Source organism: Microvirga yunnanensis, assembly GCF_025460875.1.
Genome location: NZ_JAMXFI010000013.1, coordinates 1 through 112,503 on the forward strand (window position 1 = coordinate 1; position 112,503 = coordinate 112,503).

The following is a 112,503-nucleotide window of genomic DNA, read 5'->3' on the forward strand; positions in this document are numbered from 1 at the left end:
AGGAAGTGGCCCAGGTCGGCACGATTTCCGCCAACGGCGACAAGGACATCGGCGAGATGATCGCCCAGGCGATGCAGAAGGTCGGCAACGAGGGTGTCATCACGGTCGAAGAGGCCAAGACCGCCGAGACCGAGCTCGATGTCGTGGAAGGCATGCAGTTCGACCGCGGCTATCTCTCGCCGTACTTCATCACCAATGCCGAGAAGATGATCGCGGAACTCGAGGATCCCTACATCCTCATCCACGAGAAGAAGCTCTCGTCCTTGCAGTCACTCCTGCCGATCCTCGAGGCCGTGGTGCAGACCAGCAAGCCGCTGCTGATTGTGGCGGAAGACATCGAGGGCGAGGCGCTCGCCACCCTCGTGGTCAATAAACTCCGCGGTGGCCTGAAGATCGCCGCCGTGAAGGCTCCCGGCTTCGGCGACCGCCGCAAGGCCATGCTGGAGGACATCGCGATCCTGACCGCCGGTCAGACGATCTCCGAAGACCTCGGCATCAAGCTCGAGAACGTCACCCTCGACATGCTCGGCCGCGCCAAGCGCGTGCGCATCGAGAAGGAAAACACCACGATCATCGATGGTGCTGGGTCTACACAGGACATCGAGGCTCGCGTTCAGCAGATCAAGGCGCAGATCGAGGAAACCACCTCGGACTACGACCGTGAGAAGCTCCAGGAGCGTCTGGCCAAGCTCGCCGGCGGCGTCGCGGTGATCCGCGTCGGCGGCGCGACCGAGGTCGAGGTGAAGGAGAAGAAGGACCGCGTCGACGACGCCCTGAACGCCACCCGGGCCGCGGTGGAAGAAGGCATCGTCCCCGGCGGCGGCACGGCTCTGCTGCGCGCCAAGGCGGCGGTGGCCAAGCTCCAGAGCGACAACGCCGACGTGAATGCCGGCATCAAGATCGTGCTGCGCGCTCTCGAGGCTCCGATCCGTCAGATCGCCGAGAACGCGGGCGTCGAAGGCTCGATCGTTGTCGGCAAGATCGGCGACAACACGAAGTCCGACACCTTCGGCTTCAACGCCCAGACGGAAGAGTTCGTGGACATGCTCCAGGCCGGCATCGTCGATCCGGCGAAGGTCGTCCGCACGGCTCTGCAGGACGCGGCTTCGGTCGCCGGCCTGCTCGTCACCACCGAGGCCATGGTGGCCGAGGCTCCCAAGCGCGAATCCGCTCCGGCCATGCCGGGCGGCGGCATGGGCGGCATGGGCGGCATGGACTTCTAAAGGGTCCGATTCAGGCCGCCCCTTCCTGAGGGAAGCTCAAGTCCGGCAGGCCGGACTTGAGTGGCGGCATGGACTTCCAAGAAGTCGCTCCAACAGCACTGACGTAAGGGAAGCCCCGGAGGAAACTCCGGGGCTTTTCTTTTGTGCTCCAGCGCACAGCGAATTGCTAAGGTTATCGAAACACTATATCACATGGAACTTGAAGCAACGGAGCGTGCCGTGACCGTCTATGTGATCGACGAAACCCGTCCTCTGCCGCCGACGACGAAGGACCGCGAGACCGCGCTTCAGCTGCAATCCGACGATACGGTGATCCTGGCGGATGGTTGTTCCATCAGTGCCTCAGGATGGGGCTCGTTCGGCATCAGCGGCGAGCGCAACACGTTGCTTCTGGATGGGACCGTCCAGAGCGAGAAGGATACGGCGGTCGCCACATCGGGGCGGATCGAGGTTTCAGCGACCGGATCGGTCCTGGGTTCGACGACCGCGATTACGTTCGCAACCCCGAATGAAGAGCATTGGTTCAATGTGCTCAACAATGCCGGGAGAATCCATGCAGAAGGCGCGGCGATCCTCCTCGACACGACGAGAGGGACTCAGACCAGCATTACGAATTCCGGCACGATCGTGGGCGGAGACGGCATCTATTTCTATGGGTACGATGCCCCGGACGACACCCTGTCGATCACCAATACCGGCCTGATCAGGGGCGACACTGCCATATTGGGCCTCGGCATGGGATCCAATATCGTGGTCAACAAAGGTGAAATCGACGGGAAGGTCGTCCTCGGCGGCGGCGCCTGGCTGTCCCCGCGCGGCCCCTCGGTGAATATCTATGACGGACGAGGAGGAATCCTGAAGGGCGAAGTGATCTTCAGCGCCGGAAACGACATCGCCTATGGGGGCGACGGATCCGAAACGTTCAACATGGGCGCCAACACCAATTTCGTCGACGGGGGAGGCGGCATCGACACGCTGCACGTCGCTGGCACCATTGATCTCAGGATCACCGGCAAGCAGCAGACCAATCCGTTCACCTGGAACACCGTCCGCAACATCGAGGATCTCATCGGGAGTTCGTTGCCGGATCATCTCATTGGCAATGGAGCCGACAACAGGATTTCAGGGGACCGGGGCCACGACATTCTCGAAGGAGACGGGGGCGATGATGCCCTGGAGGGCGGAACCGGAAGCGACGCATTGCTCGGCGGCGATGGCGTCGATGTCGCGATCTTCAGCGGCAACTTCTCCGACTACGTCCTTGAGAAGCATGCCAATGGCAGCGTCTCTATAAAGGACACACGGTCGGAATCGAACGAAGGCACCGACTCGCTCACCGGCATCGAGTACGCTCAGTTCTCCGATCGAACGATCGCCCTGACCGCGACGACGAACTCGGCTCCGACCTCCGTCAGCCTCGACGACACGAGCATCGAGGCGGACGCCAAGTCCGGCGCGCTCGTCGGGCGTCTGAGCGGCGTCGACCCGGACGGGGACCCGCTCGGCTACTTCCTCGCGGCCAATCCCGGCGGGCACTTCCGCATCCACGGCGACCAGCTTCTCGTCGACGCGCCCTTCGCGGCGGGCGATCAATCCTTCGACATCGTCGTGCGGGCGAGCGACCCCAAGGGCGCGTCCCTCGACAGGCATTTCCTCATCACGGTGACCGCGAGCGGCGTGACGGTTGCTCCCACGGACCACCCGTCGCAGCCCGTTCCCGTCCCGGAGGCGCGCGTGCTCCGGGGCGGCCGGGCGGCCGACATTCTCAAGGGCGGCGACGGCGACGACCACCTCAACGGCGGGCCTGGACGGGACAGGCTGACCGGCGGCGCGGGCGACGACGTGTTCGCCTTCACGACGAGACTCGGCGCGGCGAACGTGGACCGGATCGGCGATTTCGTCTCTGCCGAGGATGCGATCCATCTCTCGTCCCGGATCTTCGGACGGCTTGCCAAGGGGGTCCTGTCGGACGAGGCGTTCCATATCGGCGCGAAGGCCGCCGAGGCCGACGACCGCGTCCTCTACAACGAGAAGACCGGCGCCCTGTCCTACGATGCGGACGGCATGGGTACCCGCCATGCTGCGATCAAGTTCGCGCAGCTCATCCCGCACACCCTGCTCGCGGCCGGAGACTTCCTCGTGGTGTGATCGCTCGTCCGGTCCCGAGCCGTGAAAAAGGCCCCGGATCGCTCCGGGGCCTTCGTCATCGGAGTCGCGGTCTAGAGTCTCGGACGTGAAAAGTGGACACCACTTTTGGGATTCATCCGAGGCTCCCTCTCTTGACCGGCGCATCGGACCCAAACCTGGGTCCACTAATCACGTCCGGTGCTCTCACGATCAGGCGGCCGACTTGAGAAGCCCTTCGGCCTCGAGGGCCTGCTGCACGCTCGGGCGCGCCGCGATGCGGGCCTGGAAAGCCTGCAGGTGCGGGAACGGCGAAAGGTCGACATTGTGGAAGTTCGCCCAGTTCACGACCGTGAAGAGATAGGCGTCCGCGATCGTGAAGGTCTCGCCCATCAGGAAGGGCTGCCGGGCGAGAGCCCCGTCCAGATAGGCGAACCGGGCCGCGAGGCGCTCCTTGGTGGCAGCCTTCACGGCGTCCGGCGTGGCCGGGTTCCACAGAGGACCGAAGCCCTTGTGGATCTCGGTGCTGATGAAGCCGAGCCATTCGAGCAGGCGGTAGCGCTCCACGGTCCCGGGGCGCGGCACGAGAGCCGTGTCGGGCTGCTGGTCGGCCAGATACTGGACGATGGCGCTGGCCTCGGTGAGCACGGAACCGTCCTGCAGGCCGAGCGCCGGCACATAGCCCTTCGGGTTGATGGCGGCGAAGTCCGCCCCGGTCTCGGTGGTGCGGTTGGCGAGATCGACCTTCTCCAGGGTGACGGGAATGCCGGCCTCCCGGGCGACGATGTGAGGCGCGAGCGAGCAGGCGCCCGGATAATAATAGAGCTTCATGGGTCTTCTCCAGGGTTGAAGGGCAATCAGGCCGCGGCCCCGAGGGAGGCCCGGGCGGGGGCAAGGCTCAGGGGGCGGGAGGGCTTGAGGGCATAGGCGCCGTCGCCGAGAAGGGCTTGTGCAACGGACAGGACGATCAGGTAAAGCGGATATTCCCAGCCGCCGCCCTGAGCCGAGAAGACCCAGCCGTTGCCCGCGTGCACCCAGGCGGCGCCGAACAGGACCGGCAGCAGGCCCAGCGCCACCCAGCGGCTCTGCACGCCGAGCACGAGCAGGATTCCGCCGATGAACTCGGCCAGGAACGTGGCGTAGGCGAGGGCGCCGGGCAGGCCGAGCGATTCGAAGTATTGCGCGGTTCCGGCGAGGGTGAAGGTCATCCACTTCAGGACGACGCTGTGAGCGATATACATGATTCCGAGCGCGACGCGCAGGAGCAGGGCCGCAGAGTCGGAAGCGGACGGATGGGCGAGTGGCATTGCAATTCTCCATGCAAGTGCATAAAGTTTTGATGCAGATGCATCGATCCGTCAACTTATATGCATTTGCATTGAATCAAGGAAGGGTTTGCCCGCATGCAAGAGCCGTCCGCCGCCGTCATCAAGGCCTGGGGGCGCCTGATCCGGGCCGAGCGCACCGTGGTCGGGCGCATCGAGGCGGAGCTGAAAAGCGCCGGCTTTCCGTCGCTGCACTGGTACGACGTGCTGCTGGAGCTGAAGCGTGGGCCGGACGGGCGGCTCACGCCGCGCGAGATCGAGGCGGCGGTGCTGTTCGAGCAATACAACCTCTCCCGGCTTCTCGACCGCATGGAAGCCGACGGGCTCGTGCGCCGCATTCCGTTTCCCGGCGACAGGCGGCGGCAGCTCGTCGAGATCACCGAAGCGGGACGAGCCCTGCAGGAGCGCATGTGGCCGGTCTATGGCGGCGCCATCAGCCGCTTTTTCGGGGAGAAGCTCGGAGAGAAGGAAGCCGGGCAGCTGTCGGGCCTGCTGCTCAAGCTGTTGCAGGCCGAGAATACCTGAGGCTCGAAGAACGAACTGGACCGAAGGACGTTCATGAGAGAAGACGGCTAAGTTCCGGCGGCCGACGAGGGATCACCCGTGAAACCGACCATCTTCTCCTTTCCCATGCCGCGGCGCAGCCTTCTTGCCGTCCTTCTCCTCCTCGGCGCGGCAGTTCAGATCGCGGGCTTTCCTTCGGCCCGGGCGCAGTCCGCGTCGCCCGCCCGCTCCAGCTCGGCTTCCATCCGCACGCCGGACTTCGACGAGAGCGTCCGCTGGTACCAGGATATGCTCGGGTTTCGGCTGCTCGGGAGCCAGAGCCTGGTTCCCGGCCGCCAGGCCGTGCTGGAGCGGAGCGGCTTCCTGCTGGAGATCACAGAGGTCGATCACGTGCTGGAGGCGGACCGGGATCCTCATGCCACGGGCAATGTCGCCGTGACGCCGTTGCCGGTCATCAGCTTCCTCGTCCCCGACGTGGACAAGGAGGTCCAGCGCCTCCGCAAGGCCGGAGTCGAGATCCTGCAGAATCCCGAAGACGAGCTTGACGGCCGCTATCGCACGGCGCAGATCCGCGACAACGGCCGGCACCGGATCGAATTGCGGGAGCCCGTCGACGAGAACGGCTTCAACGCGATGGGGCGCTGATAGAAATTTTCCATCCTTGGGAATAATCCCAAGCCCGGCGTGTCTCTGATGTCGTGGCCATCACCGGCCTCAGGAGGACACCCATGAAGCTGTTTCTGCGTCCGGCCGTCCTGGCAGGAGCCCTCGTCGCTGCAACCGTCGCGCTTGCTCAATCCTCTGCCCCCGCCAAGGTGGCGGATACGAGCAAGGGCAAGGCCCTCGTCGATGCCAAGGGCATGACCCTCTACACCTTCGACCGCGACAGCGCCGGCAAGTCGGCCTGCAATGGGCAATGCGCCCAGAACTGGCCACCGCTGATGGCGGGCGGGAGCGCGGCCGCCTCGGGCGACTGGAGCGTGGTCACCCGCGACGACGGGACCAAGCAATGGGCCTACAAGGGAAAGCCGCTCTATCTCTGGGTCAAGGACACCAAACCGGGCGAGGTGACCGGCGACGGCGTCAACAATGTCTGGCATGTCGCGGCCCCCTGAGCCTTGCAGGAGCAGCCCGTTCATCGTTGAATGACGCGGCCAGCCGAGAGTCGCCCTTGGACGAGATCGCTTCCCTTCTCGAACCGCTGATCCCGGGCCTGCGCCGGTATGCCTGGGCCCTCCTGCGCGATGGCGAGGCGGCGGACGATCTCGTCCAGGATACCCTGGAGCGTGCGATCAGCCGCTGGAACCAGCGGCGCGACGGCGATCTGAGAGCCTGGCTCTTCACGATCCAGCGCAACCTGTTCATCAACAGCCTTCGCCAGAGGAAGGTGCGCGGCACACCCGTGGGGGAGGAGGTCCTGAACGATGTCCAGTCTCCCGACATGAGCCCCGAGGGCCATGCCGGTCTGCGCGACGTCCTGAAAGGGCTCGAGGCTCTTCCGGAGGAGCAGCGCTCCATCCTGCTGCTGGTGGGCGTCGAGGATCTGTCCTACGAGCAGGCCGCGCAGGTGCTCGGCGTCCCGCTCGGCACCGTCATGTCACGCTTGAGCCGGGCGCGGGCGCGATTGAGAGATTTCATGGAACACGGGCGCGGTGCCGCCTTGAGGAGAGTGAAGTGACGGGCGAGCGACCCATCGGAGAGGACGATCTGCAGGCCTTCGTCGACGGCCGGCTCTCGGCTTCGCAGCGCGAGTCGGTGAAGGCGTACCTCGCCGATCATCCGGCGGCGGCCATGCAGGTCGAGCGCGAGATCGAGCAGCGGGACGCCTTGCGCGCGCGCCTCTCCTTCAAGGCGCAGGAGCCCATTCCCTCACGTCTTCGCGTCGCCAACCTCCTGGCTGCCCGCCGTCGCACGCCGTTGATCCGTCCTGCGGCGTTCGCCGCCGCACTGGCATGGCTTGTCATCGGGGGAGGCCTGGGAGCCTGGGGCGGCATCTGGTGGAGCGCCCGGGCTCACAGGCAGGCAGACGCCATGAGCGTCGCCGACAACGCCATCGCGGCGCATCGCATCTATGTGAGCGAGCGCCTGCACCCGGTGGAAGTTGCCGGCGATCAGGAGGCGCATCTCGTGCAATGGCTGTCGCGGCGCGTGGGCAAGCCGCTGACGGCGCCGAACCTGAACGCCCAGGGCTATCGTCTCATCGGCGGGAGGCTGCTTCCCGACAGCGGCGAGGCAGCGGCGCTCTTCATGTACGAGAATGCGGGCGGCAGCCGCCTCACGCTCTATGCCCGGTCGCGCGAGAATGAGTCCGAGACGTCCTTCCGCTTCGAGGAACAGGACGGCGTCTCGGCCTGTTCCTGGATCGACAAGGGATTGTCCTACGTGGTCACGGCCAAGGCGGATCGCGCCCAGCTCCTGCCGATCGCCGAGGCGATCTACAAGCAGTTGGAGGCGGCAGGCGACCCCGCGAAGAGCCGCCTGTAGTGATCTGGCAGCCGTCAGCGCACCGTGCGAAAAAGTGGACCCGGTTTTTCGCCCTCAACGATGCGCCGGCCGAGAGCGGAGCATCGGGTTGATACCCTCCCCACGTCATGGCCGGCCTTGTGCCGGCCATCCCGATGCGGAAAAGCAGTCAGCCTCAAACAATCGGGATCACCGGCACAAGGCCGGTGATGACGTGGTGGTGGCTTGGACGGCCCGGTGATGACGGGGTGGTGGATCGGCCGAGCGATCAGGACAGGGTCCCGAGCGGTGCGCCGCTCAAAGGCTAGAGCATCGGATCCGACTCCAAACCCGGGTCCACTTTTCACTGGCGTGGCCCTGCGGGCCGCTGACGCGGCCCTCCGGGTCACGTCCGAGGCTCTAGCGCATCGTGCGGAAAAGTGGACCCGGTTTTCCGCCTCATCCGATGCGCCGGTCAAGAGAGGGAGCCTCGGATGAACCCCAAAAGTGGTGTCCACTTTTGGGTCCGAGGCTCTAGCCGAACACGGCCGGATCCGGCCCGACGCGGCCGGAGGCGTCGTCGAGCGTCTCGATCGCACGCATGTCCTCGGCGGCGAGCTTGAAGTCGAACACGTCGATGTTCTCGCGCATGCGGGAGGGCGTGACGGATTTCGGAATCACCACGAGGCCGTTGTCGAGATGCCAGCGCAGGACGACCTGGGCGGGCGTCTTCCCGTATTTGCGGCCGATCGCCGTGAGGGTCTCGTCGCTCAGGAGGGTGCCCTGCCCGAGCGGGCTCCAGGATTCCGTCGCAATGCCGCTCTTCGCATGGAACGCGCGCAGTTCCGTCTGCTGGAAGCGCGGATGCAGCTCGATCTGGTTGACCGCCGGGGTCACGCCGCTCTCGTCGATCAGCTTCTGCAGATGCTGAACCATGAAGTTCGACACGCCGATGGATTTCGCGCGCCCGTCCTGCTTCAGCTTGATCAGCGCGCGCCACGTGTCGCGATAGGCCTCGCTGCCGGCCACGGGCCAATGGATGAGGTAGAGATCGACGTGGTCGAGCCCGAGGCGCGCCAGGCTTTCGTCGAAGGCGCGCAGGGTTTCGTCATAGCCGTGACGGTCGTTCCAGACCTTGGTGGTGATGAAGAGCTCCTCACGGGCCACGGGAGCGGCCTTGATGGCCTGTCCGACGCCTTCCTCGTTGCCGTAGATGGCCGCCGTATCGATCGAGCGGTAGCCCGCCTTGATGGCCTCGCCGACGGCGCCGGCGGCTTCCTCGTTGGAGACCCGCCAGACGCCGTAGCCGAATTGCGGCATGGCGTTGCCATCGTTCAGGCGGACAGTGGGAATGGTCGACATGGGCTGCTCCATTGACAATGCGGCAGGAAGGTAGGGCCGATACGGAATAAGCAAATAGTGACCGCCATCGGCCGACGCCATGCCGGAACCGGCATGGGCACCCTGCGTTGCAAGCTTGACACGTCCTTCCCCTGCACAGGAGCCCTCCTTGTCCATTCCAGAAGCGCGCAAGGGGACTCCGGACCCGACCCTCGACGAGATGGAATTCCGCAGACGGTTCCTCGAGCAGTTCCAGGATCCCGCCTTCGAGGCGCTGAAGGGAGTGCTGCAGCAGGTCGCCGATGCCGCCTGGGACGCCTACAGCCACCACCGGAAGAGCCCCAAGACCCGCAAGGCGGGACCCGGCTTCACGGATCCCGACTACGACCTCGCAGTCGACTGGATCGCCGCGAAGGACGCGATCGACCGGGCCCAGGAGCGGCACGAGGACAAGGCCGGTCCGGCCCGCTTCCTTCTCATCTCGGCGTCGTCGCGCAGCGAGCACACCTGTCCCGGCGAGATGTCCAAGAGCTACCGTCTCGTGGAGATCGCCCATCAGGTCCTGGCCAGTGCCGGCAACACGGAGGTCGAGGTGCTCGAACTGAGCCGCCTCACCGCCGAGTACGGCCGTCACATCGATCCCTGCAAGGCCTGTTTCTCGACGGCGGCCGCTTTGTGCCACTGGCCCTGCTCCTGCTATCCCAACTACTCCCTCGGTCAGACGCACGACTGGATGAACGAGATCTATCCCAAATGGGTCGAGGCGCATGGAGTGATGATCATCACGCCGGTCAACTGGTATCAGGTCTCGTCGCCCTTGAAGCTGATGATGGACCGGCTCGTCTGCGCCGATGGCGGCAATCCGGACCCGACCTCGACCCAGGGCAAGAAGACGGACATCGCCAAGGGGCTCGAGCTGAAGGGCTGGGACTATCCCAAGCACCTGGCCGGCAGGCAGTTCTCCGTCATCGTCCACGGCGATGCCGAAGGGGCGGGGAGCGTCCGCCGCAGTCTCTCCGACTGGCTGCACGCCATGGACCTGGAGCCCGCGGGCGCGGCCGCGGAGTTCGAGCGCTATATCGGCTACTGGAAGCCTTACGCCACCAGCCATGAGGAGCTCGACCGGGATCAGGCCGTTCAGGACGAGGTGCGCAACGCCGCCTGGACCCTGCTCGAGGCCGTCAAGGCGAAGCGGGACGGAAAGCTCGTCGCCGCCGGCGGGAACCTGAAGGAGCCGCGGCAGAAATAGCGCACGAAAAAGCCGGCCCGGAGGGCCGGCTTCATGGCGCGTCGTCCAAGACGAGGCCTACCAGCTCGTCAGAACCGAGCCCTTGAACTTCTCCTCGATGAACTGCTTCACCTCGGGCGTGTGGTAGCTCTCGACGAGAGCCTTCACCCAGGGCTTGTCCTTGTCTTCACTGCGCACGGCGATGAGGTTCACGTAGGGGCCCTTCGGGTTCTCGCGGGCGATGGGATCCTTCACCGGATCGAGGCCGCCCGCGGTCGCATAATTGGTGTTGATGACGGACGCATCCACGTCCTCGAGGACGCGCGGTCCCTGGGCGGCTTCGATCTCGACGAACTTGATCTTCTTCGGGTTGTCGGTGACGTCGATGGGCGTCGGCTTGAAGCCGACATTGTCCTTCAGCTTGATCAGACCCTTGTCCTGCAGCAGCAGAAGCGCCCGGCCGCCATTGGTCGGATCGTTCGGGATCGAGATCGTCGCGCCGTTCGGCAGGGCGTCGAGGCTCTTGTGCTTCTTGGAGTAGATGCCGATCGGGAAGTTCACGGTGAGCGCGACGCTTTCGATCTTGAAGCCGCGGTCGGCCACCTGGTTGTCGAGATAGGGCTGGTTCTGGAACGAATTCGCCTCGATGTCGCCGCCGGCGAGCGCCGTGTTGGGCACCACGTAGTCGGAGAACTCGACGATCTTGAGGTCGAGGCCCTTCTTGGCCGCGATAGGCTTCACGGCTTCGAGGATCTGCGCGTGCGGGCCGGGCGTGGCGCCGATGCGGATCGTCTGGGTCTGGGCCAGGGCCGGCAGGGCGGCAATCGAGAGAAGGGCGGCGAGGCCCAGCTTCTTCAGGGACATCGGGTGACTCCTTGTGCGATGTTGTGTTCGATGATCAGGCGTGGCGGATTCGCTTGTTGAGGTGGCGCGCGAGGCGGTCGCCGATGCTCTGCACCGCCTGGACCAGCACGATGAGCACGACCACGACCGCGAGCATCATCTCCGGCATGAAGCGCTGATAGCCGTAGCGGATGCCGAGATCCCCCAGGCCGCCGCCGCCGACCGCGCCGACCATGGCCGAGAAGCCCAGCAGCGACACGACGGCGAGCGTCAGGCCGAGAACGATGCCGGGCAGGGCCTCGGGGATCAGCACCTTGCGCACGATCTGGAGCGGGCTCGCGCCGAAGGCGCGCGCGGCCTCGATCAGGCCCTGGTCCACTTCACGGATCGCGCCTTCGATGAGGCGCGCGATGAAGGGGGTGGCGGCGATCGTCAGCGGCACGATGGCGGCGTTCGTGCCGATGGAGGTGCCGGCGATCAGGCGCGTGAACGGGATGATCGCCACGACGAGGATGATGAAGGGGGTCGAGCGCGTGGCGTTGACGATGACGCCGAGCACCCGGTTGACCCAGGGGGCTGCGAACAATTCGCCCTTGCCGGACGTGGCGAGGAACACGCCGAGCGGCAGGCCGAAGAGCGTGGCGATGAGCGCCGAGACGGCGACCATGTAGAGGGTTTCGCCCGTGGAATTGGCGATGAGGCGGATCATCTCAGGCGACATGGCCGAGGACCTCCGTGTCGAGACCGTGCTTGTTCAGAAAGTCGAGGGTGGTGGCCAGCGATTGCTCGGGCACGCCGACCACGAGGGTGCCGAACGGGCGTCCTGCGATCTCGTCCACCGAGCCCGACAGGATGTTGGTCTCGATGCTGAGATCGCGCGCAAGCCGCGCAAGGACGGGGTCCGTCGCGTGGGGGCCGCGGAAGCCGATGCGCACGACCGCCTGGCTTCCGGGCGCCGCCTCGGCCGTGAGCCTGCTTTGCACGTAGGGCGGCAGGGCGCGGCCGGATTCGTCGGCGAGGAACGAGCGGGTCACCTCGTGCTGCGGCCGGGTGAAGACGTCGAACACGTCGCCCTGCTCGACGATGCGTCCGCCCTCGATCACCGCGACCTCGCGGGCGATGTTGCGGATCACCGCCATCTCGTGGGTGATGAGCAGGATGGTCAGGCCGAGTTCGTCGTTGATCCGGCCGAGCAGGTCGAGGATCGACCGGGTGGTTTCCGGGTCCAGAGCCGAGGTCGCCTCGTCCGACAGGAGAACCTTGGGCTTGGTGGCGAGCGCGCGGGCGATGCCGACGCGCTGCTTCTGGCCCCCCGAGAGTTCGGACGGATAGCGGTTGCGCTTATCCGAGAGGCCGACGAGGGCCAGAAGCTCCTCCACGCGGGTCCCGATCTCGGCCTTGTCGTAGCCGGCCACCTCGAGAGGCAGGGCGATGTTCTGGGCCGCCGTGCGCGAGGAGAGCAGGTTGAAGTGCTGAAAGATCATGCCGATCGAGCGGCGGGCATGACGAAGCGCGGCTTCCGGCAGGGCCGCGATGTCGGCGCCGTCGACGATCACCTTGCCGGAGGAGGGCTTCTCGAGCCCGTTCACCAGGCGGATCAGGGTCGACTTGCCGGCGCCCGAACGGCCGATGACGCCCAGGATCGAACCCTGGGGGACGGCGAGGTTGATCTCGCGAAGGGCCGTGACGGGCTGGCCGTCCCGTCCGGGAAACGTCTTGGACACCTTCTCCAGGCGCACGATGGGCTCCGCCGGGATCAGGCGCTGGGCAGTCTGGCCGCCGAGATAGCCGAGAGGGGCGTTCATGAAGTCGCCTTTGCAGTGACGTCGGGGATGTCGAAATGACACATGAAACATCCCGTTCTCTAAGTCAATTGTTTCGTTCGTTAAACAGGACAATCTGTTTTGCCGAACGCAATTGGCCATTTATGTGCCTGTTGCACTTCTCACAAGGCTGCTATCGCATGGGGAGGAGCGAAGTTCCTCCTTTCTTTCGCCACAAGCACGATTGATCCGGCTTCCGAGATGTCCACGGAGCCGGGAACGGGATCTCGGCAGGAGATGTGTATGATCAAGGCGAGCGTTGCGCTGGCACTCGTAGGTTTGGCCGTTCTTCTGGCGTCCCTGTCCGGGGCGGCCGAAGTTCCGTTCTACCTGCCCCTCTCGAGCCTCCTCCTGGCCGGGATCGTGTTCGCAGGCCGGACCATCCCGACCTTCCTGAAGATCTTCGTCGTGATGATCGCGGCGACCCATCTGGTGCTGGTGGCGCTGGTCGTCGGCGCCGCCACGGGGTTGATCACGGGCGATTACACCGGGTACGTGCCGCCGCCCTCTGCGGCGCTGGGCGCGACGGCCTTCGGGGCGATCATCTACGGGCTGTCCTACGTCCCGGTCGTGCGCACCATCTGCCGCATCACCGACCTTTATCTCGACTCGCAGGCGGACAGCGTGATCCGCATCCCCTTCCTCGGCCTCGTGCGGGCGCGGGAGGGCACCATCGGCATCGCGATGATCGGGATCCTCATCGCCATCAACCTCGCCCAGGTCGCGCTGAACGTCCGCCTCAGCTTCTTCTCGCGCGACATGTTCAACGCGCTCGAGGCCAAGGACGCGGCAGCCTTCTGGTATCAGCTCTTCGTCATCTTCACGCCGCTGGCGGCCGTGTTCGTGGCCATGGCCCTGACCGAGGTGCTGCTGCAGAACGTGCTCTCCATCCGCTGGCGCGCCTTCCTCAACACCTATTACCTTCGCGAGTGGCTCGGCGACGGAACGCATTACCGGATGCAGATCATGGGCCGCGGCGCGGACAACCCGGACCAGCGCATCTCGGAGGATCTGCGCAAGTTCGTCGAGAGCACCTATTCCCTGTCCGTCGGCCTGATGAATCAGGCCGCGACCCTGGTGTCGTTCGTGGCGATCCTCTGGACCATCTCGGCCGGCTTCACCTTCCCGGGGACGAGCGTGGAAGTGCCGGGTCTGCTCGTCTGGGTCTGCGCGGCCTACGCCATCCTCGGCACCTGGGTGACTCACCTCATCGGCCGGCCGCTGATCGCGCTCAACTTCGAACAGGAGCGCGTGGAGGCGAATTACCGCTTCTCCCTGGCGCGCCTGCGCGAATACACGGAGCAGGTCGCCCTTCTGTCCGGCGAGACGGCCGAGCGGGAAGGCCTCGGCCGGCGGTTCGGTCAGATCGTCGACAACTACATGCGGATCGTGTTCCGCCTCATCAAGCTGAACACCTTCACGTCGGCCTATTTCCAGGCCAACGTGGTGGTGCCCTACATCCTGACCGCGCCGTATTACTTCATCGGCAAGATCTCCCTCGGCCAGATGCAGCAGGTGGTCGGGGCGTTCTCGCGGGTGGAATCGGCGCTGACCTATTTCATCACGATCTATACCACGCTCGCCGACTACAAGGCCGTGCTCGACCGTCTCACCACCTTCGAGGGCGCGATCGCCTCGGCCCAGCGCGTCGGGGGCGAGAGCAAGCTGGCCGTCACCGAAGCGCCCGGGCGGGACCTGCGCCTGGAGGACCTGGACGTGCGTCTGCCCGACGGCAGCGCTCTCATGCATACGGACGGGCTGGCCTTCCACCCGGGCGAACGCACCCTGATGACCGGGCCGTCCGGCTCCGGCAAGTCCACCCTGTTCCGCGCCATTGCGGGCATCTGGCCCTTCGGCGAGGGGCAGGTGCTGGTCCCCGAGGGACAGACCATGATGCTCCTGCCGCAGCGGCCCTACATCCCCATCGGGACCCTGCGCGAGGCGGTGACTTATCCCGGCCGGGCGGAATCCTACGACGACGTCCAGATCGCCGAGGCCCTGCGCTCGGCCCGGCTGCCGCAGATCGCCGAGCGGCTCGACGACGACCGCAACTGGGCTCAAACCCTGTCCCTCGGCGAGCAGCAGCGCCTCGCCGTCGCCCGGGCGCTTCTCGCCAAGCCCGACTGGCTCTTCCTCGACGAGGCGACCGCCGCGCTCGACGAACCCACGGAGGGCGAGATCTATCGGATCATCAAGGACGAGTTGCCGAACACGACGGTGGTGTCCATCGGCCATCGCTCGACGCTCGCGGCCTACCACGACCGTCGGATCGACATGAAGAAGACCGATGGCGGCCTCTCGACCCCGGTCGATCTGCGCCAGGCCGAGCCCGCGGAATAGGAGAGGCTTTCAGCCATCCCCATGGCGTCGCCGGCCTTGCCCCGTCCATGACGGGGTGGATGACACTCCGCGGCCGTCCGCCGGGTCCAGAAACGACAACGGCCGGCTCGCGCCGGCCGTTGTCGTTCAAACCCGAGAGCAGGCTAAAGAGACCGCTCCAGGATCAGCCGTCCGCCGTTCTGGGTCTGGATGATCAGGTTGCGGCCCTGGATATCCCACTTGCCCGAGGAGCGGAGCGCCACGAGGAAGGCCTGCTCGATGGCCATGGCGGCCTTGTCGCAGCTCTTCTTCGTCAGGGCGAAGGGGCCGACCGCGAGACCCTGCTCGCGCAGGGGATAGGCCGCCGTGGCATAGGTGTTGCAGCCGCCGAAGCCCGTCGCCCGAAGCTGATCGTCGAGCTTGAAGCTCGGACGGTCTCCGGTGAACGGCTTGCCGTTCAGGCTCACGGCCACCCAGGAGGAGTTCAGGGGGAAGATCTTGCCGCCGTCTCCCGGCTGCGGCACCTTCGGATCCACCTGGCGCGTCGGGCCGACCGGCCGGCCGAGGGTCGTCGCTGCCGACTGGGCATGAGCTCCCGAGACGGCGGCGAGAGCCACCACAAATGTCGCAAGTCGAAGTGCGTTCATCGGAACCTCTTCACGCAAAAAACGCCTGGACCATAAGTGGCCTCGAGCCCCGAGGCAACGCCCAAGGTGATGTTGTCCTATCCATCCGTGAGGAAACATGCTTCAGCCAATTCGCCGCAGGAGGCGCTCGGTGAGGGCGTTGGTCGGACGGAACAGGTAGTCGAACGCCCGGACCGAGATGTCCTGGGCGCCGATGCCCTGGAGGGCCGCCACGATCTCGAACACCGTCGCGGCCCGGCAATGCAGCACGACCTCGCGGCCGAGTGCGTTGCCATAGGGGAGGGATGCGCCGTGATCCCTGGCCAGCGCCACGAGTGCCGCGCCCCGGGCCGGGTCGAGGGCCGCCCGCACCTCGCGGCTCGTTCTGGCCTCTTCCTCGGCGGCGATGCGCGTCAGAACGGCCGTGGCCGCAATCCGCGCCCGGTCCGTCCAGGGGGCGCGGGCCGAGGCCACCAGATTGGCCTCGGAGCGCAGCATCACCCCGTCGTCCAGGATCTTGAGGGCGTTGGCGGCCAGCGTCGCGCCTGTCGTGGTGATGTCGACGATCAGCTCCGCGGAGCCCGCGCCCGGGGCGCCCTCGGTGGCGCCGAGGCTCTCGACGATCCGGTAATCCGCCACGCCCTTCTCGGCGAAGAAGCGGCGGGTGAGGTTCACGTACTTGGTCGCCACCCGCATCTTGTAGCCGTGGCGGGCGCGAAGATCGGCCGCCACCTCGTCGAGGTCGGCCATGGTGCGCACGTCGATCCAGGCCTGCGGCACGGCGACGACCACGTTGGCATGGCCGAAGCCCAGCGGGGTGAGCAGTTCGACGGCCTCGTCCGCGTCGGCGACCTGCTCGCGGATCAGGTCCTCGCCGGTGATGCCGAGATGGGCGGTGCCGCTGGCGAGCTGGCTCACGATCTCGGACGCCGACAGGAACGCGACCTCGACGTCCGGAACGCCCGCGAGCGTGCCGCGGTAGTCGCGCGCCCCGCGGGACTGGGTGAAGACGAGGCCGGCGCGGGCGAAGAACGCGGCGGCGTTCTCCTGCAGGCGTCCCTTGGACGGGACGGCCAGGATGAGAGGGGAATCGGTCATCAGGGTGTTCCCACGATACGGTCGAGCCAGAACGAGCAGCCCACCGCCGGGATCGGGGCTTCGGCTCCCAGATGTTCGAGCAGGCGGTCGTAGCGGCCGCCGCCCACCACGGGCTTGCCGTCGCCGCGGCGCGGGTCCTGCACTTCGAAGATGAACCCCGTGTAGTAATCGAGATTGCGCGCGAAGGTCGCGGAGAACGAGAAGGCGCTCACGTCGAGCCCCCGCGCGGCCATGAAGCCGGTGCGCTCCTCGAAGGTCGCGAGCGCGCCGTTGAGGTCGAGGCCGGCCTCCCTGGCGAGGCTCCGGACCGCGTGGGCCGCATGGTCCGGATCGCCCGCAACGGTGAGGTAGCGCTCCAGGATCTGCCGCGCCTCCTCGGCCAGGCCGGTCCGGTTCGCCGCGCGCGCCAGGAAGCGTTCGGCGATCTCGCCCGCGCTGCGTCCGCCGACACGGGCGATGCCGGCAATCGACAGGATGTCCTCCACGAAGGCCTTGGCCGCCTGGGGAGCCTGCCCCTCGATGGCCGCGAGCAGGCCCGCATGCTCCTGAGCGCCCGATCCGTCGGGCTCACCGAGGCTCGCCAGCCCCTGGCCCGACACGATGGCGCGGATCACCCGGCGCTTGGCGGCCGGCGCCACGCCCAGGGCATCGATCAGCGCATGGAGAAGCCCCATGTCGCCGAGCTTGACGATCGGGGCGGGGCCGCCGAACTGCCTGAGCCCGTCCAGGGCCAGGGCGAGGATCTCCGCGTCGACGGCCGAGACATCCGGCCGGCCGATGGACTCGAGCCCCGCCTGCAGGAACTCGCCGCTCTCGCCCGGGCGCATCCGGAAGACGGGCCCGCCATAGGAATAGCCGGAAGGCTGGGCGCCATGGTGGAAGAGATGCTGAAGACAAACCGGGATCGTATATTCGGGCCGCAGGCACAGCTCCGCCCCGGAGGCGTCCTGCGTCACGAACATGCGGCGCCGGATATCCTCGCCGGACAGGTCGATGAACACGTCCGCCGGCTGCAGCACCGGGGGCTCGATCCGCGCATAGCCCTCGCGCTCGAAGAGCGCGGTCAGCGCGACAATGGCATCCGTCTCCGTCACTGGTCTTGCCCAATCCTTGTATCGGCATGCTCTCTAGCAATGCCGGGCCGGGAAGGCGATTGTTTTCGACGGGAAGGGTGAATGCCTGGGCGAGGATCCGGCATCGGCTGCGGAGGGGGATCCGTCCCTGCGCGCCCTCGCCGGGCCTGTTCCTGCGGTGCCGATCGCAATAACCCCGCGCTCGGACAGGCGGGATGGCCGGCGCTGGAGCATCGGACCCAAAAGTGGACCCACTTTTGGGATCGGATTCGATGCTCCACGGCCTGGCTGGCGCATCGTTGAGCGCGGCCCGCTGGGTCCGCACGATGCGCCGGGCCGGCCATGAGGGAGGAGACGGCGCGACGGTCCGGGGCTTACTGCTTGTCGGCGGGGTCGGTCTTCGCCCTGGTGGTCCGGCTCCTGCTGGTGCCGCTGGAGCGCTGGACGTACTTGACCTTCTTGGGCTCCTGCTTGTCGCCTTCCTCTCCGACGAGGCTGGCGGGCAGGAAGTGGCGGGCGGCCTCCGTGACCACGCCGGCGACGGCGCCTGCCGCCGTCTGGGTCAGGTCGGCGCCCTGCGCGCCGGCATTCACCGCGGCAGCTCCGGCCTTCTTGGCGGTCCGGGTCCTGGTCAGGGCGGCGGCCGCGGCGCCGGCGGCCGCGATGAGCGCGTCGGCGAGAATCTCGCGGCCGAGATCCGTGTTGATCAGGTCCATGAGGCCGGATTTCTTGGCCGTCTTCGCCAGTTTGGTGCCGGCGCCTTTGCCGGATCCCTTCTTCGATTTCGCAGTGCTTTTCTTGTCCTTGTCCTTCGGCATCTTCATCTCCTGATGGTCAAGCTTGGGAGACAACCCCTATGAAACCACAGGGGTTCCCGAAAGGCCAAGCTTATCCGAAATGGCGGTCGAGAACCTCGCGCACCGCCCTGACGAGATCCGCCTCGGGCACGGAGAACTGGGCCGGACGGGCTGCCTTCCACTCCTCGTTCGACGCGATCGCCTGGGCCGCCTTGGCGCCTTCGATGAGGTCCTTGATCTCGACCTCGCCGCGCTCGCGCTCGTTGGAGCCCTGGATCACCACGCAGGGGCTGTGGCGCCGGTCGGCATATTTCATCTGCGCCTTCATGCCCGAGGAGCCGAGATAGAGCTCGGCCCGGACGCCCGCCTGGCGCAGGGTCGAGACCATGCGCTGGTAGGCGGCGATCTGGTCCCGGTCCATGACGAGCACCACGACGGGTCCCGGCTTCTCGGCCCCGGACACGATGGGGCTCTTCACCATCTGCAGGGCCGAGAGCAGGCGGGAGACCCCGATGGAGAAGCCGGTCGCCGGCACCGGCTCGGAGCGGAAGCGGCCCACGAGGCCATCATAGCGCCCGCCGCCGCCCACCGAGCCGAAGCGCACGGGGCGCCCGTCCTCGTCCTGGACCTGGAACGTCAGTTCCGCCTCGTAGACGGGTCCCGTATAGTATTCGAGGCCGCGCACCACGGAGGGGTCGATCGTCACCCGGTCCTCGTAGCCGGACGAGGCGACCAGAGCGGCGATCTCCGCCAGTTCGGTCGCGCCTTCGAGGCCGCGGTCCGATGTGCCGACCACCCGGCGCAGGTTCTCGACCGTCGCCGCGTTGTCGGCGCCCTTGGCGTCCGTGAAGGCGAGCACACGGGCGATGGCGTCGGGATCGAGGCCCGCGCCCTTCGTGAAGTCGCCGCTCTCGTCCTTGCGGCCGGCGCCGAGGAGCTGGCCGACGCCCTCCGGGCCGAGGCGGTCGAGCTTGTCGATGGTGCGCAGCACCGTCAGGCGCTGGCCCGCCTTGTCCTCGCCGCCGAGGCCGATGGCCTCGAGCACGCCGTCGAGCACCTTGCGGTTGTTGATCTTGATGATGAAGTCGCCGCGCTTGAGACCAAGCTTCTCCATGGTGTCGGCGGCCATCATGCAGATCTCGGCATCGGCCGCCACGGAGGCGGCCCCGACCGTGTCGGCGTCGAACTGCATGAACTGGCGGAAGCGCCCGGGACCCGGCTTCTCGTTGCGGAACACCCAGCCGACCCGGTAGCTGCGATAGGGCTTGGGCAGGGCGTCGAAATTCTCCGCCACGTAGCGGGCCAGCGGCGCGGTCAGATCGTAGCGCAGGGACAGCCACTGCTCGTCGTCGTCCTGGAACGAGAACACGCCCTCGTTGGGTCGGTCCTGATCCGGCAGGAACTTGCCGAGAGCGTCGGTGTACTCGACGAAAGGCGTCTCGACGCCCTCGAAGCCGTAGAGCTCGTAGGACTCGCGGATCGCCGCGAGCATGCGCTCGGTGGCGGAAAGATCGGCAGGGGTGCGATCGGCAAAGCCGCGCGGGGCGCGGGCCTTGATCTTGTCGGCCTTGGACATGGTTTCTTACAGCAGCCGTTGGATTGGAAAGAGCGTGCTGCGGTCACTACTCCCTGGAGCGAGGCCGGGCAAGGGTTCTTGCCGGGCCGGCAGGGGCGGCGGTCACGGCGGGGCCCGCGTGGCGCATCGCGCTGCTTCGAGATGCCATGCCTTTCCGTGGCGAGCCGCCTGGTCCCTGTCATCACCGGGCTTGTCCCGGTGATCTCGATGCGGTGAGGCTCAGCGCTTGTCTTCATCGGGATGGCCGGGACAAGCCCGGCCATGACGTGCGGAGGGGTGTCATCACCGCCTCATACCACCCTCCCCGTCATCACCAGGCTCGTCCCGGTGATCTCGATTGTCTGAGGCGCCGCGCTTCTCCGTATCGGGATGGCCGGCACAAGGCCGGCCATGACGTGGGGAGGGTGGCCATGACGGGTCGATTGAGCGCCCGGCGGGGAAGAACGCAAACGCTCATGGCCGGCATGGGGCCGGCCTTGAGTCGACCGGGATCAGGCGACCGCCTTGATCACCTTGGTCAGCTTGTCGACGATCTCGCCGATCTGCTCCTCGGTGATGATGAGGGGCGGGGAGAGGGCGATGGTGTCGCCCGTGATGCGCATCATCAGGCCGTATTCCTGGAAGCCCCGGTCCATGGCCTCGAAGGCGCGCCTTCCGACAGCGTCCGGCCGGGATGCGAGGTCGATGGCGCCCACGAGGCCGATGGTGCGGATGTCGAGCACGTTCGGCAGGTCCTTCAGGGAATGGATCGCATCGGCCCAGACCGGCTCCAGCGCCTTGGCGCGCTCGAACAGCTTCTCGTCCCGGTAGATGTCCTGGGTGGCGAGGGCCGCCGCGCAGGCGAGCGGATGGCCCGAATAGGTGTAGCCGTGAAACAGCTCGATCATGTGGTCGGGGCCGTTCATGAAGGTGTTGTACAGGCCCTCGCGCACCAGCACGCCGCCCATGGGCACCGTGCCCGAATTCACCCCCTTGGCGAAGGTGATCATGTCGGGCACCACGCCGTAGCGCTCGGCCGCGAAGGCCGTGCCGAGGCGGCCGAAGCCCGAGATCACCTCGTCGAAGATGAGCAGGATGCCGTGCTTGTCGCAGATCTCGCGCAGGCGCTTGAGATAGCCCTTCGGCGGCGGCAGGACGCCCGTGGAGCCGGCCATCGGCTCGACGATCACGGCCGCGATGGTCGAGGCGTCGTGGAGGGCCACGATGCGCTCCAGCTCGTCGGCGAGATGCGCGCCCCATTCCGGCTCGCCCCGGGAGAAGGCCTGCTCGGCCCGGTTGTAGGTGTGCGGCAGATGGTCGACGCCCGCCAGCAGGCTGCCGAAGAACTGGCGGTTCTTGACGATGCCGCCGACCGAGATGCCGCCGAACCCGACGCCGTGATAGCCGCGCTCGCGCCCGATGAGGCGCGTCTTGCTGCCCTGGCCCTTCACGTTCCAGTAGGCGAGGGCCACCTTGAGCGCCGTGTCGACCGCCTCGGAGCCCGAGTTGCAGAAGAACACGTGGTTGAGATCGCCCGGCGCGAGCTGGGCGAGGCGCGACGCGAGGGCGAAGCCGCCCGCATGGCCGAACTGGAAGGCGGGCGAATAGTCGAGTTCCTGCGCCTGGGCCTGGATGGCCGCCGTGATCTCGTCGCGGTTATGGCCGGCATTGCAGCACCAGAGGCCGGCGGCGCCGTCGATCACCTCCCGGCCGTCCGGAGTGTAGTAGTACATGCCCTTGGCGCGGGCGATCATCCGGGGGCGCTGCTTGAAGGAGCGGTTGGCCGTGAACGGAAGCCACCAGGCATCCAGGTCGTTGGGTGCGACGAGGTCGTTGGCGGCTCTGGAGGTCTGTGCGGTCATCATGGTCCCCGATGGTGTCTGGCTGGCCGGGAACCTAGCAGCCGTTTCGGGGCGCCGCAAAAAGAACTTTGGGCGGAGCCATGAGCCTGGCGCAGCCCTCGGCTCAGCCCGTCATGGCGCGGGCTTCGTAGCCGGCGGCGTCGAGGGCGCGCGCCACCTCGACGCTCTGCGCCGTGGTGGTGACATGCACGCGGCCGTGATCGAGGTCCACGTCGACCCTCGCCCCGGGATCGAGGCGCTGGATCGCCCGGGTGACCGAATTGACGCATCCCTGGCAGGTCATTCCATCCACCTGCATGAGCAGGTCCTTGCGCGGTTCTTCCATCGGATCGGTCCTTTCATCGGCCCTGACGGGATGGCCGACATCATGGGCGGGCAACGCCGGAATGCGTAAAAATGTCCATTGCGGGAATGCGAAACTTGCCCCGCGAATCGCGCTGATTCATTGTCTGTTAACACACTGATTCGCGCATATTCGCCGAGCCAGGGGAGCGGGGGCACCCATGGTGACGAACAAGAAAAACACTTCAGTCCTGCGGGACAGGAAGGCGGCGCTGCTCGCCTTCGCGCCGGCCATCCTGACGGCTGCCGCCTCGGCCACCATGCCGATGGAGGCGGGGCTCGTCCTGCCGGTTTTCGGCTTTCTGGTCATGACCGTCTTCTTCGGTCTCGTCGTCCTGTGGTGGCAGGCCGAAGCGGAGCGGCAGGCGCTGGCGATGCGATTCGCGGGCGCTCCGGCGGACGGACAGGTTCCGCCTGCGCCGCTGGTCCTGCGTTCGCCGGGGCCGGCGGTCGGCCCGGCGGCCGTTCTGCGCGAACTGGCCCGGTCGGCCGACCCCGCGATGGAGCCGCCGCCGCAGGCCCGCCCCCAGGGGGTCCGCTTCCCCGAACCGTCCCTGCTGCCGTCGATGCGCAGCCCGTCGACCGAAGAGGTCGGCCGGATGAGGCTGGTGGCCCAGGCCTTCGAGGCCGACCGGATCGAGCTGCACCTGCAGCCGGTCGTGTCTCTGCCGCAGCTCAAGATCCGCTTCTACGAGGCGCTGGCGCGGCTGCGCCTGGCCGATGGAACGCTCCTCGGGCCGGCGGACTTCCTGCCGATCCTCGAAGCCTCCGGACGCGCGGCGGATTTCGACCGCCGGGTCCTGATGCGTGCCATGGCGGTCGCGCGCCATCTCGTCGCCCGCGGCAGCGAAGCCATCGTGAGCGTGAACCTGACCGCCCATGCGGTCGCCGAGCCGGGCTTCCTGTGGTCGCTCGCGGGGCTCGTCGACGCCAGCCCGGACCTGCTCGGCAAGATCGTCCTGGAACTGCCCCAGCACAGCTGGCGCCACCTCGACGCCGATCACAGGGCTGCGCTCTCCGCCCTGCGCGAGCGGGGCGTTCCGTTCTCCCTCGACCGCGCCGCCGACCTGCGGTTCGATCCCGTGGCCCTGGGCGACCTCGGCATCCGCTTCATGAAGCTGCCGGCCGATCTCATGATCAAGGCGGCCGAGCAGACGGACGGCCGCTATGCCGGGCCGGAGCTGGACGTGCGCGACTTCGCCCCGGCCCTGCGCCGCCAGGGCATCCGGCTCATCGCCGAGCGGGTCGACCAGGACGGGATGGTTCCGGTCCTCTGCGATCTCGGCGTGCCGCTGGGGCAGGGCTTCGCCTTCGCGGCCCCGCGTCCGATCAAGCCGGAGATCGCCGGCGACCAGGCGGCCCCGCAACCCTTCGGCCTGGAGCCTGCGCCGGCCCTTCTGCGGCGCACCGGTTGACTTGAGCGGCGCAAGGGCCTACCCGCCCGGTCTCAGAGCACAAGCATCGCTCCTGACAGCGCATTCCACTGTCAGGAGCGATGCCGATTATCGAAGTGCACATCGTTCGGCGCGGACCGTGAGGGCCGCGTCAGCGGCCCTCCGGGTCCGCACGATGTGCCAGGGAGACCTCATGACCGCTCCGTCCCGTCCCGTCCACGTCGAGGGCCTGCAGCCTCTCGCCGACAACTACGATCTCGTCCTGTGCGACGTCTGGGGCGTGCTCCACAACGGGGTCAAGGCCTACGAGGCGGCCAGCGATGCGCTCACCCGGTTCCGCGCCAACGGCGGACGGGTCGTCCTCGTGTCCAACGCGCCCCGGCCCGGGGCCTCCGTCGGAATGCAGCTCGACGGCTTCGGCGTGCCCCGCACGGCCTATGACGCCATCGTCACCTCCGGAGACCTGACGCGGCTCGCCATCGCGGAGCGCATCGACAGGATCGTCCACCATATCGGGCCGCCCCGGGACATGCCGATCTACGGCGGGCTCGACGTGCGCTTCGGCTCCATCGACGAGGCCGATTACGTGGTCTGCTCGGGCTTCGACAACGACGAGGAGGAGACGGTCGAGGACTACCGGCCGCAGCTCGAGGCCATGCGGCGCCGGCAGCTGCTCATGGTCTGCGCCAATCCGGACCTCATCGTGGAGCGCGGCAGCATGATCCTGCCCTGCGCGGGAACGATCGCGCTCGCCTACGAGGAGATGGGCGGCGAGGTCTTCTATGCGGGCAAGCCGCATGGTCCCGTCTACGACCGGGCGCTCGCTGTCGGGGCGGAAATCGCCGGACGTTCCATCCCGAAGGAGAAGGTGCTCGCCGTCGGCGACGCGATCCGCACGGACATCGCGGGCGCGGCGGGTTACGGCATCGACTCGCTCATGATCGCCCGCGGCATCCACGCCGAGGAACTGGGCCTCCACAACGGAGGCCTCGTCTCGGACCATGTGCAGGACTGGGTCGGCCGTCAGCCGGTCCGGCCGACGGCCTTCACGGAAGTCCTGTCCTGGTAGAGCGCGACAGGACGTGAGACTGTCATCACCGGGCTTGTCCCGGTGATCCCGCTTCCGTGAGGCGTTGCGCCCTTCCCATCGGGATGGCCGGCGAGAGGCGGGTGATGACCGGCCGGCCATGACGCCGGAGGGTGGGCCATCGTCCGTGAACCCCGCCGGGTTGAATCGAAAGCGCCTCCCTTGACCCGCAGGCCGGTTTTCGACAGGGTCGCGCCCGCACCCATATCCGCCCGATGAGTTCCGAGGTCTCTCTCCCGATGCCCATCCCGTTCGCGATCTGCCGCGATGGCGAGCCCGTGCCCGAGAGCCTCGTGGGAGCCGTAGCGGCCATCGGCAATTTCGACGGCGTGCACCGGGGACACCGGCATCTCCTGACGATGGCCCAGACCAGCGGCCGTCCGTCCGCCGTCGTCACCTTCGAGCCTCATCCGCGCACCTTCTTCCAGCCCGACAGGCCGCTCTTCCGCCTGACGCCCGAGCCGGTGAAGCTCGCGATCTTCGAGCGACTGGGCCTCGACGGGGTCTTCCAGCGGCGCTTCAGCGGCGGCCTCGCGGCCCTGACGGCGGCGGGTTTCGTCGATCTGCTGGCGCGGGACCTCCGGCTCTCGGGCGTGGTGATCGGCCACGATTTCCATTTCGGCCGCGGGCGCGAGGGCAATCCGGCCCGGATGGCGGAGCTGTGCCGGGAGCGCGGGCTCGATTGTCTGGTCGCGCCCGCGATCGTCGAGGGGGCGGAGCCGGTCTCCTCCAGCGCCATCCGGGCGGCCCTGGAGGCGGGCGACATCGCCACAGCCAACCGGCTTCTCGGCTACCGCTGGTTCGTGCAGGCGCAGGTGCGCCACGGCGACAAGCGCGGCCGGGAGCTCGGCTACCCCACCGCCAACATGCGGCTTCCCGACGATTGCCGTCTCCGCCACGGGATCTACGCGGTCAGGGCCAGCGTGGCGGGCCGGCCGGTCGACGGCGTCGCAAGCTTCGGCCGCAGGCCCACCTTCGACAACGGCGCCCCGCTCCTCGAGGTGCACCTGTTCGATTTTTCCGGGGATCTGTACGGGCAAACCCTGGACGTTGAGTTCGTCGGCTGGATCCGAGGCGAGGAACGCTTCGACGGCATCGAGGCGCTGATCGCCCGGATGGATCGGGATTCCGTCGAGGCGAAGCGGATGCTGGCCGCGGACAGGACGGTCTCGATGATTGGCTGATCGTTCGACGCGGTGCCGGAGGCTCACGATGATCTGACGCAGCTCACCGAAGCGTCCCAAGAACCAACCATGTCATGGCCGGGCTTGTCCCGGCCTTCCCGATCCTCGTTTCGTTCCTTCCGGCGCGATCCCGCTTCACGCGGCAGGCTTGAGCCCCTGTGCGGCCATGGCGTAGCCGCCCATGGCACCGTCGACGAAGTGGATATGGTCGCTGCGGGTCGCCGAAGGCACGAAGCAGGTCATGAGGGCGGCCTCCTGCCGGTGCAGGCCGTAACGGGCGATCCCCGTCCGCCGCGTCTCCGAGAGCAGGGCTTCGAGCCGGTCGGCGAGCGCCGGGGTGCAGTCGAGGGTCATGCGCAGGCCGTCGTCGAACTTGCGGAAATCCGTGTTCTCGACCAGCTGGCGCCGGTAGCGGACCGGATCGAAGCGGCCGACATTGAGCCCGAACCGGAAGACCAGGAACGAGATCAGGCGGCGCACCGCCAATTTCCCTAAGGTAAGAAGGCCCGCCCCGTCCCGCGAGACGGTTTTCGCCTCGATGCCGAAGCCCCTGAAGGGCGTGGTCAGGGCCGGTCCGTTTTCGGGGAGAGGCCGGCCGGCCTCCTGGCCCTCGGCCAGGGACAGGACCTGTCCGACGAGGGTGTTGAAGGCGTCCGGGCCCGCCGTGGGCTCGGGCAGCAGGATCAGGGACAGGATGACGCCGCGCTGGGGGGTGATCTCGTCGAAGCGGCAGGTCAGCCCGGTCAGATCGGGCAGGGTGCCGGGCGGCGCCGGAGGCACCGCGAAGGCGCCGTCCTTCATCCGCCGCTCGGCATAGGCGAGGCCGCCGCCGGAGAACATGGCGTAGGACACGTCGGGGGAGGCCGCGAAGCGGGCGATCCGCACGTCGTGGCCCTTGGCCCGGATCTCCGCAACCGGAACCATGGCGATGCGCAGCTCGAAGCCGAAGACGTCCCGCACCCAGGCGGCCACGGCGGCCAGCGCCTCGCGGGCGGGACCGGATTGAGAGGCCGGCAGGGCGAAGCTTGCTCCGTCGCCGCCGAACACGAAGGGGAATTCGCTCGTGCCGAGCCTGTTGGCCACAGCCGCGATCACGGAGGCGGCCGCCGTGTTGACCTCCTTGTAGCGCCCGGCCGCGATGGCGCCGGTCGAGCGCACGATGTCGCTGAGGCCCAGCACCCAATCGTCCGGCACGGGCATGTAGAGCCCGGGATCGGTCAATTGGGAGAAATGGTCGAAGACCGGCAGGCGGGCGTAGAAGTCCGCCTCCGCCTGCCGGCCCGTTTCCTGAAGAGGGACGCCCATGGTGGGCGTCAGCCCGCCGCTTCGCCCTCCGGGGCTCCTCGACCCAGCTCGTCCGGGAGCGGGTCGCCTTCGGCCACGAAGCGCATCGACACCGAGTTCATGCAGTAGCGCTCGCCGGTCGGCGGCGGGCCGTCGTTGAACACGTGGCCGAGATGCCCCTCGCAGCGGGCGCAACGGATCTCGGTGCGGACCATGCCGTAGCTCGTGTCCCGCACGAACGCGATGTGCTCGCGGTCGATCGGGTCGAAGAAGCTCGGCCAGCCGGTGCCGGATTCGAACTTGGTGCCCGCGTTGAACAGCGGCAGGCCGCAGAGGCGGCAGCAATAGGTGCCCTTCTCCTTGGCCTCGTTGAAGATGCCGCAGAACGGCCGCTCGGTGCCGTGCTCCAGCAGGACCCGGCGCTCCTCGTCGTCGAGGTTCGCCACCAGGGCGTGCAGCTGTTCGCGGCTGGGTGGGGTGAGGTCGAAGCCGGCCTTCGAGCGCCGCTTCTCGTCCACGGGGGAGTGAGCCATTGTTCTTCCTCTCAATCAGCTTGGAGAAACCTTACACCGGAATGGCGTCCAGCGTCTTCGGCTCCTCGATCGAATGCCCGTCAGGGCCGCCCTGAACGCGACGGAGGCCTCGAAGGCCGTCCGACGCAGGCGCATGACGGCACCGAGGGGCCTGTGGGCGGCAAGGCCGAGCCACGGATCGAAGGACAGGCCCTCGTCGATGGCGCGGCCGCTTTGCCGTCGCTCCAGGCCTCCTGAGGCTCAACCGTGATGCGACCGACCGGAATATAGGGACTCGTCTGCTCCGGCCACAAGACGGAGGCATCCTCGACCGGCAGGGGGCGAGGATGCCGCAGCGGATCGGGGCCTGCGAACAGAAGGCCTCACCCAGGCTCTCCGGGCCGCGCGACAGCGCCGGGACCACCGTCTTGGTCCGGTCGAGCCGGTCGGGGACATGGGAAGGGTTCCATCTTCGAGAAGCGGGCCCGTTCGGCCCGCGCGGGGGCAAATCGGAACCGTGGCGATGGTTCCGGGCCGGTGGTCCGGCCGTTCGGCAAACCCATGCGTCTGCGCTTTATTATCCGGCCCGGCGCTGCTAAAAGGCTCGTCATGTCCACGGCTTCCCAGGCTCCGCTGGCCGCCCGCATAGGGGCTGCGCGAATTATCGGCCCGGCTTTCGCATGACCCGCGAAGGTCCGGGATCCTAGCCGTTCGCCTCCGACAGAAGCCCGATGCGCCCGCCTCATTTTACGGGCCACACAAGACCGATTGACCACGATGACCGACAAGCCCGAAAGCGCCACCCGCGACTATTCCGAAACCCTCTTCCTGCCGCAGACCGAGTTCCCCATGCGGGCCGGCCTGCCGCAACGGGAGCCACTGCTCCTCCAGCGCTGGAACGAGAACCGGCTCTACGAGCGCCTGCGCGAGGTCCAGAAGGGCCGTCCGCGCTTCGTGCTGCATGACGGCCCGCCCTACGCCAACGGCAACATCCATATCGGCCATGCGCTGAACAAGATCCTCAAGGACATGGTGGTCCGCTCCCAGGGCATGCTGGGCTTCGATTCCAACTACGTGCCCGGGTGGGACTGCCACGGCCTGCCGATCGAGTGGAAGATCGAGGAGGAGTACCGAGCCAAGGGCAAGAACAAGGACGACGTGGACATCGTCGAGTTCCGCCGCGAATGCCGGGCCTTCGCCGAGAAGTGGATCGACGTGCAGCGCGAGGAGTTCAAGCGCCTGGGGGTCGAGGGCGACTGGACGAACCCCTACCAGACCATGAGTTACGATGCGGAAGTGCAGATCGCCCGCGAGATCATGAAGTTCGCGGTGAGCGACCAGCTCTATCGCGGCTCCAAGCCGGTCATGTGGTCGTCCGTGGAGAAGACCGCGCTGGCCGAGGCCGAGGTCGAGTACCACGAGAAGACCTCCACGACGATCTGGGTGAAGTTCAGGATCACCAACACGCTGGACGGCGATCTCGACGGCGCGTCCGTGGTCATCTGGACGACCACCCCCTGGACGATCCCGGCGAACCGCGCCATCGCGTATGGCGACACCATCGCCTACGGCCTCTACGAGGTCACGGAGGCGGCGGACGACAACTGGGCCAAGGTGGGCGACCGTCTCGTCATCGCCGACAAGCTCGCGGCCGATGTCTTCGCCACCGCGCGCGTCGCCGAATACAGGCGCGTGAAGGACGTGCTCCCGGTGATGATCGAGCGCTGCGCGCATCCGTTCCGCGGGCTCGAGGGCGCGCATGGCTATTGGGACTTCGGCGTTCCGGTCCTGCCGGCCGACTACGTGACCGACGACGCGGGCACGGGCTTCGTGCACACGGCGCCCGGCCACGGCGCGGACGATTACAACACCTACGTGAAGCACCGCGACGTCTTCGCCGCCTGCGGCACGAGGGAAGTGCCGCACACGGTCTCGCCGGACTCGTCGTATTTCCCCGACGTGCCGTTCTTCGCCGGCGAGCGCATCTACGACGACAAGGGCAAGGATGCCGGCGCCAACGAGGCGGTGATCAAGAAGCTCGTCGAGGTCGGGGCGCTCGTCGCGCGCGGGCGCCTCAAGCACCAGTATCCGCATTCCTGGCGCTCGAAGGGTCCGCTGATCTTCCGCAACACGCCGCAATGGTTCATCTCGATGGACAAGCCGCTCGACGCTCACGGCGACACCCTGCGCCAGCGCGCGCTGCACGGCATCAAGACCGTCGAGTGGGTGCCCGAAACCGGCGAGAACCGCATCACCGGCATGATCGAGAACCGGCCCGACTGGGTGGTCTCTCGCCAGCGCGCCTGGGGTGTGCCGATCGCGGTCTTCGTCCGGAAGGGCACCAACGAGATCCTCAAGGACGAACGCGTCAACGACGCCATCGCGCAGGCCTTCGAGCAGGAGGGCGCGGATGCCTGGTATGCCGATGACGGATCGCGCTTCCTGAAGGCCGGCGGCTACGACCTCGGCGATTTCGACAAGATCAACGACATCCTCGACGTCTGGTTCGATTCCGGCTGCACCCACGCCTTCGCGCTCGAGAAGCGCGAGGACTTGAAGGTGACGCGCAAGGTGGACGGCGGGCCCGACCAGGTCATGTATCTCGAAGGCTCGGACCAGCACCGCGGCTGGTTCCACTCCTCGCTGCTCGAGAGCTGCGGCACGCGCGGCCGCGCGCCCTACGACATCGTCGTCACGCACGGCTTCACCCTCGACGAGCAGGGCCGTAAGATGTCGAAGTCGCTCGGCAACACGGTCGCGCCGCAGAGCATCATCAAGGAATACGGCGCCGACATCCTGCGCCTCTGGACCGCGTCGGTCGATTACTGGGACGATCAGCGCATCGGTCCGGAGATCATCAAGACGACGGCCGAGACCTACCGCAAGCTGCGCAACACGATCCGCTGGATGCTGGGCTCGCTGGCGCATTTCCGCGAGGCCGACACGGTCGCGTTCGACGAGATGCCCGATCTCGAGCGCTTCGTGCTGCACCGCCTGGTCGAACTCGGCGGCGAGGTGCGCGAGGCCTATGGCAACTACGACTACAAGCGCGTGGTCGCGCTGCTGACCTCGTTCATGACCACGGACCTGTCGGCGTTCTATTTCGACATCCGCAAGGACTCGCTCTACTGCGATCCGATCTCCGGCAAGGTGCGCAAGAGCGCCCTCACGGTGATCGACCAGACCTTCCGCTGCGTCGCGGCCTGGATCGCCCCGATCCTCGCCTTCACGGCGGAGGAGTCCTGGCTCGCCCGCTATCCGCAGGCGGAATCGGTGCATCTGGAAACCTTCCCGCAGGTGCCGGCCGAGTGGCGCGACGAGGCGCTCGCCGAACGCTGGGCGAAGGTCCGCCGCGTCCGCCGCGTCGTCACCGGCGCGCTGGAGATCGAGCGCGCGCAGAAGCGCATCGGCGCGAGCCTGGAGGCGGCGCCCGTCGTCCACATCGCCGACGAGAGCCTGTTCCGGGCCGTCCAAGGCCTGGACCTCGCCGAGATCTGCATCACGTCGGGCATCCAGGTGGTGCAGGGCGAAGGCCCGGCCGACGCCTTCCGCCTCGAGGACGTCAAGGGCGTGGCGGTCGTGCCGGCCCTGGCCCAGGGCCGCAAATGCGCCCGCTCCTGGAAGGTCACGCCCGATGTCGGGGCCGATCCCGATTACCCGGACGTGACGCCCCGCGACGCGGCGGCCCTGCGCGAATGGGACCAGCTGAAGGCGGCGGCGGAATGAGCAAGCCCGACGATTCCGGCGTGCCGCTGACGGATGCGGGGATGACCCCGCAGGCCGGTTCGCCGCGTCCGCGCCCCGCGAACCGGTCGGGGAGCTCGAAAGGCGGGAGTTCGAAAGGAAGAGGCAGGGGCCGCGCGGTCCAGAAGGGCCTGTCGGCCGCCGCCGTCCTGGGCTTCACGGCGGCCCTGCTCACCCTGGTGCTCGATCAGGCCACCAAGCTCTATACCCTCTTCGTCTACGATCTGCCGGTGAGGGAGCCGGTCGCGTTCGCTCCCTTCGTCAACCTGATCGTGGTGTGGAACCGGGGCATTTCCTACGGTCTGTTCCAGCAGAACTCGGAGATCGGCCGCTGGGGGCTGATCGTCATCTCGATCCTGGCCGCCATCGGCCTGTCGTTCTGGATCCGGCGCACCACGGCCAAGCTTCTGGCCGCGTCCCTCGGCCTGATCGTCGGCGGGGCGATCGGGAACGTCATCGACCGGCTGGCCTACGGGGCCGTGTTCGATTTCATCCAGATCCATGTGGGAACCTGGTCCTGGTACGTGTTCAACGTGGCCGATGCCGCCATCGTTGCGGGGGTGGTTGGTTTGCTTTATGACTCCTTCGTCCTGGAGGGGCGGCGGGCGAAATAACGATATTTTGTGGCGCCGTTTGCCATATGTTCGCCAGAATGAGCGATCAGGCCTTCCGGCCACAATGAGAAACGAATGGTGGGTGCCATGAAGGGAATGAAAATCATAGGCCGCGCGGGGGCCTTGGCGCTTCTGATCGCTGCCACCGGTGCTTCGGCCGAGGAAGGCGAGGCCGTGAAGAGCATCCTCGGCGCCATCGGCATCATTCCCAAGGAGAAGGCCCCCATCACCTACAACGAGCGCGCGCCGCTCGTGCTTCCGCCCAAGATGGATCTGCCGGCCCCGGTCGCGAGCAGCGGTGCCGAGGCGCGCAACGCCAACTGGCCCAAGGATCCGGACGTGGCGGCCCGCCGCAAGGCCGCGGCCGAAGCCCGCATGCCCTACACCAGTTCCGAACTCTACAAGAACACGGAAGGCAAGCGTCTCTCCATCGAGGAGATGCGCGCCGGACGCAATCCCAACGCCGCGGCCGCCGGCCCGCAATACCCGGTCGGCCGGCAGGCCGATATCGCCCGCATGAGCCCCGACGAGCTGCGCGCCTTCTCCAAGGAGGACAAGCCGCAGCTCGAAGGCAACGGCCTCGACCGGCGCTATCTCAGCGATCCTCCGGGCGATCTGCTCAAGGCCCAGGGCGGCCGCCGCATCAAGGCCACGGCCGATCCGATCGTGTCCGGCGATCCCGACAGCCCGTCGGCCTATCTCCGCCAGCAGCAGAGCAGGCAGTAAGCATTGTCTCCTCCTTCCTTCCTTCAGGCGAACGGGTCGATCCGTTCGCCTGAAACCGTTATGGGGCCATCAAAAGCCAAGCCTGCTCCGACACTTCCGGACAATTCGCGCCGCACAGGAAAGATCAGCGGCTTCGCTTGCATAGCCTCCTAATTTGACTATCCCGTAGGAACCACCCTGCGAAACGCATTGATGTCGCCAAGGTTGAAACGTCATGGACACCGCCTCAAAGCCCCTTCTTCGCGCTGACGCCGCCTCCTTCGGGCGGACGGAAGGCAGTGGCCCGAACCTGTCCTCCTTCACGCTCGACAATGGTCTCGACGTCGTGGTCATCCCGGACCGCCGGGTCCCTGTGGTCACGCATATGATCTGGTACCGCAACGGTTCGGCCGATGATCCGCTCGGACAGTCGGGCATCGCGCATTTCCTCGAGCATCTGATGTTCAAGGGCACGGAGAAGCACCCGGCCGGGGAGTTCTCGAAGGTGGTCTCGGGCCTCGGCGGTCAGGAGAATGCGTTCACGTCCTTCGACTACACGGCCTATTTCCAGCGCGTCGCCCGCGAGAACCTCAAGACCATGATGGAGTTCGAGGCCGACCGCATGACGAACCTCCTCCTGGAGGAATCCGTCATCGCGCCCGAGCGCGACGTGGTGCTCGAAGAGCGCCGCATGCGCGTCGAGACCGATCCGTCGGCGCAGCTCTCCGAAGCGATGGCGGCTTCCCTGTTCGTGCATCACCCCTACGGCATTCCGATCATCGGCTGGATGCACGAGATCGAGACGCTCAACCGCGATCATGCGCTCGACTATTATCGCCGCTTCTACACGCCCGAGAACGGCATTCTGGTCGTGGCGGGCGACGTGAGCGAGGACGAGGTGCGCCGGCTGGCCGACGCCACCTACGGCCGCATCGCCCCGCAGGGCAAGCGTCCGGTCCGGATGCGTCCGCGCGAGCCCGAGCCCGTGGCGGCGCGCCACATCACCGTGGCCGATCCGAAGGTCGAGCAGCCGACCATGCAGCGGCTCTACCTCGTACCGTCCTGCCGCACGGCCTCGCAGCGCGACTGCTACTCGCTCGAGCTTCTCGCCGAGGTGATCGGCGGCGGGCCGACCTCGTATCTCTACCGCAAGCTCGTGATGGAGCGCGGTATCGCCGTGAACGCCGGCGCCTGGTACATGTCCTCCGCCATGGAGGATACGCGCTTCTGCGTCTATGCCGTGCCGGCCGAAGGCGTGTCGCTCCAGGCGCTGGAAGAGGCCGTCGATCAGGTGCTCAAGACCATTCCGGCCGAGGCGCTCGATGCGGATTCCATCGAACGCGCCAAGACGCGCCTCGTGGCCGAGACGATCTATTCCACCGACAGCCAATCCTCGCTCGCCCGCATCTACGGCTCGGCGCTCGCCATCGGCGAGACCATCGAGGAGGTGCGCCGCTGGCCGGTCGAGATCGAAACCATCCAGAAGGACGATCTCGCCTCCGCGGCCGAGCGCTATCTCATTCCCCGCCGTTCCGTGACGGGCTATCTGCAGAAGCCGGTCTCCTAAAAAGCCCGCCTGCACAAGAACCGAGGTGCCCATGACAGCTTCTGTCGAAACCATGTCCTCGTCTCCGACCACGGTGAAGGCGCTGACCTCCGCCCGTGGGGTCGAGGCATGGCACGTCGAGTCCGACGTGGTTCCGCTGATCGCCGTTTCCTTCATCTTCGAGGGGGGCTCGGCGCACGATCCCGCGGACAAGCCCGGCGTGGCGCAGATGCTCGCGCGCCTGCTCGACGAAGGAGCCGGCGAGTACGATTCCGACGCCTTCCAGGAGCGCCTGGCGGCCCATGCCATCGAGCTGTCGTTCAATGCGGGCAACGACGCCCTCGGCGGCTCCCTGAAGACGCTGGTCAAGCACGCGGACGAAGCCTTCGATCTGCTGCGGCTCGCCTTGACCGAACCGCGCTTCGACCAGGATGCCATCGAGCGCGTGCGCGCCCAGACCATCGCGGGCCTGAAGTACCAGCAGAACGATCCGGGCGTCATGGCGACGCGCCGCTTCTTCGAGGAGGGCTTCGCCGGCCATCCCTACGGGCGTCCGACCTCGGGCACGCCCGAGAGCGTCGCGGCGATCACCCGCGACGATCTCGTCGCCATGCACAAGGCCATCATCGCCCGCGGCCGCGTCAAGATCGCCGTGGTGGGCGCCATCGGCGGCGACGACCTCTCCGCTCTGCTCGACAAGGTGTTCGGCTTCCTGCCGGAAGCCCCGGCCCTCGGCCTCATCGAGACCGCCTCCCTGCAGAAGCTGGGAACGCGCATCGTTGTCGATCTCGACGTGCCCCAGTCGGTCATCCGCTTCGGCATGAACGGCATCGCCTGGCGCGATCCGGGCTTCATCCCGGCCTATGTGCTCAACCACATCCTCGGCGGCGGCGCGTTCACCTCGCGCCTGTTCCAGGAAGTGCGCGAGAAGCGCGGCCTCGCCTACAGCGTCGGCACCTCCCTCGTGAGCTACCGTTCGGCCAGCATGACCTGGGGCTACACCGCCACCAAGAACGAGCGCGTGGTCGAGGCGCTCGACGTCATCGCGGACGAGATGGCGAAGCTGACGAGCGAAGGCCCGTCCGACGAGGAGCTGCAGAAGGCGAAGGATTACCTCACCGGCTCCTACGCCCTCGGCTTCGACACCTCGACGAAGATCGCCCACACCCTGGCGCAGATCGCGTTCGAAGGCCTCGGCATCGACTACATCGCCCGTCGGAACGGCCTGGTCGCGGCCGTGACGCAGGCGGACATCCGCAAGGCTGCCGCGCAGATCTTCGGCGACGGCCGGATGCTCACGGTGATCGCCGGCCGGCCAACCGGCGTGTGACCGCCACCTGGTCACCGGGCATGTCCCGGTGACCGCGATCCGAGGGGCGCCGCGCTCCCGAACAGCCGCCCGGAGCAGACACCTCGCGCCCGCTCCCACGGCCCTAGCCTCCGGCGCCGCTCTGCCCTAATCTTTCGCTCCTGCTTTGAACGAGTCGGAGTACGCCCATGGCCCTGCAGCAATCGATCGATCTTGCCCTTGACACCAATATCGGGGAAGGCGGTCTGCCGCAGGCGGCGCTCGACGATGCGCTGGGCCTCGTCGGCGAGGCCATGAAGCGGCTGGCCGAGGACGATGCGTCGGGCCGGCTGCCGCTTCTCCACATGCCGCGCACCACCGACGATCTGGCCGGCATCCGCGAGGCGGCCGCTTTCCTGCGCGACGATGCGACCGACGTGGTCATTCTCGGCGTCGGCGGATCGAGCCTCGGCGGACAGACCCTCGCGCAGCTGAAGGATTACGCGGTGCCGGGCACGGGCCGCTTCACAGAGAGCCCCCGCATCCACTTCCTCGACAATCTCGATCCGATCACCTTCGACCGCATCCTGCACAAGCTCCCGCTCTCATCGAGCAAGTTCGTGGCGATCTCTAAATCCGGGGGCACGGGCGAGACGCTGATGCAGACCATCGCGGTGCTCACGGCCCTGGAAAAGGCCGGCCTGCGCTCCCATCCCAACGATCTGTTCCTCGGCCTGTCCGAGCCTCGCAAGGACGGCGGCAAGAACGCCCTTCGCGATCTCCTGGAGCCGGAGGGCGTGCGCTTCCTGGAGCACCATACCGGCATCGGCGGGCGCTATTCGGTGCTGACCAATGTGGGGCTCCTGCCGGCCGCGGTGCTCGGTCTGGACATCGACGCCATCCGGCAGGGCGCGGCCGACGCCTACGCGCCGTTCCGCAGCGGGGCCGCGGCCAAGGACGCGCCGGCCGCCCTGGGGGCCGCGCTCAACGTGGCGGCCGCCAAGGCCGGCAAGGGCATCGCGGTGACGATGGCCTATGCGGACCGGCTCGAGCGCTTCACCCGCTGGTGGGTCCAGCTCTGGGCCGAGAGCGTCGGCAAGGACGGCAAGGGCACGCAGCCGGTCGCCGCCATCGGCCCGGTGGACCAGCACAGCCAGCAGCAGCTCTATCTCGCCGGCCCCAACGACAAGCTGTTCACGGTGCTGACCACGGGCGTCGCCGGGAAGGGGCCCGTGATGGACGCATCTCTGGCCAAGCGTGCGGGTCAGGCCGCGTTCGCCGGCAAGACCATCGGGGACCTGGTGGCCGCCCAGGGCCGCGCCATGGCCGACACCTTCGCCAAGAACAGCCGCCCGACCCGGCAGATCCATGTCGAGACCCTGAACGAGGGCGCCCTGGGCGAGCTTCTCATGCATTTCATGCTGGAGACGATCCTGGCCGGCTACGCCATGGGGGTCGACCCGTTCGACCAGCCTGCCGTGGAGGAGGCCAAGCTCCTGGCCAAGGAGTATCTGGCGCAAGGGTAACGGGACGTCCCACCCGCCACGTCATGGCCGGCCTCGTGCCGGCCATCCCGGTCGGAAAAGCACCCAGCCTCATCTCCCGTCATCACCGGCACAAGGCCGGTGATGACGGGAGAGGGGGCAGCCTCACATGGCGGCCTCGAGCCCCCGGCGAGAGCCGGAGAGAGCAGGGGAATAACGTCGCGCGTTCTGGTTTCCGTCGCGGTCAGCCCCTATCTTCCCTATTCTCGAATCCGGAGCCGGGACGCCCCGCATGCCTGTTCGCCGCCTCGATCCCATTCTGGTCGACCGCATCGCCGCCGGCGAGGTCGTCGAGCGTCCGGCCGCGGCCGTGAAGGAGCTGGTGGAGAATGCGGTCGATGCGGGCGCGGCCTCCATCGAGATCGCCGTCGAGGCCGGTGGACGGCGCCTGATCCGCATCGTCGACGACGGTCGCGGCATGACCCCGGAGGATCTCGAGCTCGCCGTCGAGCGCCACGCCACCTCCAAGCTTCCGGATGGCGACCTGTTCTCGATCGACACCCTGGGTTTCCGGGGCGAGGCGCTGCCGTCCATCGGGGCGGTCGCGCGCCTGTCCATCCTGACGCGAACCGCGGAGGCGGAGACCGGCTCCTCCATCCTGGTGGAGGCGGGGGTGAAAGGCCCCGTGCGCCCGGCCCCGGCCGCGAAGGGCACCCGGGTCGAGGTGACGGATCTGTTCTCCGCCACGCCGGCGCGCCTGAAATTCCTGAAGAGCGACCGCTCCGAGGCGCAGGCGGTGGCCGAGATCGTCAAGCGGCTCGCCATCGCGCATCCCACGGTCCGCTTCACCCTGTCGGGCGAACACCTGACCGCCTTCACCTACCCGCCGGAGGAGCCCGGCGAGCACGGATTCCTGCGCCGCCTCTCGCGGGTGCTCGGATCCGAGTTCCACGAGAACGCCATGGCCATCGGGGTCGAGCGCGAGGGCGTGCGGCTTACCGGTTTCGCAAGCCTGCCGACCTATCACCGCGGCACCGGAACGGCGATCCATTTCGTGGTCAACGGCCGGCCCGTGCGGGACAAGCTGCTGCTCGGCGCCGTGCGCGGCGCCTACGCGGACGTGATGGCGTCCGACCGGCATCCGGTCCTCGCCATCATGATCGATCTCGATCCCCGGGCGGTGGACGTCAACGTGCATCCGGCCAAGACCGAGGTGCGCTTCCGCGATCCGGCCTTCGTGCGCGGCTTCGTGGTCGGTGCGCTGAAGGAGGCGATCACCCGCACCGCCTTCCGGGCGTCGTCCACGGGCGGGACGCGCACGCTGGAGAGCCTGCGCCCGCAAGGCGCGCTGCCCATCCGCCAGGCCTATCCGCACCGTACCCATGCGATCCGGCCGACCAGCGCCTTCGCCAACTGGCAGGCGCCGCTCGATGCGCCGGAGCGGCCCCATGCGAACGCTTCCGGCTTCGCGGACAGGCAGGCGAGCCTGTCCGATCTGTCGGTTCCGTCCGCCGACAGCCGGGCGGCGACCCAAGAGGTCGAGCCCGAGGCCGGGGAGGCGCCTCTGGGCGCCGCCCGCGCGCAGCTGCACGGCACCTACATCGTCGCGCAGACCCAGGACGGCATCGTCATCGTGGATCAGCATGCCGCCCATGAGCGCCTGGTCTACGAGCGGCTGAAGCGTGAGCGCGCCTCGGCGGGCATCGCCCGGCAATTGCTGCTGATCCCCGAAGTGGTCGACCTCGACCCCGTGGACGCGGACCGGGTGCTGGCGGAGGCTTCGTCCCTGGAGGAACTCGGTCTCGTGGTCGAGCCGTTCGGCCATGGTGCTCTGCTCGTGCGCGAAGTGCCGTCCGCGCTCGCGGGCGGGCGCATCAAGGCGCTGGTGCAGGATGTGGCCGACGCGCTGGCGGAATGGGGGCAGGGGGCCGCGAGCCCGCTGGAGGAGCGCCTCGACGCGGTGCTCTCGCGCATGTCCTGCCACGGTTCCATCCGGGCCGGACGACGCATGCGGCCCGAGGAGATGAACGCCCTGCTGCGCGAGATGGAGGCGACGCCGCTCTCAGGCCAGTGCAATCACGGCCGGCCGACCTATGTCGAGCTCAAGCTGACGGATATCGAGCGCCTGTTCGGACGGCGCTAGCGCATCGGACGTGAAATGTGGGCCCCCCTTTTGGGCCCGACGGCCGAGGGAACACGGCCCCGGTGCCCGGGCGTTTCCCAGCAGAGGCGTGATGACGTGCTGAGCGCGCAGTGGCCCGGCGCCTTGGCGGCTCCTGGCCGTCGCATCGGGCCGATCTCCTCTCCTTCGAAGGAGCGCGGGCAGCCCTCTCTCGCCTCGGACCAACCCTTTGAGTCAGGAGAACGGCAATGAAGGTCTCACGAATCGTTGGTGTCTCTCTCCTCGGCGCCGCCCTGGCGGTCGGCGGCGCTCTCGCCCAGGGCAAGAAGTGGGACACCGTCAAGATCGCGACGGAAGGCGCCTACGAGCCGTGGAACTTCACCGGGCCGGGCGGCAAGCTCGAGGGCTTCGAGGTCGATCTGGCCAATGAGCTGTGCGCCCGCATGAAGGTGAAGTGCGAGATCGTCGCCCAGGACTGGGACGGCATCATCCCGGCGCTCACCGCCAAGAAGTACGACGCCATCATGGCCGGCATGAGCATCACCGACGAGCGCAAGAAGACCATCGATTTCTCGAACCCCTATGCGGCCGGGCCCAATGGCTTCCTCGTGTCGAAGGATTCTCCGCTCGCCAAGATGCCGGGCACCGGTCAGGCCTTCAACCTGTCGACCCAGCAGGCGGCCGCCGAGAAGGCCATCGCCGACCTGAAGCCGCTCCTGAAGGGCAAGACCGTCGGGGTGCAGACCTCGACCATCCACTCGAACTTCGCCGACAAGTACCTGAAGGACGTGGCCGAGATCCGTGAGTACAAGACCACGGAGCAGCACGATCTCGATCTGGCGGCCGGCCGCATCGACGCGGTTCTGGCGGACGCCACCGCGCTGGGCGGAACCCTGCGCAAGCCCGAGTTCAAGGACTTCGCCATCGTCGGACCCTCGATCACCGGCGGGCTGCTCGGCCCCGGCGTCGGCGTGGGGCTGCGCAAGGAGGAGGCCGATCTGAAGGCCATGTTCAACGAGGCGATCGCGGCCGCCAAGGCGGACGGCACGATCAAGAAGCTGTCGGAGAAGTGGTTCAAGATCGACGTCACACCGACGACCTGAACGGCGCCCCGATCAACGGGACGTCGTTCGATCAGACCGTGGTGCGATAGAGCTTGAGATCCTTGCGCGCCGGCTTGGACGCGAGATGGGCCGGCATGGCGGCCTGGTCGAGGCAAGCCGCGAAGCTCAGCGCCTCGGCGGCTTCGCCGGCCGGAGCCATGTCGGCCTCCTCGGCGCTGAATGCGATGCCGGCGAAATCCCCATGGCGCCAGCAGACCCGTGCCCGGCGCACCTGCAGGTCGTGCGCTGCGATGTACAGCTCGAAGGTTTCCGGCAGGTCCGTGTGCCGCTTGACCGCGATCCTGGCTCCGCCGGTGGAGATGTCCTTCACCGTGCAGGAGATCATCGCCTCGGGACCCAGCATGATCTTCGCAGGGTGATGCGTGGGGAAGCGCCTGGCTTGCCGACGGTTATCGAGAGCGGTGACGGGAACCATGGAAGTGACCTTCGGTCAAATGGCGTACGAAGCTTGGCTTTAACCATTTGTTAACCGACTTCTCAAGTCCCTCCGAAGGGGTAGTCCCCCGGAAGCTGGGACTTTCCCGCGCTTTGTGAACCCGCGCTCCGGGAAAAAGAAGGCCGCGTCGACAAAGGGCGGGTTCCGTTGTCCACACGGAATCATGCCCGACCCGACGATGGAGCACCAGACCCGAGAGGGCTTTCCGCGTTCGGGTCTGGTGCTCGGGTGTGGATTACCGGGACGGGCCCTTCCGCTCGGCCGAGGCGGCCCAGATGTTCAGGTTGCCTTCGCCGGCATATTGGTCGATCTCGGCGAGCTCGTCGGCGGTGAACGACAGGTTCTTGAGCGCGCCGACGCAGTCGACGACCTGTTCGGGCCGGCTCGCCCCGATGAGCGCCGAGGTGACGCGTCCGCCGCGCAGAACCCAGGCCAGGGCCATCTGCGCCAGGGTCTGGCCGCGCCGCTCGGCGATGCCGTTGAGGCCCCGGATGCGGGCGATGTTGTCGTCGTTGATGAAGCTCGTGCGCAGGGACTTGCCCTGGGCGGCGCGGCTCTCCTCGGGAATGCCGTTGAGATACTTCGTGGTCAGCATGCCCTGGGCCAAGGGCGAGAACACGATCGACCCCATGCCGAGATCCTCGAGCGTGTCGAGCAGCCCGTCCTCCTCGACCCAGCGGTTGAGCATGGAATAGCTCGGCTGATGGATGACGCAGGGCGTCTTGAGCTCGCGCAGGATGGCCAGGGCCTCGCGGGTGCGCTGGCTGTTGTAGGACGAGAGGCCGACATAGAGCGCCTTGCCCTGCCGCACGGCGGAATCGAGTGCCAGCATGGTCTCTTCGAGCGGCGTGTCCGGATCGAAGCGGTGCGAGTAGAAGATGTCGACATAGTCGAGCCCCATGCGCTTGAGGCTCTGGTCGAGGCTCGAGAGCAGATACTTGCGGCTGCCCCATTCGCCGTAGGGGCCGGGCCACATGCGGTAGCCGGCCTTGGTGGAGATCACGAGCTCGTCGCGCAGCCCGTGGAAATCGTTGCGCAGGATTTCGCCGAACAGGGTCTCGGCCGAGCCCGGAGGAGGGCCGTAATTGTTGGCGAGATCGAAATGCGTGACGCCGAGATCGAACGCCGTCCGGCAGATCTCCCGGGCAGTCGCGGCCGACTTGTCCTCGCCGAAGTTATGCCAGAGCCCGAGCGAGATCGCCGGCAGCAGCAGCCCGCTGCGGCCGCAGCGATTGTAGAGCATCTCGTCGTAGCGGTTCTCGGCGGGCAGGTAGGCCATCGGTATCTCCAGCGGGGCAATTTTCAGACCGAGGGGGTTACATAGCGCGCCCGGCAGGCGTTCAACAACGTGAATGCAGGACGAGGCGCATGTTTCTTGCCCTTGCCGCGAAGCACGGGGAGCAGGATCAGACCGGGTGACACCCACCCCGTCATGGCCGACCGGTCATCACCCGCCTCTCGCCGGCCATCCCGATCCGGTGAGGCGCGGCGATCCGAACGATCGGGATCACCGGCACAAGGCCGGGGATGACAAGAGGGCCCAGACGGTTTCAGAACCGCGTGATGACGCTGATGCCGAGCCCCTCGAACCGGTCCATGGCCATCAAGGCGGCAGGCGCCTCGTCGAGGCTGATGTGCCGGCCGACGAGTTGCTGCGGCATGAGCTTGCCGGTCCGGATCATGGCCATCATGTCCTGGTAGCGGAAGGCCTGCATGCCGTGGCTGCCGTAGACCTCCAGCTCGTGCGCGATGATCTGCGCCATCGGCACCTGCGCGCGGGCGTGCTCGCCCACCATCAGGCCGACCTGAACGTGACGCCCGCGGCGGCGCAGGTTGGCGATGGAGTTGAAGCAGGTCGCCGGGTGGCCGAGGGCGTCGATGGAGACATGCGCGCCGCCCCGCGTGATCTCCTTCACGGCGCTGACCACATCCCTGCCGTCGCGGGCATTCACCGTCGCCACCGCGCCCATCGTCCTGGCGAATGCGAGCTTCTCGTCCGTGAGATCGATGGCGATCACGTTCGCCCCCATGGCGGACGCGATCATGATCGCCGACAGGCCCACGCCGCCGCATCCGTGCACCGCCACCCATTCGCCGGGCTTCACCCGGCCCTGGTCGACGATGGCGCGGAACGATGTGACGAAGCGGCAGCCGAGGCTCGCCGCGGTGGCGAAATCGAGCTCGTCGGGGAGGGCGACGAGGTTGGTGTCGGCGTAGTCGACCGCGACGTATTCGGCAAACGAGCCCCAGGCGGTGAAGCCCGGCTGGAACTGCTGCTCGCAGACCTGGTGGTTGCCGGAATGGCATTCATGGCAATGGCCGCAGCCGCCGACGAACGGCACCGTGACGCGATCGCCCGTCTTCCAGCGCGTGACCTGGCGGCCTGTGGCCAGCACCGTGCCGGCAAGCTCATGCCCCGGCACGTGCGGCAGCACCACGTCGGGATCATGCCCCATCCAGCCGTGCCAGTCGCTCCGGCACAGGCCCGTCGCCTCCACCTTGATCACCACGCCCTCGGCCGAGGGCGTCGGATCCGGCACGGTCTGCACCCGCGGCGGCTGGCCGAACTGCTCGAAGAGAACCGCTTTCATGATGGAGCTTCCATTACGATCGAAAGGGGAAGGGGCGGTATAGCGGGCCGGCGAAGGCGGGGCAAATGCGGGAGTGCCGGCAGACTGCAGAAGGTCAAGCGCGATAGCGCCCGAACACCACTTGCGTCTCCCCGTAATCGCGCCGCTCGAGCTCCTCGAAGCCTTCGGGCAGCGTGACCTCGGCGCCCTGCGCTTCCTCGACGATCACGAGCGAATCGGGCAAAAGCCAGCCGCCCTCGGCGCAGGCGCGCAGGGCCTTGGGCGCGAGATCGCGGCCGTAGGGCGGATCGCAGAACACCACGGAGAAGGGGGGGTTGGGCGCGGCCTCGCCCATGCGGGTGGCGTCGCGGCGGAACAGGCGGGTCGCGCCCCCGGCCCCGAGGGCTTCCACGTTCTCGCGGATGATGCCGCGGGACTGCGCCCCGTCGTCGACGAAGAGCGCGAAGGCGGCCCCGCGCGAGAGCGCCTCCAGGCCCAGAGCGCCGGTGCCCGCGAAGAGATCGAGCACGCGTGCGCCCTCGATGGGATCGTCGTAGCCGTGCTGCAGGATGTTGAAGAGCGTCTCGCGCAGGCGGTCCGAGGTCGGGCGGATGGCGTCCGAGCTCGGCCCCTTGAGCGAGCGGCCGCGCCAGCGCCCGCCCACGATTCTCATCGTCTAAACCCCATCAGCGGCGGCCGCGCGGGCCGCCCTTGGAACCGCCGCCCTTGAAGCCGCCCTTGGAGGCTCCGCCCTTGGACGCGCTGCCCCTGGGGCCACCCTTGAAGCCGCCGCCCCTCGGACCATCGCCTCTCGGCCCATCGCCTCTCGGACCGCCGCGCGAGGGCCCATCGCCCCGCGGAGGGCCGCGACGGGGTCGGTCGTCGTCGCCGCGGGCCCGGAACGGCCGGTCACCCTGCGGCTTGCGCGGGCGGTCGTCGTCGCCACGGGCCCGGAAGGGGCGCTCGCCCTGGCGGGCGCGGGGACGATCCTCGCTTCCCTCGGCGCGGGCGCGGAACGGCCTGTCGCCCGCAGGACGCCGCGGGCGGTCATCCTCGCGACGGGCCGGACGGTCTCCGCCCTCGCGGCCGCGGCGAGCCGGCACCGCGTCGCGGTCGTCGCGACGGCGCGGACGATCCTCTCCGGCGGAGGCGCGGCCCCTGCGCGGCGGAGGGGCTTCCTCGTCCTCGGGCTGGCGCACGAGACGTTCCACCACCACCTTGCGGCCTTCGCGCGACGCGATCGCCCCGACGCGCTCGCGCTCGCGCTCGCCGCTCGCCGCGCGGGCCTCCTTCGGATCGGCGCCCCGGCGTGGGACCTTTCGGCGCGGAGCGTCCTCGTCCGTTTCGCCGGCCCGCCACACGCTGGTCTTCACGTCGAGGCGGGAGGGGCGCTTCCGGGGCTCCTCCTCGTCGCGCTCGAAGCGGTCGCCGCCGCGGCCGCGGGACGGCCTCTCATCGTCGTCACGGCGACGGCGCGGGCGCTCGTCGTCCCGGTCGCGGCCGAAGCGGCCGGGACGCTCGCCGCGCTCCTCCCGGTCCTGCTTCTTCGAGGAGCCGAAGGGCGCGATGGGCTCGCGCACCGGGCTCTCGAAATCGACGCCGGCCTCGGCGGCGAGCGCCTCGCCGAGCTGATCCCGCAGCACCTTGGTGCGCACCTCCTCCACGAGGCCGACCTCGAGGTCGCCGAGCTGGAACGGGCCGAAGGACATGCGGATGAGGCGGTTCACCTGAACGCCGAGATGCTCGAGGATCCGCTTGATCTCGCGGTTCTTGCCTTCCCGCAGGCCCATGGTGATCCAGGCGTTGTCGCCCTGCACCCGATCGAGGCGCGCCTCGATGGGGCCGTAATCGATCCCGTCGATGCTGATGCCGTCGCGCAGGCGGTCCAGGTCCGCCTGGTTGATCTCGCCGTGGGCGCGCACCTTGTAGCGGCGCAACCATCCCGTGTCGGGATGGGCGATCACGCGGGCGAGGCCACCGTCGTTGGTCAGGAGCAGCAGGCCTTCCGTGTTGATGTCGAGCCGGCCCACCGCCACCACGCGGGGCAGGTCCTCGGGCAGGTTGTCGAACACGGTCGGACGGCCCTCCGGGTCGCGGGCCGTGGTCACGAGGCCGCGCGGCTTGTGGAAGAGCCACAGGCGCGTGCGCTCCTTGGCCGGCAGGGGCTCCCCGTCCACGGTGATCCTGTCGGCCGCGGTCACGTTGACCGCAGGGGATTCCAGCACCGTGCCGTTGAGCGTGACCCGGCCCTCGGCGATCAGCACCTCGGCGTCGCGGCGGGACGCGATGCCGGCGCGGGCGATCACCTTGGCGATCCGGTCCTCGGCGGGCTCCTGCGGCTCGGCCTGCACCTCGGGACGGTCCTCGCGGGTGCGGCGCGGCCGATCCTCGGCCGACCGGTCGAAGCGGCGCGGGCGTTCGTCGCCGGCACGGCCGCGGAACGGCTTGTCCCCGGCGCTGCGGCTGCGGAACGGCTTGTCGCCGCCCTCGCTGCGGGCCCGGAACGGCTTCTTGTCTCCGCCTTCGAAGCGGCGGGGGCGCTCATCGTTGTCCCGGCTGCGGAAGGGCCGGTCGCCCGCTTCTCCACGGGGGCGGAAGGGCTTGTCGCCGTCGCGGCTGCGCGAAGGCCGGTCGCCTCCCTCGCGCGGCTTGCGCGGGCGGTCGTCGTCGCCACGGGCCCGGAAGGGGCGCTCGCCGCCGTCGCGGGATTTGCGGAAGGGCCGGTCCCCGGGGGTGCGGCCATGGTCGGAGCGTCCCGAGGAGCGGCCCCTGCGATTATCGTCGTTGCTGTCGGTCATGGGAGCCTGATAGCAGAGGAGTGTCGGAGAAGCGAGGATTAAGGAACGAACCGTTTGACGGATAACGCCGATCTGGAGCCGCTTGATCCGGGACGACCGGATCCCATGAGCGTGGCCTTCGACGAGGCCCGCGCCGCTTCGGCGCGCGGGGAGGTGCCCGTGGGGGCGGCCATCGTCCGGGACGGCCGCGTCGTCGCGTCGGCAGGAAACCGCCCGCGGGAGCTGCGCGATCCCTCGGCTCATGCGGAGATGCTCGCCATCCGCCGCGCCTGCGCGGCTCTGGACGACGAGCGGCTCACGGGCTGCGATCTCTACGTGACCCTGGAGCCCTGCACCATGTGCGCGGCCGCCATCTCCTTCGCCCGGATCCGGAGGGTCTATTACGCGGCCTTCGATCCGAAGGGCGGCGCGGTCGACAGCGGCGTGCGCTTCTTCGACCAGCCCACCTGCCATCACGCCCCGGAGGTCTACGGCGGCATCCGCGAGAGTGAGGCGGCGGCATTGCTGAAGGGGTTTTTCGAAGCAAAGCGTTAGAGCATTTTTCGGTGAGGTGGATCCGGTTCACCGTCAAAAAATGCGGTCAGGCAAAGAAGAGAGATGATTCCACGTGAGTGGAAACAGGTCTAGGCCGCCAGGAACGCCCGCAGGGCCTCCAGCGTCGCGCCCGGATTCTCCTCCGCGACGAAGTGGCCCGACGTGACGCCGATCCCGGTCGCTTTGGGCGTGAAGCTCTTGTGCCAGATGTCGAGCGGCTGCTTCCTGTCGCCGACCGGGCCGCTGACGAGATAATAGTCGCTCCAGATCACGTAGGTCGGGCATTGGATCGTCCTGCCCGCGGCGAGGTCGGCCTCGTCCGCCTCGATGTCGCGGGTGGCGCCGGCGCGGTAATCCTCGCAGAAGGCGTGGATGCGATTGGGTTCGTTGCAGCTCTGCCAATAGGAGTGCAAGGCGCGGGGATCGAACGCGCCGAGATCGCCGGCCGCCGACCATTGCCGCATCAGCCCCTCGAAATACGGAATGGGGTCGCGCTCGATCTCGTCTTCCGGTTTCGGGTAGGCCTGCGAAAGATAGCCCCAGTGAGCTTCCGGAACCTTCCCTGTCCGCATCTGCTCCCATACGTGGTAGGTCGGCAGGATGTCGAGGAGGGCGAGGCGTTCCACCCGGCCGGGATGGTCGAGCGCCAGGCGGTAGGCCACGCGGGCGCCGCGGTCGTGCCCGGCCACGGCGAAATGCACATGCCCCAGAGCCTCCATCACCTGGATGACGTCCCGGCCCATGGCGCGCTTCGAATAGGTCTCGTGCTTGGCATCGCCCTTGGGCGCCGACGACCAGCCGTAGCCGCGCAGATCCATGCAGACGACCGCGTAGGTTTCGGCCAGGGTCGGCGCGAGGTGGTGCCACATGGCGTGGGTCTGGGGAAATCCGTGCAGCAGCACCAGGGGTTTTCCCGTGCCCTTCGAGCGCGCGAAGATCCGGCCGATCTCGGTGTCAATCCAGTGGCTGTCGAAACCGGGAAAGAGATCGTCGCTCATGGATGGCCGCTCGCTGGTTGCAATCAGGAATGCTTCAAGAAGCTAGAGCATTTGTCCGCGAATGGGATGGAAAAGCTTAGGAAAAAAAGGGATTACAACTAAGAGTGGAGAATGTTCCGCATCGTCATCCCTCGATGGAATCAGCGGGTGCTCATTCGCTCTCGCGCTCCACCGCGCGCCATCCGATGTCCTTCCGGCAGAAGCCGTTCGGCCATTCGATCCTGGCGACAGCCTCATAGGCCTTCCTCTGCGCGTCGGAGATCGTGCGTCCCAGCGCCGTGACGTTGAGCACGCGTCCCCCATTGGCAACGATCCTGTCGCCATCCTGTTTCGTGCCCGCGTGGAAGACGATGACGTCGTCGAGCGCTTCGGCCTTGTCGATGCCCCGGATCTCGGATCCCTTCTCGACCGCTCCGGGATAGCCCTTCGCGGCCATCACGACGGTGAGCGCCGCCTGATCCGACCATTGCAGGGAGATGCTGTTCAGAACACCATCGCAGGCGGCGAGCAGCGCCGTCACGAGATCGGATTTCAGGCGCGGCAGAAGAACCTGCGTTTCGGGATCGCCGAGACGGGCGTTGTATTCGATGAGCTGCGGGCCGCTCTCGGTGAGCATCAGGCCCGCATAGAGGATGCCCGTGTAGGGCGTCCCGCGCGCCTTCATGCCGGCCAGGGTCGGCTCGATGATCTCGCGCATGGCGCGGGCCTGAAGCTCCGGCGTCATCACGGCGGCCGGCGAATAGGCCCCCATGCCGCCGGTGTTGGGACCCTTGTCCCCGTCGAAGACGCGCTTGTGGTCCTGCGCGGTGCCGAACGGGATCGCGTGGGTGCCGTCGCAGAGCGCGAAGAAGCTCGCCTCCTCGCCGTCGAGGAAAGCCTCGATCACGACCTCGGCGCCGGCCGCGCCCAGGCCGCCGCCGATCATCATGTCGATGGCCTCTTCGGCCTCTTCGAAGGAGGTTGCCACCACCACACCCTTGCCGGCGGCGAGCCCGTCCGCCTTGACGACGATCGGCACGCCGTAACCGCGGATATAGGCCTTCGCCGCCTCCGCATCGGTGAAGCGCCGGTAGGCGGCGGTCGGGATGCCGAATTCCGCGCACAGATCCTTGGTGAAGGCCTTCGAGCCCTCGAGCTGGGCGGCGGCCTTCCTCGGCCCGAAGGCCTTGATGCCCGCGGCCGCGAGATCGTCCACGAGGCCTGCCACCAGGGGAGCCTCGGGGCCGACGACCACGAAATCGACCTTCATGACCCGGCAGAAATCGATCACCGCCCCATGGTCGGTCACATCGAGCACCACGTTGGTGCCGTGCTGCGCGGTGCCGGGATTGCCGGGAGCGACGAGCAGCCTGTCGCACAGGGGGCTCGCCGAGAGGCTCCTGGCCAGAGCATGCTCGCGTCCGCCGGATCCGATGAGAAGGATGTTCATGCCTGCCGCCTTGCTGTGACAGGCTGCTCTTAACCGGACGGAAGGCCGGCTTCAACCGGTCAGATGACACGTCCTCAGGGTTGGGGGCGAGCGGCTCCCGCTGGAGGCGGAAACCGACGCGATGCTTCAGGTGTCATCCGCTCGAAGGCAGGAATCCTCTCGCCCATCCCGACACGGGATCCTCTTCTTCCGGAACGGCCGCGCGGCTCCGGTCGAGGACCGGGGCCGATCGTCCCTTAAAGGACGAAGAAGTCCGCCTCGGTCATCTTGAGGTCCCTGGACAACGTGGCGACCTGAATGGCCTGCTTCGCCCCCGTGCCGTCGGCATCGTAGAACAGGGCACCCGTCTTCTTGTTGTAGATGACGTGATCGTCGCCGTCATGCGCCTTGGCGCCGATGTGGAATTCCTTCTTGGCCAGCACGCCCTTCTTGCCGAGGCCCTTGAAGGCTGCCTTCGTCAGCCAGATCGTGTCGTCGGCCACCGAGAAGTCCGTGATCTTGTCGCAGTTCTGCTTCTTGGCCAGCGCATTGGTCCTGGCGGGCTTCCTGTCGAACACGAACACGTCCTGTCCCGTACCACCGGTAAGCGTGTCGTTGCCGAGCCCGCCATAGAGCATGTCGTTGCCGCCATCGCCCTGCACCATGTCTTTATCCGCGAGGCCCTTGATCACATCGTTGCCGCCCTTGCCGGTCAGTGAATCCCGTTTGGGCGTGCCGATCAGAACGAGCGGATCGGCCGGACCCGTCGGATGGGTCGGACCTGTGGGATCTGTGGGATCGGTCGGATCGGTCGGATCGGTCGGGTCGACGACTGTGTCATTCACATCCGTCACGTTGATCGTGACCGTCTTGTAGGTTCTGCCTCCGAAGGGATCGATCGCCTCGAGGGTGATCTTGTGCTGCTGAGGCTGCGTCTCGTAGTCCAGCGCCTTGGCGAGGACCAGGTGGTTGCCGTCGATCCTGAAGTAGCCGTCGTTCTCGAGGATGCCGAACCTCACGGTATCGCCATCGGGATCGTGAGCGGACAGATCGGCGATGATGGTGTTCACCAGCGCATCTTCGGCGACGCTCGTCTTCGAGACGGATATGGAATCGGGCGCCTTGTTGGTTTCGATCGCGCCGTCCGCGAATGTGAGCGTCCCGATATGCGAGAGCTTGTCCTTGCCCTCGTCGCCTGTCTTGTCTTCGACGATAATGAAGCCGGCCTGATCGTGGGTGATCGTGTAGTTGGACTTGCTCTTCGTATAAACGGCCGTGTTGTCTTCGCTCCCGCCCCCGTCGATCATGTCGTCGCCCTGTCCGCCTTCGAAGGTGTCGTCCCCATCGCCGCCGGACAATGAATCCGCCCCCTCTCCGCCGAGAATGGAATCCGCCCCGTTCCCGCCGCGCAGATCGTTCCCGTCGTCGTTCCCCATGATCGTGTCGTTGAAGCGGGACCCGACGATGCCGGCGATGTTGATGAAGTGATCGCCTGCGGCTTCTCCGGTGTTCTGGTCTTCATGGGCCATATGGATCGTCAGTTTGCCCGTCGCACCTTCGTAGGAGGCGAGGCTCGTCCCGTTGCTTCCGTCGAGGGTATCGCCGCCCTCTCCACCAGCCAGGCGATTGAAGCCGCCGCCGCCGGCGAGCCAGTCGCTCCCCATGCCGCCTTGGAACTTGTCGTCCGCGGCACCACCGTAAGCGGTGTCGTTCCCGTCTCCAAGGTCGACGAATCCCGGGGCGCTGCCGCCTTGCCGGCTGTCGTAGAGATCTTTTCCTTGCCCGAGCAGAACCGTGATGGGATCGGCGCTTTTCAGGAAGCCTTTGTTGATGACGACGTCGTCGCCCGGTCCGCTTCGAACGGCCTGGGTCCCGCCCGAGATCGTCCCCTCGTTCGTCACGTGGACTGCGCCGACTTGGAAGTAGGAAATCCCATAGCGGCCGCCCTGAATGGTTCCGTCATTCAGCAGGGTGAGGCCGCGGGCTCCGGTGATGGCGTCATCGATGCCGGTGATCGTGCCATGATTGGTGACGGCCGCCGGGTTGGCGCAATCGAAACCGTACCTGCCACTGATCCACCCTGTCGCGCCGACGGTCAGCTGACCTTTCGTAATGTAAACGCCTGCGTCATCCGCGCTCCGGACGGTTCCGTCCACCGTGACGTCGCAATGGTCTGCCGGATGGGACATTCGAATGCCCATTCCGGAAGGCGCAATGACGCTGCCCGGCTGACTCACCACGACGGTGATGTCGGCGATGTCGGTCGGCGTGAAATCCTGAGTGCCGGTCCTCTGATCGGCAATTGTGTAGGTCAAGTTGACAGCCATGGCTGGCTCCCCTTTGAAAGTGACAACTTTGACGCAATGTTATTTCGTATGATAGGTTCCATCATGGCGTGCGAGCAGCGTGCCTGAAACGCTCGTGACGTGCGCAATCGCACATGAAACCGCCCATGGGCCTGCGACCGGAAGGCTGTGTGCATTCCGCTTCGGACCCTTGGCAGGCCCGGGGCGGAACGATTAGGTTCACGGCATGTTCGCAGCCAAAGCTCCCTCCAACGCTCCCGAATGGTCGGTCTCCGACCTGGCGGGTGCCCTCAAGCGCACCCTCGAGGATGCGTTCGGCCATGTCCGCCTGCGCGGCGAGGTATCGGGCTATCGCGGGCCCCATTCCTCGGGGCATGCCTATTTCTGCCTGAAGGACCAGAACGCCCGCATCGACGCGGTGATCTGGAAGGGAGCCTTCGCCAAGCTCAGGATCCGCCCCGAGGAGGGGATGGAGGTCATTGCGACCGGCCGCATCACCACCTTTCCGGGCTCGTCCAAGTACCAGATCGTCGTCGAATCCCTGGAGCCGGCCGGCATCGGCGCCCTCATGGCGCTGCTCGAGGAGCGGCGCCGCAAGCTCAATGCGGAGGGGCTGTTCGCCCAGGAGCGCAAGCGCCGGCTGCCCTTCCTGCCGCGCGTCGTCGGGGTCGTCACCTCGCCGACCGGAGCGGTGATCCGCGACATTCTCCACCGGCTGGAGGACCGTTTCCCGCGCCGCGTCCTGGTCTGGCCTGTGCGCGTGCAGGGCGAGACCTGCGCGGCCGAGGTCGCCGCCGCCATCCGGGGCTTCAACGCCCTCGAGCCGGGCGGGCCCGTTCCGCGGCCGGACGTGTTGATCGTGGCCCGCGGCGGCGGCTCCATCGAGGACCTTTGGGGGTTCAACGAGGAGATCGTGGTGCGGGCGGCGGCAGAGAGCGGGATTCCGCTCGTCTCGGCGGTCGGCCATGAAACCGACTGGACCCTGATCGACCATGCGGCCGACATGCGGGCGCCCACGCCCACCGGCGCCGCCGAGATGGTGGTGCCGGTGCGGGTCGAGCTCATGGCCGCGGTGAACGACCTCTCGCGCCGCCACGGGGAGGCGGCCCTGCGCCTGGTGGAGCGCCGCCGTTCGGACCTGCGCGCCACCGCCCGTGCGCTTCCGAGCCCCGAGGCCCTGGTCTCGCCCAAGCGGCAGCGCCTCGATCTCGCCGCCGCCAAGCTCTATCCGGCGCTCGCCCGCAATGCCCGTGGCCACGAGGAGCGGCTGCTCAAGGTGGCGCGCCAGCTCGCCCACGTCTCGCCGGTGGCCAATGTCGCCCGCATGCGTGCCCGGCTCGATGCCGTGGGGCCGCGCCCCTACAACGCGGTCTGCCGGTCCATCCTGCTGCGCGAGGAGAGCCTCAAGCAGATCGGACGCCGCCTGGTGGTGTCTCGCGAGACTCTGCTGCGTGCCGAGCGGACGCGCCTCGCCCAGGCCCATGAACTCGCCCAAAGGGTGGCCGAGCGCCTCGGTCCGGCGCTGCAGGGCCAGATCGCCCGCAAGGCCGACCGGCTGGACGCCGTATCCAAGCTCTTCGACAGCCTGAACTACAAGTCGGTGCTCAAGCGCGGCTTCGTCCTCGTCCGCGATGGGGACGGGCAGCCGCTCAACTCGGCGGAGGCGGTGCTGGACGGCCAGGCCCTCGTGCTCGAGTTCGCCGACGGACAGGCGGATGCGACCGGCGGCCGGATCGGGACGAGGCCGAAGGCGGCCAAGCCCAAGCTCGTGGTCGCAGAGGAGCAGGGCGCCTTGTTCTGAGCGGGGATTGGAAATCCTCGTCGGGCCTGCTTATGTGAAGGATGGCGCAACGCATTCCTCGATGTCATCGATGTTGAACAAGTTCGAACGCAGCGGCGGCGAAGCCGTCGTGCAATATCTCGACAGCAACCTCCGGGTCGTGAAGCCCGGGGCCTATGTGCGCTGCGCGGTGACGGGGGTCGAGATCCCCCTCGACGAGCTGAAGTACTGGAGCGTCGAGCGGCAGGAGGCCTATGCCTCGCCCGAAGCGGTGATGATGCGCATCACCGGCGGGACGGGGCCTCAGACGTAGCGCCGCCGTTCAGGCGCCTCTCGTTGATGCGGCGCAGGAGCAGGTTGCGCAGCCCCGCCTCATTCTCGATTCGAAGGCGCACGGGCAGGACCAGCAAGTCCGGCCAAGGCTTGGTCTTCTCCGCCGACATGACCCGCGCAAAGTCCTTTTCCGTCGTCACGGCGTGAAGCCCGCGCGTCGCCGCCTCGCGGCGCAAGGCCATGAGATCGGCTGGCGTGTAGCGGTGATGGTCGGGAAAGGAATGGGCGGCTTCGACGAGAGCGCCGCAGCTCCGCAGGGTCTCGAAGAACTTCTCGGGCCGACCGATGCCCGCAAAGGCCAGCACCTTCCGGCCTTCCAGCAACCGGGCCGTCTCCGCAGGCGGCTCGAGCCTCGCCGTGAACACGCGCTTGTCGCGCCGCTCGGCCTCTTCGGCGATGCGCCGCCCCGGCTCTCCCTCGCCGATGACGAGAACCGCGTCGGTCCTGGGCCATTGCGCGTTCATGGCGGCGCGCAGGGGGCCGGCCGGCAGGGGCAGTCCGTTGCCGATCCCGGTTGCCCCGTCGACGACCGCAATGGCGCAATCCTTGGTCAGCGACGGGTTCTGAAGCCCGTCATCCATGATGACGACCGTCGCCCCGATCTCGTGGGCCAACTGCGCTCCGGCCGGGCGGTTTCGCGACACGATGGTCCGGGCCGCACCCGAAAGCAGGATGGGTTCGTCGCCCACGTCCCGGGCCGTATGCTCCGTCCGGACCTGCACCGGGCCGGGCAGGGAGCCGCCATAGCCGCGGGACAGGAAGGCCGGGCTCTCTCCGGCGCCCTCGAGGATCCTTGCCACGGCCAGGGCCGCCGGCGTCTTGCCGGCGCCGCCGGCGGTGAAGTTGCCGATGCAGATGACGGGAAGATCGGCCCTCTTGCCGGGCTGCTGCATCCGGCTCGTGGCGATGGCGCCGTAGAGAAGTCCGGCCGGGCGCAGCAGCGTCGCCCGAAACGATGGGGAAGGCGCCCACCAGAAATGCGGCGCCCGCATCAGCGGCGCGCTCCCAGTTTCGCCTGCACGATGAAGGGCTCGACCGATTGCATGGTCCGGTCCACGGCCCCGCCGAGCGCCTGCACGGCATCTCCGGCCTTGCGGGCCATGTCGCGCGTCAGAGCCGCGTTGGTCAGCATTTCGTTGACGGCCCGGGCCAGGGTGGCGCTGTCCTTCACCATCACGGCGCCGCGCGACTGGTCAAGGGCATCGTAGATCTCGGTGGCGCTGTGGATATGGGGGCCGTGCAGGATGGCGGCGCCGAGCTTGGCCGGCTCGATGGGATTGTGGCCGCCGATCGGCACCAGGGTGCCGCCCATGAGAACGATGGGCGAGAGACGGTAGAACAGGCCCATCTCGCCGATCGTGTCGACCACGTAGACGTCCGTGGCCCGGTCCGGGTGAATGCCCTTGGACCGCCGGCTCGCCCGCAGGCCTGCCTGCCCGGCGAGGCCGGCGACCTCCGGGCCCCGATCGGGATGGCGCGGCGCGATGATGGTGAGCAGGCGAGGGTGGCGGGCCGCCAGGGCGCGATGCACCGCGATGATCGCACTTTCCTCGCCGGGGTGGGTGCTGGCCGCAAGCCAGACCGGGCGCCCTGCGATCAGCCCCGAGAGATGCGCCACGACGCGGGGATCGGCCGGCGGCGCCGCCGCGTCGAACTTGATGTTGCCGGTCACGATCACCCGTGGGGCGCCGAGCCTCGCCAGCCGTTCGGCGTCCTCGGACGTCTGGGCGAGGCAGAGGGCGAAGCGCTCGAGAAGGCCCCGGATGATCCCCGGCATCTTCTGCCAGCGCCGGTACGATCGATTGGACATCCGGCCGTTGACCATGACCAGCGGGATGTCGCGCTCCGACAGGGCCATGATCGTGTTCGGCCAGATCTCGGATTCGGCGATCAGGGCCAGGTCCGGCTGCCAGTGATCCAGAAACCTCTTTATATAACGTGGCACATCGAGCGGGACAAACTGATGGATGGCGCCGGGCGGAAGGCGCCGTGCGATCAGGGAGGCGGAGGTCTTGGTGCCCGACGTGACGAGCACCGCAAGGCCGCGCTGGGTCATCCGCTCCACGACCGGCAGAAGCGACAGGGTCTCTCCGATGCTGGCGCCGTGGACCCAGATCAGGTGGCCCTTGGGCCGCTGCCGGCTGGGATAGCCCTGCCGCTCCCCGAGCCGCGTCCGGTCCTCCCGGCCCTTGTGCTGGCGCCAGTAGAGGAGGCCCAGCACGGCCGGCTCCAGGACGGAAACGGCCGTGCGGTACGCCTTGAAGATGATCGGGAAGCTCATGCCCGGGAGCCTCCCATGAGCACGGAACTGGGCTTGGCGCCAGGATCCTTGGCGCCAGGATCCTTCGACCCCACCAGATCATAGGCGCGCGCATGCACCCGGTCGAGTTCCCTCTCGACGGCTCGTCTGAGGGATTCGAGCGTCTCCCCGTCCGCATCCCGCGGCACCGGGATCGGGTCCCCGAGCACCATGGCGCCGCGGCCGAAGGGCAGGCCGATGCTGGCCTTGTCCCAGCTGTCGAAGTCGATGCGGCGGCTGGTGACGACGGCAACCGGCACGATGGGCCGTCCCGACAGCTGGGCGAGGGTCACGATGCCCTGGCCGCAGACCCGCGAGATCTTCGGGATGTCGGCCGTCATCACCACCATCTCCCCGTCGCTCAGCGCTCTGAGCATGGCCCGCATGGCCTGGGCTCCGCCCTTCTTGCGGATGTCGCGGCCGCGCGCGCCGGAACCCCGGATGGCCCGCACCCCCAGATGGCGCAACGCGATGGCGTTGAACTCGCCGTCGCCTGAGCGGGAGACGAGGCTCGCGGCCCTGTCCTGCGGCCTCTTGGCGAAGTGGATCATGAAATGCTGCCCGTGCCACATGGCGGCGATCACGGGCATTTCGATCCGGTCATAGGCATTCGCCGGTTCCATGACGAACCGGTTCGTGCGCTGCACGAGTTTGAGATAGCCCGCGACGAGAAGGCCCAGGACTTCCTGGACCGCTCGAGACCGGACGATGCGCTTGACGAGACCCATGGTGACAGGAGGGATCAGCCGTTCTGCGGATCCAGCAGGCGGTGGAGGTGGACGATGAAGTAGCGCATCTGCGCATTGTCCACGGTCGCCTGCGCCTTGGCCTTCCAGGCCGTGTGGGCGCTGGCGTAGTTCGGGAAGATTCCGACGATGTCGAGCTTGGAAAGATCCTTGAAATCGACGGATTCGAGGCTGGTGAGCTCGCCTCCGAAAACCAGGTGCAGGAGTTGCTTGCCAGGCGTGTCGGTCATGGTGATAGGGCTCTTCTGAAGAGGGTTGGACGGATCGGTGGTGAAGCGAGCCGACGGTGTTCAGGTTCTCATGGCCCCAATAGCACGAGGATGCAACTGTGACGCAACGGCAATCATCTCACCGTGTACGGGATGAGGCCTGTTGTAGGCCGGGGTCGAACCGTCGAGCTCGGTCAGGCATCCGCCCGCCTCCCTCAGGATGAGGTCCGCGGCGGCGATGTCCCAATCCTGGGCGTTGGCCGAGACGAGGCCCACGTCGATGGAGCCGTCGGCGACCCGGGCCAGCCTGAGCGCCAGGGACGGCACCTTGGGTAGCCGCTCGACCGGGCCCATGCGGCGCTCGAGCCGGTCCACGAGGGGCTTGGGACCCGCGACCCGCGGCGGGACATGGCCGGCCCCGGGAAGCTGCAGCCGATCGCCGTTGCACCAGGCACCTTCGCCGAGACGTGCTTCGTAGAGACGCTCGTGGGCCGGGGCGTAAAGGACGCCGAGAACGGTCCGGCCGTCCCTCACCAGGGCGATGGAGACGGCCCAGTCCGGGTGACCGGTTGCGAAGGCCCTCGTCCCGTCGATGGGATCGACGATCCAGACATAGCTCTGGTCGAGGCGCGCGGCATCGTCGGCAGTCTCCTCGGAGAGCCAGCCGGCCTCGGGGAGCAGCCCGGACAGGTGCCCTTTCAGGAAGGTGTCGAGGGCGATGTCCGCCTCCGTCACCGGGGAGCTTTGCCCCTTGTACCAGAGCTTGGCGGCCGTCTGGGCGCCGGCGCGGAAATAGGGCAGGGCCAGGTCTCCCGCCCGGTGGGCGGCCTCGCGCACGGCAGGCGCGAGGGACGGGATGGGAAGGGGTGAGGACGACGGCATCGAGCCTGAGATGGGAACCATGGGCTGGAGATACCATATCCCGCCTTCCCAAACCTTTCTTTTCGGACGGCGCGCCAGCCAAGAGGGGAGCATCGGATCCGATCCCAGAAGTGGGGCCACTTTTCACGTCCGATGCTCGAGCGCATCCTTGTGATGATACCCCCCACGTCATGGCCGGGCTTGTCCCGGCCATCCCGATCCGGAAAAGCGCCGCGGGTCAAACAATCGGGATCACCGGGACAAGCCCGGTGATGACGTGGAGAAGGTGGTCAGGGCCCGGTGATGACGTGAGAGGGTGACCATCCGGCCGAGCGATCAAGACAGGGTCCCGAGCGGTGCGCCGCTCAAAGGCTTGAGCATCGGAATCGATCCCGAAAGATGCTCTAGACGAGGCAGTCGAGGGTGAGGGCGGCAAACAGGATCAGGCCGGCGTCCCGGTTCGAGCGGAAGAGGCGCAGCGCGCCGGCCCCGTCCGAAGGGTCGATGCGCGCCACCTGCCAGCCCAGGTGAAGGGCGAAGAGGCCCAGGCCCGCGAAGGACGCGAGGCCCGCTCCGGCCAAGCCCAAGGACGCGGTGACGGAGACGAGCGTCAGCGCATAGCAGATGGCGACGCCGAGCCTGACGTTCTCGCCGAAGTACCGGGCCGAGGACTTGATCCCGGCGATCTCGTCGTCCTCGATGTCCTGCAGGGCGTAGATCGTGTCGTAGCCCACCACCCAGGCAATGCTGCCGAGATAAAGGAGGATCGCGGCCGGGCTCAAGGAGCCGAAGGCCGCCGCCCAGCCCATCAGGGCCCCCCAGGCGAAGGCAAAGCCCAGGACGATCTGCGGCATCCAGAAGAAGCGCTTCATGAACGGGTAGAGGGCGACCACCCCCAGGGACGCGAAGCCGGTCGCGACCGCGAAGGCGTTGAACTGGAGCAGGACCAGCAATCCGACGAGCCCCTGGAGCGCCAGGAAGGCCAGGGCTCCCTTGACGGTGATCTGGCCCGAGGGAAGGGGGCGCTGGCGGGTGCGCTCGACCCGGGTGTCGAGATCCCGGTCGACGATGTCGTTATAGGTGCAGCCTGCCCCGCGCATGGCGACGGCGCCGATCAGGAAGAGCAGGCAGTGGACCGGGTTCGGCCAGGGCTGCCCGGCCGCGATGGCGGCGAGCGCCGCCGACCACCAGCAGGGCAGGAGAAGCAGCCACCAGCCGATGGGCCGCTCGATGCGGGCGAGGCGCAGGTAGGGCCGGAAGCCGGCCGGCGCCCATCGCTCGGCCCAATGGCCCTTGACCGCATCGGGAAGGGACGGCGCTGCAGGGGGCTCCATCGCTCAGATGGCCGGGCTCAGAGGGCACCCTTCGGGACGGACAAGGTGCCGGTCAGGCCACCGCCCATCTTGCCCGCGATTCCGCCCTGCTGGCCCTGCTGGCCCTGCTGCTGCTTGGCGCGCTTTTCCATCTCGGCCATCTTGGCGGCTGCGCCGCAGGCCTGGCCCTTGAACTGCTGGGAGCGCTTGTGGTCCTCGGAGAAGCTCTGGATCAGCTGATCGGGAACCTGGCACCAATCCTTGTTGTCGGTCATCCATTTCTCGCCGGCGGCGCCGTTCGTCACGAGCTTGGAGAAGACCGTGCAGGCGGCGCGGGGATCGATCTGCTTGTTCTTGCCGCCGTTGGTGAGCTTGTTGACCTGCTGGATCAGGTTCTGCCGCTCCTGCAGGATCTTCTGGCCTTCCTGGCAGGCGCTCGACTGCGCGAAGGCAGGAGCCGTCACGAAAATGCCAGCGACGGCAAGCGCAGCCAGGATGTGCGAACGGATATGCGTCATGCCCAAAATTCCCTCACTCGGCCCGCGACGTCTCGCGGGCCAGGGTTCTGTTAACAGGTTCAGGGCCTTGAGGCCAAGAGGCGAATGGTCGCCTTGGGCATAAGCTGTGCCGTTTGGCACCTGAATATTCCGTGACCGGACCGGCCCGGCCCCTCCCTCGGGGCCCGGGAACTTGATACAGGAGGGGCGTTTCGGAAGGTTGCCATGGCCGATTACGACTTCAACGCCCCCCGCCTCTTCATCGACGCCCCGCTCCGGGCCGGGGCCCGGATCCCGCTCGAGCGGGGGCAGGCCAATTACCTCCTGAACGTCCTGCGCCTGAAGGCCGGCGAGTCCGTGCTGATCTTCAACGGGCGGGACGGAGAATGGCGCGCCGAGGTGGCGGTCGAAGGGCGCAAGGCCGCCGACCTCGTCTGTGCGGCCCGGACCCGGGAGCAGGGGACCGCGCCCGACATCATCTACGCCTTCGCGCCGCTCAAGCATGCCCGGCTCGACTACATGGTCCAGAAGGCCGTGGAGATGGGAGCGGGTGTTCTCCAGCCGGTCCTGACCCGCCGGACCCAGGCCTCCCGGGTCAACCTGGACCGCATGCGCAGCAACGCCGTCGAGGCGGCCGAGCAATGCGGGATCCTGTCGGTTCCGGAGGTCCGCGAGGAGGAGAATTTGGAGCGGTTTCTCAAGGGGTTGGAGAAGGATCGCCTGGTCGTCTTCTGCGACGAGAACGCCCCCGTTTCCAACCCGGTCAGGGCTCTGGCCGAGCTTGGGAACAATCAAGCTGGTCTGGCCGTTATCGTGGGCCCCGAAGGAGGGTTCACCGACCAGGAGAGAGCGCTTGTCGCCGCCCACGAAAGATGTGTTTGCGTATCGTTGGGTCCGCGAATCCTGCGAGCTGACACAGCCGCTGTGGCCGCGCTGGCGATCGTTCAGTCCGTGCTTGGCGATTGGAACTGACCTCGTCGTCCGACAACGCATAAAGCCGATCCGCCTCTAGCTTCAGAAGCTTAGCAGTTTCGCGCCGAGCCGCCCCAATCTGGCCCCATTGAGCCGGAGTTTGGGCGCGGTCGCCGCAGGCCGATCCGCATGCGCGAAAGGTCATTTCTGAATAAGAACAGAGGACACCAAGGAAATGAGCTGGGACTTCAAGTTCGGCATCGAGGAAGAGTACTTCGTCAACGATGCGCCGAGACGCGATATCGCCAAGGGGAAGATCAAGGAATTCTTTGCCGCCTGCCGGGACCAGATCTCGGGCGACATCCAGCCCGAGATGCTCGAGCCGCAGATCGAGATCGCGAGCAAGCCCGCGCTCGAGTTCTCCGACGCCCGGGCGCAGCTGGCCGCGCTGCGCTCGTCGGTCGGATCCGTCGCGCGCGATTTCGGCCTGTCGATCATGGCCTCGGGCACCCATCCGCTCGCCGTCTGGTCGCGGGTGCGTCCCACGGCCCAGCCGCGCTATGGCAAGGTCATGCACGACCTGCAGATGCTGGGCAGCCGGAATGTCCTGTGCGGCATGCATGTCCACGTGGAGGTGCCGGAGCTCGGCATGCGCGTCGACATCATGAACCGGATCCAGCCCTATCTGCCGCTCCTGCTCGCGCTGTCGACCTCCTCGCCGTTCTGGCAGGCGCAGCGCACGGGCCTGCTCGGCTACCGGCTGGCCGCCTATCGCGAGCTGCCGCGCACGGGCCTGCCGGACCTGTTCGAGAACGAGCAGGATTACCAGCGCTACATCGACACCCTCGTGGCGGCCCGCGCCATTGAGAATTCGAGCTATGTCTGGTGGGTGATCCGGCCGTCCCTGAGGCATCCGACCCTCGAGCTGCGCGTGGCCGACAGCTGCACCCGGCTCGACGACACCATCGCGATCGCGGCCCTCTACCGCTGCCTCGTCCGGCGCCTGAGCCTGGACACCGCGCTGAACGCCGGGCAGACGGGCGCCTCCCGGGCCATCAACGACGAGAACGGCTGGCGGGCCCAGCGCTACGGCATCCACGGCAGCTTCGTGGACGAGAAGACCCGCACGGCCAAGCCCGTGCGGGAACTCCTCGACGAGACCCTCGACCTCGTGGCCGAGGACGCCAAGGTGCTCGGCTGCCAGCGGGAGCTCGACCTCGCCCGCTGGATCGTGGCCCGCGGCACCAGCGCCGACCAGCAGCTGACGCTCTACACGGAGGCGGTCGGCCGTGGCCTGTCGAACCGGGACGCGCTCGCCGGCGTGGTCGACTGGCTCAGCGCCGAGACGACGGGAGAAACGGCGCTCCGGCATTAGGGCCGTGCGGATCCCGGCGTGGCATCCGCGCTTCACGTCCGATGCCGCGACGAGGGCGGGCCGCCCTCGTCGCTTTCTGCCGTCCCCCCTCATTGCGCCTTGGCCTTAAGCCCCTTATTGAGTCCCGACCCTGAGTCGGCGCGCCTTGAACGCGCTTTTTGATGAGGTGATGCATGGCGCGGGACGTATCCGATACGACCCCCATTGGTGCGCGGTCGGAGCTCGTGGAATGGATCGCCTCCGGCGAGAAGCCGCGCGAGGCCTGGCGGCTCGGCACCGAACACGAGAAGATTCCCTTCTACACGGCCGATGCCTCGCCGGTTCCCTATGACGGGGACCGGGGCATCCGCGCGCTCCTGGACGGGTTGCAGGCGCGCACCGGCTGGGAACCGATCATGGAGGACGGCCGTCCCATCGGCCTGGCCGACGAGACCGGCGGCGGCGCGATCTCTCTCGAACCGGGCGGACAGTTCGAGCTGTCGGGAGCCCCGCTCGCGACGCTGCACGACACGGCCCGCGAGACGGCGCAGCATCTCGCCGACGCGAAGGCAGTGGGCGAGGGGCTCGGGCTCGGCTTCCTGACCCTCGGGATGAGCCCGCTCTGGACCCGGGCCCAGACCCCCGTGATGCCGAAGGCGCGCTACCGCATCATGACCGACTACATGCCGAAGGTCGGCTCGCTCGGCCTCGACATGATGTACCGCACGTCCACCGTGCAGGTGAACATGGACTACGCGTCCGAGGCCGACATGGTGAAGAAGCTGCGCGTCTCGCTGGCGCTCCAGCCCGTCGCGGCCGCGATCTTCGCCAACTCGCCCTTCACCGAGGGCAGGCCCAACGGCTACCTGTCCATGCGCTCCGCCATCTGGCTCGACACCGACCGCGACCGGACCGGCATGATGGCCTTCGCGTTCGAGGACGGCTTCGGCTACGAGCGCTATGTGGACTGGGTGCTCGACGTGCCGATGTACTTCGTCAAACGCGGCGAGACCTATCACGACGTGGCGGGCTCCTCCTTCCGGGACCTCTTCGCGGGCCGGCATCCCCAGTTGCCGGGCGAATACGCGACGCACTCGGACTGGGCCAACCACGTGTCGACCGTGTTTCCCGAGGTGCGCCTCAAGCGCTATCTCGAGATGCGCGGCGCCGACGTGGGCAACCTCGAGCACATCGTGGCCCTCTCGGCCTTCTGGACCGGGCTCCTCTACGACGAGGCCGCCCTCGACGGGGCCTGGGACCTGGTGAAGGCCTGGACCGCCCAGGAGCGCGAGCAGCTGCGCGCCGACGTGCCCAGGCAGGCCCTCAAGGCCCGCATCGCCGGCCGGTCCGTGCAGGACGTCGCCCGCGACGCCCTGGCGCTCGCCCGCGCCGGCCTCCAGCGCCGCGGCCAGCGGGACGGTTCCGGCCGCGACGAGACCCGCCATCTCGCCTATGCGGAAGAGATCGCCGCCTCCGGCCGCACCCAGGCCGAGCGCCTGCTGGAGCTTTACCATGGGGCATGGAACGGCTCGGTCCTGCCGGCCTTCCGGGACTGCGTGTTCTAGAAAAGCAAGGGGCGGCAGGCGCGCTGCCGCCCCTGACCCTCTTGCCGCAAGGGGGAGCGTGGCTGACCTTCCTCGGGGACTTTTACCTCGCCTCTACTTAATATAATAACGTTCAAATCAATGCTCGGTCCGACGCCGTTGCTTGGGGACCGGAGGCCGGTCTCCTCGTCAGGACGGGCGAGAAAGATGAACGATGGCCGGCCCGCAAATCCTCAACCTCGCATCGGGTTCCATTCTCCGTAAGCCCGGGGACACGATCGCCATCGATCAGGGCGCGGACGCGATCGTCGTCGAAGGCGATCATCCCCTCCGGTATCTCGCATTCTATTTCGACGCCGCAGAGCCGACCGATGTTCTCGGGGTCCACACCGCGGCCGGGGAGGTCGAGTTGCCGGACGGCCTTGCCGTGGGCAAGACGATCCTCGTTGCAAGCATCGAAATCGGAATCGTCATTTCTGCCGATCCATATGCCCTCGAGTTCGAGTTCAACGGCAACGCAACGGCGGCGCTGATCGAGACGCTGATCCATTCGCTGACCTATCGGGACGCTTCGACCGGAACGCCATTCACGATCAGCCGGACCCTGAAGGTTGCCTTGATCGACGATACCGACGCTGTTGCTGAGGTCGATCTCATCGTAGGCGACATTGTCCAGGGAGGTGCCGGGGACGACACCCTCACGGCCAATGGAGATGCGATCGGCGCAGGAGACGAACTGGATGGAGGAGCAGGCAATGATACTCTCGCCCTGACCGGGGGATACTACCGGCTCGATCTCATGAACAAGCTTACGGGCATCGAAACCCTCGAAGGCTCGTCAATGAGCGATTCCATCTATCTCAAAAGCGAGCAGTTGCAGGGGCTCACGCGGATCGACGGAAACGGCGGAGGTGTCACAGGGGATGCGCTGTTCATCCAAGGCACGGATATCGATCTGACCGGCAAGACGATTTCAGGCTTCGACATCAATCTCCGATCCGACCTTGCCGAGATCACGGTCGATGATGTCGATCTGGCGCAGCGCGTTTTCGGATATGCCACCGACAATGACACGCTGATCCTGACAACCGGGACGCTCACCGACGATCAACGCATGTTGATCCATCGGCACGGGATCGACACGATCGTCACCCTCGACGGTCACCCTCCGACGACCCATCATGCCCCTCAGCTCACGGCCTTCGGGGAAGGCGCCGTCCACGCGGAGCGGAGCACGCTGACCTTTCTCGATGCAGGCCGGAACGCCGGTCTCAGCGCCGATGATGGCCTCATCAAAACGCTGAGCGTATTTCTCCTAGGCGATGACCCGCACGAGCGATTGGGGATTGATGCGTCGAACGGCATTTCGCTCGTCGGCTCCGCCTCATCCGGACAGAAAATCTTTGTCGATGGAGTCCATATCGGCGAGTTCTACGACAACGCCATCACCATCAGCGTCTATTTCAACGAAAATGCATCGCCTGAGCGTGTGCAGAAGGTCGTCCAATCTCTGACCTATCGCAACGACGGTGAGGGTGGGGCCGGCACACGGCGGCTCTTCGTCATCCTGGACGATCCCGGGGGCCGTCAAAAGGTCGTGCAGCTTGACATCGACCTCGCGGCGAGCGTCCCGTCGGACCCAAACCAGTCGCCGACGGACATTTCACTGCAAGGCTCGTCCGTCCTCGAGCTGGCGGCGAACGGCACCAAGGTTGGCGACCTCTCGGCCGTGGATGCGCCCGGCAGCACCTTCACGTTCCAGATCCGCAAGGCGGACGGGACCTGGGGGACCTCCGACGGGCGCTTCATGGTCGAAGGCAGCCAGCTCAAGGTGGCGAACGGGCTTCTGCTCGATTACGAGCAGGCGCGCTCCCACACGATCCGGATCAAGGTCACGGACGGCGGCGGCCTCAGCTCCGAGACAGACGTCGTCGTCACGGTCGGGGACGTCGAACGCGAGAAGGCCGTCGGGTCGGCCGGGAGCGACACGCTGGTCGGCGGTGCGGGGGACGACATCCTGAACGGCATGGCCGGAGCGGATGTGCTCTCGGGGGGCGCCGGGAACGACGTCTACTATGTCGACGACAATGGGGACGAAGTGATCGAGGCCGCGGCGGGCGGCGCGGCCGACGAGGTCGTCACCAGCATCAGCTACACCCTGGCGGCTTATGTCGAGCACCTCACGGCGAGCGGCTCCCAGGCCATCAGGCTGACCGGCAACGATCTCTCCAACCGGATCAAGGGCAATGCCGCCGGCAACGCCATCAGCGGCGGCAAGGGCGACGACACCCTCGCGGGCGGCGCGGGCAACGACACGCTCGACGGCGGCGACGGCAAGGACGTGTTCCTGTTTGACACCGCCCCGGCGCGATCCGGCAACAAGGACAAGATCGTCGGTTGGAGCGCCAAGCACGATACGATCGAGCTGGAGAACGCCGTCTTCAAGGCCCTGAAGAAGACGGGCGGGCTCAACAAGGCCTCTTTCGTGAAGGCCGCCAAGGCGCTCGACGGCAACGATTACGTCGGGTACGACGCCAAGTCGGGCAATCTCTGGTACGACCACAACGGCAGCAAGGCTGGCGGCCAGGTCGTCTTCGCCCATATCGGGGCACACAAAGCCATCACGGCCGGCGACTTCCTCGTGATCTGACGCTCGTTCACGCGATGGCCGGGCCTGTCCTGGCCATTCTGACGCGGAAAGGTACGGCACTTCTCACGATCGGGATCACCGGGACAGGCCCGGTGATGACGTTGAGGCGGTCAGGACCGACGATGCCGATCCGGCTCAGGCGGCCTTGGCGGTCGCGACGCGGTTGCGGCCGTCCTGCTTGGCCTTGTAGAGCGCATCGTCCGCCAGCGCGATCAGGTCCGCCGGACCGATGCGGGACCGGTCCAGGCTCGGAATCCGGGTCGCGCTCCCGATGCTGACCGTGAGGATTCGGGACGGGAAGCTCGCCTCGTGGCGCATGCGAAGCGCCTCGACCTTGGCCCGGATGTCCTCGGCCACGAGGGCCGCGCCGACTTCGTCGAGATCCGGCAGGAGCACCACGAGCTCCTCGCCGCCGTAGCGGGCCGCCAGGTCGCCCGGCCTGCGGGCCGCGCTGGCCACCGCCTTCGCGAGGGTGCGCAGGCATTCGTCGCCAGCCGGGTGGCCGTAGATGTCGTTGTAGGCCTTGAACTGGTCCACGTCGATGAGCAGCAGGGAGACCGGCGACTTCTCCCGAGACGCGCGGAGCCACTCCGTCTCGAGCTGTTTGTCGAACATGCGCCGGTTGGCCAGCCCCGTCAGGCCGTCGGTGACGGCGAGCACGGAGAGTTCGGCCTCCGTCTCCTCGCGCCGGCGCAGCTCCGCCGCCAAGGCCCAGCCGAGCGTGGCCAGCGTGGCGACGAGCAGGCCGATGACGACGGTGCGGAAGACGAATTCCCGGTTCCAGTCCGCCAGGGCCTCGTCCCGGCCCACGGACGCGAGGACGCCGATGGGGAAGATGTGATTGCGGTGGTAGCCGCCCATCCGGGCCACGTTATCGAACGGCGAGACGTAGTCGTAGGCGCCGGAACCTCGCTTCTCCTTGAAGAGAGGATCGTTCGAGATGCTCGATCCGATGGCGCGCTCGATGTAGGGATAGCGCGACAGGATCGTCCCGTCCTTGTGGATGAGCGTGATGCTCCCCTGCGTCCCGACATCGAACCGGCCGAAGAAATTGGCGAAATAGCGCGGGGGAATGCTGGCCTGAACGACCCCGCCGAAGCTGCCGTCCGGCTTGTCGATGCGGCGCGACAGGGTCAGCACCCAGTCGCCCCCGAGCGGGTCGCGGATCAGGGGCCCCAGGAACCAGTCGCTGCTGGTGGATTCCCTGTGGTGCCGGAAGAACGTCTGCGCTTCCACGCTCGCCTTGCCCCGGTGCCCGGGCAGGGAGCTGGTCAGGAGGAAGCCGTCGTCCCCATAGACCGACAGGGCCTTGATGCGCTGCAGGGACTGCACCCGCTCGACCAGGAAAGTATCCAGCCTCTTGACCGCGTTGGGCAGCACGCCGCCCATCTCGACCCGGTCCACCACGTCCACCAGCAGGGCGTCCGCGACCTCGAAGGTGTCCTCGGCATGCTGGACGAGCGATTTGGCGAGGTTCACCGTCTCGGCGCTGATCCGGGCGGTTTCCTGCTCCCGCTCGCTCCAGTCGCGCCAGCCCTCCAGGCCTACGATCACGAGGCAGACCACGGCCACGAAGGCCTTGAGCCCTCGCGCCGCCGATTTCGGCCTGATGTGAGCGAATGCAGTCATGATCCCCCAACCATAAATGCCGGGGCTAGCCTGAGGCTAACTTGAGGCCGAGGATCCCGGCCACGATCAAGCCGATGCAGGCCAGGCGCATCACGGTGGCGGGCTCGCCGAAGAGCACGATGCCGAGAATGGCCGTTCCAACCGTGCCGATCCCGGTCCAGACCGCATAGCCGGTCCCGACCGGGAGGGTTTTCAGCGCAATGCCGAGCAGCACCACGCTGATGATCATGCTCACGGCCGTGAGAACGGACGGGACCAGGCGGGTGAAGCCGTCCGTGTATTTCAGCCCGATCGCCCAGCCGATCTCGAACAAACCGGCAAGACCGAGCCAAGTCCATGCCATGACAGGACCTCCGTCATTGGCAGGGCCGTCCCCACCGGGGTCATGAAGGTGTGAGGTCGTCCTCACCCCTCCGAATATAGAGGGTCGGGAAAACCTTCTCAATATGGTCCGGGCGCGGCCGAAGGTCTGTCTGCCGGCTTAGTTACCGGGTTCTTCCGCGGGCTGGCCGGAGCGGCCGAGGGACGCCAGGGGGTTGAAGGGGGCATAGATCTGGTGCTTCCACGAATCGCCGCAATTGATGCAGATCGACCGGATCATATGGTCGCTCTCCTCGAGCCGCCTGAGCAGCCTCGCCTGGCGCTCCGTCGCTTCGTTGGCCTCGGCTTCGTAGCCGGAGGGCCGGACGGTCAGCTGCAGGGCCTTGCCGTCCGGCGCCTCCTGGGCGAAGGCGGGGCCGGCCAGGAGAAGGAGGCTGACGGTCAGGGCGAGGCGGGTCATTCAGGATCCTGCGGCTGATTTGGGTCTCTCCCCACAGGACTCCAGGAGACAGTGTTTCGTCAAGGCTTCAGGCCCCGGCTGAGACCTTTGGCAGCGCCGGATCCGCCCGGCGCCGCGTTCGTTCGGACTGCGGGCGGTTCGCGTCAGATCTGCCGGACCGCGCCCTTGGCCGCGCTGGTGGCGAGCATCGCGTAGGCCTTGAGGGCCGCCGAGACCTTGCGCTTGCGCGGGGCGGCCGGCTGCCAGCCCTTCGCCTGCTGGGCGGCGCGGCGCCGCTCCAGCTCGGCCTCGTCGACGGCGAGGTGAATGCGGCGGTTCGGGATGTCGATCTCGATCCGGTCGCCGTCCTGGACGAGCCCGATGGTGCCGCCCTCAGCGGCTTCCGGCGAGACGTGGCCGATGGACAGGCCCGAGGTGCCGCCGGAGAAGCGCCCGTCGGTGATGAGCGCGCAGGCCTTGCCCAGGCCCTTCGACTTCAGATAGCTCGTCGGATAGAGCATCTCCTGCATGCCGGGGCCGCCGCGCGGGCCCTCGTAGCGGATCACCACCACGTCGCCGGCCTTCACCTTGCCGTTGAGGATGCCGCTCACCGCGTCGTCCTGGCTCTCGAACACGATGGCGGGCCCCGAGAACACCAGGATGCTCTCGTCGACGCCGGCGGTCTTCACGATGCAGCCGTCGAGAGCGAGGTTCCCGGACAGGACCGCGAGGCCGCCGTCCTTCGAGAAGGCGTGGTCCTTGTCGCGGATCGTGCCGGCGGCCCGGTCCATGTCGACGCTGTCGTAGCGGCTCTCCTGGCTGAAGGCGACCTGGGTGGGCACGCCGCCGGGGGCGGCGCTGAAGAACTCGTGCACGGCGTGGCTGTTGGTGCGGCGAACGTCCCAGCGGTCGAGGGCGGTCTTCAGGGATTCGGAATGGACCGTCGGCACGGAGGTGTCGAGCAGGCCGGCGCGGTCGAGCTCGCCCAGGATGCCCATGATGCCGCCGGCCCGGTGCACGTCCTCCATGTGGACGTTGGCGACCGCGGGGGCGACCTTGCAGAGCACCGGCACCCGGCGCGACAGGCGGTCGATGTCCGCCATGGTGAAGTCGACCTCGGCCTCGTGGGCGGCGGCCAGGAGGTGCAGCACCGTGTTGCTCGACCCGCCCATGGCGATGTCGAGGGTCATGGCGTTCTCGAAGGCCGCGAAGGAGGCGATCGCCCGCGGCAGCACGCTGGCGTCGTCCTGCTCGTAATGGCGGCGGGCGAGGTCGACGATCAGGTGGCCGGCCTCCACGAAGAGGCGGCGCCGGTCGGCATGGGTGGCGAGCGTCGAGCCGTTGCCGGGCAGCGACAGGCCGAGCGCCTCCGTGAGGCAGTTCATGGAATTGGCCGTGAACATGCCCGAGCACGAGCCGCAGGTGGGGCAGGCCGAGCGCTCGATGACCTTGATGTCTTCTTCCGCCACCCGGTCGTCGGCCGCCGCCACCATGGCGTCCACCAGGTCGAGCTTCCTGGTCACGCCGTTGAGCACGACCTTGCCGGCCTCCATCGGGCCGCCGGAGACGAACACCACCGGGATGTTGAGCCGCAGGGCCGCCATCAGCATGCCGGGCGTGATCTTGTCGCAATTGGAGATGCACACCATGGCGTCGGCGCAATGGGCGTTGACCATGTATTCCACGGAATCGGCGATCAGCTCCCGCGAGGGCAGGGAATAGAGCATGCCGTCGTGGCCCATGGCGATGCCGTCGTCGACCGCGATGGTGTTGAACTCCTTGGCGACGCCGCCCGCCTTCTCGATCTCCCGCGCCACGAGCTGGCCGAGGTCCTTGAGGTGGACGTGGCCCGGCACGAACTGGGTGAAGGAGTTCACCACGGCGATGATCGGCTTGCCGAAGTCGGAATCCTTCATGCCCGTGGCCCGCCAGAGGCCGCGGGCTCCCGCCATGTTGCGGCCATGTGTGGTGGTGCGAGAACGATAGGCTGGCATGGTTTCCTCTCAAAAACTTGCTGCTTTGTTCGACTGAAATTGCGAAACTTGCAAGGAAAATTGCCATTCCTTGTGGTCGCGCCTGCTTTGCCGCAATGGAATTGCCGAGGCTTGGCGGGCCGCACGTCATGGCCGGGCCTGTCCCGGCCATCCCGATCCGGTGAGGCGCGGCGCTTGTCATGCTCGGGATCACCGGCACAGGGCCGGTGATGACATGAGGGGCCCGCACCGATCCCAGGCTGCAACGCCTTGAGCCCGAAGAACGTTGTCCTGCTCAAAGCCCCCGAACGAGGCAGGACCGAGCCATGCTGAGCAAAGCCGAACTGGATGCCCCGGCCCATCTGCAATACGAGCCGATCGGCACGGCCGGCCAGGGTCATCCGAGCGACGTAAGGGAATTCGCCACCCTGCGCGAGGCAATCCACTGGGCCATGAACAATGAGCCGCCGGCCGGCATGGAGGCGGTGATCCGCGCGGCCTCCGGGGCGGTGCTCGGGCCGCGGCACCTGGAGGAGATCTGGTCAAGCCTCCAGGGCCCTTAAACCCACCCCAGGCTCAGGGCCCCGACGGCCAGATACCGTCCCGCCTTGGCCAGCGCCACGAGCGGGATGAAGACCCGCAGGGGTTCGCGCATCACGCCCGCCACGATGGTGAGCGGGTCGCCGACGACCGGCAGCCAGCTCAGGAGCAGCGTCCAGCGCCCGTAACGGTGGTACCAGCCTTCGGCCTTCGCCATCTGCCGGCGTTTCACCGGAAACCAGGCCCGGTCCTCGAAACGGGCGAAGAAGCGGCCCAGGAACCAGTTCACGATGGAGCCGAGGATGTTGCCCACGCTCGCCACGAGGATGAGCAGCCACCAGGGATAATGCTCGGCCACCAGCATGGCGAAGAGCACGGCCTCCGACTGGAACGGGAAGATGGTGGCCGAGAGGAAGGCCGCGGCGAACAGGGCGCCGTATTCGGCAAGGTGGGGCATGGGGCGGGACGGTCGGACCGGGTGCGAGGGGCGCAAAGGTTCAGGCCTCGCGCCGAGGCCTGAACGGCGCGGGATCTATCATGGTTCCGCCGTTCCGCCGAGCCGGATGCGAACGCCTCCGCCGACGCTACATCCGGTCGCTGAACGTGCCGTGCTGGGCCCGCGGGTTGAGGCGCGCGAAATCGTCGCCCTTCACGTGAACCAGCGTGGCGTGGTCGCCGCCTTCGAAATAGACGTCCGGCTGGCGTTCCATGCTGTTCTCGACGATGACGTCGAGGCCGTAGCACGTGCCGACGGGCGGAATGGCGCCACGGTCGCAGTCGCGGAACACCTCGACGATCTCATCCTCGGAGGCGAGGCGCAGCTCCTGGCCGAGTTCCGTCTTGAGGTCGGACAGGCGCAGGTGATGAGAGGCCGGCAGTACGGCCAGCATGTAGCTCTGGCCGTTGCTGAGCATGATGCCCTTGGCCAGCCGGTCGCCCGGCACGTGCCCGGCATGGGCCGTGCCCAGCGAGGTCATGGCCGGTTCGTGCGCGATCAGATCGTAGCTGATCCCCTGATCGGACATGTAGCGTTGAAGGGTGGGCGCGATCGTCATGACAACCTCCTGTGGGACGAGGATGCTCGCATGCCGGGAGGGCGGCTCGACTGACACACCGTCGCTTCGGGCAGCGCGGTTGCTTGGAAACATCCCGATGGTACACCTGGGTCAAGTGGGCTTCAATCGACAGAAGGCTGCGACCGAGAACATTGTCGGTGAAGGGAGCGGCCCGCCTGCCGGTCATGTGGTGCCATCACCGGCCCTGCGCTGACACTTACACCCCGGACTTGCACCCCGGACTTGCACCCCGGACTTGCACCCCGGACTTGCTCCCCGTCCCAAGGTTCACTACCAACGGCGCATCTCGTTTCCACGCCGGCCCGCCATGCATCGTTCGCGCGGAGGCGCCGAGACATCTCTTTCGGGAAGACCTCTCTTGGACCAGTTCGACGTGGTGGTGATCGGCGCAGGGGCCGCCGGGATGATGTGCGCGGCGGAGGCCGGCAAGCGCGGCCGTTCCGTGCTCGTCCTCGATCACGCGGCCAAGCCGGGCGAGAAGATCCGCATTTCCGGCGGCGGACGCTGCAACTTCACCAATCTCAACGCCGCGCCGGCCAACTTCCTCTCGCAGAATCCAAGCTTCGCCATCTCGGCCCTGCGCCGCTACACGCAGCGAGATTTCGTCGCCCTCGTAGAGCGCTACCGCATCGCCTATCACGAGAAGACCCTGGGTCAGCTCTTCTGCGACGGTTCGTCGAGGCAGATCGTCGATCTGCTCCTGACCGAGATGCGTCAGGCGAACGCTCAGCTGCGGCTCTCGACCTCCGTCGCGACGGTCGAGAAGACGTCGGACGGGTTTGCGCTCACGCTCTCGCAGGGCGCGGTGCGATGCCGGTCTCTCGTGGTCGCCACCGGCGGGAAGTCGATCCCGAAGATGGGCGCCACCGGGTTCGGCTACGATCTCGCGCAGCAATTCGGCCTGCCCATCGTCGAGACGCGGCCGGCCCTCGTGCCGCTCACCCTGGAGCCCTCCATGCTGGAGCGCCTCGCGCCGCTGGCGGGCGTGTCGGTCGACGCGGTGGCGGGCTGCGGGAAGACGACTTTCGCCGAGGCCATGCTGTTCACCCATCGCGGCCTGAGCGGACCGGCGATCCTGCAGATCTCCTCCTACTGGCGTGAGGGGGACGAGATCGTGCTGTCCATGCTGCCGGGCGTCGACCTGTTCGAGGAACTGCGCGCCGCCCGCGCGCAGAACGGCCGGCAGGCGCTTCAGACCGCCCTGTCCGCCCTCCTGCCCAAGCGCCTCGCGCAACTCGTCGCCGAAACCGAGAAGGGGCCGGCCAACCTGGCCGATCATTCCGACAAGCGGCTCCGGGCCATCGCCGAGGCCGTCAACCGCTGGCGCTTCAAGCCGGCCGGATCGGAGGGCTATCGGACCGCCGAGGTGACGCTCGGGGGCGTGGATACGCGCCACCTCGATTCCCGGACCATGGAAGCCAAGGCGGTGCCCGGCCTCTACTTCATCGGCGAGGTGGTGGACGTCACCGGCTGGCTCGGCGGGTACAATTTCCAATGGGCATGGTCGTCCGGCTGGTGCGCCGGACAGGCGGCCTGATCGCGGGACACTGGCCGTGCCCGTCCGCCTGTGTTCTCCCCTGGCCCTGTGCTATGCTCGCGGGGTCGAACTCCACGGGGGAGGGTCGCATGCATTCGGGCATGGTCCTCATCTGGATCGGTGCGCTGCTCATCGTGGCCGGGATCGTGCTCGCGGCAGGCCGGGTTCTCTGGAAGGGCCGCCTGAGCGACCCGCATCGCCTGGGCCCGGCGGAGGGCGGCGCCACCCTGGAGCCGCGGGAGCGGGCGCGCTCCCTGCATCCCAGGCACCATTGGCCCAGCATCGCCCTGGTGGCGCTCGGCATCGTGCTCATGCTGGCCGAAGCGGCCGTGTGACGGGCCCTCCGACGGCGTCGAAACGGTGCTTCGCATCTCGAAAGAGGTAGAGCGGGGCAGTTTTTGCCGGGTTGCGCTTGCCTCAGGCCACGGTTCGGGCAACGATCCGGCCATGAAGCCGCTCTCGCTCCTCCTGGCTGCCGGCCTTCTCCTGATGCCTGCCGGCGTCGGCGCCTCTCCCATGCTGCTGGTGGACGCGTCCACGGGCGACGTTCTCGCCGCCCAGGAGGCGACCCGCTCCTGGCATCCCGCATCGCTCACCAAGATGATGACGGCGCATCTCGCCCTCTCGGCGGTCCGCGCCGGCCAGGTCAGCATGGACACGTCCGTGGTCATGAGCGCGAAGGCGGCGTCCCAGGCCCCCACGAAGCTCGGCATCCCGCCGGGCACGTCCCTGAGGCTCGAGGACGCGATCACGGTCATGATGGTCAAGAGCGCCAACGACGTCACCTTCGCGGTCGCGGAGGCCATCGGCGGCAGCGAGGAGGCGTTCGTGGCCGCCATGAACGCGGAGGCGCGGCGCCTCGGCATGACCGGGACGCGGTTCGTCAACCCGACCGGCCTGCACGACGACCGCCAGGTGACCAACGCGCGGGACATGGCCGTGCTCATGATGGTGCTCCTGAGCTACCACGGCGACCACATGGACCTGCTCAGGACCCCGTCGATCACCGTCAACGGCCGGATGCTCAAGAACACCAACAAGCTGGTGGAGGATTACGCGGGGCTCGAAGCCTCGAAGACCGGCTTCGTCTGCGCCTCCGGATTCAACGTGGCGGTCTCGGCCCTGCGCGGGGACAGGCGCGTCGTCGGCGTGGTGCTCGGATCGCCGAGCGCCGCGACCCGGACGCTGGTCATGCGGGACCTGCTCAACACCGGCCTGTCGGACGGGGCGAGCCCCGTCGGCAATCTGCGCACCATGAAGGCCGCAGGACCTGCCCCGGCGGCGGATCTGCGCCGCCTCAAATGCGGCCGGCAGGATCCGGCGCGCCTGGAAGCGAGGGCTGCCGCGGGGACGGTCGCGAAACGCACCGAGATTCAGCCGCTCCGCTGACGATCAGCGCTCAACGATGCGCCGCTTCAAGGGATGAGCATGGGACAATCGGGCGGGACGGCAAGAGGCGGGTGATAACCGGCCGGCCATGACGGGGCGAGGTTTGCGCGAACCGGATGTTCATCCTCCCACGTCATCACCGGGCTTGTCCCGGTGATCTCGATGCGAGAGGCGCCGCGCTCTTCCGATCGGGATGGCCGGCACAAGGCCGGCCATGACGTGCGGAGGGTGGCGGGAAGGGCGGAGGTTGTCATCACCGGGCTTGTCGCGGTGATCTCGACCGGAAGACCGCCGAGCGTATCGTGTGGACGAAAGCGGGTCACTGACGCGGCCCTCTGGGTCCGTCCGATGCGCTAGGCAGCCGACGGCCTGTCGACGGGCAGGGATTCCAGTGCGCCGGCCTCGTCGATGCGCCGCACGAGATCGTCCACTTCCTCTTCCGTCTGGTAGATGCCGAAACCGATGCGCAGGCGCTGGCCGCGCACGTCGCTCACCACGCGCAATTCCGCGAGGTCGCGATGGATCGTCTGCGCTTCGGGGGTCCGGAAGGTGAGGAAGTTGCCGCGCCGCATCTCGTCCGCCGGCACCACGAGGGAAGCGTGCTCGAACAGGGCGGACGCCTCGATGCGGCGCAGGAAATGCTGCTGAAGCGCCTTCGCATGGGCGTGGATGATGCCGGGCGTGATGCCCTCATCCGCGAGCCAGCGCATCACCGCGTTGAAGCGGTAGAGGCCCGAGGGGTCGAAGGTGGCGCCCATGAAGCGCCAGCCGTCGTGGCTGTAGCCGACCTGTCCGCCCTGCGCGTTGGTGAGGTTGCCGAAGGCCGCGTACCAGCCCGTGTCGCGCGGGCGCGGGCCCCAGCCCGGCGGGCAATGCATGAAGCACGCGCCTTCGCCGGCCATGGCGTATTTGTATCCTCCGGCGATGTAGAACACACGTTCCGCGATGCCGCCGAGATCCGTCGGCCGCGCCATGAAGCCGTGATAGCCGTCGATCACGATCATGGCGCCGTCGCAGGCGCATTCGGCGAGCCTGCGGCCATCCGGCGCGAAGCCGGAATTGAAGAAGACCTGGCTGACGAACACGAGGTCGTAGCCGTCCTGGGCGGCCGTGAAGAAGCGGTCCTCGAAGGTCGTGAAGGGCTCCGCCGGCACCCGCGTGACGGCCACGACCCGCTCCTCCTCCAGGCGGGCGATCTGGCGCGTGAAGGAGTGGAACTCGCCGTCCGATGTCAGGATCCGGACCGGGCGGTCCCCCGGGAAGCAGGAGAGGATGCGCTTGAGGAATTCGTGGGTGTTGGGCGCGACCGCGATGGTGGACGGATCGGGCAGGTTGAGGTGCCCGGCCACATGGCCGCGATACTCGTCGAGGACCGGACCCAGGACATGCTCCCACTTGTCGTCCATGAGCCGGGCCGCATCGTCCCAGGCCTGGAGCTGCGCGTCCCGCGTCACGTCGGGCCAGGGGTGGTGGCTGTGGGCCGCGAAATGCAGGCGGTCCGGCTCGGTGTTGAGGAAGCGGGAGAAATGCTGGCGAAGATCAAGCATGGCGCATCCCCCTCCGTCAAAGCCTGCCGCGCACGGACCAGAGCTCGGGGAAGAAGGAGCGCTCGAGGGCCTTGCGCAGGTAGGTCACGCCGCTGCTGCCGCCCGTGCCGCTGCGCATGCCGATGATGCGCTCGACCGTCTTCATGTGCCGGAAACGCCATTGCTGGAAGGCATCCTCCAGGTCGACCAGTTCCTCGGCGAGCTCGTAAAGGTCGAAATGCTCGCCCGCATGGCGGTAGATCTCCTCCCAGGCGGCCTCGACCCCCGCGTTGGCCGCATAGGGCTGGGTCACGTCGCGGTCGAGCACCTCGGCCGGGATCGCGTAGCCGCGCCGGGCCAGGAGGCGCAGGGCCTCGTCGTAGAGGCTCGGCGCCCGGTAGGCGGCCTCGAGCTGCTCGGCGAGGTCGCCCCGGTGGCGGTGCGGCGCCATCTTGGCCGCATCCTTGGCGCCGAGCTTGAACTCTACCAGCCGGTACTGCCACGACTGGAACCCGGAGGACTTTCCGAGCGCCGGCCGGAAGCTCAGGTAGTCGGACGGGGTCATGGTGGAGAGCACCGTCCAGGCCTGGATCAGCTGCTCCTGGATCCGATTGATGCGCGCGGTGCATTTGAAGGCGGGCTGGAGCTCGTCGGCCCGGATATAGGCCAGGGCGGTGTCGAGCTCGCGGTTCAGGAGCTTCAGCCAGAGCTCCATCACCTGATGGATGGTGATGAAGAGGAGTTCGTCGTGCTCGGCCGTCAGGGGGGATTGGGCGGAGAGGAGCGTGTCGAGCCGGAGATAGTCGCCATAGCTCATGCCGTCGGAAAAGTCGGTGTGAATCCCGTCTGTCGCTGCGGACAACGCCATCTCCCTGATCTGCTCCGCTTTGGCGCGGATTATTACGTTACCTTAGATGAATTCTACGAAAGTAGGACATTGCGTCGGGCTTGTCACGCCGGGTGAGTCGGAATTGGCATTCGCTCCCCGAGAGAGTAGGTTGCCGCCCCGAACGATCCATCGCCGGAGACAACCCCGCATGACCGACACGCTTCCCGACCGCCTGTCCTCGAACCCGAACAGCCCCTATTACGACGAGGAGCTGCTCGCGAAGGGGGTGGGAATCCGCTTCAACGGGGCCGAGAAGACCAACGTGGACGAGTATTGCGTCAGCGAGGGCTGGGTCCGCGTCACCGCCGGCAACGCCAAGGACCGCTTCGGCAATCCCATGACCATCAAGCTCAAGGGCAAGGTCGAGCCCTATCTCCAGACGACGGAGTGAGGCCGGGGAGAGCCCTCGTCCTCCCGGAATCGCCGGCCGCCCGGCCAAGCCGGAGGGGTAGGGTGGCGGACGCGCCGATCCAGGATAAGCTTGCCGCTCGGAAGATCCTCGGGAGGGGCTGATCCAGGATGGCCGCTGGTCGGCGACGGACAACACTCGTGGTCGCGGGCTGGCTCCTCGGCGGGCCGGCCCTGGCCCATGGCTGGTATCCGGCCTGGTGCTGCAACGATCACGATTGCCGCGAACTGGCGCAGGCCAGGGGCGAGACCGTGACCGAGACCGAGGAGGGCTGGCGGCTCTGGGACGGGCGCCTCGTCGGCCGCGACGAGGCCAAGATGTCCCCGGATGGGAAGTTCCACATCTGCGAGGAGCCGACCACCCACGCGATCATCTGCTTCTTCGCCCCGCAGGGCTCGTCCTGACGGGCCTCCGCCCCTCCCGGCGAGCTACGGGGTCGGCTTGAGCCGCCCCCAGATCGCCTCTGCGGCCTTGGAATAGTCGCCGTCGAAATGATGCCCGCCGTCCAGCGCGATTCTTTGCGTCCCGCCGAGTTCGGGCGCCGTGCAGGAGGTCTCGTTGTCCTCCGCCTCCTCCTTGCCGTAGATGCACTGCGTCTTGTCGAGCGGCAACTGATGGAGGAGCGGGGTCAAGGGCCGGCTCTCGGCGGAGGCGGCGCCGATGAAGCCCTCCACGGTCACCTCGAAATCCGCGTTGGTGCCGAGCGCCAGGAGCGACACGAGACCGATCCGGTCCTTGATCGCCTTGGGCAGTTCCGGCCACACGTCGGGCATGATGTCGGAGCCGAACGAGAACCCCACGATGGCATAGTGGTCGGTCCCGAATTCCGCGCCGTAATGGTCGAACAGCAGACCGAGATCGGCGGCCACGTCCTTCGGGCTCTTCTTGGACCAGAAATAGCGCAGGGAATCGAGCCCCACGACGGCGACGCCCTTTTGCGCGAGCCATTCGCCGATGGACTTGTCGATATCCCGCCAGCCGCCGTCGCCCGAGATGATGACGGCGAGCCCTTTCGCCGGCCCCTCGGGGGCGATGACCGAGACGGGCAGCTGCGAGTGGCCGCGCTCGCCGGTCTTGCCCAGCTCGACGGCGCTGTCGATCAGGGCGTCGCGGACGGCGGCGGCGTCCTCGGCCGGCACGAAGGCGACCTCGTCGCCGTCGCCCTGGAAGGCCTCCACGGCCTGGCGCTCGCGTTCCGGCGCAATGGCCCGCCAGGGCGCGGGCAGGTCGGGCACCCGGCGCAGGGCGAAGAAGCCGTCGCCCGCCGGCTCGAGCTTGGGATCGAAGCAATAGGTCCTGTCGGTCTTCAGCAGGGGCTTGAAGCCGATTCCGATGGCGCCTCCGAGAGTGTTCGCCGGAGCCTGCGCCAGGGCCGCATAGGCGAAGGCAGCGCCGTCGCCCCGTCCGGCGATCACCGGGAAGAAGTAGCGCTGCAGCCCGAGCTTGCGCTGCACCGCCTGGGCGAGATCCTTCAGGTCGTCCGACACGTAGTGGCACTCGTCCTCGGGGGGCGACTTGGCGAAGTCGGCGCGCAGGGCGTCGAAGTTGAAGGAGGCTGCCGCCAGCCCGGCCTTCGCCAGCGCAAGGGCATCCTCCCGCCGCGCCGCCGCATCGGCCTCGTCGGCCACCAGAATGACCAGCCCCTTCGAGGGACGATCCTCCGCCCGGACGATGTCGACGGGGCCGAAGCCCTCGACGTCGATCGTCGTGGTGGATACGGTGGGCGGCATCAGGGCCGACCATGCGGAGCGGCCGAGCAGCACGCTGCCGAACACCAGGGCGACGAGCGCCGCCACGACGGTCAGGTTCCGGAGATGCTTGAACGTCCTCATGATCTCGCCCCCTTGCTGATGGATTTGATCGGGCTTCCCGAAATCAGGTTGCTCACGTCGAGCAGGATCTGCGGCAGCGCCCAGCCGCCCGGGCTCGCGAGATAGCGCGGCTCCCAGGCGGGGCCGAACTTCTCCTTGTAGGCCCGCAAGCCCTTGAAGCCGTAGAAGCGCTCGCCGTTGCGCGCCACGAAGGCCGCGACCTTGTGCCAGCTCGGAGCGAGGCGATGCTCGGACAGGCCCGAGAGCGGCGCCATGCCGAGGTTGAACCAGCGGTAACCCCGCGCCTTGCCCTCCTGCATGAGGCTGACGAAGAGCAGATCCATGATGCCGGGGATGCCCGGCAGATAGCGCATGAGATCGATGGTGATCTCGCCTCCGGGCTGGCCGTACCAGATGTTCGCGAAGGCCACGATGCGGCCGTCCCGGCGGATCACGGCCACGTCGAAATAGGACAGGTAGCGCTCCGACCAGAAGCCGATCGAGAACCCCTTCTCGCCGGCGCCGCGCCCCGCGAGCCAGGCGTCCGAGACTTCTTTCAGCTCGCCGAGATGGCCGGGCACCTCGGCGGCCGGGATGATGGCGAACTCGAGGTTCTCGCGCTTGGCGCGGTTGAGCGCCGCGCGCCAGTCCTTGCCGGCCTTGCCCTCCGTCGTGAAGGTCTCGAGATCCACATGCGCCTCCTCGCCGAGCTTCACGAGGGACAGCCCGCCGTCGAGATAGAGTGGCAGATGCGTCGGGCTGACCTGGTAGAATACGGGCCAGCCCGCATGGCGGTCGACCTCCTCGAGGAACTGCCACATGAGGTCGGCCGCATGTTCGGGCTTGCCGATGGGATCGCCCATGGCGATCCAGCTCTTGCCGCGCACGGCATACATGAGGAAGGCTTCGCCGGACGGATGGAAGAGGAAGCGCTTGTCTTCGAGCAGGGCAAGATGCGCGTCCGCGCGCTCGGCGCAGGCGAGGGCGGGCGCCAGCGCGTCGGGCTTCAGGGGCTCCACGCGGCGCGCATCGGGATGACGATGGATCATCGCGTAGAGCGACAGGGCCGCCCCGATGATGATGGCTCCCAGGCTGCTGCGCAGGAAGCGGGACGCATCGTCGTGCCAGTTGAACTGCCACCACAGGTCATGGCTGTAGTCGACGTCCTGGAAGGCCGTGAAGCCGAGCCAGAGGGTGCAGCCGAGAATGAAGGTGACCGCCACGAGCCAGCGCGGCTCCAGCGGTTCGGCGAAGATCCCGGCCTTGCGGTAGAAGGCCGAGCGGTGGGTCAGGAGCAGGGTGAGAACGGCCCCGAGAACGAGCCCTTCCTCCCAGTCGAACCCTTTGGCCAGCGACACCACGATCCCGGCCCCGATGACGACGACGGACAGGGTCCAGGCGCTGGCGAGGCGGCGCATCAGGCCGCGGGACAGGATAAGGAGCACGACGCCGGCCGTGCTGCCGACGAGGTGCGACACCTCGGCGAAGGGCAGGGGCACCAGAAGCCGCAGGGCCCGCACGCGTGAATAATCGTTGGGGAGCGCGCCGGAGGTGAGCAGCACGAGGCCGCCGATGAAGGTGAGAATGGCAAGGGCTGCCGGCACGAAGGGCAGCACGAGGCGCCGGACGCGCCGCGCCGCGCGGGTGAGTTTCGCATCCGAGCGCCGCACCTCGTGTGCCAGGAACAGCGCCACGGCGAACAGGAAGGGAATCAGCGTGTAGGTGAGCCGCCAGACGAGGATGGCCGACAGCAGCTCGGCCGCCGGAGCCTGCGGAAAGGCCAGCAGGATGGCCGCCTCGAAGGCGCCGAGCCCGGCCGGGACGTGACTGACCACGGCGAGCAGGATGGCGCTTGCGAAAACGGCCGCGAAAACCGGAAAGCCGATGCCGAGATCCGCCGGGAGAAGCACCCACAGGGCTGCGGCGGCCGCGCAGATGTCCGTCAGGCCGAGGCCGATCTGGACGAGCGCCGCTCCGCCGCCCGGGACGCGGATCTGCATCCGTCCCCGGCCGATCTCACGACCGCTCCCGCGGCTCCAGGCCAGGTAAGCCGCGAGCCCCGCCAGCAGCGCGATCCCAAGGCCGCGGTTGAACCCCATCGGCAGATGGTCGAGGGCGGCAAGGGCCTGCGGCTCGAGGGTGGCGCTCAGCCCGAGCACCCCGGCCATGCCGACCCACAGGGTCATGGCGGCCACGGCCGTGAGCTTGGCGACCTCGCTCAGGCTCAGGCCCGCCCCGCCATAGATGCGCCAGCGCACGGCGCCCGCCGTGACGAGCGGAAAACCCAGGGTGTGGCCGATGGCGTAGCTCGTGAAGGACCCGAGCGCGACGGTCCCGAGCGGTACCGCCTTGTCGGTCGCGGCACGGAGGCCGAAGGCATCATACCCGATCAGCGCGGCGTAGCTGACGGCGGCGAAGAGCAGGGAGATTCCGATGAGCGAGACCGGCGTGCCGACGGCACTGGCGGCCACGGTCGCGAGGTCGAGCCCGGACAGAAGCCGCATGAGCAGGGCCGCGAGGGCGGCGAACCCCGCCAGGGCGAGAGCCGGTGTCATCCAGCGCCGGAAGAAAGGGCGCCGGGGCGGGGTGACCGCAGCGGCCGGGGTCGCGTGCGCCTCGACGGCGGGGTTCGCCTCGGCTGTGCGAAGAGCGGTGGTGGGCATGGGAGATCTCGTCTGAGTGGTCTTTGGCGCCTTCAATCGGGCGCCCGGGCGCTTCGAACCGCGTCAAAGCACGGGCAAGGGGGCCGCCGCGACAGGCGCACGCGGGAGTGCGGTGCGCACGACGACGGCGCCGCGAAGGTTCAGACGAAGGGAGGGCCGGTCGGAGGGGCGGCGCAGGCCCGGTGCGAGGGCGGAGCGTTCGGGCAGGCGATGCAGCCCATCGTGATCAGGCGGGCCTGATCGATCAGGACGGTCGGGGCGATGCCCGGCAGGAGGGAGCCCGGGGCGTCGTCGCCACCCGGCACGGCCTGGAGGTCCGCCAGGACGCCTTCCGGCGAATCGATGGCGTCGCCGGAGAGAGCCAGCGTGGTCTCGGACGCGCCGAGGCAATCCCGGTCATCGATAAGGCACGGCTTCGCCTGCGCGGTTCCCGCCATGAGCAGGAGCGCCAGCAGGGACTGGGCGAGCGCCAGAAGGATGCGGTGCGGGATCACGGATAATCGCCTTAACGCCGGTGTGATCATCTCACAGGAAACCTGAATGCTTCCTGATTACGGCAGAAACAAGTGGAGGCTTGCTCAGGTGGCGGCCTGTGCCCCAAAAAGAAAGCGCCCGCTCTCGGGGCGCTTCAAGGTCCGACCCGTAGGGGCAAATAATAAGGTCGGTGAACCTATCTATTCAGGGAGTAGTTTGGCCAAATTGTGACGGTCCGTGACACGAATGGGGCGTGTCAATAGAATTTCTGCGTTATTCTGACGCTTCCGATCGTTCATTTGCAAACTATTTGCCCTTGATCGATCATCTCATATGATTTAATCCGGGCTCACCGTAGGGGCAAATACGGTTCGAAGGGTCGCGAACACGGTCGATAAAGACCGGGCGCGACCCTTTTCTTTTCTTTTTATTTCTAAACACCGACCTTTTTAGGAGTCCTGTCCGTCATCGGGGCTTGGTACGGGCTTCCTGCAGCCGCTCCATGGTGGCCTTGATCTCCTCGGCCGCCTTCGCCCCCCGGATGCCGACCACCCCGCGGTCGATCGTCTTCCCGTTCTCGTCCTTCCGCCCGTTGAAGAAGACGTCCCGCTCCTGCTTGGACATCTTCAGGACGGTCCGGGCCTCGGTCTCGATCCGCCATTCCTCGGACCAGGTGCTGACGGGCTCGCCGGTGAACTCGGAAACGGCTTCGGTGTCGCGGGAATAGGTCATCCTGTCGGTATGCCGGACAGGGGGTAACCAGATGATTAATGCAGGCGAGAGGGAGACTGGCTCGCGCTGGAGCGATCAGGCTGCCTTCGCGCTCGGAAACGGCACGACCCGCGGGGCATCCGGGCTTGTCAGGCCCTGCAGAGCCTCGAGCACTCTGACCGGAGCCGCCGGAGGGATGAAAACCGCGTGGGCGGGCGACGTCCTGGCCGGATCGGGGGATGCGATCAGCAGCGCGGGCCGGTCGGGATGAAGCCGCTCATACTCGTCTTTCAGGATGAAGCCGCAGACCAGCCCCGGCAGGTCCACCTTGCACACGAGCCAGTCGATTTCGTCGCCCTGCTGGCACAGGATCAGAAGCGCGCGCTCCCCGTTGGGGACGGCCGTCACGTCGTATCCGCCCGCTCGAAGAAGATGAGCGACGAGCTCGCGGGCGACGGCATCGTCGTCGACGACAAGGACCATCGCCTTGGATCGGGAATCGGAAACCATGACGGTCTTCCCCGGATGATCGGCAATTGTCCGCCGCGGCCGATTAACATCGTGTTAATCGCGACCGCTCCTTCGAGGGATCGTCCCGAAGGGTTGCAGCCGCGAGACGGCGTCCGGAATTCGGGCAACGGCCACGCTGAAACGCGGCGCTGCCTTCACCGTTGTCATGGCGGAGTTTTCCTTCGATAGGTGGAGAGCAGGTCATGCGTGTTTCTGATCTCAAGTTCGCGGCTGCCGCGCTGCTGATGACGGTCCCGACCCTGGCATGGGCCGAGGAGGGTGGCGCCGCGGCCGGCGCGATTGCCGGCGGCACGGCCGGAGCCGTGGTGGGCGGGCCCGTCGGTGCCGCCGTCGGGGCGGGAATCGGCGGCATCGCCGGCGGCGCCGCGTCCGGTCCCGACCGGAAGGACGTGATCATCGAGCATCGCGACGTGGGAGCGACCGGTAGCACCGGGTGCTCGACAACGACGCAGCAGAAGACGAACGAGTTCGGCGACACCACGACGAAACAGAAGACCGAGTGCTAGAGCCTCGGACCCAAATGTGGACACCACTTTTGGGATCGGATCCGATGCTCTCATCCTGAAGCGGCGCATCGTCCGCAGGATGCGCTCGGCGGTCTTCCGATCGAGGTCACCGGGACAATCCCGGTGCCGATACCCTCCGCACGTCATGGCCGGCCGATCAGCACCCGCCTCTCGCCGGCCATCTCGATCGGAAGGGCTCGGCGTTCCAGACAAGCGGGATTACCGGGACAAGCCCGGTGATGACGTGGAGAAGGTGGTCAGGGCCGGTGACAACACCCTCCGGTGTCATGGCACCCTCCGCCCTTCCTGCAACCCACCCACGTCATGGCCGGCCCTGTGCCGGCCATCCCGATCGGAAAAGCGCGGCGCCTCACAGAAGCGGGATCACCGGGACAAGCCCGGTGATGACGTGGCGGGTGATGACACCCTCCGCACGTCATGGCCGGCCTTGTGCCGGCCATCCCGATCTTTTGGGGCGCGGCGCCTCACCGTATCGGGATCACCGGGACAAGCCCGGTGATGACGTGGAAGGGGGCGCGGCCTATTCCGTCAGGCGCGAGAGGACCCGGTGGGCTGCCTCCACCCGGGCCTCGTTGGGATAGGCCTTGTTCGCCAGCATGACGATCCCGATCCTCTTGCCCGGAACGAACGCCACATAGGCTCCGAACCCGAGGGTCGACCCGGTCTTGTTGACGATCACGTCGTCTCGCGGCGCCATGGGCGGGTCGATCGCGGCGGCCGGATGGACCTTCTGGTTCATCCTGTTGCCGGCGACGAGCGTGTCGAGCGCGACCGGATAGGGATAGTGCTCCCAGACGAGATCCTGGATCAGCCCGCCCGAGCGGAAATAGCCGGTCCGGGTCGCACGCAGGGCCCGGGCGAGTTTCTCCGGGACCGTGCCGACGCCCATGTTCGCCTCGAGGAAGCGGAGCATGTCGACCGCGTTCGACTTGACGCCATAGGCCTCCGCCACGAGGAGAGCATCGGACACGCGGACGGGCTTGCCGTCGCGGCCGTAGCCCCAGGCATAGGACGCCATCTCGGCCTCGGGAACGTCGATGAAGGTGTGCTGCAGGCCGAGATCGCGGAACAGCTGTCCCGCGAGGGTCTCGAAGCTCGCCCCCATGGCGCGGGCGGTCGCCAGACCGAGAAGGCCGATGCTCGGATTGGCGTAGCTGCGCTGCGTTCCCGGGGGCGCCTTCGGCGTCCACGCGCGGTAATAGGCGATGAGCTGCTTCTGATCCTTCACGGCCGCGGGCAGTTGGAGCGGAAAGCCCCCGGCCGTATGCGTCGCGAGGTCGAGGAGCCGCACCCTGTCGAGGGCGCTGCCCTTCAGTTCCGGCATGTGCCGGCCGACGGGGTCGGTGAGCGACAGCCGGTCTTCGACCGCCGCGAGGGTCGCCAGGGTGGCGGTGAACGTCTTGCTGATCGATCCGAGCTCGAAGAGCGTCTCGCGCGTGACCGGGATCCGATGGTCCTTCGAGGCCACGCCGTAATCCATGAAGTGGCGCCTGCCGTCGATGGTCACCGCGACGGCCAGTCCGGGGATGCCGTAGCGCTCGATGACCGGCTTCACCGCCGCGTCGACCGCTTCGCGCACCGTCGCGTCCTGGTCGGAGCCGGCGGCCAGGGCAGGGAGCAGGGTCGCGGCAAAGGCGAGAAGAGCGGCGGCAAGCCGGGGGTGACGTCGCGTCGGCACGGGCATCTCCTTTCGATTCGGCAGGCGTTCCTGCGATGAGGACAGGGTCGGGCGATTGCCCGGAATGGCGAGCGATATGACCCTGTAGGGTGAAGAAGCGGTTAGGACGGCCATGGCGCCGCAGGAGGGGGCGTTTCGGGCCGAAAGCTCCCGCCTTTCAACAAAGAACGCAGCGTTCCTTGAAGAAAGTCTTTGCCTTGCTGCCGACATCTTGAGATCTCTTCTTGCCTTCTCCTGGAGCCCGACAATGCGCCTCGTGGTCATCGCCTCTGTTCTGACAATCGGTTTCGCCTGCCAGGCCGCCGCCCAAACCGCTCCTGCGCCGTCCGCCGACGCCGTGACCGCGACACGCTCCGAGATGCGCGAGTTGATCGAGGCCGTGCAGGCGACCGCGAAGGCGTCCCGCGAGAATGTCGATCATGCCCGTGTCGTCCCGGACCTGCTGTACCAGATCCTGACGAAGCTCGATAAGATCGAGGACAAGCTCGACAAGGTCGAGACGACCTTGAAGGAGACGCAGGCTTCCGCTTCCAGGAAGCGCTGAGGCCCGCGTGCCGGCCGGGACGGCGCCGCGTCAGGCCCGTCCGATCGGCCCGTCGATGATCACGTGGGCGGATTGGCGCGAGCAGCGCTCGATGCGGCCTTCCACCCGATAGATGGTCTGGAGCAGGGCCGGGGTGATCACCGATTCCACCGGCCCGCAGGAGACCATCGTGCCGGCATCGATCACCATCACCCGGTCGGCCACGCGCAGGACCTGGTTGAGATCGTGGATGGCCAGGATGACGCAGATCCCGCGCTCCCTCGCGAGGCAGCGGATCAGGGCCAGCACCTCCACCTGCCGGTGCAGGTCGAGGGCGCTCGTGGGCTCGTCGAGGAGCAGGATCTTCGGATCGCGCACCAGCACCTGGGCGAGGGAGACCAGCTGGCGCTGTCCGCCGCTGAGTTCGTGCAGACCCTTGAAGGAGATGGGTTCGATCTGCAGATCGTAGAGGATGCGGTCGACCTCGTGAAGGTCCTCGTCCGTCACCTTGCGGCCCGCGCCCTGCTTGCGGGCGAGCAGCACCGATTCGTAGACGGTCAGCACCGTGTTCACCGAGGTGTCCTGCGGCATGTAGCAGACATGGCCCGGGTCGGGCCGGAGCGCCCCATCGTCGATGCGGATGGTCCCGGGACCGTCGAGGAGGCCCGCGATGCGCCGGAACAGGCTCGACTTGCCGGCGGCGTTCGGCCCGATCACGGCCGTGACCTCGCCGCCCTTCAGCACCGGCGTGGTGACGCCCGAGAGCACCTCCTGCCTGCCGTAGCGCACGCCGACATCGGTGAGTTGCAGGGTCGCTACCATGAGCGCCTCCGGCTGGACATGATCAGGCTGAAGAGGAACGGCACGCCCACGAGGGCCGTGATGATGCCGATGGGAAAGATCGTTCCCGGCACGATGGACTTGCTGATGACCGACGTCAGCGACAGGATCGCCGCGCCCGACAGGACGGAGGCGGGCAGGAAATAGCGCTGGTCCTCGCCCACCAGCATGCGGGCGATGTGCGGGCCGACGAGGCCGATGAACCCGATGGTGCCCACGAAGGCGACCGGCACGGCGGCAAGCAGGCTGATGATCATCATCGTCTCCAGGCGCAGCCAGCGCACGTTGACCCCGAAGCTCGCCGCCTTGTCGTCGCCCAGGCGCAGCGCCGTGAGCGCCCAGGCGCGGCGCATGAACAGGGGCAGGGAGATCGCCACCACGGCCGTGGTGATGGCGAGCTTCGGCCAGGTGGCGCGGGTCAGGCTGCCCATGGTCCAGAACACCACGGCGGCGAGCGCCTGCTCGGAGGCGAGATACTGCACCAGGGCGAGGAGCGCGTTGAAGGTGAAGACCAGGGTGATGCCGAGCAGCACGATGGTCTCGACCGTCACGCCGCGCCTCTGGCTCATGAAATGGATGAAGAGAGCCGCCGCCATGGCCATGAGAAGGGCGTTGATCGACACCACGTAGTCGATGGCCCAGGGCAGGATGCCGACGCCGAACACAAGGGCGATCGAGGCGCCGAAGCTCGCCGCCGCCGAGATGCCCAGCGTGAAGGGGCTGGCGAGCGGGTTGTTGAGGATCGTCTGCATCTGCGCGCCCGCGGCCGACAGGGCCGCCCCCACCACGACGGCCATGAGCGCGACCGGCATGCGGATGTCCCAGATCACCACGCTGGTCTGGAGCGAGACCTCGGGCGAGCCCATCAGCGCCAGCACGACCTCGCGCATGGAATAGCGCGCCGGTCCCAGGCCGAGATCGGCGATCACCGAGAGGATCAGGACGAGGCCGAGCGCAAGAAGCACGAGCTTCTTGCGCTGGACGAGGACGCGGTAGGCTCCGCGTCCCCGCGGCATGGCGATGGCGGGCGAGTGGGCCAAGGGCCTATTCCTTGTCGGTGAGGGAGACCCAGTAGCCGGTCTTGTAGGGGACGGGCAGGAAGCGCTCGTAGAGCGTCTTCATGGTGGTCTCGGGATCGAGGTCCTTGAACAGGTCCGGGTGCAGCCACTTGGCCATGGCCTGGATGGCGACGAACTGGTAGGGGCTGTTGTAGAACTGGTGCCAGATGGCGTGGACCCGGTTGTCGCGGAGGGCCTTCACGCCGGTATAGGCGGGACGTTTCATCAGCGCGGCGAGCTTCTCCCGGGCCTTGGCCTTGTCCGCCCCGGAGCCGACGCCCACCCAGGCGCCGCCCGGAACGTAGAGTTCCCAGTTCGAGCCCGTCACGATGACCTGATCCGGATTGGCCGCGATGATCTGCTCCGGGTTCACGACGCCGAAGGTGCCGGGAATGATCTTGGCCGCGAGGTTCTGCCCGCCTGCAACCTCCACGAACTTGCCGAAGTTCTCGTTGCCGAAGGACATGCAGCAATCGTCGGAATAGCCGGCGGCACGCTCCACCATCACGACGGGCTTCGGCGGGTTGGCCTTGGCGAGGCGCTCGGTCACGAGGTCGATCTGCGCCTTGCGGAACGCGATGAACTCCTCCGCGCGCGTCTCCTTGCCGAACAGCTTGCCGATGAGGCGCATGCTCGCGTCGGTGTTCTCGAAGGGCTTCTCGCGGAAGTCCACGAAGACGACCGGGATGTCGATCTTGGCGAGCTTCTCGATGAGCTTGGCGTCGTCGGTGGCGGTCTTGGCCTCGATGTTGAGGAGGATCACGTCGGGCTTGAGGGAGACGGCCTGCTCCACGTCGAACGTGCCTTCCTTGAAGCCGCCGAAGGTGGGGATCTTGTCGATCTGCGGATACTTGGCGAGGTAGTCCCTGTAGCCGTCGAGATCCGCCTTCTGCAGGTCGTCGCGCCAGCCGACCACGCGCTTGAACGGCTGGTCGGTGTCGAGCGTCGCCACGAAGTACATCTGGCGTCCCTCGCCGAGGATGACCTTCTGGACGGGCGCCATCACTTCGACCTGGCGGCCGGCGATGTCGGTCACCTTGATCCTGTCGGCGGCTTGTGAGGACACGGGCAGAAGCCCGACCAGCGCCAGGGCGGCGCCGAAGACCAGCTTGGAGAGTTGCATGACGCGCCTCGCATCTTGAGGAAAGCGCGCACTTCCTATGGCTCGAATAGTTGCCGTGCAAGGAATATCTTTTAGAATATCTATAAGGAAGAGCAGTATTGGGGTAGTTTGTAACCGTTCTATTCTGCAGTTTATAATGATTATAGTTTGACGGTTTGGCAAATTGTGCCTAGAGGAGCTCGGAAATCACCTGCGTTCGTGAGACTTCAATGAACTCGAACTACACCCTCCGGGACGAGATCCGCGACTACTGGTCCTTGCGTGCGCCGACCTTCGACGAGCAGGTCGGTCACGAGATCTTCTCGGAGGAGGAACGGGAGGCCTGGCGCGATCTCTTCCGGCGCCATCTCGGTCCGGGCCAGGGCCGGAAGGCTCTCGATCTCGCCAGCGGCACGGGCGTGATCTCCCACCTTCTGCATGGCCTTGGCTTCACCGTCACGGGTCTCGACTGGTCGGACGCGATGCTGACGCAGGCCCGCGCCAAGGCGGCCAGGCGCGGCGCCGAGATCCGCTTCGTCATGGGTGATGCGGAACGCACCCTGGAGCAGCCGGAGAGCTACGACGTGCTCGTCACGCGCCATCTTGTCTGGACGCTGGTCGATCCGAAGGCGGCCTTCCGGGAGTGGCATTCCCTCCTCAGGCCTGGCGGACGTCTGCTGGTTGTCGACGGCGATTTCGTGTCGGATACGATCGTCAAGCGCATGATCCGTTTCGTCGAGAAGCTGGTGCCGGGGCTCGCCGGGGCCTCGCACGCGCCCAATGCCATGCGCGAAACCCATGAACGCATCCTGAGACGGGTCTATTTCTCCAAGGGAGCGCGGGCGGAGGAGGTCGCCGGGCTGCTGCGCGAGGCGGGTTTCTCCCGGACGCTCATCGACCGCGATCTCAAGCCGATCCACCGGGCGCAGGCGAAGAACCTGCCGCTGCTCAGGGGACTGGAGCGCGCGGCGCAGCATCGCTATGCGGTTCTCGCCGTGAAGGCCTCAACCTGACGAGCCATCGGCTGCCTGGCCGGATCATGCTCTCTTGAGGCCCCCTGCGGAACCACGTCGGGGGACGATGCCGCGGGATGTCCTCTGGAGCATCGGACGGAAAAGTGGCCCCGGTTTTCGCTGGCGCGGCCCGCTGGGTCCGTCCTGACCGATGCTCTCATTCAAGAAGAAAGCATCGGATGGATCCCAAAAGTGCAAGTCCACTTTTGGGTCCGATGCTTTAACCCGCGAGGAAGCCCGCCAGCGCCCGCGGGTCCACGTTGCCGCCGCTGATGATGATGCCGACCCGCTTGCCCCTGCAGGGCACGACATCGTGAAGCGCCGCCGCCGCCGCCAGGCAGCCGGTCGGTTCGACCACGATCTTCATGCGCTCGGCGAAGAAGCGCATGGTGTCCACGAGCTGGGCGTCCGACACGGTGAGGATGTCGTCGACCAGGGCGCGCATGATGGGAAAGGTCTTGTTGCCCACATAGGTCGTCTGCGCGCCGTCCGCGATGGTGGCCGGCACGGGGATCCGGACGATGGATCCCGTGCGGAAGGATTGCTGCGCGTCATTGCCGGCTTCCGGCTCGATCCCGAAGATCCGGCAATCGGGCGAGAGCGCCTTCGACGCGAGCGCCGAGCCGGCCAGCAGGCCGCCGCCGCCCACGCAGACGAGCAGCATGTCGAGGGGGCCGACCTCTTCGATCAGCTCCTTCGCGGCCGTGCCCTGGCCGGCGATCACGTCCTCGTGGTCATAAGGCGGGATGAGCGTGAGGCCGCGCTCCTGCGACAGCTTGCGCCCGATCGCCTCGCGGTCCTCCTTGTAGCGGTCGTAGAGCACCACCTCGCCGCCATAGCCCTTGGTGGCCGCGACCTTCATGGCCGGAGCATCCTGCGGCATGATGATGACGGTCGGCACGCTCTGGAGCTGTCCGGCATAGGCGATGGCCTGGGCATGGTTGCCGGAGGAGAATGCGACGACGCCGCGCTGGCGCGCATCGGGGGACAGCCTGGCGATCGCGTTGTAGGCGCCGCGGAACTTGAAGGCGCCGCCGCGCTGGAGGTTCTCGGCCTTGAAGAAGAGCCGGCCGCCCGTCCGCTCATCGGCGGTGCGGGAGGTCAGAACCGGCGTTCGGTGAGCCACCCCGTCGATGCGCCACGCCGCCGTGATCACATCGTCGTAGGTCGGCAGATTCACGGAGGCAGGCGCGACGGCGTCGAAGGCTTGCGGGGTCTGCGCGTTCATTCGATCTCTCACGCTTCTTGAGGCTTCGGACAAGCCCTTGCGCCTCCCATGCGCAAGGCCCAGCTTTGACTTTGTTCATAGCAATTCCGGACTAACCTTGTCACCTCTGCGGCATTTTTAAGGGCCGGCGGTTCTTTGGGGCTAGAGCGCCGATCCCGAGAGTGGACCCGCCTTGGGGATCGATTGCGAGGCGCCATTCTTGACCGGCGCATCGCTGATGCGGCCCTCCGGGTCCGTAGGATGCGCTCGCGGGGCCAAAGCCCGCCGGCGGCGGAACAGCGGTCCGCTCTGACCGTTCATGCTTATCAGGCATGGTTCATGCCGATCCGGCATGAGAGGAGGCCCCCATGGAATTGTGGCAGATGGTTGTGGCGGACCACGCGAACATCGAAGAGCTCTGCCGCGAGGTGCTGCGGGCGACGGGGAGTGGGCCCAACAGCCGCGCCGAACTTTTCGCCGATCTCCAGGACGAGCTGGAACGGCATATCGGCGCGCAGCAGAACGTGCTCTATCCCGCCCTGTCGGGACATGAGCGCACGGCGAGCTATCTGGCCGATCTCGAAGGCAAGCAGGACGAGATCCTCCGGGAGCTCGACAGGCTCGCCGCCCGGCCCGACAAGGACAGCGCCGACTGGGCTTCCGACTTCAAGGACCTCACCGGTTCGATCCGCCACGCATTCACCCTGGAGGAGAACGGCGTGATGATCGTCGCCCGGGGGGCATTTTCCCCGCCCGAGCTCAAGCACCTCTGGCGCCGGTACGAGCGCGAGCGGATCGCCTCCTACGAGGCCGAGCGCTGGCATATGCCGCAAGCCATGATGCCGAGCCGCTACGGTCTTCCGACAGGAACCGTGTTCGGCGTCCTCGGCGGTCTTGCGGCCCTCGGGGCGGGGGCGCTTCTGTGGTCCATGACCCGGTCCGGCCACACGGGCTCGCGCCAGACCAGGTCGGTGCATGTGCCGCCCCGGCGTCCGCAGCCGCCATTCCCGCTCGAGAGCGGGGTCATCGACCGCAGCCTGGAGGGCTCCCGTCGCGGCATGGCGGACCGAACCGGCTCGGGACCCCGCACCGACCGGACCGGCAGCCCGCCGTCGAGCCCGGCCGGCCTGCAGCAGGGGCAGGGATCGGACCCGGGGGACGATGCGCTCCTGCATGGCGCCGGCTTGGCTTCTCCGGCGCCGGGCGGAAGCCCGTCGGACGACACCTGGTTCTCATCCGCTCATCCGCCGCGCGCGCCGTCGGGCCTCTCGACGCCGCTGCAGCCGGGCGGCACGCTGCCGGCCGGAAGCCCGGGGACGTCCGCGGGCTCGATCGGCACCGGCGGCGCACCGACAGGGGGCGTGGGATCCGGATCGTCGAAACAGGACGGGCGGTAGAGCCTCGGACTGGAAAAGTGGACACCCCTTTCGGGATTCATCCGAGGCTCCTTCTCTTGACCGGCGCATCGTGCGAGCCTTCGGGTCCGCTGAGCATCGGACGATCGGGATGGCCGGCACGAGGCGGGTGATGACCGGCCGGCCATGACATGGGAGGTTTCGACCGTGACGGGAGGGTGCCACCGTCTCCCCGTCATCACCGGGCTGGTCCCGGTGATCCCGCTCCTGTGAGGCGTTGCGCTCTTCCGATCGGGATGGCCGGCACAAGGCCGGCCATGACGTGGGGAGGGTCGTGCGAGCCGGGTGTCTCATGCTCCCACGTCATCACCGGGCTTGTCCCGGTGATCTCGATCATCTGGAACGCCGCGCCTCACCATATCGGGTTGGCCGGCACAAGGCCGGCCATGACGTGTGGAGGGTGTCATCACCGGGCTTGTTCCGGTGATCCCGACTGGGTCCGTCCGATGCTCTAAGAACGGTTTCGCCGTCGGGCCGCGAACCAGACGGCGATGATTCGGCTCATGAGAGCCTCCCGTCAGGTTTTCGGGAGAGCGTAGGCGATCACGTAATCGCCCGCCTTGGTGCCGAGCGAACCATGACCGCCCGCCACCACGAGCAGGTATTGCCGTCCGTCGGCGCCGGTATAGGTCATCGGCGTCGCTTGGCCGCCGGCGGGAAGCCGCGCCTCCCAGAGCTGGGCGCCGTTGGAGACGTCATAGGCGCGGACGTAATAGTCGATGGTGCCCGAGAGGAACGCGACGCCGCCTCCCGTCATCATCGGGCCGCCGAGATTGGGCACGCCCATCGGGAAGGGGAGCGGGACAGGCGAGGCGTCGCGCACGGTGCCGTTCTTGTGCTTCCAGAGGATCTTGCCGGTGGTGAGGTCGGCGGCCGCCACGTAGCCCCAGGGCGGCGCCTGGCAGGGAACGCCGAGCGCCGACGTGAAGGCGGAAAGCTTCACAGCGAACGGCGCGCCGAAATTCTCGTTCAGGGCCGGCAGGCTGCTCTCCGGCCGGTTCTCGCCCTGGACATAGAGCGTTTTGTCGTCCTGGCGCGGCACGAGCTGCGACACGAAGGCGATGTAGGTCGGCGTCGTGAACGCGATCTGCCGCTCCGGATCGACCGCGACGCTGCCCCAGTTGAACACGCCGAAATTGCCCGGATAGACCAGGGTGCCCTGGAGGGAGGGCGGCGTGTAGCGGCCCTCGTAACGCAGCTTCTTGAACGCGATCCGGCAGGCGAGCTGATCGAACATCGTCGCGCCCCACATGTCGCGCTCGGTGAGCGGCGGCGGATCGTAGGACAGGGCCGAGACGGGCTGCGTCGGCGCGGTCCGGTCGCCCTGGGCGGCGCCCTGCGGGGTGGGCTTCTCGGTGACCGGCAGGACGGGCTGGCCGGTGCGCCGGTCGAGCACGTAGAGCTCTCCCTGCTTGGTCGGCTGGACGAGGGCCGGCACCGTCTGTCCGCCGATTGTCAGGTCGACGAGGCTCGGCTGGGACGGGACGTCGTAATCCCACAGATCGTGGTGGACGGTCTGGAAGACCCAGCGCAGCTGACCTGTCGCGATGTCGAGCGCCACGACCGAGGAGGAGAACCGGTCCACATTGGCGCTGCGGTTGCCGCCCCACTGATCCGGCGGCTGGTTGCCGAGCGGGATGTAGATGAGGCCCAGGGCTTCGTCGACGCTGGAGATCGACCAGGAATTGGGCGAGTTGGGGACATAGGTTTCGCCCGGTGCGATCGGCGTGGTCACGTCGGGCCGGCCCGAATCCCAGTTCCACACCAGCGCGCCGGTGTTCACGTCGAAGGCGCGGATGACGCCGGACTGCTCGCTCGTCGACACGTTGTCGAGCACGGTACCGCCGACGATGATCAGGTTTTTCGCGATGGCGGGCGGCGAGGTGGAGTAATAGGCGCCCGGATTGACGTTGGGCATGTTGGCCCAGAGATTGATCTGCCCCGTGCCGCCGCCGAAGGCCGTGCAGACGGCGCCGTTGTCGGGGTTCAGCGCGATCAGGCGGCCGTCCGCGGTGGGCATGAAGAGCTTCGTCGGACAATTGTCGGCGGGCGGGCGTTCGCTGGCCGCCACGGGCAGGTCCGGCAGCGGAGAGGCGGTCGCGACCGGCGCAGGCGCCGGCACGGGCGCTGCCGCGGCGGCGCCATTGCCGCGGTAGTAGGAGAGGCCGCGGCAGGTGAGATGCTGGAGGGCGAGCTCGCCGCGGATCTTCGGATCGTAGCGCCAGACCTCCCGGCCCCTCGTGTCGTCGAGCGCGATGATCGATTGATGCGGCGTGCACAGGAAGAGGCGATTGCCGAACTTGAGCGGCGTGACCTGGAACGTGGTCTCCTCCGGGTCGCCGGGACGGCCCCGCACGTCGCCGGTGCGATAGGTCCAGGCTTCCTGGAGCTGGGCCGCGTTGGCCGGGGTGATCTGGTTGAGCGGCGAGTAGCGCTGGCCGTAGGCCGTGCGCCCATAGGCATGCCATTCGCCGGGCGGGACGCCGAGCGCATCATCGGGCACCTCCGCCCGCGGCCCCGGCGCCGTGCCGTCGATCCGCGTGGGATCGGTGAACCAGGAGGCCGCCGCGACCGCGAGGGCGATGGCCAGGATGCCCGTCAGCGGCAGCCCCGCGCCCCGGAAGGCGGAGACGGGTCGCACGGCCTCGTCGCGATGGTCCGATGCGGTGCTGCGCCGATGGGTCAGATGGCGCGTGACCCAGGGCGTGAGCAGCAGAAAGCCGAGCAGGAACACCACGTCGCCGCGCGCCGCCAGGGGCCACCAGTGCAGACCCACCTCCCACAAGGCCCAGCCGAGGGTACCGGCGACGACGAGTGCATAGACCCACAGGGCAGCGGGCCGTCGCGCCAGGAGGAGGATGCCGGTCAGGACAAAGCCGACGGCCGCGATCAGGTAGTACCAGGATCCGCCAAGCGTGATCAGCCATGCGCCTCCGACGGCGAGGGCGAGTCCGATCAGGAGCGTCAGGACGGCCGCGCCGATGAGAACAGGACTGCGTCCCTGGCCAGGCATGACATCACTCCCTCGGACATTCGGCTTCCAACGACAGGTAAGCGGAAATGTTTCATAAGGATGCGAGGTAAAGGGAGCCGCGATGCAGCCCTGCTATGTCTCCTTGACATTCGTTCCCCAGCGCCGGTGCAGGAAGCGCTCCCAGGGCGAGAACAGCAGGCGGTCGACGAGAAGTCCGATGACGACGATCACGATCATGATGCCGATCACCTGCTCCATGGCATTGAGCTCGCGGCCGTAATGGAGCAGATGGCCGAGGCCGAAGCCGGTGAGGATCGTCACGTAGATCTCCGCCGCCATCAGCGAGCGCCACGCGAACGCCCATCCCTGCTTCATGCCGCTGACCAGGAAGGGAAGCGAGGCCGGGAGGATGACGCGCGTCCACTTGTGGAAGCCCTCCGACCCCATGGTGCGCGCCGCCCGTGCATAGATCGGCGGGATGTTGCGCGCTCCGTGATCGGTCGCGATGATCACGGACCAGACGGTTCCCATGATCACGACGAACAGCATCGCGCCTTCCGTCTGGCCGAACCAGACGAGCGCCAGCGGCACCCAGCAGACGCTCGGCAGGGTCTGGAACCCGAGGGCGAGCGATCCGATCGTGTCTTCGAGAACCTGGGTCGTGCTGGTCAGCAGACCCAGGGGCAGGCCGATCACCACGCCGGCCGCATAGCCGATCAGAAGCCGCTTGAGCGTCACCCAGGTCGACTCGATCAGCGTTCCATCGAGCAGCGCGCCCCAGATGTACTCGGCCACGAAAACGGGCGAGGGGAGAAGCACGATCGACCAGCGCCCGCTGCGCACGGCGAGTTCCCACAGGCCGGTCAGCATGGCGAAGAACAGGAGGGCCACGGCGAGACGCTTCATTCGAAGACCGCTCCCTTCAACGTGCCTTTGAGCGCGGCCGCGATGGTGGACGTATAGCCCGCGAGATCACGGCTGTTGATGTCGCGCGGGTGCGCAAGATCGATCTGGAAGATCTGCGAGATGCGCCCCGGCGACGGCGACATGAGAACGACGCGGTTTCCCAGGCATACGGCTTCGCGCACGTTGTGCGTGACGAACACGATGGTCTTGCGGCTTCCCATCCAGATGCGCTGGATGTCGTCGTAGAGCTGGTCGCGCGTGAGCGCGTCGAGGGCGGCGAAAGGCTCGTCCATGAGCAGCACCTGGGGATCGGGAGCGAGTGCGCGCGCCAGCGCGACGCGCTGCTTCATGCCGCCGGAGAGCTCGTGCACATGCGCGTGCCTGAATTTCTCGAGGCCGACGAGCTTGAGAAAATGATCGGCGATGTCCCGGCGCTCGGCCCCCGTCAGGTCCGGCCGCAGCTTCAGCCCGAACATGACGTTGCCGAAGGCGTCGAGCCAGGGAAAAAGCGCCGATTCCTGGAACATGACGAGACGCTGGCGGCCGGGACCCTCCACGAGCTTGCCGTCGGCGAGCACCCGCCCTGAATCCGGCATGGTCAGCCCCGCCATGATGTCGAGGAGGGTGGACTTGCCGCATCCGCTCTGACCGATCAGGCAGACGAATTCTCCCTCGGCGACGGTGAGGGACACGTCGTCCAGGGCCTGCACGGTGGCACGCGATGACGTGAATCGCTTGAAGACGTTCTCCACGATGAGCTTGGCAGGCGCGGCCGTCAGGGACTCAGGGTGGGACAGCTCCATCAAGGCGCCTCGATCAGGCGGGAGAGGTCGGGCGTGTCGCGCAGGAAGCCCACCCGCTGGGCGCTGGTCACGAAGGATTGAAACGCCTCCCGGGTGGTGTCCGGCGTGATGACCATGCGGCTCCAGGCACGGGCGACGAGCTCGGGCGACATGTCGAGGCGGAACGAGGCCTGCAGTTCCTCCCGGGCCAGGCGCTGCGCCTCGTCGGGATTGTTCCGGATCCAGTCGGTGAGCTCGCGATGAGCGGCCACGAAGCGCTTGGCGAGATCGCGGTTCTTCGACAGGAACCCGGCGCTCGAGACGAGGATGGTCGTGATCGCATCCTTCTCCTCGACCAGCACCTTGCCGCCGGCCTCGGATTCGAGCCGCGACACCCAGGGCTCGACGGTCCAGACCGCGTCGAGCTGCTTGCTCTGGAACAGGGAGAGCTGATCCGGGTTGCTGGTGGGCACCACCTGGGCATCGCCGCCGGTCTGGGTGATGCGCAATCCGCCCGCGACGAGCCAGGCCCGGGCTGCCACGTCCTGCGTGTTGCCGAACTGGGGCGTGGCGATGCGCTTGCCCTTGAAGTCGACGGGCTTCGACAGGGTGGAATCGCCCTGGACCACAAGGGCTGAGCCGCCGTTCACGGCGCCGCCGATGACGCGGACCTCGGCGCCGCGGGAGCGGGCATAGGCGTTGAGCGCGGGATTGGGCCCCACATAGGTCAGGTCGAGGGAATTGGCGAAGATCGCCTCCATGGCGCTCGGGCCGGCATTATAGGTGTACCACTCGACCTTCACCCCTGGCCCGAGCCGCTCCGCGAACCAGCCGCGTCCCTGCCGCTCGAAGGCGCGGGCCACGAGGGCCTGCACATGGGTGATGTTGGGAAAATGCCCGACCCGGACGGTCGTGGATTGCTGTGCCGCCGCCGGATTGTGAGCCGTGACGAGCGACAACGCCGCCAAGAGAACCGTCAAGAGAAGAAGCCGCCATCCGTACCGCATCGGAGGATCTCCAGTGACATCGGATCAAGGCTAGGGGTTCCCGGAGGAAGGTCAATGGGACGCCCGGGGAGGCGCCCGGCAAGCTCAGCATTATTTCCGGAACGAGGACGCAATTCCTGAAAACCTGCGGCCTGGGGTGGAAATCATTGGTTTTCCAACAAAAAATGCGATGGTCGCGGGAAATCTTAACCGATCGGTAACCATAATGGGCGTCGAATAATAGGCATTACGTAGCGTAAGAAATCCGCGACAGCCTGACCCGCCTCCGCTCTCCGAACATGTTCTGCGGTTCTTCCGGGGAACCTGCTGGTGACGCCGTCGCAGGAGCAGCATTGTAGGGCGAGGAGAACCAAGGATGGCGAAAGTACTTGTCGTGACATCGGGCAAGGGCGGTGTCGGAAAGACGACCTCGACCGCGGCCCTGGGCGCGGCGCTGGCGCAGAGCGGCCAGAAGGTGGCGGTGATCGATTTCGACGTCGGCCTGCGCAACCTGGATCTGATCATGGGTGCCGAGCGCCGCGTGGTGTTCGACCTGATCAACGTGATCAAGGGCGATGCGAAGCTGGAGCAGGCGCTCATCCGCGACAAGCGCGTCGAGACCCTGTCTTTGCTCCCTGCTTCGCAGACCCGCGACAAGGACAACCTCACGGAGGAGGGCGTCGAGCGCGTCATCAACGGACTGCGCGAGAAGTTCGACTGGATCATCTGCGACAGCCCGGCCGGCATCGAACGCGGGGCGACGCTCGCCATGCGCCACGCGGATGTCGCCGTTGTCGTGACGAACCCGGAAGTCTCCTCCATCCGCGACTCCGACCGCATCATCGGCCTGCTCGATTCCAAGACGGAGAAGGCCGAAAAGGGCGAGCAGGTCGAAAAGCATCTTCTGCTCACGCGGTACGACAATGCCCGCGCGCAGCGCGGCGAGATCCTCAAGGTGGAGGACGTGCTGGAGATCCTCTCCATCCCGCTTCTCGCCATCATTCCCGAGAGCACCGAAGTGCTGCGCTCGTCGAACCTCGGCGCGCCGGTGACGCTCGGCAGCCCGAATTCGGCGCCGGCCCGCGCCTATCTCGATGCCGTGCGCAAGCTCCAGGGCGAGACGGTCGTCGAGGTGCAGAAGCAGCGCGGCCTGTTCAGCAAACTCTTCTCACGGAGGGCCGCATGAGCCTTTTCAGCTTCTTCAAGCGCAACACGTCCGCGCCCGTTGCCCGCGAGCGGCTTCAGGTTCTGCTCGCTCATGAGCGCACCATCGTGGGCGGAGCCGAGTCCGATCTCGTGGCGATCCTGCGGGAGGAGATCATGGCGGTGATCGCCAAGCACATGGCGGTGCCGCAGGACAACGTTCAGATCAAGATGGATCGCGGTGCCTCCGTGTCGACCCTCGAGGTCGATATCGAGATCCCGACCTCCATCGCCGCGGGCATGCGCCCCGCCGCGTAGCGACGACAGACGCTGGAGCGGCAGGCCCTCCCACCGGACGGCTGCCTGCTCCAGCCCTGTGCGGCAAGGGTGCGACGGCCGCCCGGGTTGTCCACCTCGAACGATGCTCAATTCCTTAAATGGCGCATCGTTCTTCGCGGACCCGAAGGGCCACGCCAGTGACCCGAAGGGCCGCGCCAGCGAATACCGGGTCCACTTTTCCGCACGATGCGCTATCTCTGCATCATCTTCGTTCCTCAGGAGAGGCGCTCGATGGGCAATGCTTCCTGGCCTGAACTGTCCTATCCCGTTTGGCGCGACACGGCGGCGACGCTCCAGCTCTGGACACAGATCGTCGGCAAGATCCGGCTGTCGCTCTCGCCCTGGCTCAATCACGGCTGGCAGGTGCCGCTCTACGTGACCGCAAGGGGGCTGGGCACGTCGTCCATCCCCGTCGGGCACGAGATCCTGGAGATCGAGTTCGACTTCCTGTCCCACCTCCTGCGCATGCGCATGAGCAGCGGCGAGGAGCGGGAGCTGCCGCTGCAGCCCCAGAGCGTGGCGGATTTCTATGCGCGGATCCGCGCCGTCCTGGAGGATCTGCGCATCGAAGTCGCCATCAACGAGATGCCGAACGAGGTGGCGGATCCCATCCGCTTCTCCGAGGATCGCGTCCATGCCTCTTACGACCCGGACGCCGCGCACCGCTTCTGGCGCGCGCTCGTTCAGGCGGACCGGGTGTTCAAGCTTTTCCGCAGCGGGTTTGTGGGCAAGTCCTCACCGGTGCACTTCTTCTGGGGCAGCTTCGACCTCGCGGTGACGCGCTTCTCCGGGCGGACCGCGCCCCTGCATCCGGGAGGGGTGCCCGGGCTCCCGGATCCGGTGACCCGCGAGGCCTATTCGCACGAGGTCTCGAGTGCCGGATTCTGGCCCGGCAGCGATGCCTTCCCGCAGCCGGCCTTCTACTCCTACGCCTATCCGGAGCCGCCGGGCTTCCGCGAGGCCGCCGTGCCGCAGGGTGCTTCGTTCGACACCACGCTGGGAGAGTTCATTCTGCCCTACGACACGGTGCGCCAATCGGCCGATCCGGATGCGCTGCTGCTCGACTTCCTCGTTGCGACCTACAATGCCGCGGCCGACGCGGGGCACTGGGACCGTGCGGCGCTCGAATGCGCCATCGGCGCGCCGGCGCGGGTGCGGGCGGTTTAGAAGCGCCGTTTCGCAAGGTGATGACGTTTCTCCTTCTCTTCGGCAGCTCTCGGAAGAGATGCGCGCCTATCCGGAATTGCCGTTGAAGTCACACGGGCGGCGCCGATTGCCACGTCTGCGCCACATACCCTCTCTAGCCCTAAGGCCGGACCAAGGCTCCGTCGTCGAGTGAATGTGCGAGGACCCCATGCAGGTTGGCGATCTGTCCCGGACCCAAACGCCGCGGGAGCCGCGCGACAATGCGGCCCTTCAGGCGATGCGCATTCTTCTGGTGATCGGCCTCATGAGTGCCGGATGGCTGGCGCTGTGGCGTTTCCAGGCGGGCAGTCCAGCCGCGGAGGGCATGGTGTCCGTGGCGCCGCCGGAGACCGTCATCGTGGAGACGCGCCCCGCCGCTCCCGCGGATCGGGCCGAACCCCTTCAGGTGGCCGATGCGGATGCATCGGTGCCGGCTGCCTTGCCCGTGAAGCGGCCCGCCATCGTGTCTCCGCCGGATCCCGACGAGGACGATCCGGAGTCCTTCCTCGCCGAGCCGGTCATCGATTCTGCCTCCCTGGACGCCTCTCGCGATCAGTCCCTCGCCGTTCTGAAGCAGTTCGAAGCCATCATCGGACAATCGTCCAAGACGGGAGCGACCAAAACAGGAGCGGCCAAGCCACCCGCGGATGCGCCCGCCGACATGAACATGACCGGCACTGTCACGCAGCAGGCGAGCCGCACGGCGTCCTATGTGCCTGCCGGCGAATCCGCCTCGGCCCTCGTGGATCTCAACAAAGGTTCCGTCGAGCAGTTGAACACTCTGAGAGGTGCAGGATCCCTCGGCCGCGCGATCGTGAGAGGGCGCCCGTACAAGTCCGTGGAGGATCTGGTGACCAAGAGGGTGGTGCGCCGCACCGCGTTCGAGCGGATCAAGGATCAGGTCACCGTGCAGTAGCTGTCGCGACCCGTCGCCCGCAGGCGTGCGACCCGCTTGCCATGGAACGACGGAAGGTGCTAAGCAGGTCTCATCAATCAGGGGTGCTCCGTATAGCCGGGGCTGAGATGACGGCGCGAAGCCGTTGGACCCTCAAGCTGATCTGGGTAATGCCAGCGGAGCGAGGTGACGATGTTTTCCGGCGCACAGATTTCCCTCTACCCGATGACCGACGATTTCGTCGACGTCATCCTCGGCGCCATCGGGGCGCTTGAACCGTATCGCCCCAATGTCCGCATCGAAACGGACGACGTCTCCACGTTGATCGTCGGCCCGCCGGAGCAGCTGTTCCCGGCCATGCGCGACCTGTTCCTCGCCGCGTCCCGCCGCGGCGTTCACTGCGTGCTCGCCGCCACCGTCTCGCGCGGCTGTCCGGGCGAGCCCGACGACCCGATCTGCACGCCGATCACCGGTTCGAGCCACGATCAGCCTCTCGCGGCGCGCATCGCGTCCGCCGTCCGGCACGTGGAGGCGGCGCCGCTGACCGGCCAGGTCGTGGCCGCGCAGTTCTCGCTCTATCCGCTTGGCAGCGGGCACCACATGGACGAGATCTACGGCTGTATCGACTTTCTCAAGGCATCGGGCGTGTTCGACCGTTCGAAGAACTTCTGCACCAAGCTGCGCGGCGATGCCGGCCCGGTCTTCGCCACCCTGAGCGAAGCCTTCCTGCGCTTCGGCGCCCCGCAGGGGCATGTGGCGCTCGATCTCAAGGTCTCGGCGAACAGCCCGAGCAAAGCGTAAGTCCTCGCACAACACTCTCGCCTCACATCAAGGAGCTTGTCATGTCCGTGACCCGTGGCTGGACATTGAGAGAGACCCTCATCGTCACCGTGATCGGCGCAGTGTTCGCCGTGCTCTATCTCGGCTGGGTGCAGGTGTGGCTGATCGCCCAGGCGGTGTTCGGTCCCCTGACGATGGACGTGGTGATGGGGTTCTGGTTCGTCGCCTCGATGGTGGCGGCCGCCATCATCCGCAAGCCCGGCGCGGCCCTCGCGGCCGAAGTGCTCGCGGCTGCCGTGCAGGTGCTGCTGGGAAGTCCGGCCGGCCTGCTGCTCATCGTCAGCGGCATCGTCCAGGGCGCGGGTGCCGAAGCCGTCTTCGCCGCAACCCGCTGGCGCAACTACTCGCTGCCGGTGCTGATGGCCGCGGGCGTGGGCGCGGCAATCTTCTCCTACGTCTATACCTGGATCCGGTTCGATTACGGGGCCCTGCAGCCGGCGCTGCTCATCGCGATGTTTGCGCTGCGCTGCGCGAGCGGCGCGCTCCTCGGCGGGTGGCTCGCCCACGTGATCGTGCGGGCACTCTACAGGACGGGCGCGCTCGCGGGCCTTGCGATCGATGTCGAGAAGCGCTCCGCCGCCGCCTGAACCCGCCGCGGAGTGGCGCGGGGTCGAGGTCGCCTATCCTTTCGCCAGGCGCCCTGCGATCGGGCCCATCGAGTGCCAGGTCCGGCAGGGCGAGCGGGTGCTCCTCCTCGGCCCGTCGGGCTCGGGCAAGTCGACGTTGCTGCTGGCGCTGACGGGTCTCGTTCCCGACAGCATCCCGGCGGAGGTGAAAGGCGACATCCGTCTCTTCGGCCGGGATGCCGGCTCGCGAAAGCCCTGGGACTGGGCGCGCCATGTGGCCCAGTACTTTCAGGACGCCGATCAGACGCTCTGCGGCATGCGCGTGGAGGACGAACTCGCGTTCGCGCTCGAGAACCGCGCCATGCCGCCGGAGGTCATCGCGCGGGCCGTCACGGAGGTCATGCGGAAGGTCGGCGTGCCGGAGGAATGGCGCCACCGTCCCTCGGCGCAGCTCTCGGGCGGGGAGCGCCAGCTCGTGGCTCTCGCCGCCACCCTGATCCAGGACGCGCCGCTGTTCGTCGCCGACGAGCCCACGGCGCATCTGGCCCCGGAGGCCGCGCGGCGCCTGCATGCGCTGCTGATCGCCCGCGAGGGCGGCCGGACTGTTCTCATCGTCGACCACAGGCTCGATGGACTGATCGAATCCATCGACCGCGTGGTCGTGCTCGGCCGCGGCGGAACCGTCGTTGCCGAGGGCGACCCGCGCCGGGTCTTCCGTGAGGAGCGCGCGCTGCTGCAGTCGCACGGAATCTGGTGCCCCGCGTCGAGCGCCCTCGACGCGGAGCTGATGCGCGCCGGCGTCGCGGCGCCCGTCGCCCCGTTGTCCGTCGCGGAAGCGCTCGCGCATCTCGATCCCGAGGCGGCATCTCCGGCCTGCCTCGACAAAGCGCGTCCCGCCGTCGAAGCCTTCGTGGCCTCCGTCGGTCCCTCCGTCATCCTGCGCGAGACCCCCGCGCTCGTGCAGTTGCGACAGGCCGAGTGCGCGCCGTTCCTCGGCCCGACCGTGCTGCGCGGCGTCGACCTCGCGATCCCCGAGGGCGAGATCCTCGGCGTGCTGGGGCGAAACGGGGCCGGCAAATCCACGCTGGGCCTGTGTCTCGCGGGCCTCCTGCCGCTGAAGGCCGGCACACGCCGGGGCCCGGCGGGCGGGTATGCCTTCCAGCGCGCCGAAAACCAGTTCACCGCCGGCACCGTGCATGAGGAGCTGCTGACCGCGCTGCCGACGCGGCTGACGGGGGACGAGAAAGATCGGCGCGCGGCGGCGGCGCTGGATGCCTGGGGGCTCGCGGCGCTTGCGCAACACCATCCCTTCGAGCTGTCGCAGGGCCAGAAGCGCAAGCTCGCCCTGGCCTCGCTCACGCTCTCCGACCGCTGGCCGCTCCTCGTGCTCGACGAGCCCATGGCCGGGCTCGACGCGTCCGGAGCCGCGCTGCTCATGCGGGAAATTCTGTCGTTGCGCGAGAGCGGACGCACCATCGCGCTGATCACTCACGACATGGACCTCGCGTTGAGGCTCTGTCCGCGTTCCATCGTGGTGGGGGAGGGAGGGATCCTGGCCGACGGCCCGACACAGGAGCTGATGAGCGACGGCGCTCTTCTGGCGCGCGCCGGGCTCACGGAGCCCGGATCGGCTGCCGCGACGCGATGGCTCAAGGCCGCGGCCCTGCGGATGGGGGCGCCGGTTCCATGCTGACATCCCTCAACCCGCTCTCGAAGCTCGCCGTCTGCTGCGTCTGGCTCGTCGCCGCCGTTCTGGTCTTCGATCCCCGGTTCCAGCTCGCGGCGATCCTGGCGCCCGCGCTCGCGCTCGTCGTCCTCCATCGCGCCTCGCCCGTGGCGCTGCTCGCCCTGATGGTGCCGTTCGCCCTGTTCGGCTTCGGATTCCTTACGACCAGCCTGCTGTTTCGCCGAGAGAGCGACTTCGCCCTGCTCATGGCGGGCGAGTCTCTTCTCGCGTCGCCGGACGTCTCGGCGGGCATCACCCTGTTCCTGCGGGCGCTCGCCTGCGGCATGATTTCGGTGTTCTTCGCGCTCACCACCGATCCCGGGCTCTTCGTGCGCGCCCTCATGCACCACGCGAAGCTCCCGCCGCGCATCGGCTACTCGCTGTTCGCCGCCATGCAGCTCGTGCCCGACCTCGCCGGCGAGGCGCAGCAGATGCGCCTGGCCCGCGCCATGAAGTCCGGACGCCGCCTGCGGCGGATTCCCGGCCCCGTCGAACTCATGAGCCTCGTCATCCCGCTGCTCGCCTTTGCGATCCGTCGCGCCGGCCGCACTGCGATCGCCATGGAGGCGAGGGGGCTCGGCCCCGATGCGCCGCGCACGATCATGAACGCGCCTGCGTTCCGGGGGCGGGATGGCGTCTTCGTTGCCGCGGCGCTCGGCCTGCTGGGGCTGTGCGGTGCCGCGGCGCTGGTGCGTGTCTGATCGGCCGGGCGGCGCGAGGGCAAGAAATTTCCCGCCGCCCATTCCCGGAGCGGCATTGTCCCGCTACAACTCCGTCACCTCCTCGCAGAACGGATCACGAGCCATGGCCGCCAGCGTTACCGACCGTTTCCTCCGCTACGTCGTCATCGATACCCAGTCCGACGCCAGATCCCAGTCCCAGCCGTCGACGGAGAAGCAGAAGAATCTCGGCCGCCTGCTGGTCGAGGAGCTCCAGGAGATCGGGATCTCCGACGCGCATCTCGACGAGCATGGCTATGTCTATGCGACCATCCCGGCGACCACGAGCAAGAACAACGTACCGGTCATCTGCTTCTGCGCCCACATGGACACGGCGCCGGACTTCTCCGGCACCGGCGTGAAGCCGCAGGTGATCCGCAACTACCAGGGCGGCGACATCCGGCTGCCGGGTGACGCGAGCCAGGTCATCCGTGTCGCGGACCATCCCGTGCTCAACGACCTGATCGGCCACGACATCGTCACGTCGGACGGCACGACGCTGCTCGGCGCCGACGACAAGGCGGGGATCGCCGAGATCATGGCGGCGGCCGAGTTCCTGATCAACAACCCGGACGTCCGGCACGGCACGATCCGTATCCTCTTCACCACCGACGAGGAGATCGGCCGCGGCGTGGACAAGGTGGATCTGAAGAAGCTCGGGGCGGATTTCGGCTATACGCTCGACGGCGAGACGGCCGGCACCATCGAGGACGAGACCTTCTCGGCCGACGCGGTCGAGATCGCCATCAAGGGCGTGGCGATCCATCCGGGCTTCGCCTACGGCAAGATGGAGAACGCCGTCCGGATCGCCGGCGACATCATCGCGCGCCTTCCGCGAGAGATGGCGCCCGAGACGACGAAGGGACGCGACGGCTTCATCCATCCGACCGGCGTGACCGGCGTGATGGAAAAAGCCAGCCTGGGCTTCATCATCCGCGACTTCACGGAGGAGGGGCTCAAGAGCAAGGAGACGCTCCTGGAGGGCATCGTCAAGGAGGTGATGCAGGCCTATCCGGGCTCCAGCCACACCTTCACGGTCAAGGAGCAGTACCGCAACATGAAGGTCGTGCTCGACCGGAAGCCGGAGATCGTCGAATACGCCGTGGAGGCGATCCGGCGTGCCGGCATGGAACCGGTGCGCGGCAGCATCCGGGGCGGAACGGACGGTTCGCGCCTGTCCTTCATGGGGCTGCCATGCCCGAACATCTTCGCCGGCGGCCACGCCTTCCATTCGCCGCTCGAGTTCGTCAGCAGCCAGGACATGGAGAAGGCCGTGACGACCATCGTCGAACTCGCCAAGCTCTGGGAAGAGCGCGCCTGACGCGTCGAGGACCGTGAGCCCCCGGCAGGGCCGGGGGCCCTTGTCGTCAGAGCACGAAGTCGGCGGCCATGAAGGTGTGGGCACCGAGTGCCTTGATCGTGAAGTCGGCCGTGCCGTCGCCGTTGACGTCGCCGGCCACATAGGTGTTGCCGCTCGACTGATACGCCTTCAACTCGCCGGCCACCTTGTGGAAGCCCTGCGCGCCGATGAACGTGAACGCCTGGTTTCCGGACACGCGGGTGTTGGCGTCGATGCCCGACAGGCTGATCCTATCGAAACCGTGAACGAAGTCGTTGACGGTGTCGCCGTTGGCTTCCGAGGCCGTGTCGAACACGAAGGTGTCCTTGCCTTGGCCGCCCCAGAGCACGTCCCGGCCGCCATTGCCGTTGAGGGTATCGTCCCCGGACGTGCCGTACAGCGTGTTGTTGGAGCTGTTGCCGACGATCGACTGGCCGGTGGTCGTGGGCGTCGTCGGAGTGGTCGGGATCGTGGTGCCGACATCGTCCGCCTCGGCCCGCTCGAGGGCATTCGGCGTTCCGAAGTTCTGCGTCACGAACACGACCTTGTAGCCGTTGATCGTGCCTTCCTTCAGGCCGATGCCGATTTCTTCGTACGAGCCGTTGACGATGTTCGCATAGTGGCCCGGCGAGTTCATCAGATTGGTGTGCAGCTGGCGCACGGTCGCCTCGGTGAGGTCGCCGCTCACATAGGCGATGTTCTCGCCCCAGCCCTGCCATCCGTAGCCGGCCGTGGTCATGCGGGTGCCAGCGCTCGAGCCGTTCACGCCCGTATGCGAGAACGTGTCGGTCTGATCCATCCATGCGCTGTGAGCGTCGGAGGAATCGAGAAGTTCGCCGTCGAAGGTCAGCGACTTGACGCCGGCACTGGTGCGCGCCTCGTTGACGAGCTGCAAAAAGTAGGTTTCCAAATTGGTTGGTGTCGTCATTCTCGAAATGCCCCTTGGAAAAACATCTTAGGCTTACATTCCGCCGCAATATCGGTCTTTTCGGACGTCGGAATGCACCACCGCGCATGGCCCGCCAATGTGTTGACAATGTGATGGGCGCGGCCGCGTCCTCGCACCGACGCGCGGCAGGGTGCGGGGCGTTAACGGATCATTCACCATACGAACGGGAAATGGCACGTGCCGCATGCGACGGCGGGGATCCTGCGTTAGGTTAAGCGAGTTCCCAGGACAAACCGTTCATTTCGCACGATACCGCGCGGGCACGATCCATTATGCTGCGTTTCCTCATTCTCCTCACCCTCGTTGCCGTTTTCCTGCATCTCTACGGGCCGATCCTCTTCGGCCGCGGGCCCCTGTTGGGGAAACTCAAGCGGATCCCGATCCAGATCGGCGTTTTCGTCGTTCTGGCGCTCACGACGATCAACGGATTCCGGAGCGGTGCGCCGGCCTCCGATCCGCAAGTCGCCGCGACGCAGGCGGCGCCCGATGTGGAAACGACTGCGGCGATCGCGAAGCCGATCGTCGTCGAACCCCTGCTGCCGAAGGATGCGGCCGCCGCGTGCGTGGAGCAGGCGCTCAACGAGGCGCGCGCCACCGAGGACGTGGTCGGGCAGACTTGGCTGTCGTCCGTCGAGGGCTTTCTCGAAACGGCGCCCGGCGAGGTGACGGTCCAGTTCGCCGTCGGGCCGCGGGTCGGGCCGCCGAAGGGGCCGCAATGCCGGTCCGAGGCGCGCCTGACCTGTTCCGTGGCCGGCCGCGACGTCAGGCCCATCACGCCGGTCCACATGACAGGCGCCCAGATCTCCTGCTGAGGGCGGCCCGAGCCGGCGCGGCTTCCACGGCGCGCGCTCGATCAAGCAGAGTTCAACGGCCGCGGGTTGCAAAGTCATGGACATGACCCGCCTGTCGGTTATGTGAGACCCCATGGGCGGCCCCCGCCGCCGGCCTCGCACCATGGGAGACCTGATCGTGACCAAACCAACCCGACGCCAAGCCCTTCTCGCCGGCGGCGCCCTCCTGGCCGGAGCGGCCCTGAACCTGGCCCCCGCCGCCGCCCAGACCTTCCCGGTCCGCCCGATCACCATGGTGGTGCCCTTCGCGGCCGGCGGCTCCACCGACGTGGTCGCCCGCATCATCGCCCAGAAGATGTCCGAAGGGCTGGGCCAGCAGGTGATTATCGAGAACGTCGCCGGCGCCGGCGGCAGCACGGGGGCGGCCCGGGTCGCCAAGGCCGAGCCCGACGGCTACACGATCCTGATGGGCACGGTGGCGACCCACGCGCTGAACCCGCTCATGCTCAAGCGCAAGCCCTATGACGCCGTGACGGACTTCGCGCCGATCTCGCTGCTCGTGGTCGTGCCCAACGTGCTCGTGGTTCATCCCAGCCTGCCGGCCAAGACCGTGCCGGAGCTGATCGCGCTGCTGAAAGCCGATCCGTCGAAGTACAACTATGCCTCCTCCGGGGTCGGCACGCCCCTGCACCTGTCCGGCGAGCTGTTCAAGAGCATGGCCAAGGTGTCCATGCAGCACATCGCCTATCGCGGCTCAGGCCCGGCCCTGAACGACGTGGTGGCCGGCCAGGTGCCGATCATGTTCGACAACCTGCCGTCGGCCTCCGAGTTCATCCGGGCGGGAACGCTGCGCGGGATCGCCGTGACCACCAAGGAGCGAGTGCCGTCCTTCCCGGACATGCCGACCATCGCCGAGGGCGGGCTCGACGGCTACGAGACCTATTCCTGGAATGCCCTGTTCGCTCCGCCGCAGACCCCCAGGGAGGTCATCGACCGGCTCAATGCCGAGGCTCTCAAGGCCGTAAAGGATCCGGCCGTGCAGGAGCGGCTGAAGACCTTCAGCGCCACCGTGGTCGGCTCCACGCCGGAGGCCCTGGGCGAGCACGTCAAGACGGAGATCGCCAAGTGGACCCCGGTCGTGAAGGAAGCGGGCGTTCAGATCGACTGATCCGGCCGTCGTCCATGACACCCTCCCGGCGGCTCCGCGGCCGGGGGGACCGACGCCATCGTTCGTCCGGGCACGCGCGCGGCTTCAGTGCAGCGCGGCCCTGATGCGCCGGATGGTCGACTGGAGAAGCTCGATCGCGGTTTCCGTCCGGTCTCCGCCGGCGAGCATCGCCAGGGACGCATCGCCGCGGCTGACCATCGCGGTCTCGAGCACGGCGTAATAGGCGAGATCCCGGGTCCGGCCGCTGGCCTCCTCCCGGAGCGAGCTGATCGCTTCGATGATCCCGAGGGATTGCCCGCTGCCGACGAGGTCGCAGGCCTTCTTCAGGACGCCGAGGACTGTGGTCTCCATGACATTTTCCCCACTTCGACCGGGTTCGGCCCGGCCTCGATCCGTTGTGGTGTCGAAGGCCCGGTGGCCCCCGAGGGCAAGGATAACATAACGCCCTGCCATGGAACCACGCCGATTGTCGCGCCGGGTGGGCCGGCGAACGGCGGCGCTCCGGCCTACGCCGGAGCCGGAGCGTCGTCGGTGCGGGAAAGCGTCAGCGCGCCTTCACCGCATGGTCGGTGAAATCGCTGAAGAGACCGTCCACGCCCAGGGCATAGAAGGCCTTGTACTCCGCCGCCGGGTCTCCCTTGAAGTCCGATGTCAGGCGCTTCGGCTCGCTGCGGAACGTCCAGGTGAACACCTGAAGACCGGCCGCATGGGCGTCCCTGACGACGCTGGAGGGCTCGGTGAGCACGCGGTCGCGCTCGTCGATCGCGCCGTCGCCGTTGAGATCGTCCGGCTTGCCGTCGCTGTTCCGGTCGACCTGCCGGCTCGCCAGGATGTAGGGCTTCCAGGGCGCAATGATGTCGGCATAGGTCTTCACCTCGGCCAGCCCCTCCTTGGTCAGGAGGTCCTGGTTGGTGCGCTTGTCGCCGATCACCACGAAGTCGTAGGGCTGCGCGTAGGGCGCCTCCATGACCATCCTGCCGTCCTTGTCGACGTCGGCCCCGTCGACGAGCTGCGCCAGGCGTACGTCGATCCGGGTGTTCAGGTATTTGAGGTTCGCCGTCTCGAAGCTCTGGATCACGACGGGCGCGTCTTTGGCCGTCCAGCCGGCCTTCGTCAGCACGGCCACGAGGCGATCCTCGATGGGCAGGCCGATCGCCGCATGGAAGGTGGGATGCTTGGTCTCAGGCGCGATGCCGATGCTGCGCCCGCGGGCAGCCGATTCCGTCTTCACCAGGTCGATCACCTCGTCCAGGGTCGGGATCTGGAACTGGCCGTTCTTCGACTGGTCGCGATCCGCCATGGCCTGCTTGGCGCGCAGCTGCTTGATCTCGGCCAGGGTGAAGTCGCCCGCGAACCAGTCGGTCGTGTCGACGCCGTCGACCTTGCGGGTCGTCTTGCGGGACGCGAATTCCGGTCGGGTGGAAACATCTGTCGTGCCGCTCAGCATCGGCTCGTGACGGGCCACGAGCACGCCGTCCTTCGTCACCACGAGATCAGGCTCGACGAAGTCGGCGCCCATCTCGATGGCCAGCTTGTAGCCCTCGAGGGTGTGCTCGGGGAGATAGCCGCTGGCGCCGCGATGGGCGACCACGGTGGTGCGCTCGCCGGTCAGGGTCTTCTCCTGGGCGGCGGCCGGTCCGAGCAGCGCGGGCAGGGAGACGGCGAGCGTACTCAAAATGGCAATGGGCTTCATGGATCCTGTTCCTCCTGGCCGGTCACCTGCCATCGAACCCGTGACATCCCGATGACGGAA

General features: G+C 67.4%; 103 protein-coding genes and 1 riboswitch. Of the genes, 48 read left to right on the forward strand and 55 right to left on the reverse strand.

Annotated elements, in window-relative coordinates:
* On the forward strand, nt 1–1,223 hold a 1,223-nt coding region (gene groL / locus NF876_RS08930; protein ID WP_262268446.1), incomplete at its 5' end, for a chaperonin GroEL.
* 192 nt (nt 1,224–1,415) lie between these two features.
* Nucleotides 1,416–3,371, forward strand: coding sequence for a calcium-binding protein (locus NF876_RS08935; RefSeq protein WP_262268447.1), 1,956 nt, complete (start codon nt 1,416–1,418; stop codon nt 3,369–3,371).
* Nucleotides 3,372–3,560: 189 nt separating this feature from the next.
* Here the strand turns inward: NF876_RS08935 and gstA are convergent, their stop codons facing one another.
* Nucleotides 3,561–4,178 (reverse strand): glutathione transferase GstA, encoded by a 618-nt coding sequence (gene gstA / locus NF876_RS08940; RefSeq protein ID WP_262268448.1) that lies wholly within the window; start codon nt 4,176–4,178, stop codon nt 3,561–3,563.
* Between the two features lie 26 nt (nt 4,179–4,204).
* Entirely contained in the window at nt 4,205–4,654 is a 450-nt protein-coding gene (locus tag NF876_RS08945) for a DoxX family protein (protein WP_262268449.1), read from the reverse strand.
* Between the two features lie 96 nt (nt 4,655–4,750).
* Here NF876_RS08945 and NF876_RS08950 point away from each other — a divergent pair, with 96 nt between their 5' ends.
* The 5 genes from NF876_RS08950 to NF876_RS08970 all read left to right on the forward strand — a co-directional run bounded on the left by NF876_RS08950 (nt 4,751) and on the right by NF876_RS08970 (nt 7,660).
* Nucleotides 4,751–5,197 carry a MarR family winged helix-turn-helix transcriptional regulator gene (locus NF876_RS08950; protein ID WP_262268450.1) on the forward strand — a complete coding sequence of 149 codons (447 nt, stop codon included), beginning with the start codon at nt 4,751–4,753 and terminating at the stop codon, nt 5,195–5,197.
* A gap of 78 nt (nt 5,198–5,275) precedes the next feature.
* Nucleotides 5,276–5,821: a VOC family protein gene (locus NF876_RS08955; RefSeq protein ID WP_262268451.1), complete on the forward strand. Its 546-nt coding sequence runs from the start codon at nt 5,276–5,278 to the stop codon at nt 5,819–5,821.
* An 83-nt stretch (nt 5,822–5,904) separates the two neighbouring features.
* On the forward strand, nt 5,905–6,291 hold the full coding sequence (locus NF876_RS08960; protein WP_262268452.1) for a COG4315 family predicted lipoprotein: 387 nt from the start codon (nt 5,905–5,907) through the stop codon (nt 6,289–6,291).
* Nucleotides 6,292–6,347: 56 nt separating this feature from the next.
* Complete coding sequence (locus NF876_RS08965) at nt 6,348–6,854, forward strand: RNA polymerase sigma factor (RefSeq protein WP_262268453.1); 507 nt, start codon at nt 6,348–6,350, stop codon at nt 6,852–6,854.
* Nucleotides 6,851–7,660 (forward strand): anti-sigma factor family protein, encoded by an 810-nt coding sequence (locus NF876_RS08970; RefSeq protein ID WP_262268454.1) that lies wholly within the window; start codon nt 6,851–6,853, stop codon nt 7,658–7,660. The genes NF876_RS08965 and NF876_RS08970 overlap by 4 nt, the downstream gene beginning before the upstream one ends.
* 492 nt (nt 7,661–8,152) lie before the next feature.
* Here the strand turns inward: NF876_RS08970 and NF876_RS08975 are convergent, their stop codons facing one another.
* Nucleotides 8,153–8,980 (reverse strand): aldo/keto reductase, encoded by an 828-nt coding sequence (locus NF876_RS08975; RefSeq protein WP_262268455.1) that lies wholly within the window; start codon nt 8,978–8,980, stop codon nt 8,153–8,155.
* 199 nt (nt 8,981–9,179) lie between these two features.
* On the opposite strand from NF876_RS08975, the gene NF876_RS08980 reads away from it, so the two are divergent.
* Nucleotides 9,180–10,208 carry a flavodoxin family protein gene (locus tag NF876_RS08980; RefSeq protein WP_262268545.1) on the forward strand — a complete coding sequence of 343 codons (1,029 nt, stop codon included), beginning with the start codon at nt 9,180–9,182 and terminating at the stop codon, nt 10,206–10,208.
* A gap of 57 nt (nt 10,209–10,265) precedes the next feature.
* Here NF876_RS08980 and NF876_RS08985 read toward each other — a convergent pair whose 3' ends face one another.
* Genes NF876_RS08985 through NF876_RS08995 form a run of 3 tightly spaced genes read right to left on the reverse strand, consistent with a single transcriptional unit; the run spans nt 10,266 to nt 12,835 of the window.
* Nucleotides 10,266–11,051, reverse strand: coding sequence for a MetQ/NlpA family ABC transporter substrate-binding protein (locus NF876_RS08985; RefSeq protein ID WP_262268456.1), 786 nt, complete (start codon nt 11,049–11,051; stop codon nt 10,266–10,268).
* A gap of 34 nt (nt 11,052–11,085) precedes the next feature.
* A complete protein-coding gene (locus NF876_RS08990) occupies nt 11,086–11,751 on the reverse strand; it encodes a methionine ABC transporter permease (RefSeq protein WP_262268457.1) in 666 nt (221 codons plus the stop codon).
* Nucleotides 11,741–12,835 carry a methionine ABC transporter ATP-binding protein gene (locus NF876_RS08995; protein ID WP_315975016.1) on the reverse strand — a complete coding sequence of 365 codons (1,095 nt, stop codon included), beginning with the start codon at nt 12,833–12,835 and terminating at the stop codon, nt 11,741–11,743. The genes NF876_RS08990 and NF876_RS08995 overlap by 11 nt, the downstream gene beginning before the upstream one ends.
* Before the next feature lie 261 nt (nt 12,836–13,096).
* Between NF876_RS08995 and NF876_RS09000 the strand changes: the two genes are divergently transcribed.
* The gene (locus tag NF876_RS09000; RefSeq protein ID WP_262268458.1) at nt 13,097–15,193 is read left to right on the forward strand and encodes an ABC transporter ATP-binding protein/permease; all 2,097 of its coding nucleotides are present in this window, start codon (nt 13,097–13,099) and stop codon (nt 15,191–15,193) included.
* Nucleotides 15,194–15,336: 143 nt separating this feature from the next.
* Here the strand turns inward: NF876_RS09000 and NF876_RS09005 are convergent, their stop codons facing one another.
* The 7 genes from NF876_RS09005 to NF876_RS09035 all read right to left on the reverse strand — a co-directional run bounded on the left by NF876_RS09005 (nt 15,337) and on the right by NF876_RS09035 (nt 22,508).
* A complete protein-coding gene (locus NF876_RS09005; RefSeq protein WP_262268459.1) occupies nt 15,337–15,819 on the reverse strand; it encodes an META domain-containing protein in 483 nt (160 codons plus the stop codon).
* Between the two features lie 102 nt (nt 15,820–15,921).
* A complete protein-coding gene (gene hisG / locus NF876_RS09010) occupies nt 15,922–16,896 on the reverse strand; it encodes an ATP phosphoribosyltransferase (RefSeq protein WP_262268460.1) in 975 nt (324 codons plus the stop codon).
* A complete protein-coding gene (locus NF876_RS09015; protein ID WP_373696638.1) occupies nt 16,896–17,990 on the reverse strand; it encodes an ATP phosphoribosyltransferase regulatory subunit in 1,095 nt (364 codons plus the stop codon). The genes hisG and NF876_RS09015 overlap by 1 nt, the downstream gene beginning before the upstream one ends.
* A gap of 353 nt (nt 17,991–18,343) precedes the next feature.
* A complete protein-coding gene (locus tag NF876_RS09020) occupies nt 18,344–18,787 on the reverse strand; it encodes a hypothetical protein (protein ID WP_262268461.1) in 444 nt (147 codons plus the stop codon).
* A 70-nt stretch (nt 18,788–18,857) separates the two neighbouring features.
* On the reverse strand, nt 18,858–20,342 hold the full coding sequence (gene hisS, locus NF876_RS09025) for a histidine--tRNA ligase (protein ID WP_262268462.1): 1,485 nt from the start codon (nt 20,340–20,342) through the stop codon (nt 18,858–18,860).
* A gap of 491 nt (nt 20,343–20,833) precedes the next feature.
* Complete coding sequence (gene aptA, locus NF876_RS09030; protein WP_373371277.1) at nt 20,834–22,183, reverse strand: omega-aminotransferase AptA; 1,350 nt, start codon at nt 22,181–22,183, stop codon at nt 20,834–20,836.
* A 103-nt stretch (nt 22,184–22,286) separates the two neighbouring features.
* Nucleotides 22,287–22,508, reverse strand: a complete 222-nt coding sequence (locus tag NF876_RS09035; RefSeq protein ID WP_262268464.1) for a heavy-metal-associated domain-containing protein — start codon at nt 22,506–22,508, stop codon at nt 22,287–22,289.
* Nucleotides 22,509–22,686: 178 nt separating this feature from the next.
* Here NF876_RS09035 and NF876_RS09040 point away from each other — a divergent pair, with 178 nt between their 5' ends.
* From NF876_RS09040 to NF876_RS09050, 3 genes are all read left to right on the forward strand, one after another.
* Entirely contained in the window at nt 22,687–23,940 is a 1,254-nt protein-coding gene (locus NF876_RS09040; protein ID WP_262268465.1) for an EAL domain-containing protein, read from the forward strand.
* A gap of 172 nt (nt 23,941–24,112) precedes the next feature.
* Complete coding sequence (locus NF876_RS09045; protein WP_262268466.1) at nt 24,113–24,988, forward strand: TIGR01459 family HAD-type hydrolase; 876 nt, start codon at nt 24,113–24,115, stop codon at nt 24,986–24,988.
* A gap of 257 nt (nt 24,989–25,245) precedes the next feature.
* Nucleotides 25,246–26,190: a bifunctional riboflavin kinase/FAD synthetase gene (locus tag NF876_RS09050; RefSeq protein WP_262268467.1), complete on the forward strand. Its 945-nt coding sequence runs from the start codon at nt 25,246–25,248 to the stop codon at nt 26,188–26,190.
* Nucleotides 26,191–26,325: 135 nt separating this feature from the next.
* Here NF876_RS09050 and NF876_RS09055 read toward each other — a convergent pair whose 3' ends face one another.
* Together NF876_RS09055 and msrB are read right to left on the reverse strand one after the other, a co-directional pair.
* A complete protein-coding gene (locus NF876_RS09055) occupies nt 26,326–27,495 on the reverse strand; it encodes a DUF3095 domain-containing protein (RefSeq protein WP_262268468.1) in 1,170 nt (389 codons plus the stop codon).
* Nucleotides 27,496–27,503: 8 nt separating this feature from the next.
* Nucleotides 27,504–28,007, reverse strand: a complete 504-nt coding sequence (gene msrB, locus NF876_RS09060) for a peptide-methionine (R)-S-oxide reductase MsrB (RefSeq protein WP_262268469.1) — start codon at nt 28,005–28,007, stop codon at nt 27,504–27,506.
* Between the two features lie 756 nt (nt 28,008–28,763).
* On the opposite strand from msrB, the gene ileS reads away from it, so the two are divergent.
* From ileS to NF876_RS09100, 8 genes are all read left to right on the forward strand, one after another.
* Nucleotides 28,764–31,712: an isoleucine--tRNA ligase gene (gene ileS / locus NF876_RS09065; RefSeq protein WP_262268470.1), complete on the forward strand. Its 2,949-nt coding sequence runs from the start codon at nt 28,764–28,766 to the stop codon at nt 31,710–31,712.
* A 167-nt stretch (nt 31,713–31,879) separates the two neighbouring features.
* Nucleotides 31,880–32,344 (forward strand): signal peptidase II, encoded by a 465-nt coding sequence (gene lspA / locus NF876_RS09070; protein WP_262268548.1) that lies wholly within the window; start codon nt 31,880–31,882, stop codon nt 32,342–32,344.
* An 87-nt stretch (nt 32,345–32,431) separates the two neighbouring features.
* On the forward strand, nt 32,432–33,070 hold the full coding sequence (locus tag NF876_RS09075; RefSeq protein WP_262268471.1) for a hypothetical protein: 639 nt from the start codon (nt 32,432–32,434) through the stop codon (nt 33,068–33,070).
* A 214-nt stretch (nt 33,071–33,284) separates the two neighbouring features.
* Entirely contained in the window at nt 33,285–34,616 is a 1,332-nt protein-coding gene (locus NF876_RS09080) for a M16 family metallopeptidase (protein WP_262268472.1), read from the forward strand.
* Nucleotides 34,617–34,647: 31 nt separating this feature from the next.
* Nucleotides 34,648–35,925, forward strand: coding sequence for a M16 family metallopeptidase (locus tag NF876_RS09085; protein WP_262268473.1), 1,278 nt, complete (start codon nt 34,648–34,650; stop codon nt 35,923–35,925).
* Nucleotides 35,926–36,092: 167 nt separating this feature from the next.
* A complete protein-coding gene (locus tag NF876_RS09090) occupies nt 36,093–37,409 on the forward strand; it encodes a phosphoglucose isomerase-related protein (protein WP_262268474.1) in 1,317 nt (438 codons plus the stop codon).
* Nucleotides 37,410–37,659: 250 nt separating this feature from the next.
* A complete protein-coding gene (mutL, locus tag NF876_RS09095) occupies nt 37,660–39,510 on the forward strand; it encodes a DNA mismatch repair endonuclease MutL (RefSeq protein ID WP_262268475.1) in 1,851 nt (616 codons plus the stop codon).
* 227 nt (nt 39,511–39,737) lie between these two features.
* Entirely contained in the window at nt 39,738–40,592 is an 855-nt protein-coding gene (locus NF876_RS09100) for a lysine/arginine/ornithine ABC transporter substrate-binding protein (RefSeq protein WP_262268476.1), read from the forward strand.
* Nucleotides 40,593–40,623: 31 nt separating this feature from the next.
* Here the strand turns inward: NF876_RS09100 and NF876_RS09105 are convergent, their stop codons facing one another.
* From NF876_RS09105 to NF876_RS09125, 5 genes are all read right to left on the reverse strand, one after another.
* Complete coding sequence (locus NF876_RS09105; protein ID WP_262268477.1) at nt 40,624–41,028, reverse strand: PilZ domain-containing protein; 405 nt, start codon at nt 41,026–41,028, stop codon at nt 40,624–40,626.
* A gap of 256 nt (nt 41,029–41,284) precedes the next feature.
* Nucleotides 41,285–42,328, reverse strand: coding sequence for an L-glyceraldehyde 3-phosphate reductase (mgrA, locus tag NF876_RS09110; protein ID WP_262268478.1), 1,044 nt, complete (start codon nt 42,326–42,328; stop codon nt 41,285–41,287).
* Between the two features lie 271 nt (nt 42,329–42,599).
* Nucleotides 42,600–43,640 carry a zinc-dependent alcohol dehydrogenase family protein gene (locus NF876_RS09115; RefSeq protein WP_262268479.1) on the reverse strand — a complete coding sequence of 347 codons (1,041 nt, stop codon included), beginning with the start codon at nt 43,638–43,640 and terminating at the stop codon, nt 42,600–42,602.
* A gap of 94 nt (nt 43,641–43,734) precedes the next feature.
* A complete protein-coding gene (rsmD, locus tag NF876_RS09120; protein WP_262268480.1) occupies nt 43,735–44,292 on the reverse strand; it encodes a 16S rRNA (guanine(966)-N(2))-methyltransferase RsmD in 558 nt (185 codons plus the stop codon).
* Nucleotides 44,293–44,305: 13 nt separating this feature from the next.
* Nucleotides 44,306–46,417 (reverse strand): pseudouridine synthase, encoded by a 2,112-nt coding sequence (locus NF876_RS09125; protein WP_262268481.1) that lies wholly within the window; start codon nt 46,415–46,417, stop codon nt 44,306–44,308.
* Nucleotides 46,418–46,522: 105 nt separating this feature from the next.
* On the opposite strand from NF876_RS09125, the gene NF876_RS09130 reads away from it, so the two are divergent.
* Nucleotides 46,523–46,951, forward strand: a complete 429-nt coding sequence (locus NF876_RS09130; protein ID WP_262268549.1) for a nucleoside deaminase — start codon at nt 46,523–46,525, stop codon at nt 46,949–46,951.
* Nucleotides 46,952–47,040: 89 nt separating this feature from the next.
* Here NF876_RS09130 and NF876_RS09135 read toward each other — a convergent pair whose 3' ends face one another.
* The 3 genes from NF876_RS09135 to NF876_RS09145 all read right to left on the reverse strand — a co-directional run bounded on the left by NF876_RS09135 (nt 47,041) and on the right by NF876_RS09145 (nt 51,684).
* Nucleotides 47,041–47,949, reverse strand: a complete 909-nt coding sequence (locus tag NF876_RS09135; protein ID WP_262268482.1) for an alpha/beta fold hydrolase — start codon at nt 47,947–47,949, stop codon at nt 47,041–47,043.
* Nucleotides 47,950–48,100: 151 nt separating this feature from the next.
* Nucleotides 48,101–49,378, reverse strand: a complete 1,278-nt coding sequence (purD, locus tag NF876_RS09140) for a phosphoribosylamine--glycine ligase (protein ID WP_262268483.1) — start codon at nt 49,376–49,378, stop codon at nt 48,101–48,103.
* Nucleotides 49,379–49,614: 236 nt separating this feature from the next.
* Nucleotides 49,615–51,684 carry a cadherin domain-containing protein gene (locus NF876_RS09145; RefSeq protein ID WP_262268484.1) on the reverse strand — a complete coding sequence of 690 codons (2,070 nt, stop codon included), beginning with the start codon at nt 51,682–51,684 and terminating at the stop codon, nt 49,615–49,617.
* A 205-nt stretch (nt 51,685–51,889) separates the two neighbouring features.
* Between NF876_RS09145 and xseA the strand changes: the two genes are divergently transcribed.
* Together xseA and NF876_RS09155 are read left to right on the forward strand one after the other, a co-directional pair.
* On the forward strand, nt 51,890–53,464 hold the full coding sequence (gene xseA / locus NF876_RS09150) for an exodeoxyribonuclease VII large subunit (RefSeq protein ID WP_262268485.1): 1,575 nt from the start codon (nt 51,890–51,892) through the stop codon (nt 53,462–53,464).
* A 70-nt stretch (nt 53,465–53,534) separates the two neighbouring features.
* Nucleotides 53,535–53,756: a DUF2093 domain-containing protein gene (locus tag NF876_RS09155; RefSeq protein WP_262268486.1), complete on the forward strand. Its 222-nt coding sequence runs from the start codon at nt 53,535–53,537 to the stop codon at nt 53,754–53,756.
* Here NF876_RS09155 and lpxK read toward each other — a convergent pair.
* The 7 genes from lpxK to NF876_RS09190 all read right to left on the reverse strand — a co-directional run bounded on the left by lpxK (nt 53,728) and on the right by NF876_RS09190 (nt 59,722).
* On the reverse strand, nt 53,728–54,768 hold the full coding sequence (gene lpxK, locus NF876_RS09160; RefSeq protein WP_262268487.1) for a tetraacyldisaccharide 4'-kinase: 1,041 nt from the start codon (nt 54,766–54,768) through the stop codon (nt 53,728–53,730). The two genes, NF876_RS09155 and lpxK, sit on opposite strands and share 29 nt — an antisense overlap.
* Nucleotides 54,768–56,057: a 3-deoxy-D-manno-octulosonic acid transferase gene (locus NF876_RS09165; protein ID WP_262268488.1), complete on the reverse strand. Its 1,290-nt coding sequence runs from the start codon at nt 56,055–56,057 to the stop codon at nt 54,768–54,770. The genes lpxK and NF876_RS09165 overlap by 1 nt, the downstream gene beginning before the upstream one ends.
* Nucleotides 56,054–56,803 (reverse strand): lysophospholipid acyltransferase family protein, encoded by a 750-nt coding sequence (locus NF876_RS09170; protein ID WP_262268489.1) that lies wholly within the window; start codon nt 56,801–56,803, stop codon nt 56,054–56,056. The genes NF876_RS09165 and NF876_RS09170 overlap by 4 nt, the downstream gene beginning before the upstream one ends.
* Before the next feature lie 14 nt (nt 56,804–56,817).
* Nucleotides 56,818–57,051 (reverse strand): DUF4170 domain-containing protein, encoded by a 234-nt coding sequence (locus NF876_RS09175; protein ID WP_262268490.1) that lies wholly within the window; start codon nt 57,049–57,051, stop codon nt 56,818–56,820.
* A gap of 60 nt (nt 57,052–57,111) precedes the next feature.
* Entirely contained in the window at nt 57,112–57,933 is an 822-nt protein-coding gene (locus NF876_RS09180; RefSeq protein ID WP_262268491.1) for a 3'(2'),5'-bisphosphate nucleotidase CysQ, read from the reverse strand.
* Nucleotides 57,934–58,295: 362 nt separating this feature from the next.
* Nucleotides 58,296–59,225 (reverse strand): 4-hydroxybenzoate octaprenyltransferase, encoded by a 930-nt coding sequence (ubiA, locus tag NF876_RS09185; RefSeq protein WP_262268492.1) that lies wholly within the window; start codon nt 59,223–59,225, stop codon nt 58,296–58,298.
* Between the two features lie 17 nt (nt 59,226–59,242).
* Nucleotides 59,243–59,722: a hypothetical protein gene (locus NF876_RS09190; protein WP_262268493.1), complete on the reverse strand. Its 480-nt coding sequence runs from the start codon at nt 59,720–59,722 to the stop codon at nt 59,243–59,245.
* Nucleotides 59,723–59,926: 204 nt separating this feature from the next.
* Here NF876_RS09190 and NF876_RS09195 point away from each other — a divergent pair, with 204 nt between their 5' ends.
* The 4 genes from NF876_RS09195 (at nt 59,927) to NF876_RS09210 (ending at nt 66,161) form a co-directional block, all read left to right on the forward strand.
* Nucleotides 59,927–60,673, forward strand: a complete 747-nt coding sequence (locus NF876_RS09195) for a 16S rRNA (uracil(1498)-N(3))-methyltransferase (RefSeq protein WP_262268494.1) — start codon at nt 59,927–59,929, stop codon at nt 60,671–60,673.
* A gap of 175 nt (nt 60,674–60,848) precedes the next feature.
* Nucleotides 60,849–61,988 (forward strand): carboxylate-amine ligase, encoded by a 1,140-nt coding sequence (locus NF876_RS09200; RefSeq protein ID WP_262268495.1) that lies wholly within the window; start codon nt 60,849–60,851, stop codon nt 61,986–61,988.
* Nucleotides 61,989–62,161: 173 nt separating this feature from the next.
* Nucleotides 62,162–63,532, forward strand: a complete 1,371-nt coding sequence (locus tag NF876_RS09205) for a glutamate--cysteine ligase (RefSeq protein ID WP_262268496.1) — start codon at nt 62,162–62,164, stop codon at nt 63,530–63,532.
* 193 nt (nt 63,533–63,725) lie between these two features.
* On the forward strand, nt 63,726–66,161 hold the full coding sequence (locus tag NF876_RS09210) for a hypothetical protein (RefSeq protein ID WP_262268497.1): 2,436 nt from the start codon (nt 63,726–63,728) through the stop codon (nt 66,159–66,161).
* A gap of 135 nt (nt 66,162–66,296) precedes the next feature.
* Here NF876_RS09210 and NF876_RS09215 read toward each other — a convergent pair whose 3' ends face one another.
* From NF876_RS09215 to ilvD, 4 genes are all read right to left on the reverse strand, one after another.
* Nucleotides 66,297–67,790, reverse strand: a complete 1,494-nt coding sequence (locus NF876_RS09215) for a sensor domain-containing diguanylate cyclase (RefSeq protein ID WP_262268498.1) — start codon at nt 67,788–67,790, stop codon at nt 66,297–66,299.
* Nucleotides 67,791–67,815: 25 nt separating this feature from the next.
* Nucleotides 67,816–68,133 (reverse strand): quaternary ammonium compound efflux SMR transporter SugE, encoded by a 318-nt coding sequence (gene sugE, locus NF876_RS09220; protein WP_262268499.1) that lies wholly within the window; start codon nt 68,131–68,133, stop codon nt 67,816–67,818.
* 138 nt (nt 68,134–68,271) lie between these two features.
* On the reverse strand, nt 68,272–68,571 hold the full coding sequence (locus tag NF876_RS09225; protein ID WP_262268500.1) for a hypothetical protein: 300 nt from the start codon (nt 68,569–68,571) through the stop codon (nt 68,272–68,274).
* 143 nt (nt 68,572–68,714) lie between these two features.
* A complete protein-coding gene (ilvD, locus tag NF876_RS09230; protein WP_262268501.1) occupies nt 68,715–70,544 on the reverse strand; it encodes a dihydroxy-acid dehydratase in 1,830 nt (609 codons plus the stop codon).
* Between the two features lie 305 nt (nt 70,545–70,849).
* On the opposite strand from ilvD, the gene NF876_RS09235 reads away from it, so the two are divergent.
* A complete protein-coding gene (locus NF876_RS09235; RefSeq protein WP_262268502.1) occupies nt 70,850–71,086 on the forward strand; it encodes a hypothetical protein in 237 nt (78 codons plus the stop codon).
* On the opposite strand, the gene NF876_RS09240 is transcribed toward NF876_RS09235, so the two are convergent.
* Both NF876_RS09240 and NF876_RS09245 read right to left on the reverse strand, forming a co-directional pair.
* Nucleotides 71,083–71,520 (reverse strand): YqaA family protein, encoded by a 438-nt coding sequence (locus NF876_RS09240; RefSeq protein WP_262268503.1) that lies wholly within the window; start codon nt 71,518–71,520, stop codon nt 71,083–71,085. The genes NF876_RS09235 and NF876_RS09240 overlap by 4 nt on opposite strands.
* Before the next feature lie 127 nt (nt 71,521–71,647).
* Entirely contained in the window at nt 71,648–72,118 is a 471-nt protein-coding gene (locus NF876_RS09245; protein WP_262268504.1) for an aminoacyl-tRNA deacylase, read from the reverse strand.
* Nucleotides 72,119–72,497: 379 nt separating this feature from the next.
* Between NF876_RS09245 and NF876_RS09250 the strand changes: the two genes are divergently transcribed.
* The 3 genes from NF876_RS09250 to NF876_RS09260 all read left to right on the forward strand — a co-directional run bounded on the left by NF876_RS09250 (nt 72,498) and on the right by NF876_RS09260 (nt 75,065).
* Nucleotides 72,498–73,676, forward strand: coding sequence for a BaiN/RdsA family NAD(P)/FAD-dependent oxidoreductase (locus tag NF876_RS09250; RefSeq protein WP_262268505.1), 1,179 nt, complete (start codon nt 72,498–72,500; stop codon nt 73,674–73,676).
* Between the two features lie 89 nt (nt 73,677–73,765).
* Complete coding sequence (locus NF876_RS09255) at nt 73,766–74,011, forward strand: hypothetical protein (protein WP_262268506.1); 246 nt, start codon at nt 73,766–73,768, stop codon at nt 74,009–74,011.
* 112 nt (nt 74,012–74,123) lie between these two features.
* The gene (locus NF876_RS09260; protein ID WP_262268507.1) at nt 74,124–75,065 is read left to right on the forward strand and encodes a D-alanyl-D-alanine carboxypeptidase family protein; all 942 of its coding nucleotides are present in this window, start codon (nt 74,124–74,126) and stop codon (nt 75,063–75,065) included.
* Nucleotides 75,066–75,418: 353 nt separating this feature from the next.
* Here NF876_RS09260 and NF876_RS09265 read toward each other — a convergent pair whose 3' ends face one another.
* Complete coding sequence (locus NF876_RS09265) at nt 75,419–76,612, reverse strand: aminotransferase class V-fold PLP-dependent enzyme (protein WP_262268508.1); 1,194 nt, start codon at nt 76,610–76,612, stop codon at nt 75,419–75,421.
* A gap of 16 nt (nt 76,613–76,628) precedes the next feature.
* The gene (gene kynA / locus NF876_RS09270) at nt 76,629–77,459 is read right to left on the reverse strand and encodes a tryptophan 2,3-dioxygenase (RefSeq protein ID WP_262268509.1); all 831 of its coding nucleotides are present in this window, start codon (nt 77,457–77,459) and stop codon (nt 76,629–76,631) included.
* Nucleotides 77,460–77,628: 169 nt separating this feature from the next.
* Between kynA and NF876_RS09275 the strand changes: the two genes are divergently transcribed.
* Both NF876_RS09275 and NF876_RS09280 read left to right on the forward strand, forming a co-directional pair.
* On the forward strand, nt 77,629–77,871 hold the full coding sequence (locus tag NF876_RS09275; protein ID WP_262268510.1) for a DUF3297 family protein: 243 nt from the start codon (nt 77,629–77,631) through the stop codon (nt 77,869–77,871).
* 128 nt (nt 77,872–77,999) lie between these two features.
* On the forward strand, nt 78,000–78,293 hold the full coding sequence (locus NF876_RS09280) for a hypothetical protein (protein ID WP_262268511.1): 294 nt from the start codon (nt 78,000–78,002) through the stop codon (nt 78,291–78,293).
* A gap of 24 nt (nt 78,294–78,317) precedes the next feature.
* On the opposite strand, the gene NF876_RS09285 is transcribed toward NF876_RS09280, so the two are convergent.
* The 5 genes from NF876_RS09285 to NF876_RS09305 all read right to left on the reverse strand — a co-directional run bounded on the left by NF876_RS09285 (nt 78,318) and on the right by NF876_RS09305 (nt 84,058).
* Nucleotides 78,318–79,721 carry a virulence factor family protein gene (locus tag NF876_RS09285; protein ID WP_262268512.1) on the reverse strand — a complete coding sequence of 468 codons (1,404 nt, stop codon included), beginning with the start codon at nt 79,719–79,721 and terminating at the stop codon, nt 78,318–78,320.
* Nucleotides 79,718–82,363, reverse strand: coding sequence for a bifunctional lysylphosphatidylglycerol flippase/synthetase MprF (mprF, locus tag NF876_RS09290; RefSeq protein ID WP_262268513.1), 2,646 nt, complete (start codon nt 82,361–82,363; stop codon nt 79,718–79,720). The genes NF876_RS09285 and mprF overlap by 4 nt, the downstream gene beginning before the upstream one ends.
* 140 nt (nt 82,364–82,503) lie before the next feature.
* Nucleotides 82,504–82,857 (reverse strand): hypothetical protein, encoded by a 354-nt coding sequence (locus NF876_RS09295; RefSeq protein ID WP_262268514.1) that lies wholly within the window; start codon nt 82,855–82,857, stop codon nt 82,504–82,506.
* Between the two features lie 445 nt (nt 82,858–83,302).
* Nucleotides 83,303–83,569: a DUF7696 family protein gene (locus NF876_RS09300; RefSeq protein WP_262268515.1), complete on the reverse strand. Its 267-nt coding sequence runs from the start codon at nt 83,567–83,569 to the stop codon at nt 83,303–83,305.
* A 75-nt stretch (nt 83,570–83,644) separates the two neighbouring features.
* Nucleotides 83,645–84,058: a response regulator gene (locus NF876_RS09305; protein ID WP_262268516.1), complete on the reverse strand. Its 414-nt coding sequence runs from the start codon at nt 84,056–84,058 to the stop codon at nt 83,645–83,647.
* A gap of 203 nt (nt 84,059–84,261) precedes the next feature.
* Here NF876_RS09305 and NF876_RS09310 point away from each other — a divergent pair, with 203 nt between their 5' ends.
* On the forward strand, nt 84,262–84,585 hold the full coding sequence (locus NF876_RS09310; protein ID WP_262268517.1) for a hypothetical protein: 324 nt from the start codon (nt 84,262–84,264) through the stop codon (nt 84,583–84,585).
* Nucleotides 84,586–85,126: 541 nt separating this feature from the next.
* Here the strand turns inward: NF876_RS09310 and ampC are convergent.
* Nucleotides 85,127–86,290 (reverse strand): class C beta-lactamase, encoded by a 1,164-nt coding sequence (ampC, locus tag NF876_RS09315; RefSeq protein WP_262268518.1) that lies wholly within the window; start codon nt 86,288–86,290, stop codon nt 85,127–85,129.
* A 241-nt stretch (nt 86,291–86,531) separates the two neighbouring features.
* On the opposite strand from ampC, the gene NF876_RS09320 reads away from it, so the two are divergent.
* Complete coding sequence (locus NF876_RS09320; RefSeq protein WP_262268519.1) at nt 86,532–86,828, forward strand: hypothetical protein; 297 nt, start codon at nt 86,532–86,534, stop codon at nt 86,826–86,828.
* Between the two features lie 30 nt (nt 86,829–86,858).
* Here NF876_RS09320 and NF876_RS09325 read toward each other — a convergent pair whose 3' ends face one another.
* Genes NF876_RS09325 through NF876_RS09335 form a run of 3 tightly spaced genes read right to left on the reverse strand, consistent with a single transcriptional unit; the run spans nt 86,859 to nt 89,828 of the window.
* Nucleotides 86,859–87,629 carry an ABC transporter ATP-binding protein gene (locus NF876_RS09325; protein ID WP_262268520.1) on the reverse strand — a complete coding sequence of 257 codons (771 nt, stop codon included), beginning with the start codon at nt 87,627–87,629 and terminating at the stop codon, nt 86,859–86,861.
* Nucleotides 87,623–88,663: a FecCD family ABC transporter permease gene (locus NF876_RS09330; protein WP_373696640.1), complete on the reverse strand. Its 1,041-nt coding sequence runs from the start codon at nt 88,661–88,663 to the stop codon at nt 87,623–87,625. The genes NF876_RS09325 and NF876_RS09330 overlap by 7 nt, the downstream gene beginning before the upstream one ends.
* A gap of 28 nt (nt 88,664–88,691) precedes the next feature.
* Nucleotides 88,692–89,828, reverse strand: a complete 1,137-nt coding sequence (locus tag NF876_RS09335) for an ABC transporter substrate-binding protein (protein WP_262268522.1) — start codon at nt 89,826–89,828, stop codon at nt 88,692–88,694.
* Nucleotides 89,829–90,037: 209 nt separating this feature from the next.
* Here NF876_RS09335 and NF876_RS09340 point away from each other — a divergent pair, with 209 nt between their 5' ends.
* A complete protein-coding gene (locus NF876_RS09340) occupies nt 90,038–90,820 on the forward strand; it encodes a class I SAM-dependent methyltransferase (protein ID WP_262268523.1) in 783 nt (260 codons plus the stop codon).
* Nucleotides 90,821–91,040: 220 nt separating this feature from the next.
* Here the strand turns inward: NF876_RS09340 and NF876_RS09345 are convergent, their stop codons facing one another.
* A complete protein-coding gene (locus NF876_RS09345; RefSeq protein WP_262268524.1) occupies nt 91,041–92,048 on the reverse strand; it encodes a threo-3-hydroxy-L-aspartate ammonia-lyase in 1,008 nt (335 codons plus the stop codon).
* A 347-nt stretch (nt 92,049–92,395) separates the two neighbouring features.
* On the opposite strand from NF876_RS09345, the gene NF876_RS09350 reads away from it, so the two are divergent.
* The gene (locus tag NF876_RS09350) at nt 92,396–93,424 is read left to right on the forward strand and encodes a hemerythrin domain-containing protein (RefSeq protein ID WP_262268525.1); all 1,029 of its coding nucleotides are present in this window, start codon (nt 92,396–92,398) and stop codon (nt 93,422–93,424) included.
* Between the two features lie 535 nt (nt 93,425–93,959).
* Here the strand turns inward: NF876_RS09350 and NF876_RS09355 are convergent.
* The 4 genes from NF876_RS09355 to NF876_RS09370 all read right to left on the reverse strand — a co-directional run bounded on the left by NF876_RS09355 (nt 93,960) and on the right by NF876_RS09370 (nt 99,111).
* Nucleotides 93,960–96,455, reverse strand: coding sequence for a glucose/quinate/shikimate family membrane-bound PQQ-dependent dehydrogenase (locus NF876_RS09355; RefSeq protein WP_262268526.1), 2,496 nt, complete (start codon nt 96,453–96,455; stop codon nt 93,960–93,962).
* 93 nt (nt 96,456–96,548) lie between these two features.
* The gene (locus NF876_RS09360) at nt 96,549–97,322 is read right to left on the reverse strand and encodes an ABC transporter permease (protein ID WP_262268527.1); all 774 of its coding nucleotides are present in this window, start codon (nt 97,320–97,322) and stop codon (nt 96,549–96,551) included.
* Nucleotides 97,319–98,125: an ABC transporter ATP-binding protein gene (locus NF876_RS09365; protein ID WP_262268528.1), complete on the reverse strand. Its 807-nt coding sequence runs from the start codon at nt 98,123–98,125 to the stop codon at nt 97,319–97,321. The genes NF876_RS09360 and NF876_RS09365 overlap by 4 nt, the downstream gene beginning before the upstream one ends.
* Complete coding sequence (locus NF876_RS09370; RefSeq protein WP_262268529.1) at nt 98,125–99,111, reverse strand: ABC transporter substrate-binding protein; 987 nt, start codon at nt 99,109–99,111, stop codon at nt 98,125–98,127. Before NF876_RS09370 ends, NF876_RS09365 begins: the two co-directional genes overlap by 1 nt.
* A gap of 355 nt (nt 99,112–99,466) precedes the next feature.
* Between NF876_RS09370 and minD the strand changes: the two genes are divergently transcribed.
* The 9 genes from minD (at nt 99,467) to pepT (ending at nt 107,824) form a co-directional block, all read left to right on the forward strand.
* Nucleotides 99,467–100,276, forward strand: a complete 810-nt coding sequence (minD, locus tag NF876_RS09375; protein ID WP_262268530.1) for a septum site-determining protein MinD — start codon at nt 99,467–99,469, stop codon at nt 100,274–100,276.
* Nucleotides 100,273–100,551, forward strand: a complete 279-nt coding sequence (minE, locus tag NF876_RS09380; protein ID WP_173948874.1) for a cell division topological specificity factor MinE — start codon at nt 100,273–100,275, stop codon at nt 100,549–100,551. Before minD ends, minE begins: the two co-directional genes overlap by 4 nt.
* Before the next feature lie 252 nt (nt 100,552–100,803).
* The gene (locus tag NF876_RS09385; protein ID WP_262268531.1) at nt 100,804–101,739 is read left to right on the forward strand and encodes a DUF5996 family protein; all 936 of its coding nucleotides are present in this window, start codon (nt 100,804–100,806) and stop codon (nt 101,737–101,739) included.
* A gap of 187 nt (nt 101,740–101,926) precedes the next feature.
* Entirely contained in the window at nt 101,927–102,673 is a 747-nt protein-coding gene (locus NF876_RS09390) for a ComEA family DNA-binding protein (protein ID WP_262268532.1), read from the forward strand.
* Nucleotides 102,674–102,742: 69 nt separating this feature from the next.
* Nucleotides 102,743–102,854, forward strand: a riboswitch (TPP riboswitch).
* Nucleotides 102,845–103,453: a YkoF family thiamine/hydroxymethylpyrimidine-binding protein gene (locus NF876_RS09395; RefSeq protein WP_262268533.1), complete on the forward strand. Its 609-nt coding sequence runs from the start codon at nt 102,845–102,847 to the stop codon at nt 103,451–103,453. Its footprint overlaps the riboswitch before it by 10 nt.
* A 41-nt stretch (nt 103,454–103,494) precedes the next feature.
* Nucleotides 103,495–104,079 carry an ECF transporter S component gene (locus NF876_RS09400; protein WP_262268534.1) on the forward strand — a complete coding sequence of 195 codons (585 nt, stop codon included), beginning with the start codon at nt 103,495–103,497 and terminating at the stop codon, nt 104,077–104,079.
* Entirely contained in the window at nt 104,051–105,751 is a 1,701-nt protein-coding gene (locus NF876_RS09405) for an ABC transporter ATP-binding protein (protein WP_262268535.1), read from the forward strand. The genes NF876_RS09400 and NF876_RS09405 overlap by 29 nt, the downstream gene beginning before the upstream one ends.
* Nucleotides 105,745–106,485, forward strand: a complete 741-nt coding sequence (locus tag NF876_RS09410; protein ID WP_262268536.1) for an energy-coupling factor transporter transmembrane component T family protein — start codon at nt 105,745–105,747, stop codon at nt 106,483–106,485. Before NF876_RS09405 ends, NF876_RS09410 begins: the two co-directional genes overlap by 7 nt.
* Nucleotides 106,486–106,588: 103 nt before the next feature.
* Nucleotides 106,589–107,824: a peptidase T gene (gene pepT, locus NF876_RS09415; RefSeq protein WP_262268537.1), complete on the forward strand. Its 1,236-nt coding sequence runs from the start codon at nt 106,589–106,591 to the stop codon at nt 107,822–107,824.
* Nucleotides 107,825–107,870: 46 nt separating this feature from the next.
* Here the strand turns inward: pepT and NF876_RS09420 are convergent, their stop codons facing one another.
* Nucleotides 107,871–108,770, reverse strand: a complete 900-nt coding sequence (locus NF876_RS09420) for a CAP domain-containing protein (RefSeq protein ID WP_262268538.1) — start codon at nt 108,768–108,770, stop codon at nt 107,871–107,873.
* A gap of 293 nt (nt 108,771–109,063) precedes the next feature.
* Between NF876_RS09420 and NF876_RS09425 the strand changes: the two genes are divergently transcribed.
* Together NF876_RS09425 and NF876_RS09430 are read left to right on the forward strand one after the other, a co-directional pair.
* On the forward strand, nt 109,064–109,603 hold the full coding sequence (locus NF876_RS09425) for a hypothetical protein (protein WP_262268539.1): 540 nt from the start codon (nt 109,064–109,066) through the stop codon (nt 109,601–109,603).
* A gap of 142 nt (nt 109,604–109,745) precedes the next feature.
* Nucleotides 109,746–110,750: a Bug family tripartite tricarboxylate transporter substrate binding protein gene (locus NF876_RS09430; RefSeq protein ID WP_262268550.1), complete on the forward strand. Its 1,005-nt coding sequence runs from the start codon at nt 109,746–109,748 to the stop codon at nt 110,748–110,750.
* 84 nt (nt 110,751–110,834) lie between these two features.
* Here NF876_RS09430 and NF876_RS09435 read toward each other — a convergent pair whose 3' ends face one another.
* A complete protein-coding gene (locus tag NF876_RS09435; protein WP_262268540.1) occupies nt 110,835–111,101 on the reverse strand; it encodes a hypothetical protein in 267 nt (88 codons plus the stop codon).
* A 193-nt stretch (nt 111,102–111,294) separates the two neighbouring features.
* Nucleotides 111,295–112,443: a glycerophosphodiester phosphodiesterase gene (locus NF876_RS09440; protein ID WP_262268541.1), complete on the reverse strand. Its 1,149-nt coding sequence runs from the start codon at nt 112,441–112,443 to the stop codon at nt 111,295–111,297.
* Nucleotides 112,444–112,503 lie beyond the last annotated feature (60 nt).

Bases quoted from the DNA above. Each gene is read 5' to 3' on its own strand.
- NF876_RS09105 (WP_262268477.1), bottom strand. From the start codon at position 41,028: ATGGTTCCCGTCACCGCTCTCGATAACCGTCGGCAAGCCAGGCGCTTC.
- NF876_RS08980 (WP_262268545.1), top strand. From the start codon at position 9,180: ATGGAATTCCGCAGACGGTTCCTCGAGCAGTTCCAGGATCCCGCCTTC.
- NF876_RS09280 (WP_262268511.1), top strand. From the start codon at position 78,000: ATGGCCGCTGGTCGGCGACGGACAACACTCGTGGTCGCGGGCTGGCTC.
- NF876_RS09435 (WP_262268540.1), bottom strand. From the start codon at position 111,101: ATGGAGACCACAGTCCTCGGCGTCCTGAAGAAGGCCTGCGACCTCGTC.
- hisG (WP_262268460.1), bottom strand. From the start codon at position 16,896: ATGACCGATTCCCCTCTCATCCTGGCCGTCCCGTCCAAGGGACGCCTG.
- NF876_RS09405 (WP_262268535.1), top strand. From the start codon at position 104,051: ATGTCGAGAAGCGCTCCGCCGCCGCCTGAACCCGCCGCGGAGTGGCGC.
- NF876_RS08945 (WP_262268449.1), bottom strand. From the start codon at position 4,654: ATGCCACTCGCCCATCCGTCCGCTTCCGACTCTGCGGCCCTGCTCCTG.
- mgrA (WP_262268478.1), bottom strand. From the start codon at position 42,328: ATGGCCTACCTGCCCGCCGAGAACCGCTACGACGAGATGCTCTACAAT.
- NF876_RS09035 (WP_262268464.1), bottom strand. From the start codon at position 22,508: ATGGAAGAACCGCGCAAGGACCTGCTCATGCAGGTGGATGGAATGACC.
- aptA (WP_373371277.1), bottom strand. From the start codon at position 22,183: ATGACCGCACAGACCTCCAGAGCCGCCAACGACCTCGTCGCACCCAAC.
- NF876_RS09440 (WP_262268541.1), bottom strand. From the start codon at position 112,443: ATGAAGCCCATTGCCATTTTGAGTACGCTCGCCGTCTCCCTGCCCGCG.
- NF876_RS09385 (WP_262268531.1), top strand. From the start codon at position 100,804: ATGGGCAATGCTTCCTGGCCTGAACTGTCCTATCCCGTTTGGCGCGAC.
- NF876_RS09225 (WP_262268500.1), bottom strand. From the start codon at position 68,571: ATGACCCGCCTCGCCCTGACCGTCAGCCTCCTTCTCCTGGCCGGCCCC.
- NF876_RS09260 (WP_262268507.1), top strand. From the start codon at position 74,124: ATGAAGCCGCTCTCGCTCCTCCTGGCTGCCGGCCTTCTCCTGATGCCT.
- NF876_RS09335 (WP_262268522.1), bottom strand. From the start codon at position 89,828: ATGCAACTCTCCAAGCTGGTCTTCGGCGCCGCCCTGGCGCTGGTCGGG.
- NF876_RS09135 (WP_262268482.1), bottom strand. From the start codon at position 47,949: ATGAGCGACGATCTCTTTCCCGGTTTCGACAGCCACTGGATTGACACC.
- NF876_RS09130 (WP_262268549.1), top strand. From the start codon at position 46,523: ATGAGCGTGGCCTTCGACGAGGCCCGCGCCGCTTCGGCGCGCGGGGAG.
- NF876_RS09180 (WP_262268491.1), bottom strand. From the start codon at position 57,933: ATGGTTCCCATCTCAGGCTCGATGCCGTCGTCCTCACCCCTTCCCATC.
- NF876_RS09245 (WP_262268504.1), bottom strand. From the start codon at position 72,118: ATGACGATCGCGCCCACCCTTCAACGCTACATGTCCGATCAGGGGATC.
- sugE (WP_262268499.1), bottom strand. From the start codon at position 68,133: ATGGCATGGACTTGGCTCGGTCTTGCCGGTTTGTTCGAGATCGGCTGG.
- NF876_RS09240 (WP_262268503.1), bottom strand. From the start codon at position 71,520: ATGCCCCACCTTGCCGAATACGGCGCCCTGTTCGCCGCGGCCTTCCTC.
- NF876_RS09075 (WP_262268471.1), top strand. From the start codon at position 32,432: ATGAAGGGAATGAAAATCATAGGCCGCGCGGGGGCCTTGGCGCTTCTG.
- NF876_RS08950 (WP_262268450.1), top strand. From the start codon at position 4,751: ATGCAAGAGCCGTCCGCCGCCGTCATCAAGGCCTGGGGGCGCCTGATC.
- NF876_RS09080 (WP_262268472.1), top strand. From the start codon at position 33,285: ATGGACACCGCCTCAAAGCCCCTTCTTCGCGCTGACGCCGCCTCCTTC.
- NF876_RS09350 (WP_262268525.1), top strand. From the start codon at position 92,396: ATGGAATTGTGGCAGATGGTTGTGGCGGACCACGCGAACATCGAAGAG.
- NF876_RS09215 (WP_262268498.1), bottom strand. From the start codon at position 67,790: ATGACTGCATTCGCTCACATCAGGCCGAAATCGGCGGCGCGAGGGCTC.
- rsmD (WP_262268480.1), bottom strand. From the start codon at position 44,292: ATGAGAATCGTGGGCGGGCGCTGGCGCGGCCGCTCGCTCAAGGGGCCG.
- NF876_RS09265 (WP_262268508.1), bottom strand. From the start codon at position 76,612: ATGCTTGATCTTCGCCAGCATTTCTCCCGCTTCCTCAACACCGAGCCG.
- NF876_RS09165 (WP_262268488.1), bottom strand. From the start codon at position 56,057: ATGAGCTTCCCGATCATCTTCAAGGCGTACCGCACGGCCGTTTCCGTC.
- NF876_RS09205 (WP_262268496.1), top strand. From the start codon at position 62,162: ATGGCGCGGGACGTATCCGATACGACCCCCATTGGTGCGCGGTCGGAG.
- ileS (WP_262268470.1), top strand. From the start codon at position 28,764: ATGACCGACAAGCCCGAAAGCGCCACCCGCGACTATTCCGAAACCCTC.
- NF876_RS09175 (WP_262268490.1), bottom strand. From the start codon at position 57,051: ATGACCGACACGCCTGGCAAGCAACTCCTGCACCTGGTTTTCGGAGGC.
- NF876_RS09170 (WP_262268489.1), bottom strand. From the start codon at position 56,803: ATGGGTCTCGTCAAGCGCATCGTCCGGTCTCGAGCGGTCCAGGAAGTC.
- mprF (WP_262268513.1), bottom strand. From the start codon at position 82,363: ATGCCCACCACCGCTCTTCGCACAGCCGAGGCGAACCCCGCCGTCGAG.
- NF876_RS09360 (WP_262268527.1), bottom strand. From the start codon at position 97,322: ATGAAGCGTCTCGCCGTGGCCCTCCTGTTCTTCGCCATGCTGACCGGC.
- minD (WP_262268530.1), top strand. From the start codon at position 99,467: ATGGCGAAAGTACTTGTCGTGACATCGGGCAAGGGCGGTGTCGGAAAG.
- NF876_RS09345 (WP_262268524.1), bottom strand. From the start codon at position 92,048: ATGAACGCGCAGACCCCGCAAGCCTTCGACGCCGTCGCGCCTGCCTCC.
- NF876_RS08985 (WP_262268456.1), bottom strand. From the start codon at position 11,051: ATGTCCCTGAAGAAGCTGGGCCTCGCCGCCCTTCTCTCGATTGCCGCC.
- NF876_RS09275 (WP_262268510.1), top strand. From the start codon at position 77,629: ATGACCGACACGCTTCCCGACCGCCTGTCCTCGAACCCGAACAGCCCC.
- NF876_RS09200 (WP_262268495.1), top strand. From the start codon at position 60,849: ATGAGCTGGGACTTCAAGTTCGGCATCGAGGAAGAGTACTTCGTCAAC.
- NF876_RS09210 (WP_262268497.1), top strand. From the start codon at position 63,726: ATGGCCGGCCCGCAAATCCTCAACCTCGCATCGGGTTCCATTCTCCGT.
- gstA (WP_262268448.1), bottom strand. From the start codon at position 4,178: ATGAAGCTCTATTATTATCCGGGCGCCTGCTCGCTCGCGCCTCACATC.
- NF876_RS09420 (WP_262268538.1), bottom strand. From the start codon at position 108,770: ATGACGACACCAACCAATTTGGAAACCTACTTTTTGCAGCTCGTCAAC.
- NF876_RS09305 (WP_262268516.1), bottom strand. From the start codon at position 84,058: ATGGTTTCCGATTCCCGATCCAAGGCGATGGTCCTTGTCGTCGACGAC.
- NF876_RS09055 (WP_262268468.1), bottom strand. From the start codon at position 27,495: ATGGGCGTCCCTCTTCAGGAAACGGGCCGGCAGGCGGAGGCGGACTTC.
- NF876_RS09320 (WP_262268519.1), top strand. From the start codon at position 86,532: ATGCGCCTCGTGGTCATCGCCTCTGTTCTGACAATCGGTTTCGCCTGC.
- NF876_RS09040 (WP_262268465.1), top strand. From the start codon at position 22,687: ATGGTGACGAACAAGAAAAACACTTCAGTCCTGCGGGACAGGAAGGCG.
- NF876_RS08975 (WP_262268455.1), bottom strand. From the start codon at position 8,980: ATGTCGACCATTCCCACTGTCCGCCTGAACGATGGCAACGCCATGCCG.
- NF876_RS09395 (WP_262268533.1), top strand. From the start codon at position 102,845: ATGTTTTCCGGCGCACAGATTTCCCTCTACCCGATGACCGACGATTTC.
- NF876_RS09100 (WP_262268476.1), top strand. From the start codon at position 39,738: ATGAAGGTCTCACGAATCGTTGGTGTCTCTCTCCTCGGCGCCGCCCTG.
- NF876_RS09235 (WP_262268502.1), top strand. From the start codon at position 70,850: ATGCTGAGCAAAGCCGAACTGGATGCCCCGGCCCATCTGCAATACGAG.
- hisS (WP_262268462.1), bottom strand. From the start codon at position 20,342: ATGTCCAAGGCCGACAAGATCAAGGCCCGCGCCCCGCGCGGCTTTGCC.
- NF876_RS09090 (WP_262268474.1), top strand. From the start codon at position 36,093: ATGGCCCTGCAGCAATCGATCGATCTTGCCCTTGACACCAATATCGGG.
- NF876_RS09410 (WP_262268536.1), top strand. From the start codon at position 105,745: ATGCTGACATCCCTCAACCCGCTCTCGAAGCTCGCCGTCTGCTGCGTC.
- NF876_RS09125 (WP_262268481.1), bottom strand. From the start codon at position 46,417: ATGACCGACAGCAACGACGATAATCGCAGGGGCCGCTCCTCGGGACGC.
- NF876_RS09430 (WP_262268550.1), top strand. From the start codon at position 109,746: ATGGGAGACCTGATCGTGACCAAACCAACCCGACGCCAAGCCCTTCTC.
- lpxK (WP_262268487.1), bottom strand. From the start codon at position 54,768: ATGCGGGCGCCGCATTTCTGGTGGGCGCCTTCCCCATCGTTTCGGGCG.
- NF876_RS09115 (WP_262268479.1), bottom strand. From the start codon at position 43,640: ATGAAAGCGGTTCTCTTCGAGCAGTTCGGCCAGCCGCCGCGGGTGCAG.
- NF876_RS09020 (WP_262268461.1), bottom strand. From the start codon at position 18,787: ATGCCGAAGGACAAGGACAAGAAAAGCACTGCGAAATCGAAGAAGGGA.
- NF876_RS09045 (WP_262268466.1), top strand. From the start codon at position 24,113: ATGACCGCTCCGTCCCGTCCCGTCCACGTCGAGGGCCTGCAGCCTCTC.
- NF876_RS09195 (WP_262268494.1), top strand. From the start codon at position 59,927: ATGGCCGATTACGACTTCAACGCCCCCCGCCTCTTCATCGACGCCCCG.
- NF876_RS09190 (WP_262268493.1), bottom strand. From the start codon at position 59,722: ATGACGCATATCCGTTCGCACATCCTGGCTGCGCTTGCCGTCGCTGGC.
- NF876_RS09355 (WP_262268526.1), bottom strand. From the start codon at position 96,455: ATGCCTGGCCAGGGACGCAGTCCTGTTCTCATCGGCGCGGCCGTCCTG.
- ilvD (WP_262268501.1), bottom strand. From the start codon at position 70,544: ATGCCAGCCTATCGTTCTCGCACCACCACACATGGCCGCAACATGGCG.
- pepT (WP_262268537.1), top strand. From the start codon at position 106,589: ATGGCCGCCAGCGTTACCGACCGTTTCCTCCGCTACGTCGTCATCGAT.
- NF876_RS09390 (WP_262268532.1), top strand. From the start codon at position 101,927: ATGCAGGTTGGCGATCTGTCCCGGACCCAAACGCCGCGGGAGCCGCGC.
- NF876_RS09400 (WP_262268534.1), top strand. From the start codon at position 103,495: ATGTCCGTGACCCGTGGCTGGACATTGAGAGAGACCCTCATCGTCACC.
- NF876_RS09050 (WP_262268467.1), top strand. From the start codon at position 25,246: ATGCCCATCCCGTTCGCGATCTGCCGCGATGGCGAGCCCGTGCCCGAG.
- NF876_RS08990 (WP_262268457.1), bottom strand. From the start codon at position 11,751: ATGTCGCCTGAGATGATCCGCCTCATCGCCAATTCCACGGGCGAAACC.
- kynA (WP_262268509.1), bottom strand. From the start codon at position 77,459: ATGGCGTTGTCCGCAGCGACAGACGGGATTCACACCGACTTTTCCGAC.
- NF876_RS09285 (WP_262268512.1), bottom strand. From the start codon at position 79,721: ATGAGGACGTTCAAGCATCTCCGGAACCTGACCGTCGTGGCGGCGCTC.
- ubiA (WP_262268492.1), bottom strand. From the start codon at position 59,225: ATGGAGCCCCCTGCAGCGCCGTCCCTTCCCGATGCGGTCAAGGGCCAT.
- mutL (WP_262268475.1), top strand. From the start codon at position 37,660: ATGCCTGTTCGCCGCCTCGATCCCATTCTGGTCGACCGCATCGCCGCC.
- NF876_RS09330 (WP_373696640.1), bottom strand. From the start codon at position 88,663: ATGCCGCGGGGACGCGGAGCCTACCGCGTCCTCGTCCAGCGCAAGAAG.
- NF876_RS09255 (WP_262268506.1), top strand. From the start codon at position 73,766: ATGCATTCGGGCATGGTCCTCATCTGGATCGGTGCGCTGCTCATCGTG.
- NF876_RS09425 (WP_262268539.1), top strand. From the start codon at position 109,064: ATGCTGCGTTTCCTCATTCTCCTCACCCTCGTTGCCGTTTTCCTGCAT.
- NF876_RS09155 (WP_262268486.1), top strand. From the start codon at position 53,535: ATGTTGAACAAGTTCGAACGCAGCGGCGGCGAAGCCGTCGTGCAATAT.
- NF876_RS09340 (WP_262268523.1), top strand. From the start codon at position 90,038: ATGAACTCGAACTACACCCTCCGGGACGAGATCCGCGACTACTGGTCC.
- NF876_RS09370 (WP_262268529.1), bottom strand. From the start codon at position 99,111: ATGCGGTACGGATGGCGGCTTCTTCTCTTGACGGTTCTCTTGGCGGCG.
- NF876_RS08960 (WP_262268452.1), top strand. From the start codon at position 5,905: ATGAAGCTGTTTCTGCGTCCGGCCGTCCTGGCAGGAGCCCTCGTCGCT.
- NF876_RS09000 (WP_262268458.1), top strand. From the start codon at position 13,097: ATGATCAAGGCGAGCGTTGCGCTGGCACTCGTAGGTTTGGCCGTTCTT.
- NF876_RS09365 (WP_262268528.1), bottom strand. From the start codon at position 98,125: ATGGAGCTGTCCCACCCTGAGTCCCTGACGGCCGCGCCTGCCAAGCTC.
- xseA (WP_262268485.1), top strand. From the start codon at position 51,890: ATGTTCGCAGCCAAAGCTCCCTCCAACGCTCCCGAATGGTCGGTCTCC.
- purD (WP_262268483.1), bottom strand. From the start codon at position 49,378: ATGAACATCCTTCTCATCGGATCCGGCGGACGCGAGCATGCTCTGGCC.
- ampC (WP_262268518.1), bottom strand. From the start codon at position 86,290: ATGCCCGTGCCGACGCGACGTCACCCCCGGCTTGCCGCCGCTCTTCTC.
- NF876_RS08995 (WP_315975016.1), bottom strand. From the start codon at position 12,835: ATGAACGCCCCTCTCGGCTATCTCGGCGGCCAGACTGCCCAGCGCCTG.
- NF876_RS09005 (WP_262268459.1), bottom strand. From the start codon at position 15,819: ATGAACGCACTTCGACTTGCGACATTTGTGGTGGCTCTCGCCGCCGTC.
- minE (WP_173948874.1), top strand. From the start codon at position 100,273: ATGAGCCTTTTCAGCTTCTTCAAGCGCAACACGTCCGCGCCCGTTGCC.
- NF876_RS09145 (WP_262268484.1), bottom strand. From the start codon at position 51,684: ATGGCTGTCAACTTGACCTACACAATTGCCGATCAGAGGACCGGCACT.
- NF876_RS09325 (WP_262268520.1), bottom strand. From the start codon at position 87,629: ATGGTAGCGACCCTGCAACTCACCGATGTCGGCGTGCGCTACGGCAGG.
- NF876_RS09300 (WP_262268515.1), bottom strand. From the start codon at position 83,569: ATGACCTATTCCCGCGACACCGAAGCCGTTTCCGAGTTCACCGGCGAG.
- NF876_RS09310 (WP_262268517.1), top strand. From the start codon at position 84,262: ATGCGTGTTTCTGATCTCAAGTTCGCGGCTGCCGCGCTGCTGATGACG.
- NF876_RS08935 (WP_262268447.1), top strand. From the start codon at position 1,416: ATGGAACTTGAAGCAACGGAGCGTGCCGTGACCGTCTATGTGATCGAC.
- NF876_RS09085 (WP_262268473.1), top strand. From the start codon at position 34,648: ATGACAGCTTCTGTCGAAACCATGTCCTCGTCTCCGACCACGGTGAAG.
- msrB (WP_262268469.1), bottom strand. From the start codon at position 28,007: ATGGCTCACTCCCCCGTGGACGAGAAGCGGCGCTCGAAGGCCGGCTTC.